110 protein-coding genes, 3 tRNA genes and 1 pseudogene (2 of these 114 cut by a window edge) are annotated in these 115,343 nt (G+C 66.4%); 77 read left to right on the top strand and 37 right to left on the bottom strand.

Translation table 11 applies throughout. The annotated features are described in order from the left end of the window. The 7 genes from BKG60_RS27860 to BKG60_RS27830 form a co-directional block, all read left to right on the top strand. Positions 1-1,055: the 3' portion of a DUF6398 domain-containing protein gene (locus BKG60_RS27860; RefSeq protein WP_131827536.1), read on the top strand. The gene continues 634 nt to the left of window position 1, outside the view; 1,055 of the gene's 1,689 nt are visible here — the last part of the coding sequence; the start codon falls outside the window, past its left edge; it ends in the stop codon at positions 1,053-1,055. 149 nt (positions 1,056-1,204) lie between these two features. Continuing rightward, the gene (locus tag BKG60_RS27855) at positions 1,205-1,504 is read left to right on the top strand and encodes a hypothetical protein (protein ID WP_234998373.1); all 300 of its coding nucleotides are present in this window, start codon (positions 1,205-1,207) and stop codon (positions 1,502-1,504) included. A gap of 20 nt (positions 1,505-1,524) precedes the next feature. Continuing rightward, positions 1,525-1,812 carry a type II toxin-antitoxin system PemK/MazF family toxin gene (locus tag BKG60_RS27850; protein WP_278247941.1) on the top strand — a complete coding sequence of 96 codons (288 nt, stop codon included), beginning with the start codon at positions 1,525-1,527 and terminating at the stop codon, positions 1,810-1,812. Positions 1,813-1,872: 60 nt separating this feature from the next. After that, positions 1,873-3,297 (top strand): DUF3375 domain-containing protein, encoded by a 1,425-nt coding sequence (locus BKG60_RS27845; RefSeq protein WP_070946286.1) that lies wholly within the window; start codon positions 1,873-1,875, stop codon positions 3,295-3,297. Continuing rightward, a complete protein-coding gene (locus BKG60_RS27840; protein WP_070946285.1) occupies positions 3,294-3,872 on the top strand; it encodes a DUF4194 domain-containing protein in 579 nt (192 codons plus the stop codon). Before BKG60_RS27845 ends, BKG60_RS27840 begins: the two co-directional genes overlap by 4 nt. Beyond that, complete coding sequence (locus BKG60_RS27835) at positions 3,865-7,248, top strand: ATP-binding protein (RefSeq protein WP_070946284.1); 3,384 nt, start codon at positions 3,865-3,867, stop codon at positions 7,246-7,248. The genes BKG60_RS27840 and BKG60_RS27835 overlap by 8 nt, the downstream gene beginning before the upstream one ends. After that, a complete protein-coding gene (locus BKG60_RS27830) occupies positions 7,245-8,396 on the top strand; it encodes a Wadjet anti-phage system protein JetD domain-containing protein (RefSeq protein ID WP_070946283.1) in 1,152 nt (383 codons plus the stop codon). The genes BKG60_RS27835 and BKG60_RS27830 overlap by 4 nt, the downstream gene beginning before the upstream one ends. Here BKG60_RS27830 and BKG60_RS27825 read toward each other — a convergent pair. From BKG60_RS27825 to BKG60_RS27815, 3 genes are all read right to left on the bottom strand, one after another. Continuing rightward, positions 8,393-9,598, bottom strand: a complete 1,206-nt coding sequence (locus tag BKG60_RS27825) for a Fic family protein (protein ID WP_070946282.1) — start codon at positions 9,596-9,598, stop codon at positions 8,393-8,395. The genes BKG60_RS27830 and BKG60_RS27825 overlap by 4 nt on opposite strands. 111 nt (positions 9,599-9,709) lie before the next feature. Continuing rightward, positions 9,710-11,692 carry an OPT family oligopeptide transporter gene (locus BKG60_RS27820; RefSeq protein ID WP_070946281.1) on the bottom strand — a complete coding sequence of 661 codons (1,983 nt, stop codon included), beginning with the start codon at positions 11,690-11,692 and terminating at the stop codon, positions 9,710-9,712. 100 nt (positions 11,693-11,792) lie between these two features. Beyond that, entirely contained in the window at positions 11,793-12,125 is a 333-nt protein-coding gene (locus BKG60_RS27815) for a GNAT family N-acetyltransferase (RefSeq protein ID WP_120765048.1), read from the bottom strand. Positions 12,126-12,162: 37 nt separating this feature from the next. Here BKG60_RS27815 and BKG60_RS27810 point away from each other — a divergent pair, with 37 nt between their 5' ends. The 4 genes from BKG60_RS27810 (at position 12,163) to cax (ending at position 17,166) form a co-directional block, all read left to right on the top strand. After that, positions 12,163-13,125 (top strand): mechanosensitive ion channel family protein, encoded by a 963-nt coding sequence (locus BKG60_RS27810; RefSeq protein WP_070946280.1) that lies wholly within the window; start codon positions 12,163-12,165, stop codon positions 13,123-13,125. 60 nt (positions 13,126-13,185) lie between these two features. Further along, positions 13,186-13,593: a hypothetical protein gene (locus BKG60_RS27805; protein ID WP_070187408.1), complete on the top strand. Its 408-nt coding sequence runs from the start codon at positions 13,186-13,188 to the stop codon at positions 13,591-13,593. Positions 13,594-13,706: 113 nt separating this feature from the next. Then, entirely contained in the window at positions 13,707-16,043 is a 2,337-nt protein-coding gene (locus BKG60_RS27800) for an esterase-like activity of phytase family protein (protein WP_070946279.1), read from the top strand. Positions 16,044-16,089: 46 nt separating this feature from the next. Then, on the top strand, positions 16,090-17,166 hold the full coding sequence (gene cax / locus BKG60_RS27795; RefSeq protein WP_070946278.1) for a calcium/proton exchanger: 1,077 nt from the start codon (positions 16,090-16,092) through the stop codon (positions 17,164-17,166). Between the two features lie 10 nt (positions 17,167-17,176). On the opposite strand, the gene BKG60_RS27790 is transcribed toward cax, so the two are convergent. The 5 genes and pseudogenes from BKG60_RS27790 to BKG60_RS27770 all read right to left on the bottom strand — a co-directional run bounded on the left by BKG60_RS27790 (position 17,177) and on the right by BKG60_RS27770 (position 20,587). Further along, positions 17,177-17,542, bottom strand: coding sequence for a hypothetical protein (locus BKG60_RS27790; RefSeq protein WP_131823416.1), 366 nt, complete (start codon positions 17,540-17,542; stop codon positions 17,177-17,179). Between the two features lie 76 nt (positions 17,543-17,618). After that, positions 17,619-18,272: pseudogene (locus tag BKG60_RS27785) on the bottom strand (DUF2293 domain-containing protein); the annotation flags it as partial. Between the two features lie 45 nt (positions 18,273-18,317). Then, a complete protein-coding gene (locus BKG60_RS27780) occupies positions 18,318-19,940 on the bottom strand; it encodes a peptide chain release factor 3 (protein ID WP_070946275.1) in 1,623 nt (540 codons plus the stop codon). A gap of 60 nt (positions 19,941-20,000) precedes the next feature. Continuing rightward, positions 20,001-20,384, bottom strand: coding sequence for a type II toxin-antitoxin system death-on-curing family toxin (locus BKG60_RS27775; protein ID WP_070946274.1), 384 nt, complete (start codon positions 20,382-20,384; stop codon positions 20,001-20,003). After that, complete coding sequence (locus BKG60_RS27770; protein WP_070946273.1) at positions 20,381-20,587, bottom strand: CopG family transcriptional regulator; 207 nt, start codon at positions 20,585-20,587, stop codon at positions 20,381-20,383. The genes BKG60_RS27775 and BKG60_RS27770 overlap by 4 nt, the downstream gene beginning before the upstream one ends. A 53-nt stretch (positions 20,588-20,640) precedes the next feature. On the opposite strand from BKG60_RS27770, the gene BKG60_RS27765 reads away from it, so the two are divergent. Together BKG60_RS27765 and BKG60_RS27760 are read left to right on the top strand one after the other, a co-directional pair. Next, complete coding sequence (locus BKG60_RS27765) at positions 20,641-21,174, top strand: LOG family protein (protein ID WP_070946272.1); 534 nt, start codon at positions 20,641-20,643, stop codon at positions 21,172-21,174. 137 nt (positions 21,175-21,311) lie between these two features. Then, on the top strand, positions 21,312-22,568 hold the full coding sequence (locus BKG60_RS27760) for a L,D-transpeptidase (protein WP_070946271.1): 1,257 nt from the start codon (positions 21,312-21,314) through the stop codon (positions 22,566-22,568). 12 nt (positions 22,569-22,580) lie between these two features. Here the strand turns inward: BKG60_RS27760 and BKG60_RS27755 are convergent, their stop codons facing one another. Next, positions 22,581-23,336, bottom strand: coding sequence for a sensor domain-containing protein (locus BKG60_RS27755; RefSeq protein ID WP_070946270.1), 756 nt, complete (start codon positions 23,334-23,336; stop codon positions 22,581-22,583). Between the two features lie 254 nt (positions 23,337-23,590). Between BKG60_RS27755 and BKG60_RS27750 the strand changes: the two genes are divergently transcribed. The 9 genes from BKG60_RS27750 (at position 23,591) to BKG60_RS31640 (ending at position 33,093) form a co-directional block, all read left to right on the top strand. Beyond that, positions 23,591-24,901: a hypothetical protein gene (locus BKG60_RS27750; RefSeq protein WP_131827535.1), complete on the top strand. Its 1,311-nt coding sequence runs from the start codon at positions 23,591-23,593 to the stop codon at positions 24,899-24,901. Positions 24,902-24,917: 16 nt separating this feature from the next. Further along, positions 24,918-26,045, top strand: a complete 1,128-nt coding sequence (locus BKG60_RS27745; protein ID WP_131823414.1) for a nuclear transport factor 2 family protein — start codon at positions 24,918-24,920, stop codon at positions 26,043-26,045. A 310-nt stretch (positions 26,046-26,355) separates the two neighbouring features. Beyond that, entirely contained in the window at positions 26,356-27,315 is a 960-nt protein-coding gene (locus BKG60_RS27740) for a hypothetical protein (RefSeq protein ID WP_070946267.1), read from the top strand. A gap of 100 nt (positions 27,316-27,415) precedes the next feature. Continuing rightward, positions 27,416-28,372 (top strand): AAA family ATPase, encoded by a 957-nt coding sequence (locus BKG60_RS27735; RefSeq protein ID WP_070946266.1) that lies wholly within the window; start codon positions 27,416-27,418, stop codon positions 28,370-28,372. A 7-nt stretch (positions 28,373-28,379) separates the two neighbouring features. Further along, entirely contained in the window at positions 28,380-29,252 is an 873-nt protein-coding gene (locus tag BKG60_RS27730; protein ID WP_070946265.1) for a DUF58 domain-containing protein, read from the top strand. Further along, the gene (locus BKG60_RS27725; RefSeq protein WP_070946264.1) at positions 29,242-29,718 is read left to right on the top strand and encodes a hypothetical protein; all 477 of its coding nucleotides are present in this window, start codon (positions 29,242-29,244) and stop codon (positions 29,716-29,718) included. Before BKG60_RS27730 ends, BKG60_RS27725 begins: the two co-directional genes overlap by 11 nt. Then, entirely contained in the window at positions 29,709-30,791 is a 1,083-nt protein-coding gene (locus BKG60_RS27720; protein WP_070946263.1) for a hypothetical protein, read from the top strand. The genes BKG60_RS27725 and BKG60_RS27720 overlap by 10 nt, the downstream gene beginning before the upstream one ends. Then, the gene (locus BKG60_RS27715) at positions 30,788-31,864 is read left to right on the top strand and encodes a vWA domain-containing protein (RefSeq protein WP_070946262.1); all 1,077 of its coding nucleotides are present in this window, start codon (positions 30,788-30,790) and stop codon (positions 31,862-31,864) included. Before BKG60_RS27720 ends, BKG60_RS27715 begins: the two co-directional genes overlap by 4 nt. Continuing rightward, positions 31,861-33,093: a tetratricopeptide repeat protein gene (locus tag BKG60_RS31640; RefSeq protein ID WP_070946261.1), complete on the top strand. Its 1,233-nt coding sequence runs from the start codon at positions 31,861-31,863 to the stop codon at positions 33,091-33,093. Before BKG60_RS27715 ends, BKG60_RS31640 begins: the two co-directional genes overlap by 4 nt. 11 nt (positions 33,094-33,104) lie before the next feature. Here the strand turns inward: BKG60_RS31640 and BKG60_RS27705 are convergent, their stop codons facing one another. Beyond that, on the bottom strand, positions 33,105-33,746 hold the full coding sequence (locus BKG60_RS27705; RefSeq protein ID WP_239252991.1) for a TetR/AcrR family transcriptional regulator: 642 nt from the start codon (positions 33,744-33,746) through the stop codon (positions 33,105-33,107). A 146-nt stretch (positions 33,747-33,892) separates the two neighbouring features. Between BKG60_RS27705 and BKG60_RS27700 the strand changes: the two genes are divergently transcribed. From BKG60_RS27700 to BKG60_RS31635, 3 genes are all read left to right on the top strand, one after another. Then, positions 33,893-35,650: an alpha/beta fold hydrolase gene (locus BKG60_RS27700; RefSeq protein ID WP_070946259.1), complete on the top strand. Its 1,758-nt coding sequence runs from the start codon at positions 33,893-33,895 to the stop codon at positions 35,648-35,650. 72 nt (positions 35,651-35,722) lie between these two features. Next, positions 35,723-36,142 carry a hypothetical protein gene (locus BKG60_RS27695; protein WP_070946258.1) on the top strand — a complete coding sequence of 140 codons (420 nt, stop codon included), beginning with the start codon at positions 35,723-35,725 and terminating at the stop codon, positions 36,140-36,142. A gap of 160 nt (positions 36,143-36,302) precedes the next feature. Beyond that, positions 36,303-36,452: a hypothetical protein gene (locus BKG60_RS31635; RefSeq protein WP_019344342.1), complete on the top strand. Its 150-nt coding sequence runs from the start codon at positions 36,303-36,305 to the stop codon at positions 36,450-36,452. Here BKG60_RS31635 and recD read toward each other — a convergent pair. The 5 genes from recD to BKG60_RS27670 are packed head-to-tail and all read right to left on the bottom strand — an operon-like array spanning position 36,449 to position 46,321. Further along, positions 36,449-38,110, bottom strand: a complete 1,662-nt coding sequence (gene recD, locus BKG60_RS27690) for an exodeoxyribonuclease V subunit alpha (protein WP_070946257.1) — start codon at positions 38,108-38,110, stop codon at positions 36,449-36,451. The genes BKG60_RS31635 and recD overlap by 4 nt on opposite strands. Next, a complete protein-coding gene (gene recB, locus BKG60_RS27685) occupies positions 38,110-41,364 on the bottom strand; it encodes an exodeoxyribonuclease V subunit beta (RefSeq protein ID WP_070946256.1) in 3,255 nt (1,084 codons plus the stop codon). The genes recD and recB overlap by 1 nt, the downstream gene beginning before the upstream one ends. Beyond that, positions 41,361-44,573: an exodeoxyribonuclease V subunit gamma gene (gene recC, locus BKG60_RS27680; RefSeq protein WP_070946255.1), complete on the bottom strand. Its 3,213-nt coding sequence runs from the start codon at positions 44,571-44,573 to the stop codon at positions 41,361-41,363. Before recC ends, recB begins: the two co-directional genes overlap by 4 nt. Before the next feature lie 24 nt (positions 44,574-44,597). Further along, positions 44,598-45,848, bottom strand: coding sequence for an MFS transporter (locus BKG60_RS27675; RefSeq protein WP_070946254.1), 1,251 nt, complete (start codon positions 45,846-45,848; stop codon positions 44,598-44,600). After that, positions 45,845-46,321, bottom strand: a complete 477-nt coding sequence (locus BKG60_RS27670) for a MarR family winged helix-turn-helix transcriptional regulator (RefSeq protein WP_070946253.1) — start codon at positions 46,319-46,321, stop codon at positions 45,845-45,847. Before BKG60_RS27670 ends, BKG60_RS27675 begins: the two co-directional genes overlap by 4 nt. Positions 46,322-46,368: 47 nt before the next feature. Between BKG60_RS27670 and BKG60_RS27665 the strand changes: the two genes are divergently transcribed. Then, a complete protein-coding gene (locus BKG60_RS27665) occupies positions 46,369-47,208 on the top strand; it encodes an endonuclease domain-containing protein (RefSeq protein WP_070946252.1) in 840 nt (279 codons plus the stop codon). 75 nt (positions 47,209-47,283) lie between these two features. On the opposite strand, the gene BKG60_RS27660 is transcribed toward BKG60_RS27665, so the two are convergent. The 4 genes from BKG60_RS27660 to BKG60_RS27645 all read right to left on the bottom strand — a co-directional run bounded on the left by BKG60_RS27660 (position 47,284) and on the right by BKG60_RS27645 (position 50,900). After that, a complete protein-coding gene (locus BKG60_RS27660) occupies positions 47,284-47,994 on the bottom strand; it encodes a crotonase/enoyl-CoA hydratase family protein (protein ID WP_070946251.1) in 711 nt (236 codons plus the stop codon). A gap of 23 nt (positions 47,995-48,017) precedes the next feature. After that, positions 48,018-48,872, bottom strand: coding sequence for a hypothetical protein (locus BKG60_RS27655; RefSeq protein WP_070946250.1), 855 nt, complete (start codon positions 48,870-48,872; stop codon positions 48,018-48,020). A 73-nt stretch (positions 48,873-48,945) separates the two neighbouring features. Then, complete coding sequence (locus tag BKG60_RS27650) at positions 48,946-49,935, bottom strand: phospholipase effector Tle1 domain-containing protein (protein WP_070946249.1); 990 nt, start codon at positions 49,933-49,935, stop codon at positions 48,946-48,948. Positions 49,936-50,174: 239 nt separating this feature from the next. Further along, on the bottom strand, positions 50,175-50,900 hold the full coding sequence (locus tag BKG60_RS27645; protein ID WP_070946248.1) for an MBL fold metallo-hydrolase: 726 nt from the start codon (positions 50,898-50,900) through the stop codon (positions 50,175-50,177). A gap of 134 nt (positions 50,901-51,034) precedes the next feature. Between BKG60_RS27645 and BKG60_RS27640 the strand changes: the two genes are divergently transcribed. The 13 genes from BKG60_RS27640 to rplA all read left to right on the top strand — a co-directional run bounded on the left by BKG60_RS27640 (position 51,035) and on the right by rplA (position 57,604). Beyond that, positions 51,035-51,484, top strand: coding sequence for an RrF2 family transcriptional regulator (locus BKG60_RS27640; RefSeq protein WP_070946247.1), 450 nt, complete (start codon positions 51,035-51,037; stop codon positions 51,482-51,484). After that, complete coding sequence (locus BKG60_RS27635) at positions 51,481-52,716, top strand: globin domain-containing protein (protein WP_075910232.1); 1,236 nt, start codon at positions 51,481-51,483, stop codon at positions 52,714-52,716. The genes BKG60_RS27640 and BKG60_RS27635 overlap by 4 nt, the downstream gene beginning before the upstream one ends. A gap of 110 nt (positions 52,717-52,826) precedes the next feature. Further along, positions 52,827-52,899, top strand: a tRNA-Thr gene (locus BKG60_RS27630). Between the two features lie 69 nt (positions 52,900-52,968). Beyond that, positions 52,969-53,042 (top strand) — tRNA-Met (locus BKG60_RS27625). Between the two features lie 46 nt (positions 53,043-53,088). After that, positions 53,089-53,256 carry a 50S ribosomal protein L33 gene (gene rpmG / locus BKG60_RS27620; protein ID WP_003881823.1) on the top strand — a complete coding sequence of 56 codons (168 nt, stop codon included), beginning with the start codon at positions 53,089-53,091 and terminating at the stop codon, positions 53,254-53,256. Between the two features lie 10 nt (positions 53,257-53,266). Continuing rightward, complete coding sequence (hadA, locus tag BKG60_RS27615; protein ID WP_075910231.1) at positions 53,267-53,731, top strand: (3R)-hydroxyacyl-ACP dehydratase subunit HadA; 465 nt, start codon at positions 53,267-53,269, stop codon at positions 53,729-53,731. Beyond that, the gene (gene hadB, locus BKG60_RS27610; protein ID WP_075910230.1) at positions 53,731-54,159 is read left to right on the top strand and encodes a (3R)-hydroxyacyl-ACP dehydratase subunit HadB; all 429 of its coding nucleotides are present in this window, start codon (positions 53,731-53,733) and stop codon (positions 54,157-54,159) included. The genes hadA and hadB overlap by 1 nt, the downstream gene beginning before the upstream one ends. A 13-nt stretch (positions 54,160-54,172) precedes the next feature. Further along, positions 54,173-54,682 (top strand): (3R)-hydroxyacyl-ACP dehydratase subunit HadC, encoded by a 510-nt coding sequence (hadC, locus tag BKG60_RS27605; protein WP_070946243.1) that lies wholly within the window; start codon positions 54,173-54,175, stop codon positions 54,680-54,682. A 177-nt stretch (positions 54,683-54,859) separates the two neighbouring features. Next, a tRNA-Trp gene (locus tag BKG60_RS27600) sits at positions 54,860-54,932 on the top strand. 69 nt (positions 54,933-55,001) lie between these two features. Next, on the top strand, positions 55,002-55,469 hold the full coding sequence (secE, locus tag BKG60_RS27595; protein WP_070946242.1) for a preprotein translocase subunit SecE: 468 nt from the start codon (positions 55,002-55,004) through the stop codon (positions 55,467-55,469). A gap of 27 nt (positions 55,470-55,496) precedes the next feature. Beyond that, entirely contained in the window at positions 55,497-56,300 is an 804-nt protein-coding gene (gene nusG, locus BKG60_RS27590; protein WP_070946241.1) for a transcription termination/antitermination protein NusG, read from the top strand. A 68-nt stretch (positions 56,301-56,368) separates the two neighbouring features. Then, positions 56,369-56,797 (top strand): 50S ribosomal protein L11, encoded by a 429-nt coding sequence (gene rplK, locus BKG60_RS27585; protein WP_003881829.1) that lies wholly within the window; start codon positions 56,369-56,371, stop codon positions 56,795-56,797. 99 nt (positions 56,798-56,896) lie between these two features. Further along, a complete protein-coding gene (rplA, locus tag BKG60_RS27580) occupies positions 56,897-57,604 on the top strand; it encodes a 50S ribosomal protein L1 (protein ID WP_044516013.1) in 708 nt (235 codons plus the stop codon). Between the two features lie 50 nt (positions 57,605-57,654). Here the strand turns inward: rplA and BKG60_RS27575 are convergent, their stop codons facing one another. The 7 genes from BKG60_RS27575 to BKG60_RS27545 form a co-directional block, all read right to left on the bottom strand. Next, positions 57,655-58,893 carry an RNA polymerase sigma factor gene (locus tag BKG60_RS27575; protein WP_075910229.1) on the bottom strand — a complete coding sequence of 413 codons (1,239 nt, stop codon included), beginning with the start codon at positions 58,891-58,893 and terminating at the stop codon, positions 57,655-57,657. A 7-nt stretch (positions 58,894-58,900) separates the two neighbouring features. Beyond that, positions 58,901-59,596 (bottom strand): YciI family protein, encoded by a 696-nt coding sequence (locus BKG60_RS27570; protein ID WP_075910228.1) that lies wholly within the window; start codon positions 59,594-59,596, stop codon positions 58,901-58,903. A gap of 94 nt (positions 59,597-59,690) precedes the next feature. Beyond that, positions 59,691-60,551, bottom strand: coding sequence for a cyclopropane mycolic acid synthase family methyltransferase (locus BKG60_RS27565; protein ID WP_070944341.1), 861 nt, complete (start codon positions 60,549-60,551; stop codon positions 59,691-59,693). 185 nt (positions 60,552-60,736) lie between these two features. Next, on the bottom strand, positions 60,737-61,606 hold the full coding sequence (locus tag BKG60_RS27560; protein WP_070944340.1) for a cyclopropane mycolic acid synthase family methyltransferase: 870 nt from the start codon (positions 61,604-61,606) through the stop codon (positions 60,737-60,739). Between the two features lie 179 nt (positions 61,607-61,785). Then, the gene (locus BKG60_RS27555) at positions 61,786-62,703 is read right to left on the bottom strand and encodes an alpha/beta fold hydrolase (protein ID WP_070944339.1); all 918 of its coding nucleotides are present in this window, start codon (positions 62,701-62,703) and stop codon (positions 61,786-61,788) included. Positions 62,704-62,711: 8 nt separating this feature from the next. Continuing rightward, positions 62,712-64,079: an ABC1 kinase family protein gene (locus tag BKG60_RS27550; RefSeq protein WP_070944338.1), complete on the bottom strand. Its 1,368-nt coding sequence runs from the start codon at positions 64,077-64,079 to the stop codon at positions 62,712-62,714. 52 nt (positions 64,080-64,131) lie between these two features. Then, positions 64,132-65,130: an oxygenase MpaB family protein gene (locus BKG60_RS27545; RefSeq protein WP_070944337.1), complete on the bottom strand. Its 999-nt coding sequence runs from the start codon at positions 65,128-65,130 to the stop codon at positions 64,132-64,134. 76 nt (positions 65,131-65,206) lie between these two features. Between BKG60_RS27545 and BKG60_RS27540 the strand changes: the two genes are divergently transcribed. Continuing rightward, entirely contained in the window at positions 65,207-65,815 is a 609-nt protein-coding gene (locus BKG60_RS27540; RefSeq protein ID WP_070944336.1) for a TetR/AcrR family transcriptional regulator, read from the top strand. Position 65,816: 1 nt separating this feature from the next. On the opposite strand, the gene BKG60_RS27535 is transcribed toward BKG60_RS27540, so the two are convergent. Together BKG60_RS27535 and BKG60_RS27530 are read right to left on the bottom strand one after the other, a co-directional pair. Beyond that, positions 65,817-66,416, bottom strand: coding sequence for a DinB family protein (locus BKG60_RS27535; protein ID WP_070944335.1), 600 nt, complete (start codon positions 66,414-66,416; stop codon positions 65,817-65,819). Then, positions 66,388-66,945, bottom strand: a complete 558-nt coding sequence (locus tag BKG60_RS27530) for a DinB family protein (RefSeq protein ID WP_070944334.1) — start codon at positions 66,943-66,945, stop codon at positions 66,388-66,390. Before BKG60_RS27530 ends, BKG60_RS27535 begins: the two co-directional genes overlap by 29 nt. 61 nt (positions 66,946-67,006) lie before the next feature. On the opposite strand from BKG60_RS27530, the gene BKG60_RS27525 reads away from it, so the two are divergent. Then, a complete protein-coding gene (locus BKG60_RS27525; RefSeq protein ID WP_070944333.1) occupies positions 67,007-67,975 on the top strand; it encodes a helix-turn-helix transcriptional regulator in 969 nt (322 codons plus the stop codon). A gap of 60 nt (positions 67,976-68,035) precedes the next feature. On the opposite strand, the gene BKG60_RS27520 is transcribed toward BKG60_RS27525, so the two are convergent. Further along, positions 68,036-68,584, bottom strand: a complete 549-nt coding sequence (locus BKG60_RS27520; protein WP_070944332.1) for a nucleotidyltransferase family protein — start codon at positions 68,582-68,584, stop codon at positions 68,036-68,038. Between the two features lie 63 nt (positions 68,585-68,647). Here BKG60_RS27520 and BKG60_RS27515 point away from each other — a divergent pair, with 63 nt between their 5' ends. Genes BKG60_RS27515 through BKG60_RS27500 form a run of 4 tightly spaced genes read left to right on the top strand, consistent with a single transcriptional unit; the run spans position 68,648 to position 75,081 of the window. Then, positions 68,648-69,400: an endonuclease/exonuclease/phosphatase family protein gene (locus tag BKG60_RS27515; RefSeq protein ID WP_075910227.1), complete on the top strand. Its 753-nt coding sequence runs from the start codon at positions 68,648-68,650 to the stop codon at positions 69,398-69,400. A gap of 18 nt (positions 69,401-69,418) precedes the next feature. Next, positions 69,419-73,561, top strand: a complete 4,143-nt coding sequence (locus tag BKG60_RS27510) for a glycoside hydrolase family 38 N-terminal domain-containing protein (protein ID WP_075910226.1) — start codon at positions 69,419-69,421, stop codon at positions 73,559-73,561. Continuing rightward, positions 73,558-74,175, top strand: coding sequence for a DUF7158 domain-containing protein (locus BKG60_RS27505; RefSeq protein WP_070944329.1), 618 nt, complete (start codon positions 73,558-73,560; stop codon positions 74,173-74,175). The genes BKG60_RS27510 and BKG60_RS27505 overlap by 4 nt, the downstream gene beginning before the upstream one ends. Before the next feature lie 9 nt (positions 74,176-74,184). Next, positions 74,185-75,081, top strand: coding sequence for an ROK family protein (locus BKG60_RS27500; RefSeq protein WP_070944328.1), 897 nt, complete (start codon positions 74,185-74,187; stop codon positions 75,079-75,081). Here BKG60_RS27500 and BKG60_RS27495 read toward each other — a convergent pair. Beyond that, on the bottom strand, positions 74,982-75,416 hold the full coding sequence (locus BKG60_RS27495) for a winged helix-turn-helix transcriptional regulator (RefSeq protein ID WP_070944327.1): 435 nt from the start codon (positions 75,414-75,416) through the stop codon (positions 74,982-74,984). The two genes, BKG60_RS27500 and BKG60_RS27495, sit on opposite strands and share 100 nt — an antisense overlap. Before the next feature lie 72 nt (positions 75,417-75,488). Here BKG60_RS27495 and BKG60_RS27490 point away from each other — a divergent pair, with 72 nt between their 5' ends. From BKG60_RS27490 to BKG60_RS27430, 13 genes are all read left to right on the top strand, one after another. Then, positions 75,489-75,932 carry an anthrone oxygenase family protein gene (locus tag BKG60_RS27490; RefSeq protein WP_070944326.1) on the top strand — a complete coding sequence of 148 codons (444 nt, stop codon included), beginning with the start codon at positions 75,489-75,491 and terminating at the stop codon, positions 75,930-75,932. Between the two features lie 254 nt (positions 75,933-76,186). Beyond that, a complete protein-coding gene (gene rplJ, locus BKG60_RS27485; RefSeq protein WP_070944325.1) occupies positions 76,187-76,714 on the top strand; it encodes a 50S ribosomal protein L10 in 528 nt (175 codons plus the stop codon). A gap of 82 nt (positions 76,715-76,796) precedes the next feature. Beyond that, positions 76,797-77,186 (top strand): 50S ribosomal protein L7/L12, encoded by a 390-nt coding sequence (rplL, locus tag BKG60_RS27480; protein WP_070944324.1) that lies wholly within the window; start codon positions 76,797-76,799, stop codon positions 77,184-77,186. Between the two features lie 204 nt (positions 77,187-77,390). Next, a complete protein-coding gene (locus tag BKG60_RS27475; protein ID WP_070944323.1) occupies positions 77,391-78,476 on the top strand; it encodes an ABC transporter ATP-binding protein in 1,086 nt (361 codons plus the stop codon). 585 nt (positions 78,477-79,061) lie between these two features. Continuing rightward, entirely contained in the window at positions 79,062-82,556 is a 3,495-nt protein-coding gene (gene rpoB / locus BKG60_RS27470; protein WP_371725693.1) for a DNA-directed RNA polymerase subunit beta, read from the top strand. Between the two features lie 49 nt (positions 82,557-82,605). Then, positions 82,606-86,559: a DNA-directed RNA polymerase subunit beta' gene (locus BKG60_RS27465; RefSeq protein WP_070944321.1), complete on the top strand. Its 3,954-nt coding sequence runs from the start codon at positions 82,606-82,608 to the stop codon at positions 86,557-86,559. A gap of 195 nt (positions 86,560-86,754) precedes the next feature. Next, complete coding sequence (locus BKG60_RS27460) at positions 86,755-87,579, top strand: hypothetical protein (protein WP_239251663.1); 825 nt, start codon at positions 86,755-86,757, stop codon at positions 87,577-87,579. Positions 87,580-87,674: 95 nt separating this feature from the next. Next, positions 87,675-88,427, top strand: a complete 753-nt coding sequence (locus BKG60_RS27455; RefSeq protein ID WP_070944319.1) for a deoxyribonuclease IV — start codon at positions 87,675-87,677, stop codon at positions 88,425-88,427. 65 nt (positions 88,428-88,492) lie between these two features. Then, positions 88,493-89,593, top strand: a complete 1,101-nt coding sequence (locus tag BKG60_RS27450) for a phosphatase PAP2 family protein (protein ID WP_083339212.1) — start codon at positions 88,493-88,495, stop codon at positions 89,591-89,593. A gap of 167 nt (positions 89,594-89,760) precedes the next feature. After that, positions 89,761-91,389, top strand: coding sequence for an acyl-CoA dehydrogenase family protein (locus tag BKG60_RS27445; RefSeq protein ID WP_070944318.1), 1,629 nt, complete (start codon positions 89,761-89,763; stop codon positions 91,387-91,389). A gap of 87 nt (positions 91,390-91,476) precedes the next feature. Then, complete coding sequence (locus BKG60_RS27440) at positions 91,477-92,391, top strand: crotonase/enoyl-CoA hydratase family protein (protein ID WP_070944317.1); 915 nt, start codon at positions 91,477-91,479, stop codon at positions 92,389-92,391. 1 nt (position 92,392) lies between these two features. Next, on the top strand, positions 92,393-93,124 hold the full coding sequence (locus tag BKG60_RS27435) for a PaaX family transcriptional regulator C-terminal domain-containing protein (RefSeq protein WP_070944316.1): 732 nt from the start codon (positions 92,393-92,395) through the stop codon (positions 93,122-93,124). After that, the gene (locus BKG60_RS27430; RefSeq protein WP_070944315.1) at positions 93,121-93,888 is read left to right on the top strand and encodes a crotonase/enoyl-CoA hydratase family protein; all 768 of its coding nucleotides are present in this window, start codon (positions 93,121-93,123) and stop codon (positions 93,886-93,888) included. Before BKG60_RS27435 ends, BKG60_RS27430 begins: the two co-directional genes overlap by 4 nt. Here the strand turns inward: BKG60_RS27430 and BKG60_RS27425 are convergent. Beyond that, complete coding sequence (locus BKG60_RS27425; protein ID WP_070944314.1) at positions 93,885-94,301, bottom strand: DUF3060 domain-containing protein; 417 nt, start codon at positions 94,299-94,301, stop codon at positions 93,885-93,887. The two genes, BKG60_RS27430 and BKG60_RS27425, sit on opposite strands and share 4 nt — an antisense overlap. A gap of 31 nt (positions 94,302-94,332) precedes the next feature. Beyond that, positions 94,333-94,695, bottom strand: coding sequence for a DUF3060 domain-containing protein (locus tag BKG60_RS27420; RefSeq protein WP_371725697.1), 363 nt, complete (start codon positions 94,693-94,695; stop codon positions 94,333-94,335). 147 nt (positions 94,696-94,842) lie between these two features. Between BKG60_RS27420 and BKG60_RS27415 the strand changes: the two genes are divergently transcribed. The 11 genes from BKG60_RS27415 to BKG60_RS27365 all read left to right on the top strand — a co-directional run bounded on the left by BKG60_RS27415 (position 94,843) and on the right by BKG60_RS27365 (position 105,135). Then, positions 94,843-95,427, top strand: coding sequence for a DUF3558 domain-containing protein (locus BKG60_RS27415; protein ID WP_070944312.1), 585 nt, complete (start codon positions 94,843-94,845; stop codon positions 95,425-95,427). 2 nt (positions 95,428-95,429) lie between these two features. Continuing rightward, on the top strand, positions 95,430-95,957 hold the full coding sequence (locus BKG60_RS27410) for a DUF3558 domain-containing protein (protein ID WP_075910225.1): 528 nt from the start codon (positions 95,430-95,432) through the stop codon (positions 95,955-95,957). A 79-nt stretch (positions 95,958-96,036) separates the two neighbouring features. Next, positions 96,037-96,660 (top strand): TetR/AcrR family transcriptional regulator, encoded by a 624-nt coding sequence (locus BKG60_RS27405; RefSeq protein WP_019344482.1) that lies wholly within the window; start codon positions 96,037-96,039, stop codon positions 96,658-96,660. Positions 96,661-96,929: 269 nt separating this feature from the next. Then, a complete protein-coding gene (gene rpsL / locus BKG60_RS27400; protein WP_003881867.1) occupies positions 96,930-97,304 on the top strand; it encodes a 30S ribosomal protein S12 in 375 nt (124 codons plus the stop codon). After that, positions 97,304-97,774, top strand: a complete 471-nt coding sequence (gene rpsG, locus BKG60_RS27395) for a 30S ribosomal protein S7 (protein ID WP_003881868.1) — start codon at positions 97,304-97,306, stop codon at positions 97,772-97,774. The genes rpsL and rpsG overlap by 1 nt, the downstream gene beginning before the upstream one ends. Before the next feature lie 85 nt (positions 97,775-97,859). After that, the gene (gene fusA, locus BKG60_RS27390; RefSeq protein WP_070944311.1) at positions 97,860-99,962 is read left to right on the top strand and encodes an elongation factor G; all 2,103 of its coding nucleotides are present in this window, start codon (positions 97,860-97,862) and stop codon (positions 99,960-99,962) included. Between the two features lie 89 nt (positions 99,963-100,051). Next, complete coding sequence (gene tuf, locus BKG60_RS27385; protein WP_070944310.1) at positions 100,052-101,242, top strand: elongation factor Tu; 1,191 nt, start codon at positions 100,052-100,054, stop codon at positions 101,240-101,242. A gap of 208 nt (positions 101,243-101,450) precedes the next feature. Beyond that, on the top strand, positions 101,451-102,323 hold the full coding sequence (locus BKG60_RS27380; protein ID WP_131823368.1) for a hypothetical protein: 873 nt from the start codon (positions 101,451-101,453) through the stop codon (positions 102,321-102,323). A gap of 85 nt (positions 102,324-102,408) precedes the next feature. Continuing rightward, positions 102,409-103,248, top strand: a complete 840-nt coding sequence (locus BKG60_RS27375; RefSeq protein ID WP_070944308.1) for a cutinase family protein — start codon at positions 102,409-102,411, stop codon at positions 103,246-103,248. Between the two features lie 57 nt (positions 103,249-103,305). Further along, on the top strand, positions 103,306-104,145 hold the full coding sequence (locus tag BKG60_RS27370) for an SHOCT domain-containing protein (protein WP_075910224.1): 840 nt from the start codon (positions 103,306-103,308) through the stop codon (positions 104,143-104,145). A gap of 135 nt (positions 104,146-104,280) precedes the next feature. Beyond that, positions 104,281-105,135 (top strand): mycofactocin-coupled SDR family oxidoreductase, encoded by an 855-nt coding sequence (locus tag BKG60_RS27365; protein ID WP_070944306.1) that lies wholly within the window; start codon positions 104,281-104,283, stop codon positions 105,133-105,135. Between the two features lie 33 nt (positions 105,136-105,168). On the opposite strand, the gene rocD is transcribed toward BKG60_RS27365, so the two are convergent. Next, positions 105,169-106,419, bottom strand: a complete 1,251-nt coding sequence (gene rocD / locus BKG60_RS27360; protein WP_070944305.1) for an ornithine--oxo-acid transaminase — start codon at positions 106,417-106,419, stop codon at positions 105,169-105,171. Next, positions 106,416-107,261: a dimethylargininase gene (gene ddaH / locus BKG60_RS27355; protein WP_120765046.1), complete on the bottom strand. Its 846-nt coding sequence runs from the start codon at positions 107,259-107,261 to the stop codon at positions 106,416-106,418. The genes rocD and ddaH overlap by 4 nt, the downstream gene beginning before the upstream one ends. A gap of 113 nt (positions 107,262-107,374) precedes the next feature. Here ddaH and BKG60_RS27350 point away from each other — a divergent pair, with 113 nt between their 5' ends. Both BKG60_RS27350 and BKG60_RS27345 read left to right on the top strand, forming a co-directional pair. Continuing rightward, positions 107,375-107,821, top strand: coding sequence for an Rv2324 family transcriptional regulator (locus tag BKG60_RS27350; protein ID WP_070944303.1), 447 nt, complete (start codon positions 107,375-107,377; stop codon positions 107,819-107,821). A gap of 67 nt (positions 107,822-107,888) precedes the next feature. Continuing rightward, on the top strand, positions 107,889-109,076 hold the full coding sequence (locus BKG60_RS27345; protein ID WP_070944302.1) for an NAD(P)/FAD-dependent oxidoreductase: 1,188 nt from the start codon (positions 107,889-107,891) through the stop codon (positions 109,074-109,076). Positions 109,077-109,085: 9 nt separating this feature from the next. Here BKG60_RS27345 and BKG60_RS27340 read toward each other — a convergent pair whose 3' ends face one another. Both BKG60_RS27340 and BKG60_RS27335 read right to left on the bottom strand, forming a co-directional pair. Further along, a complete protein-coding gene (locus BKG60_RS27340; RefSeq protein ID WP_120765045.1) occupies positions 109,086-110,366 on the bottom strand; it encodes a VOC family protein in 1,281 nt (426 codons plus the stop codon). Then, a complete protein-coding gene (locus BKG60_RS27335; RefSeq protein WP_070944301.1) occupies positions 110,363-110,878 on the bottom strand; it encodes an RNA polymerase sigma factor in 516 nt (171 codons plus the stop codon). The genes BKG60_RS27340 and BKG60_RS27335 overlap by 4 nt, the downstream gene beginning before the upstream one ends. Positions 110,879-110,939: 61 nt before the next feature. On the opposite strand from BKG60_RS27335, the gene BKG60_RS27330 reads away from it, so the two are divergent. Next, a complete protein-coding gene (locus tag BKG60_RS27330; protein WP_070944300.1) occupies positions 110,940-111,713 on the top strand; it encodes a phytanoyl-CoA dioxygenase family protein in 774 nt (257 codons plus the stop codon). Here the strand turns inward: BKG60_RS27330 and mftR are convergent. Continuing rightward, positions 111,699-112,304 (bottom strand): mycofactocin system transcriptional regulator, encoded by a 606-nt coding sequence (gene mftR, locus BKG60_RS27325; protein ID WP_070944299.1) that lies wholly within the window; start codon positions 112,302-112,304, stop codon positions 111,699-111,701. The two genes, BKG60_RS27330 and mftR, sit on opposite strands and share 15 nt — an antisense overlap. A gap of 93 nt (positions 112,305-112,397) precedes the next feature. Here mftR and mftA point away from each other — a divergent pair, with 93 nt between their 5' ends. The 5 genes from mftA to mftE all read left to right on the top strand — a co-directional run. Further along, entirely contained in the window at positions 112,398-112,493 is a 96-nt protein-coding gene (gene mftA / locus BKG60_RS27320) for a mycofactocin precursor MftA (protein WP_019344466.1), read from the top strand. A gap of 23 nt (positions 112,494-112,516) precedes the next feature. Continuing rightward, entirely contained in the window at positions 112,517-112,810 is a 294-nt protein-coding gene (gene mftB / locus BKG60_RS27315) for a mycofactocin biosynthesis chaperone MftB (RefSeq protein ID WP_070186363.1), read from the top strand. Next, positions 112,807-113,985, top strand: a complete 1,179-nt coding sequence (mftC, locus tag BKG60_RS27310; RefSeq protein ID WP_070186353.1) for a mycofactocin radical SAM maturase — start codon at positions 112,807-112,809, stop codon at positions 113,983-113,985. The genes mftB and mftC overlap by 4 nt, the downstream gene beginning before the upstream one ends. Positions 113,986-113,988: 3 nt before the next feature. Beyond that, positions 113,989-115,179 carry a pre-mycofactocin synthase MftD gene (gene mftD, locus BKG60_RS27305; RefSeq protein WP_070186352.1) on the top strand — a complete coding sequence of 397 codons (1,191 nt, stop codon included), beginning with the start codon at positions 113,989-113,991 and terminating at the stop codon, positions 115,177-115,179. A 136-nt stretch (positions 115,180-115,315) separates the two neighbouring features. Next, a protein-coding gene (gene mftE, locus BKG60_RS27300; protein ID WP_075910222.1) for a mycofactocin biosynthesis peptidyl-dipeptidase MftE crosses the window boundary here: on the top strand, positions 115,316-115,343 show its 5' portion. Its footprint extends 716 nt past the window's final position; the window shows 28 of its 744 coding nt (coding positions 1-28); its start codon is at positions 115,316-115,318; the stop codon falls past the right edge of the window.

The raw sequence follows: 115,343 nt of genomic DNA, 5'->3' as shown, positions 1-115,343 counted from the left end.
CGATCGAAACCGACTCCTGGCCTGCCTGTCGTCCGCTGATCGAATGGGTCACCCGAGGTTTGCCCGGAGGTGGATCCGGCTATCAACGGCCCGAATGGGATTCGAAGAAGCTCGGTCAGCTGGCGGATCGGTTCTTCGCCTCGCAGTGGGGGCGTCCGCTTGACCACGCCGATCGTCGCGACCTGCTCGAGTCGTTGCTCTGGTACGGCACGGACTATGGTCCAGGCGATCCGCTGCGGTGGAGCGGTGTGCAGGTCGAGATACTGTTCATGGACTGGTTGCCTCGCAAGGTCGTCGCCCCCGCCGAATATCTGGCCGAGGCGCCGGAGCTGTTGCGGGCCTTTGTGCGCTTTGCGCACAACGAATCTGGCGTACGCGCTGACCTGACCGATCAGACGCTGGCCGCGATCGATTACTACGCACCGGAATACCAGAATGTGATCCGCTCACCGCGACCACAGGGACCCGCGGCATTGCTCGACGCGCTCGGAGAGCTCGAGCCGTACTGGTACCAGGAGATGGAGTTGGAGTCCTTGGCTCGGCAGGCGGGCGGTGAGGGGCAGCTGGACCAGCTGAACACCGTGCCGTTGCCCGACGAGCCATTCGACTGGTCAGGTATTCCCGATGACGTGACACCGCGGGTGGCCGAGGTGCTGGAACTGGCGGACAGCTGCTGTGACGCACTGCTCGACGTCGAATACCGCACCGTCGCTCGGCGGGTGCTCGCACGCGTCGCCTCCGAGGGCCCTGAAGTGTTCAGGCGCAAGGCGCGTGCGGACACGGCGGCCGCCGCCGTGGTGTGGATCGCGGGCAAGGCGAACGGCCAATGCGAACTGGTTGCGGGGCCCCTTCGCCTTCGATCTGCCGACATCACAAGGCATTTCGATATCAAGAGCAGTCCGTCGCAGCGTGCCGAGGTCATGCTGCGGGCCGCCGGCTTCCCGGGCCACCACCTCGACGTGGAACTCGGCTCACCCGACTTTCTGACCGCTGAGCGTCGCGAACAGATCATCCGACGGCGCGACGACCTTCGGGGGCAGATCGCGCAGCTGTGAACGGCGCGGACGGTGTATGCCAGAGCCCGTGAGTAGCGTCCGCGACATGGGTGACAAACGGTGTGAACACCAGGTGGTCGTCGTCGACGCGCTGGCGGCCCATTTTGTGCGCCGGATGATGCACTCGTTTTGGGTGTAAAATGTGTGGCATGGGTAAGCGAGTGAGTCTCATTCTGAAAGACACTGACGAGGCTGTGATCGAGCCCTACCTCACCGAAGGTTCGACCTCGTTCGAGGTGTTGCGTCAGTGGGCAAGCCAGCGCGGTGAAAGCGACGTCAAGTCCGAGGCTGGTGCACTCCGTGCCTTGCTGAAGGCTGGGGCCGAAGCTATGCGTGAACATGTCCTCGACGCCGGATATGCGCAGTTTGCGGAAGAGTTCAATGGCGACGCTGCTGAACGTCGGGCGGCGCGCGCCCGGTATGTGCGGCGGTCGGAGGCCGGTCGTTGAATAGCGCGACGCGCTGTCAGGTGTACCGGGTCGATTTGGGACACGGTCCGAAACCGTGGGTGATCCTCAGCAACAACTCCCGTAACAGGAACCTTGAGACGGTGCTGGCCGCCCGAATCACCACGACAAGCCGAAATGCGCATCTACCGACAGTCGTGCAGCTGACTGTGGCGGACCCTCTTGTCGGGTACGTCCTGGTGGACGACATTGTGCAGCTCTACCAGGACGAGCTCACGGAGTTGCTCGGCGCCTTATCGGCACAGACCATGCACGAAGTCAGCCAAGCGTTGCGGATTGCTCTTCCCTGAATCAAATACCCGCTCAGTGTCTGCCATGGTCCTGTCGGAGCACTTGCCTACGCTTAGGCCGTGGACTACGACGCGATCACCACGCTCCGGGAGCGGCACCCGGCGTGGCGACTGCTGCGCGCCGGTAACGCCACGTTGATCCTGTCGTTCCTCGGGCAGTTCTTCGTCGAAGGCAACCGTGGTGCGTGCTCGGCCAGCACGGTCGCCGACGCCCTCGACGACCACCTCTACGCGTTGAACACCGATGACGTCCGGTACCCGAAGGAACCGCGGGCCTATCTGGAGGACTGGGCGGCCACCGACGCCGGTTACCTCCGCCGGTTCTACCCACCCGGCGACGACGAAGTCCATTACGAGGTGACACCCGCGTTCGAGAAGGCCTACGCCTGGGTCCTCAGCCTGCAGGGCAGATCTTTCGTCGGCACCGAATCCCGGCTACACACCGTGGTCGAACTACTGCGCCAGATCGTGCACGGCACCGAGGTGCAGCCCGAAGTCCGTTTGGCCGAATTGCACCGTCGCCGAGACGAACTCGACGCCGAGATCGCCGCTGTCGCGGCCGGTGACGTACCCGTGCTGGATGCGACCGCGGTGCGCGACCGCTATCAACAGCTGTCGACGACCGCGCGGGAACTGCTGTCGGATTTTCGTGAGGTCGAAGAGAACTTCCGGCTGCTGGACCGCGCCGCGCGCGAAAAGATCGCTGCCTGGGAAGGTTCCAAGGGGGAGCTGCTCACCGAACTGGTCGGCAGCCGCTCGGAGATCGCGGGTTCCGACCAGGGCCGCAGCTTCCAGGCGTTTTACGACTTCTTGCTCTCAGAGCACCGTCAGACCGAGCTCGCCGAGTTACTTGCCAAGGTATCGGCCCTCGACACCATCGAGCCCGATCAGCGCATCCGGGGAATTCACCACGACTGGTCCGAAGCCGCCGACCGGGCGCAACGCACCGTCCGGCAGATCTCCGAACAACTGCGCCGCTTCCTCGACGACCAGATCTGGCTGGAGAACCGCCGTGTCCTGGACCTGGTCCGGGCGGTGGAGGCCGCGGCCCTCGACGTCCGCGACAACCCGCCGTCGCTCGGGCTCGAGGTCGACGAACCGGGCGTCGGCATCGCGCTGCCGTTCGAGCGCCCGTTGTACCAGCCGCCGGTGGCGGTCGCGGTCGAAAGCCACATCGCCGACGGTGCCGAGGAGGTCGACGCGGGCCTGCTGTTCACGCAGACCTACATCGACCAGGCCCGGCTGGCCGAGACCATCCGCGCCGTCCTGCCGGAGAACTCATCGGCACTGTTGTCCGATGTGATCGCGGTGCATCCCATCGAGCAGGGTGCGGCAGAGATCGTCGGCTACCTCGCGCTCAACGACGAGGACGTGACCATCGACATGGATGACACCGACGAGACCGTTCTGGACTACCCCGACCCCGCCGACCCGGCTGTGACCAAGCGGGCGCGGCTACCGAAGGTCACGGTGCGGCGCCTATGAGTAGCGAGCGTGCCGTTGCCGCAGCCATCATCAGGCTGATGCAGGGCGTCGTCTACCGCGCCTCCGACGAGGACAGCTGGCTGACTCTGGAGCGGGCGGGCGCCGGGGTCCGTGACCACTTCGCCACCATCGGCGTCGACGTGGTGGTCGACGACGCCGAGGGTTATGCCTACCTCCGCTCACGACCAGAGGAGGAAGGTGAGGAGGCGCTGCCGCGCCTGGTGCGCAGGCGGGCCCTGACCTACAACGTGAGCCTGCTGCTGGTGCTGCTGCGCAAGCGGCTCGTAGAGTTCGAGACCAGCGGTGGCGAGGGTCGATTGGTGTTGAGCACCGAGCAGATCGTCGAGCTGCTCCGCCTCTTCCAGGCCGAGTCGACCAACGACGCGCGCGTCGTCGACCAGGCGGAGACCACCATCAAGAAGGCGGCCGAGCTCGGCTTCCTGCGCCCATTGCGCGGGCAGCGCGACCATTGGGAGGTGCGGCGCATCCTCAAGGCGTACGTCGACGCCCAGACCCTGTCCGACTTTGCGGCCAAGCTCCGCGAGTACGCCGGGGCGGGGGCCGACGATGAGTGAAACCCCGTTCAGCACAGCAGAGCTCGACGACAGTCACCGCGCCGGCTACCGGCTGCAGTACGCCGAGGTCTACAACTGGGGCACCTTCGACGACCACGCCTGGAGGTTCACGCCCGGCACCGACACCGCGCTGTTGACCGGCGACATCGGGTCGGGCAAGTCCACGATCGTCGACGCGCTCACCACCCTGCTGGTGCCCTCGCACAAGGCGGCCTACAACAAAGCAGCCGGCGCCGACGCCAAGGAACGCACCCTGCGCTCCTACGTCGAAGGTCACTACAAGTCCGAGCGCAACGAGTCCACGGGCAAGTCCCGACCGAAAGGCCTGCGGGAGAACAAGCGCTCCTATTCGGTGATCCTCGGAGTCTTTCGCAACCACGGCCATGACGAGACGGTCACCCTGGCCCAGGTGTTCCAGCAGCGCGAAAGCACCGGGCAGCCCTACCGGTTTTTTCTCACCGCCGGCAAAGAGCTCTCGATCGCGACGGATTTCGCCGATTTCGGCACCGACCTCCGCGAACTGCGCAAGCGGCTGCGGACCGGCGGAGCCGACATTTTCGACGAGTTCCCCAAGTACGCTACTTCGCTGCGCCGGTTGCTCGGCATCCGATCGGAACAGGCCCTCGAGCTGTTCCATCAGACCGTGTCGATGAAATCCGTTGGAAACCTGAATGATTTCGTGCGCGATCACATGCTCGAACCGAGCGATTCGACCGATCGGGTGCGCGACATCATCGGCCACTTTGACGACCTGACCAAGGCGCACGACGCCGTCAAACGGGCCCGCGAGCAACTCGAAGCCCTGCAGCCCATCGTGGACACCGCGGGCAAGTACGACGCCGCGCTCACCGAACGTGGGGGTTTGGAACTCGAGCGGTCGGCGGTCCGGCTGTTCATCGCAGAACTCCGCTCGGCGTTGTTCACCGACGAGATCACACAGCTCGAGGCCGACGGCGCGGCGCTGCTGGCCCAGTTGGACACCGCTGAATCCGACCAGCACAGGCTCAGCCACGAACGCGACTCCCTGATCGAGGAGCGCGCCAAAGCGGGCGGAGACCGCATCGGTGAGTTGGAGCGGCTGGCGGCCGACGCTCGCGCTCAGGCCGAAGCACGGCGGCAGGCAAGGACATTGTTCGATGCCGCGGTGGCGGGCTCCGGGCTGGAACCCGTCACCGACGGGGACGCGTTCACCAATCTGGCCGCGCTGGTCGCCACCGCGCGGCCCCGGCTGGCCGCCGAGAAACGCGACATCGATACCGCGACCGTCGATGCGCTCGGGCGGGAGCGGGAATGTCAGCGTAAATGCGACGTCCTCACCGAGGAGATCGCGAGCCTGGAACAACGCACCGACAACCTGCCGCATGAGCAGGTCGTGGTGCGCGCCGAACTGTGCGCGGCCCTGGGGTTGACGCCCGAAGACTTGCCGTATGCCGGTGAGCTGCTTGATGTCTACGAGGAGCACGCCGACTGGCGGGGTGCCGCGGAACGCGTGCTGCGGGGGTTCGCCTTGTCACTGTTGGTGCCGCAGCGCCATTACGACGCGGTGACCGCGTGGGTCAACGGTCGCCGGCTCACCGTGGCGGGCCGCGGCGCCAAGCTGGTCTACGAACGGGTGCCCTCGCATCGGGTTCGGTTGCAGCCGCCGGCGCACGATGGGCTATTGCTGGCCGACTGTATCGAGATCCGGGAAGGCCAATTCGACGAGTACCTTCGCAACGAGCTGACGAAGCGGGCCGACTTCCGTTGTGCGGAAACCCTTGCCGAGTTTCGTAGTGAACGGCGTGCAGTCACCCGGGAAGGGCAGGTGCGCTCGGGCGACCGGCACGAGAAAGACGACCGGCACCGAGTCGACGACCCCAAACGATGGGTACTGGGCTGGGTCAATGAACGCAAGATCGACGCGATGCGTGCCGAGCTCGGCGAGCTGGAGCGCGAGCGGCAACAGGCCAACGCCGAAGCGGAGAGGCTCGGCAATCAGCGGGACGTGCTGCAGAGCAGACTGGATGCGTTCCTGCGCGTCGAGGGATTTCGCGCGTGGATCGATCTAGACGTCGACGAGGCCGTATCGCGCGCGAAAGGCCATGATGCCGAACGGATCCGGTTGCAGGCCGGCTCGTCGCGGTTGGAGGAGATCACCCGTGCGCTGGAAGGTAATGCCGAGGAAACTGACGCTGTCACGGAGCTGATCAAGAAGCTCACCGGCACGCTGGCCACCACGCAATCGGCCCTCAACCGGGCCAAGGAGGAGCGCAACCGAGACGACGCGTTCGTCGCCGGGCAGGTGCAGGAGCGGCTGGAACTGGCACGCGCGTCGTACCCGGCCCTGGAGGAGCGCCTCGGCCAAAACCGGCCCCGACGCGCGGCGGACTGTGCCGACACCGAGTCGACGCTGTCGGATGACCTGCACCGGCGCATCGAGCGGCTTTCCGGCCAACTCAACGGCTACGGGCTGAACCTGGGCCAGCACATGGCGGCGGTGTTGAGCCGCTGGCCCGAGTTGCGAGCCGATATGGATGCCAGTGTCGACGCGCGTGGTGACTTCCTGGCGTTCCAGGAACGGGTGGCCACCGACGATCTCCCACGGTTCGAGAGCGAATTCAAGGAGCAGCTCAACAAGAACGCGATCCAGGAGCTCGCCGGGTTCAACAACTGGCTGGGCCGGCAGGCGTCGGCCATCGACGAGCGCGTCGACCGCATCAACGAGGCCCTTGGCGCGGTGCCCTACAACCCGGGCCGCTTCATCAAACTGGAGAAGGAGCCCACCACCAATCAGGATGTCGCGCAGTTCCGTTCCGATCTGCGCAACCTGACCAACGACACCTTGGCCGTCGACGGCGACCAATACTCCGAGCAACGATTCCTCGACGTGAAGCGGATCATCGAACGCTTCCGCGGTCGCGACGGCTACGCCGAATCGGACAAGCACTGGACCCGCAGGGTCACCGATGTACGCAACTGGTTCGTCTTCTCGGCCTCCGAACGTGACGTCGACACGGGCCTCGAGTGGGAGCACTACAGTGATTCCGACGGCAAGTCCGGCGGTCAGAAGGAGAAGCTTGCCTATACAATTCTGGCGGCCTCGCTGGCCTACCAGTTCGGTCTCGAATGGGGCGCCGAACGATCACGTGACTTCCGGTTCGCCGTCATCGACGAGGCGTTCGGGCGCGGCTCGGACGCCTCGACGCGGTACGCGCTGGATCTGTTTGCGACCCTCGGGCTACAACTGCTGATCGTCACGCCGCTGCAGAAGGTGCACATCATCGAGCCGTACGTGAAAGCGATTGGCATCGTGGACAACCCGACCGGCACGTACTCGCGCCTGCAAACCATGACCATTGAGGAGTTCCGAAACCGGCGGGACAGGCCCCTTAGGTGAGCAAGGGATGGAGCACGCCCGGCGACATTGCCGCGAAGGTCAGGCGCCGGTGGGACGACGGCTCGTTGTTGCGGGCGTATGCCGATGGGGTCCCCTTCCAGTCGATCGAGGTGCCGCTGCGCGGGCCCAAGCCTGGGCAGATCGGCGACGACGTCGCAGCCGCCCGGGATTGGGTGACGGCTGTCGACACGGGGCGCCGCGACGACGCCCGCTACACACTGGAATGGAAATCGGTCGGCGGCAGACAGATCGGCCGCAACCGAGTACCCGTCCGTGCGGTGCTCTCCTCGTATGACCAGGTGTGGGGGTTGCTCGGCGTGACGGCGGTGGTTCGCGGTTTCGATGAGATGCTCGCGGTCGCGGACCGGCATCCGCGGGTTCGTGAGTGGATCGTGGCCAACCCGCATCGTGCGCTGGCAGTGGCTCCCGAGCTGCCGCAACTGATTGCCGCCTACGATTGGCTCGACACTCACCGGCAGTCGCGGCGGTACCTGCGCGAGATAAGTGCCCCGGGGGTGGACACCAAGTTCGCCGAGAGGCGCCGAGCGGATTTAGCTGCGATGCTTGGTGTTTCAGCGTCGGCTTCAGGGTTCCTGGCTGGTCTCGGTCTGCGGTCCAAACCCTGTCTGGTGCGGCTGCGGCCCGCCAGGTCGCTGGGTCTGCCGGCCCCGCTCACCGAATTGGCGGTGCGGGCTGAGGAACTGGCCCGGCTCGATGTTCGACCACGAGTTGCACTCATCGTCGAGAACGAGATCAGCTACCTCAGCCTGGAGGTTCCCGACGACGGTGTAGTGATCTGGGGCAAGGGATTTGACGTCGACGATGTCGGGCGACTGCCGTGGTTGTCCGGCGCCTACATCGTGTATTGGGGTGACATCGACACCCACGGCTTCGCCATTCTCGACCGTCTGCGGGCCTGGCTGCCGGCCGCCCGTTCGGTGTTGATGGACCGGGAAACCCTACTGGCCCATCGGGACCGTTGGGTGACCGAGGATCGCCCCGCGAAGTCGATACTCACACGCCTGACCCCTGACGAGCAGGGCTTGTACACCGAACTGGTTGAGGACGCATTGGGGGAGCGAGTTCGCCTCGAACAGGAACGGATCGACTGGTGCTGGGTTGAGCAGCGGTTGCGGGCTTGGCTCTAACCACGAACTGCTGCCGCGATCCGGCTGCCGAGGTCGTCTAGCTCATCGAGTACCAAACTGGCACCCCAGATCTGGTCTCGCTTTCGATCGGTCAATGCGCGGAGAACTTCGGCGTCGCGTAGTCGGTTGATGGCATCGAACACGCTGCTGCGCGGTGCGTCGACCAAGGCGACGGCGTCGTCAGAAGTCAGAATGGGTGTGGCAGGTAACAGACCTAGAAGCTTGGCGGCGGCGCTAGCGCGTCGCACCGGACCCGTGAGTTCGCGCCACTGACTGGGGATTTCGCGCAGGCGTTCCGCTGTGATCCGCGACTCGGCCGAGGCGATCCCGGCGGAGCAGATGAAAGTGCCCAGCAGTGGAGCAAGGTCACCGGAACGATAACTGCCCAGTGCATCGAAGTAGTCGTCACGGCGCGCAACCAACGCCGAGGCCAATGGCACCACCACACGAGTAGTGGTTCCCCTCCGCCGCAAGATGGTGTTGATGAGGGCTCGGCCGATTCGGCCGTTGCCGTCGGTGAAGGGGTGGATCGACTCGAACTGCGCATGTGCGATGGCCGCCTGCAACAACACTGGCATGTCGTCGCGGTTGGCGAAGGTGATGAGGTCCTTCATGTAGTCCTGCACCGTGTCCGGTGGTGGCGGAATGTAGAGCGCACCGCGTGGGGAGAAGTCGCTGCCACCGATCCAGTTCTGCACGTCGCGGAGCTCGCCTGCGGCCGAAGACTCGGAAGGATCGTCGCGCATGAGCGCTGCGTGGGCCGCGTTGATAGCGGAAAGGCGGATGGGTTTGCGCGGGCCGACCGTTCCGATCATTGCCTCCAGTGCGGACGTCGCCGCAGCCATGGCGACAGCAGAGGAGTTCGCACGGACACCATGCAACGCGCGCGCGTAGTCGTCGACGCTGGCTTCGATCTGCTCGATTTTCGATGAAGCCACCGATTCGGTGCGGAGCAGGAGGGTGCCCAATGCTGACAGGTCGTCGGCGTAGGTGCCGTCGAGCTTGGTGATCTCGGATGTCGCCGTTTCCAGATCGGCCGCGATTTCTGAATCGAGAGCGACGGTGCGGTCTGCGATGAGCGGCGGCAACGACACAACGATTGAACGGAGCATGCGGTCGTCGCGGGTGCCGCCGCGGTGCGCCTGCGTCCAATCCCGGGATTCCTGGCGGTGCGGTGGCCATGCGTGGCTTGCCGGCCTCATGGACCTCCTAACTCGGACTAACACTACCACTAATCCGAGTTGGTGGTCATAAGTCGGACTAGTGGGCGTCAGGGTCCGGGTTGCGGCCGTCTGCTCGGGCGACGGCGACGACTACGCCCCCGAAGACACGGGCAACTCGCGCGCAGAGATCTTCTGCGTCCGCTTGTAGAGCCACATGAGAACAGCTGCGAATGCCACGATCCCGATGATCTCGGCCGGCGTCCCGTCATTCCCGGGGAAGATCGCGAACGGGTCGTCGCTTCCGGTTCCGGCGACGAACCCGGCGAACACCACGCCGTAGAGACTCTCGCCGACAATCATGCCGGTGGCCAGCAGCACCCCGAGCCGCTTCTTGCGGTCGACGTCGCCACCGGTCCGGTCGGCCCACTTGTTGTAGAAGAACCCCAGCAGCGAACCGAGCGGGATGATCAGGGTCAGGCTCATCGGCAGGTACATCCCCATCCCGACGGCCAGCGGTGGCAAGCTGAACCGCGAAGTGCGGGTGAGGATCTCGTCAACAACCACGATCACCACCCCGATCGCCGAGCCCAGCCCGATCAGCGACCAGTCCAGGGATCCGCCGAACACGCCCTTGGCCAGCGACGAGATCAGCGCGGCCTGCGGTGCGGCCAACGCGTGATCGGTGGCGCCCGGTGCGCCCAGGAACCCGAAGGCGCGTTGCATCAGGTCGAGCACCGGCGGGATGATCGCCGAGCCGAACAGCACCCCAATCACCAACGCCACCTGCTGTTTCCACGGAGTGGCGCCGACCAGCTGGCCGGTCTTGAGGTCTTGCAGGTTGTCGTTGGAGATGGTGGCCACCCCGAAGGTGATGGCCGCGACGAACAGCGTGAAGGCCACCAGCGCCAGCGACCCGTCATCGGTGGTCGGGCCGTACACCAGCTTGATCAGCAACGCGGCGATCATCACCGTGAGGATGCCGACGCCGGAGATGGGGCTGTTCGACGAGCCGATCAGGCCGGCCATGTAGCCGCACACCGCGGCGATCACCAGGCCGACGAGGAAGATGAACACCAGGCTGGCCGCGATGATCCCGGCTGCGGTGCCGTGCAGGATGGTGCTGTGGCTGAAATCCCACAGCAGCACGGCAATTGGAGCCAGCATCGCCACCACGATGCCCACCACGATGGGGAACGGGATGTCGCGTTGGGTGATGTCGACGGCCTGGCCCTGGCGGCGGTCGCGGGCCGAGGCCAAGGCCTCGGTGATGCCCTTGATGATCGGGCGCAGGATCTTCAGCAGCGTCCACACCGCCGCCACCGCGATTGCCCCGGCCCCGATGAACCGCACCTCATGCACGAACACCCCGTCGATGACGTCGGCGACGGACGCGTCGGTCCCGAACGTGCCGATGGTGCGGATCGGCAGCAGGATCCCGAACGAGATGACGAGCCCGACGAGCATCGCGATGCCCACGGTCATCCCGATCAGATGGCCCACTCCGACCAGCGCCAGTGACAGGCTGGCACCGAACATCGAGCCGCCGGCCCCGACCCGGAAGTACGCCGCGACATAGTTGGCGAGCACCTTGAGGTTGGCCAGCAGCGCGAACCCGGCCGACACCAGCGCACCGAACGCGATGATCCGGATGCCGACGCGGTTCTCTTCGACACCGCCGCGGCTGTCACCGACCTTGAGCACCTCGGCCGCGGCCACGCCCTCGGGGTAGGGCAGGTCCGAGCCGGTCACCAGGGCCCGGCGCAGCGGGATGGAGTACATCACGCCGAGGATGCCGCCGACCGCGCACACCGCGACCGTGATCCAGTACGGGAACCCGGTCCACCAGCCGATCATGATCAGCCCGGGCAGTACGAAGATGATCGCCGAGAGCGTGCCCGCCGCCGAGGCGATGGTCTGCACGATGTTGTTCTCCACGATCGAGTGGTTGGCAAAATTGCGCAGCAGCGCCATCGAGATCACCGCGGCCGGGATCGCGGTGGCGAACGTCAGACCGACTTTGAGACCGAGGTAGACGTTTGCGGCAGTGAACACCAGCGTGATCGCTCCGCCGAGCAGGATCCCGCGGATGGTCAGTTCGCGCAGCGTCGGTGTGGTGGGTTCTGCGACGGCCAACGGGCTGTCCTCTCGGTTGCTGGTGCATACACGGTAGGCACTCGGCCGTCACGGCGCGGCGCGAACGGCTCAGTGAGACAGTCGACCGGCAGACCAGGACTCAGGACTGACCGTCAGGGACGTCATCAATGGCCGCCGCAATGGCTTTCATCGGTAGGAACAGGTGAAACGGATCCACGGGGGACTGTATGAACTCGGCATGGTGGAGGTAGAAATCTCGCGCTGCTTCGTCCCGCGCATGAACCAGCAAGGCCGGGGCGGCTACTGACTGCGACAGCATCAAGGCTCGTTGCAGCGCATCTCGAAGCAGGCCCCACCCCAATCCGTGGCCCTGCCACCGTCGGTCGACGGCCAGCCTTGCCAGCAGAAAACATGGCACAGCGGCGGGCGCTCGTTTGGCGATGGCCGCGCCACCGTGACTCGGTGCGCGCATTCGACGTCTGCGTCAGCGCTGTCGTACGGTCGAAAGCGTGGAAATGTACAACCTGGCTTTTGAGTGGACGGAAACCAATCGACATTGGCTGATTGAGGTCCCCGTCAGGGTCGTGGCGTACATCGTCGTAGCGTTGATCATTCGATTTTTGCTGCATCGCATGATCGACCGTGCGACCACCGGCAGGGCCAAGAAGTCCGTTAGCGGCGAACTTGAGGGGCAAGCAAAGAAGCCGCCGCTGCTTCGCTATCTGCGGGACCGGGCGTCGGCGACGAATGTGGCCCGGGCGGCCGAACGCCGCCAGCAGCGGGCCCAGACCATCGGGTCGGTCCTCAAGTCCACCGCATCCATTGTGTTACTGGTGTGGGTGGTGTTGGCGATTCTGAGCGTGCTCGGTGTGAACATCGCGCCGTTCATCGCCTCGGCCGGCGTGGTTGGCCTCGCGATCGGTTTCGGCGCCCAGAACCTGGTGCGCGATTTCGTCAGCGGCGTGTTCATGCTGCTGGAGGACCAGTACGGCGTCGGTGACACCGTCGATGTCGGGGAAGTGATCGGCGAGGTGCAGAGCGTCGGACTCCGGATCACCACCATCCGCGATATCGACGGCACGTTGTGGTACGTCCGCAACGGTGAGATCGCCCGCGTCGGCAACATGAGCCAGGACTACGCCGTGGCACGTATCGAGGTGCCAGTGGCCCTGACCGCCGACGTGGACCGCGCCCAGCAGGTGGCCGTCGAAGCCGCCGAGGACGTCATCGCCGACCCGTCGATGGCCGGCAAGGTCATCGGCGAACCGGAGATGCTCGGCGTGCAGTCGCTGGCAGCCGACCAGCTCACGTTGCGAATGACCCTCAAGACCCGGCCGAACGCGCAATGGTCGGTGCAACGCAAGCTGCGTCGGGAAATTCTGCGCGCCTACGACGAAAACGGAATCAACCTGCCCTACCCGCAGGGGCGCATTCACGCCGTCGTCGGCGGTCAGGAGACCGACGGCGCGTAATTGGCCGGGCCGATCAGCTCATCGCCGAAAATAACGACGGCCCTGAACTACGCTGATCGCATGGCTCGTGCCATTTTGGTGCTGCTGTCAGGGGTGGTGATCGCCGGACTCGCCGGCGTCGCCTCGCCGGTTGTCCACGCCGAGCCCGCACCGCCATGCGCCTTCACGCTGTCGCCGCCGGCCGTCGTTCACGTCGACGGTGCCGCCATGGTCAGCGTGACGGTCTCACCCTCGGCGTGTGGAGCACCCGCAGACCCCCGTTTCAGCGTCGCCTGCGTGCAGCGTCAGGACAACGCCTCACCGGTGCAATGCAACCAGGGCAGGGGAACCCGACCGGCGGAGGTGTTGTCGCCCTACCGCCCCGGCGCTGCCTACGTGGCCACCGGCCGCGGCTGCGGCGGTTGGATGGGCATCGCCGAGATCGCCCCGCAGTGCCAGGTCCTCGGACCGCTGTCGGCATCGCTGTAGCTGGCGGCCGGCGGGTGGATCCCGTTGCCGTGCGTTCATCTGCGAACTCCCTCCGGGTCATCTGTGCCAGGCAAGCTCGGGCGACGCATCAGCAGAACTGAAGAGGGTGACGAATGAAAACGGCACGGGCCGCAGCGGTGACCACCGTGGCAGCGCTGATCCTGGCGGGCTGCTCTACCGAGGACAACAAGCCGGGGGAGGGCGGACCGCAGACACCGAAGGCCACCTCGCCGATCGACTGGAATCTTGCGGCCCAAGACAGCTACCACCGCACCGCCACCTACCCGGTGTACCTCAACAGGCCTGCCGAAGATCCGGTGGAAAAGGAAACCGTCGCGGAGATCTCCACGGTCACCCCCGACGGCAACACGCTCATCTACACCGATGCCGCCGCCAAGCGCATCGGCTTCCTCGACATCACAGATCCCGCCAAACCGGTTGGCGCAGGCACGCTTTCCCTCGCCGAGCTGGGCCACAAGGATGACCAGCCCACCTCGGTGGCGGCGGTCGGCGAGTTCGTTCTCGTCGTCGTCGACACCACCGGCGGCGACTTCGCGCACCCGTCCGGCCGCGTCGACATCGTCCGCACCGGCGACCGCACCCGCGTGCACAGCATCGACCTGGGCGGCCAGCCCGACTCGATCGCGATCAGCCCCGATGGCAGCGTCGCCGCGATCGCCATGGAGAACCAGCGCAACGAGGAGTTCACCCCGCCCGGTAAGGAGGAAGGCGATCTGCCCCAGCCGCCCACCGGATTCGTGCAACTCATCGACCTCAAGGGCGCACCGGACACCTGGGCACCGCGCAAGGTCGACTTCGACGTCGAGGCCGCCCGCGCCGCCGGCCTGGACACCCCCGACGACCTCGAACCCGAGTACGTCAGCATCAACTCCCGCGGCCAGGTCGCGGTGACGCTGCAGGAGAACAACGGCATCGCCGTCATCGACGGCCACACCGGCACCGTCACCAAGATCTTCAGCGCCGGAAGCGAATCCGTCGACGGCATCGACACCAAAGAGGACGACGTGATCGACCAGACCGGCTCGATCAAAGACACCCCACGGGAACCCGATGCCATCGGCTGGATCGGCGACGATCACGTCGCCACCGCCAACGAGGGCGACTGGAAGGGCGGCACCCGCGGTTGGACGATCTTCGACGCGAGAACCGGCGAGGTCACCTGGGACGCCGGAAACTCGATCGAGCAACTGGCGGTGCGCACCGGTCTGCACATCGAAAGCCGGGCCGAGGCCAAGGGACCGGAACCGGAAGGCCTGGCCATCACCAACATCGGCGGCCGGCCCACGGCGCTGATCGCCTCGGAACGCAGCAACTTCGTCGCCGTCTACGACGTCAGCGACCCCACCGCGCCGGTCTTCCGGCAGATCCTGCCCACCACCCCCGGGCCCGAAGGTGTGCTGCCGATCCCGGCGCGCAATCTGCTGGCCATCTCCTCAGAGGCCGACGACGCCGAAGAGCGGGTACGCGCCTCGGTGAATATCTACGGCTACGGTGAAACCTTCGCCGCCGCAGGCAAACCGAGCTTCCCCTCCATCGTGTCCGGTGACATCGACGGCACACCGATCGGCTGGGGAGCGCTTGGCGCGCTGTCGGCCGACCCGAAGGACTCCAACCGGCTCTACACCGCAACCGACAGCGCCTACGGCCCGGCCCGCATCCTCGGCGTCGACGTGGCACAACAACCGGCGCTGATCGACACCGAGCTGGCGATCACCGAAGACGGCAAGCCCGTCACCCTCGACACCGAGGGCATATCGGCCCGCACCGACGGCGGATTCATCCTGGCGGTGGAAGGCGAAGACGGGCCCGGCAACCAGCTCATCTACGTTGCCGCCGACGGCAGAATCGAGAAGCGGGGAGCGTTGCCCAACGACATCGCCGCGCAACTCGGCAGCAACGGATTGGAAGGTGTTGCCCTCCAGCCGAACAGCGCAGGAGACTCGGTCTGGGTGGCGCTGCAACGCGAACTCAAATCCGATCCCAAAGGCGTCGTCCGCATCGGGCGCTACACCTCGGACGGGGACAGGTGGGAATGGTTCGGCTACCAGCTGGACCCCACCGGCGCCAACGGCGACTGGATCGGCATCTCCGAAATCACCGTCCACGACGGCGAATTGCTGCTCCTCGAACGCGACAAACTCAACGGCCCCGACGCGCGCGTGAAAGCGCTATATCGGGTTGCGATCCCCGACGGCCAAGGCGTGGCCACGGCCGCCGAGAAGCCGCAGGTGCTGCCGAAGACGTTGGCCCGCAACCTGGTGCCCGATCTGCAGGCCACCAACGGCTATGTCCAGGAGAAGGTCGAGGGCGTCGCCATCGCCGGAAACCAGAACCTGTACGTGATCACCGACAACGACGGGCTCGACGACGCCAATGGGGAAACCGTCCTCCTCGAACTCGGCCCGGTGGCCGAAGCGCTGAAGGGGTAGCGTCGGTTCGGCCCCCGAGCCGGGTCGACATGACAAGATGGCGCCCATGGGGACGGCACTCATCCGATCCGACAAGCTGTTGATCTTCGGTGGACTTGCCATCTGCGTGGTGGCGGGGCTGTCGCATTACGGTGGCTGGCCGCACCTGGTCGGCTTCGTGGTTAGCGCGCTGGCCGTTACCGTGCTGGCCTCCCTCGTCGGCCTGGCAGTCGAGCAGCTCGGCGACCGGTTCGGCCCCGGCGCAACCGGAGTGCTGCAATCCGCGCTGGGCAATCTGCCGGAGCTGTTCATCTGCATCTTCGCGCTCAAGGCCGGGCTGGTCGACGTGGTGCGGGCCGCGTTGATCGGCTCCATCCTGGCCAACCTGCTGCTCGTGCTGGGCTTGGCGTTCCTGGTCGGCGGGCTGAAACATGGCCCGCAGAAGCTCGGCTCCGCTCAGGTCCGGACCATCCTGGTGCTGATGGTGCTTTCGGTCACCGCCATGGCGATCCCGTCGATCGCGCACGAGGTGCACGCCCCCGCCTCCGAACACGAAGTGTCCTTCTCGATGATCGTGTCGGTTGTCCTGCTGGTGCTGTTCGCGCTGTCGTTGCCGTATTCCTTGAGCCGGGACAAGAACAAGACCACTACCCCTGCGCCACAACCGGATAAAGAGGCGCCGCGCTGGCCGGTCGGGTTGGCGATCGGCATGCTGGCCATCGCGGGTGCGGCGGCGGCGTTCGTATCGGACTGGTTTGTCGACGCGCTCGAGCCGGCCATGGACTCGCTCCACATCTCGCAGGCCTTCGCCGGTCTGGTGATCGTGGCCATCGCAGGCAACGCCGTCGAGAATGTCGTCGGCGTGCAGTTGGCCGCCAAAAACCAGGCCGAGTACGCGTTTTCGCTCATCCTGAACAGCCCCATCCAGATCGCCCTGGTGCTGGCCCCGGTACTGGTGTTGGTCAGTCAGGTCTTCGGGCTCGCGTCACTGACCCTGGTGTTCGGGCCCATGCTGATCGTTGCGCTGCTGGTCGCCGTCGTCCTGGCGGCGATCATCGCATTCGACGGGGAGTCGACGTGGTTGGAAGGCGCGGCGCTGATCGGGCTGTACTGCATCATCGCCGCGTCGTTCTGGTGGGGCTGACGGCCGCGGCTCAGACCAGGAACGCCAGCCAGTAGCCGATCGGGATCATCCCGAAATACCCGGCGATCCCGACCGGGATCCCGATCAACGGTGTCCACTTCCGCCATGCGGCCACCGCCGCGCCCGCGACGGCCATGATGGTGCCGGCCGCCAGACACATCCACGGAATCCACACGAGGACGTTCTGGCCCTTCGCCGACAGTTCGCAGACTTTCTCGGTGACGCCTTCGTGACACGGGTCGGTCGCCATGGCCAGGGGCAGCATCAACACGACGGCCGCCACGAACCCCAACAGGCCCATGGCGCTGAGCAACCCGACGAACCACGCCCAGTGCTTGCCCTGATTGCGGGCGACGGGTGGCGTCGGGTCGGTCACCACCTCACGGTACTGGCTGCGCGACCGCACAACCCGCACCGATACTCGCGTCGCGCCCGGCCATCGGCTGCCTGCGCTATTTCCGCCAACTGGTCAGCACCATTTCGACGGTGTCGTAGACCCGATCCCGAGCGGCATGCCGGTCCACACCGGACATGAGCAATTCGTCGTAGTCGGTGTCTTCGTGGCGCACCGACGCCGCAACGGCGAGGCAGACAGCCTCGGGGTCGAGAGCACGCCCGGAAGCACTTCGTCCCACCCGCCCACTGCCACGAGTTCCCGCGTGGCGGGCGATCGACTCGGCGCGCCCGGCAGGGCAGCGTGGGAACTGGGCCAGAATCGCCGTGGCGAAGTCCGCCTGGAAAGCCAGGTCTTCGTCTGCCCGGCGCTCCTGGTCGCGCTCTCGGCGGCGGGCGCGGGCCTCGGCGTCGGACAGGCACTGTTGTTCGGCCTGCTCGATCGCCTCCGGTTCAGCCAGGATCCCTTGCCGCTCATAGCGTTTACGCGACCGGCTCCACCGCACCACCACCGCGGACAGTCCGCTGGCCTTCTTTGCTCGCCGTGTCAGCGCCGCATCACCGGCGGGCAGGAACTCCAGATGGCCGAGGTCGGCACAGCCCAGGCACAAGGGGCCGGCGTCCTCCATCTTCAGAATGTCGCCCGTTTCGCCGCACGACGCGCAGGTCCAGTCCTTGATCGCGATGATCGCCACGAGGTCCGGCGGATTCGAACCAGCCATATCAGGCGAGGATAAGCCTCAGTGGCCAATTCCGCACTACCCCTCCGCGGCCACCAACGACCCCAGTTTGATGTCGGGATTGTCGCGTTGGAAGCCCTCCAGCCGCCACGGTGTCGAGAACAGCACGAGCATGACGCCGTCGGTACGCGTCAACACCTCACAGGACACCTGCTTGTTGACGAACTCGGCGTCCTCGGGCGAGACCACCCGCGCCACCTGATACGGCAGGTTCTCCAGCGAGATCGGCGCGCTCAGTTCGGTGGCCATCCGGTGGGCGGCCACCTCGAACTGCATCGGCCCGACGGCGGCGAACACCGGCGCCTGCTCGCCGCGCTTGTCCGAGCGCAGCACCTGCACCACGCCTTCCTGCTCGAGCTGCTCGATGCCCTTGCGGAACTGCTTGTGCTTGCTGGGGTCGGTGCCGCGGGCCACCGCGAAATGCTCGGGGGAGAAGCTCGGGATCGGCGGGTACACCACCGCGATGTCGCGGTACAGGGTGTCGCCGGGGCGCAGTGCGGCAGCGTTGGCCAATCCGATCACATCGCCGGGCCAGGCGTCGTCGAGCGTGGAGCGCTGCTGGCCGAACACCGACTGCGCGTACTTGGTGACGAACGGCTTGCCGGTGGCGGCGTGGGTGAGCACGTCGCCGCGCTCGAACGTCCCGGACACCACCCGCGCATAGGCGATCCGATCGCGGTGCGAGGTATCCATACCGGCCTGGACCTTGAACACGAATGCGCTGAACGGCGAGTCCACCGCCCGCCGCGCACCGTCGACGTCGAGCGACCCGCGGGGCGCCGGAGCCAGCTCGACCAGCACATCGAGCAACTGGTTCACGCCGAAGTTCAACGCCGCGGAGGTGAACAGCACCGGGGAGGACTCGCCGGACAGGAACGTCTCGCGGTCGTAGTCCGACCCGTCTGCCGACAGCAGCTCGGATTCCTCCACCGCGGTGTCCCAGTCATCGCCGGCGGCTGCGTGCGCGTCGGCGGCCGCGATGTGCTCCTCGGGCGCGGCGGTGGCCCCGCCTGCGGTGCGGGTGAACCGGATGAACTTGCTCTCCCGGCGATCCATCACGCCCTTGAAGTCCCCGGCGATACCGACCGGCCAGGTCAGGGGAGTGGTGCGCAGCCCGATCCGCTCATGGATCTCGTCCATCAACTCCAGGGCGTGCCGGCCCGGGCGGTCCCACTTGTTGATCACCGTGATGATCGGGATGCCGCGGTGCTTACACACCTGGAACAGCTTGAGGGTCTGGGGCTCAAGACCTTTCGCGGCGTCGATGAGCATGACCGCACAGTCCACCGCGGTCAGCACCCGGTAGGTGTCCTCGGAGAAGTCGGCGTGGCCCGGGGTGTCGAGCAGGTTGATGACACAGTCGCGGTACGGGAACTGCAGCGCCGTCGAAGTGATCGAGATGCCGCGCGCCTTCTCCATGTCCATCCAGTCCGACACCGTCGACTTGCGGCCGGCCTTGCCGTGGATCGCGCCGGCCTCGTTGATCACCCGGGCGTGCAGCGCGAGCGCCTCGGTCAGCGTGGACTTACCGGCGTCCGGGTGGCTGATGACGGCGAAGGTGCGGCGGCGGGCCGCCTCGGCGGCGATCTTGGCAGCTTGGGCGGTGTTGGCGGTGGGGGCGTCGAGGGCGTTGTCGGTCATCTCGACTAGCGATGGTATGGGGATTGAGGGGTAAATCAGTAATTGAGCGGTCGGTGTCAGCTATTCGGAAGGGTCGCTCCACGCGCGAAGCTGCTCGGCGATGTCGTCGAGGTCAGGCTGCCGGCCCGTGGCCACCCGGATGACGAAATCGAAGCGATCGTCCTCGGGCGCCGTGATCCACTGGCCGTTGATACCGAGGAAAGTGAGGCACGCTGTCCACGCCAGCCTCTTGTCGCCGTCGACAAGCGCGCGGTTGCGCGCCAGGGAATGCAGCAGTGCCGCGGCTTTGAGGTGCAGGTCTGGGTAGGCGTCTTCGCCGAACACCGACGCCCGCGGCCGCGCCAGCGCCGATTCGAGCAACCCGTAGTCCCCGACCTTGACGTCGACTCCCACTGCACGACGGGCAATCTCGAGCAGGTCGTCGAGATCCAGGTACTCGATCACGTGTCCTTCAGGCGCTCCAGAACTCCGGCCTCCTCGGTCACCACCCGATCCAGAACGGATGAAAGCTTGGCCTTGTGCGCGCGTCGGGCGATGTATTCGTCAATCGCCGACAGCGCAACGGCCTGCATCGATCGTCCTTCGGCAGCAGCCTGCTGTCGAAGTGCCTCTGTCTGCGCGTCACTCGTGCGGAGAGTCATGCCCACGAGGCGATGATACCAGTGTGATACCACTCCGGTGAGAGGCATGATCGTTCCTGATGAACATCTGCGTCTTCCTGTCCGCCGCCGACCTCGACCACCGCTACACCGAACCGGCGCGCGCATTCGCCGAACTCCTCGGCAAGGCAGGCCACACGCTGGTGTGGGGCGGCTCCGACAAAGGACTGATGAAGGTCGTGGCCGACGGGGTGCAGAACAGCGGTGGCCGGCTGATCGGGATCTCGGTCGAGTTCCTGCGACAGCAGGCCCGGGGCGATGCCGACGAGATGGTGTTCACCGCGGACCTCGCCGAGCGCAAGGCGACGCTGCTGGCGCGCTCCGACGCACTGGTGGTGATGGCCGGGGGCCTGGGCACCCTCGACGAAGCCACCGAAATCTTGGAGCTGCGCAAACACCGGCGCCACGACAAACCCGTGGTGCTGCTGAACACCGCCGGCTTCTACGACGGCCTGGTGATCCAGCTGCGACGGATGGAGCAGGACGGCTTCCTGCCCCTGCCGCTGGACGATCTGGTCTACGTCACCGAGGAACCCGCGGCGGCGATGACGTACTTGCAGAACGTCGTTACCTGAAGCAACGACCCGATCACGACTCGCGCACACGCAGTGGCCGTTGTGCCGAAGAACAGGTGGCCCGGCTACGATTGAGGCACCGATCGGCTTCCGATCACGGACACGGATCAATCAGGCCCTCGCCGAACCACATTGGAGTGATGTTGACGTCTGTTCGTCGTGCCTACCTTGCGGTCGCACTTGCTGTGCTGGCCGTATCGGGTGGTGTCGTTGTCTCGGCCCTGCCGGACTGCGCCGAGCACTGTCAGACGTTGGCCGCGCCGCCACAAGGCATCCCGCAGCCCTCACCCACCGAGCCGGCCAGATTGACCATCACCCCCAGGCCTGACGCCGAGGTCGACCCACTGGCCCGGGTCATGGTCACCGCCGATACCGGCACCGTGGCGAGGGTGACGATGCTCAACGACGCCGGCAAAGAGATTCCAGGCGTCCTCACCCCCGATGCCCGGACCTGGAAGCCGACCACCACGCTCGGCTACGGCCGCACCTACACGCTGAAGGTCGACGCGCGCGGCCCGGGCGGCATGCCGACCCGCAGGACCACCACCTTCTCCACCGTGACCCCCGGCTACCAGGCCCGCGTCTACCTCAACGGCACGAACTACAGCCCGCTGCAGGACGGCGCCACCTACGGAGTCGGCATGGTGATCGTCGCGCGCTTCGACGAGCCGGTCACCGACAAGGCCACCGCCGAGAACCGGATGAGGGTGATCACCGAGCCCAAGGCCCTCGGCTCGTGGAACTGGATCGACGACCAGACCGCGCACTGGCGTCCGCAGAAGTACTACGCGCCGGGCACCAAGGTCACCGTCGACGCCGGCATCTACGGCGCCAAACTCGGCGACGACCTCTACGGCGCGCAAGACGAGAAGGTGTCGTTCACCATCGGCGCCTCGCACGTCACCATCGCCGACGACACCGACAAGCAGGTCAGGGTCTACGACAACGGCAAGCTCGTGCGCACCATGCCCACCTCCATGGGCATGGGCGGCACCGAAACCGTCGGCGGCACCACGATGAGCTTCTGGACCCCGCGCGGTGTCTACACCGTGATGGACAAGGCCAACCCGGTGGTCATGGACTCCTCGACCTACGGTCTGCCGGTCAACTCGCGGCTCGGCTACAAGACGACGATCCCGTGGGCCACCCGCATCAGCATCGACGGCATCTACCTGCACCAGCTGAATTCGACGATCTGGGCCCAGGGCAAGGAGAACGTCAGCCACGGCTGCCTGAACCTCAGCGGCGAGAACGCCGAGTGGTTCTACAACTTCTCCGTGCCCGGCGACATCGTCGAGATCCGCAACACCGGCGGCGACCCGCTCAAACCGACCAACAACGGCGACTGGTCGGTGCCGTGGACCGAATGGGTCAAGGGCAGCGCGCTGCGCTGAGGCCCGCCACGCCTACTTCGGCGCCGGCAGTTTGGCGGCGATGCGGTCGATGACCTGATTGGCCTGCGCCTGTGAATCGCCGTCACCGCACACGATCGACTCGACGACAGCGTTCCCGCGGGCCATGACGGCGTGATAGCAGTTGCGGGCCGGCGCTTCCTGACGTGCGATACCGCCGCCACCGCGAGCGGTGTCGCGGCGCGGGTCGGAAAGGGCTTCCGGGTTTTCGGCGGTGACCGGCCCGGCCGTCCAGTGCTGGGTGACGTCCTTGGCGGTGGTGGTGAACACGACACCCTCGTGGCACTGCTCGTCGTTGATCATCCGGACCGTGTTGCCGGCCACCCGCAGTGCCTGACGTCCGGCCTGCGGCCACACCGGTGAGGTCTGCGGAAACACCTGAATCAGCTGGGCGGCCGACTGGCCCCGCGTGCCGCGGTTGTCGTCGCCCGCCACGGCCTGATAGCCGTCGGCACCCACCGCCTCCTGGAACAGCAGGCGGGCCGCGCAGTCACGGGGCTCGATGCCGTTCGAAGACTGCCCGGGCTGGGTGAAGGTGGCGGTCTGCTGCACACCGGTGTCACCGATGATCTCACCCAGTTCACCCGGGCTCAGGAGTGCTGCACGCGCCACGGTGGCCGGATCCGCCGCTGCCGGGGCCGGGGCCTGCGCGGCCGAGGACGTCGGAGCCGCCTCGGACGACTCAGCCGAACCATCGGCACTCTGTGAACATCCTGCCAGCAGCAGAACCGTTCCAAGCAAACCCACCACTGCCCGCACCGCGCCCCCTCGTCTTGTTCGGTCGATCGTGTCGATCTTGCCCTAGCTTCCCGGGGTACGAACGCGGCAATCTGCTCATTCGGCAGCCGGGGCGATCGGGAAATTAGTGCCTGTGAACCCCGGCAGCTGCGGTTAGGATTCTGACGGTCACCGCCGTGTGGCTACCAGACACCGCGCGCAGGTCTGGTCGGTGGTGAGGATTCGGGGGATGCGGTGCGGTCCATGCTGATCGTTGGGACGAGCTCGTGACAGGCGGGGGCTTCGGTGGCCCGGGCCCGTTCGGCAGCCAACCGGGCCCGGGCCCGCAAGGACCACCCCCACCACAGCAATCGGGCTGGGGCGCCAACCCCGGGCCGCAGTACCCGCAGGGGCCCGCAGGTGGGCAGTTGTTCGGTGCGCCGCCACTGCCGCCGCCGCCGGCGCCGGCCCCTGCTCCGCAGTGGGGCGCCGGTCCACCGCAGCCGGGTCCGTACGGCACCCCACCACAGTTCGCCGGTGGTGGCCCCGGATATATCCCGATGCCCACCCCCAAGCCTGCGCGCAAACCACTCCTGAGGCTTCCGTCCACCAAGCGGGGCCGCCGGATCCTGCTCGGCGCGGGCGCCGGCGTCGTGGCGGTAGCACTGATCGTCGGTGGCGTCGTGGTGTTCAGCGGCGGCGGTGGGTACGACGGCGGCACCGGGAACGCCGGCGAGGCGGTGACGGCCTATCTGGAGGCCTTGCAGCGTGGCGATGCGAAGACAGCGTTGTCGCTGGGCCGCGATCAACCGCCGGACACCTCGATGCTCACCGACGAGATCCTCAAAAAGCAGATGGAGAAGTTCCCCATCACCGACGTCAAGATTCTCGGCGACATCCCCACGACCAACGGCGGTGCCATGGTGCACGTGATCGCGAAAGTCGGAGGCGTCGACAGCGACGAGCGCATCGTGCTGGACAAGCCGCCACCAGGGCAGGGGTGGAAGTTGGATTCGGCGGCGATGTCAGTCGAATTCAAGATCGACGACATGAATCCCGATCTTGCCAAGTCCATCACGGTATGGGACAAGCCTGTTCCCAAGAGCGGCAAGGCTTATGTGTTCCCAGGACTGGTCGAGATGGGTAGTTCGAACCCGGCCCTGGAGGTGGACAACTCGCCGGCCGTGGGCAACGCCGACCCGACTCTGTATGAGATCTCGACCATGAGCAGAGTCGTCTACCCCGACATCAAGGTCAGCGACGACGGCCGCCAGATCGTGCGGGACGAGTTGAAGAAGGCGTTGGAAAAGTGCGCCGAGAGCACCAGTCTCGAGCCGCCGAAATGCCCGAACAAGGCCGCTCGGTCCGACTTCGTGCCCGACTCCGCGAAATGGACAGCTCCGTCCGACCTCGACGCCGTCACCATCAACTTCATGGATGAGAAGACGGGCAAGGTCATGATCATCGGCAACGCCGAATTCGGCATCTCCGTCCGCACCGAGTCGGGCTCGACGGAAACGGGGACGTTCTTGGCGTCCGTCTTCGGCAACGCCGACATGACCGAGAACCCGCCCGTGATCGATTTCGACAGAGCCTGAGCGCGGAGAAACCAACGTGACGAATTTTGCTGACCGGCCCGGGTCCAACCCGTCCCAGGGCGCTGCGCCGCCTCCACGTTTCGACCAGCCCGCCCCGCAACCAGGCTTCGGCGGTCCTTCGTTCCCGCCCGGCGGCGGGAGGACGCGGCCGGCTAAGAACCGCAAACCACTGATCATCACCGCCGCGGCGACGGTGGCCGTTCTCGCGGTGATCGGCGTCATCGTGGCGTTCCTGTTGGGCAAGGGGGATGAGGGCGCCAGTTTCAATCCCGACGGCGCGCCGACGGAGGTCGCCAAGGCCTACATGGAAGCCCTGTCGCGAGGCGATGCGCAGGCGGCGCTGGACCTCAGCGCCACTCAACCGGCGACCACCGACTTTCTGACCAGTGACGTCTTGAAGAAGCAGCTGGACAAGTTGCCCATCACCGAGGTGCAGGTGATCGGGGAGGAGGGCAGGAAACCCGACACCGACAAGCGGACCGCCGTGGTGAAGGTTGCCGCGAAGTTCGGTGGCCAGCGCACCGAAGGAAAGCTCGACATGGTCGTGGTCGACAACCAGTGGAAGCTCTCGGCGGCGTTCGTCGATGCCACCACCGAAGAGATCCACGGCTACGGAGACCCCGAGGCGGCCGAGGCGTTGACCGTGTTCGGCAAGCCGCTGCCGCAGAGCCGGCACTTCTACGTCTTTCCGGGCTACCTCGAAATGGGCACAGCCACACCGTATGTCAAGGTCAACGAGCTGCCACCGACCACCCTCGACGACGTTTCTGCATTCAAGGACACGGGCGTGAAGCCGAAGTTCTCGATGGGCCCCGATGGACTCAAAGCGGCGCAGGACGCCGTGCTGGCCTGGATCAACAAGTGCTTCAACCCGGGTGATCACACCGGGTGCGGAGACATCCTCACCGGAATCTGGACCGACACCTACGACATGAGCACGATGCGTGTGCGCGGCCCGGTCGACTTGCCCCCGGACATCTTCCGGCTTCCCGATCACACAACTGTGGTCCAGGTGGGCGGCCTCAACGTGCCCTTCACCGCCGTCGAGAAGAGGACCGGGCGGGTCATCGACAACTCCCTGAGCATCTCGGACCAGGTCGAGGTGAACATCGGCGTGCAACCGCCGACAGTTTCTACGAACTAGTGAAGATGACGGCGACCGAGCGGGAGATGCTGTGACCAACTTCGGGGGAGACAATCCCATCGGCGGCGATGCATCTCAGCCGCCCCAAGGCTTTCCGCCCCCGGCCCGCCCGCCGTCGCCGGTCCCGGGGCCGTTTTCACCGGGCCCGGCGTTCGGTGCTCCACCCCCCGGCGCCCCGCCGTTCCCCGGCGGATACGCCAATCCTCAAGGGAATGCGCCTTTTCCATCTGGTGCTCACCCGTTCGGCGCCCCGTCATTCGATCCACCCTCCTACCGCACCCCACCCAAGAATCGCCGCAAGCTGTTCGGCATGATCGCCGGCGCCGTGGTGCTCGTGGTCGCGGTGGTGGTCGGGATCGTCGTGGTGGTCGGTGCATCCGGCCCGGACGCCACGACTGCCAGTGGTGCCGTCGAGGGCTACCTGAAGGCACTGGCAAAAGGCAACGCGGACAAGGCGCTGTCGTTCGGGCTCAACCAGCCCCCCGACAAGACCTACCTGACCGACGACGTGCTCAAGAAGCAGATCGACAAGATGCCGATCACCGACATCAAGATCCTCGGTGAGGATTCCAGCTCGGTGCATGTCCTGGCCAACTTCGGCGATCAGGCCGTCGACCAGGAAATCCCCGTCAAACAATCTGGCGACGGTACCTACAAGGTCGAATACCCCACCTACGCACTGAATTTCGAGAAAGAGAAAGCCAAAGGTTCCACGGCGTTGCTGGATTCGTTCAGCATCTTCGGCAAACCGCTGCCGTCGTCGGGCATCGCCTACCTCTTTCCCGGTGCGATAGAAGTGAGCAGCTCGAACCCGAACATCACCCTGACATACCGCCGGGATTCCTACCTGCAGTCGGGGGCGTCGTACAAGCAACCTGAAGAGGACGCCGATTACGAGCTGGAAGTCAGCGACGCGGGTAAGGAAGCCGCCGACAAGGCGATCTTGGAGGTCATGACCGAGTGCGCGAAATCCACCTCCCTGGCCCCGCCCAACTGCCCCATGGATGCCAGCCGCGCCTCCTACCGCCTGATCGACGGCAGTGCGCGCTGGACCGCGCCGAGCAACGCCGACAGGGTGAGGCTGCGGATGCCACCGGGAGTCTTCGGTGACGGGCTCAGCGGCCACGCAACCGTCACGGGCGCGGTCGACATGAAGCTGTCCGCGCGGTCCACCGAGCCGATGTTCAACATCGACGACGAGAACGTGCGGGTGGAGCTCGGCGGCTACGTCGACCTCACCAAGAATCCCCCGACCTACACCTACGAGTAAGGATCACCGAGTGGAACTCCAACAGCCCGGCGTGGATGCGGGGGAACGTACGACATTGACCAACCGGGTTCAGCCCGGTAATCAGGAACTACAACTCGCGATGCAGGCGGTACGCGAGATCGGCTACGCCTTCGGCGCCAAGGTGGTCGGGCAGGATCAGCTGCGTGAGACGCTGCTGATCGGCTTGCTGGGCGGCGGGCACATTCTGCTCGAAAGCGTGCCGGGCCTGGCGAAAACCACGGCGGCCCGCACCCTTTCGGATGCGATCGCGGGAACCTTCCAGCGGATCCAGTGCACGCCGGACCTGCTGCCCAGCGACATTCTGGGAACCCAGATCTACGACGCCACCACCGCGGAGTTCAAGACCCAGCTGGGCCCCGTGCACGCCAACATCGTGCTGCTCGACGAGATCAACCGGTCCAGCTCGAAATCGCAGAGCGCCATGCTCGAAGCGATGGAGGAACGCCAGACCACCATCGCCGGAACGACATACCCACTGCCCGAACCCTTCCTGGTGATCGCCACCCAGAACCCCGTCGACCAGGAGGGCACGTATCCGCTGTCGGAAGCCCAGACCGACCGGTTCATGCTCAAAGAGGTGCTGCGTTACCCGACCCCCGAAGAAGAGGTCGAGGTGCTGCAGCGCAGAGACCGTGGGGTGTACGACCGGACCGGGGTGCCGCGTCCGGTGGTGAACCTGGAAACGATTCGGCGACTGCAACTCACCACGCGCAACGTGCACATGGACCCGGTGCTGATGCAGTACGTGAGCCGGCTGGTGCACGTCACCCGCGAACCGCACCAGTTCCTGCGCCCGGAGGTGGCTCGGTTCATCGAGTACGGCGCCAGCCCCCGCGCCACGATCGCCTTCGTCAACGCCGCACGCGCCGCCGCGCTGATCGCCGGCCGCAATCACGTTCTGCCGCCGGACATCCACAAGGTGGCCTACCGGGTGCTGCGGCATCGGCTCATCCTCGGATTCGAGGCAGTCAGCGCCAAGGTCACCCCGGAGTCCGTGATCGATCAGGTGCTGCAAGCGGTCCCGGTGCCCGGATAGTCCGGCGATGGGTAGGCACCTCAACCGCGCGCGGCAGTACTTCGGCAATGTCAGTCGCAGCATGCTGCAAGGCGGCAAGCATGCATTGCTGCACACTCGCACGCTGGAGTTCGACGATCTGCGTCCGTATGTGCCCGGCGACGACATCCGCGACATCAACTGGAAAGCCACGGCCCGCTCCAGCGACACCCTGGTCACGAAATTCGTCACCGAGAAGCACCACAAGATCCTGTTGGTGTGCGACACGGGACGCAACATGTCCGCCCTGGCGCCCAGCGGTGAGTTCAAACGCGACATCGCCGGTGTGGTGGCCGGTGTCATCGGGATGATCAGCATGAGCCGCTCCGATGAGCTCGGCCTGGTCTACGGCGATGCCCGCGGCAGCGCCACGGTGCGAAGCCGCAAGGGCGAGAACCACATCGAGGGGATGCTCGAGCAGCTCGCGGCGCACAGCGTCGGCGACGTCGGGGAAAGCCGCATCGTCACGCAGCTGAACTACGTCGCCCACAGCCATCGTGCGCGGCTGTTGATGGTCGTCATCGCCGATGAGCCGGAGATCTCCACCGAGCTGGAGGAAGCCGTCAAGCGACTGGCCGGCCGTCACGAGCTGCTGTGGGTGGCGATGTCGGACATGCCGGCCGTCGGCGCGGACCAGGGCGAGATGGACGGCTACGACGTGGGCACCGGACGGTTCATCCCCGACGGCACCACATTGGGCCGCGCCGTCGTCGACGCCTACCGCCGGGCCGAGCAGCAACGGATGGTCGATCTCGACCGGTTCTTCGACAGGATGGCAGTGCCTTTCGTCCGCATCGGCGGCAGCCTCGAAGTCCGCAACCGGATCACGCATCTGACGGAGGTGTACAGCAATGCCCGGTGATGACCTGCTGAGGTTCATCGGCGGACCGCTGGCCCCGTCGGGATGGTGGCTGGTGCTGGCCGCCCTGATCGTCGTGGCGCTGATCGCCTGGTGCGCCGGCGTGGTGATCTGGACGCTGCCGCCGCAACGGTTGCGGTCCATCCCCGTCCTACGCGACTGGCATGCCCAACTGATCCGGCGCCGATTCACCCGGGCGATCGAAGAGACGACCGCGCGTTACGGCAGACGTGAGCTGTCCCGGGAAGACGCTGCCACCGCCTACAACCACACACTGCGCAGCTTCCTGTACCTGCGCACCGGGGTATACGCCAAGAACCTGCTGACCGAGTACCTCGCCCAGGGCGAGTTGTCCGACGCCGTCCCACTGCTGACGCTCTTGCACGATGCGCAGTTCAATCCCGAATCCCGGGCTGACGTACTGGCTTTGGGGCGTTCGGCCGAGGAGATGATCCACGCATGGACCTGAGATGGACCTGGCTGCTCCTCATCGGCGTGCTGGGCCTCGCCATCGCCGTGGCCATCGCCTGGCGCCTGCCGGTGGCCAAGGTGCAGCGCAGGATGCGGCCGCTGGCCAACGCGACCCGCCTGACCCGGTTGCCCGAATTCGCTCGGGTGCAGCGCATCTACCTGATCTCGATGGCTGTCGTCGGCTCGATGGTGGCGATCGCCTTCCTGGGCGCCATCGTCGCGGCGGCCCGTCCCCAAAAGCTCGCCACGGCCAACGACGGCTACGACGCCAGCTACCCCCGCGACGTCATGCTGTGTGTAGGGCAACCTGCCAATGATCCGACCACCGCCGATTTCCTCAATTACTGGGCCGGGCAAGCCAAGGACTCCACGGCCACCTCGTTCGGTATCACGTCCCAGAACCTGCGGGCACTGCCCATGACCCGTGACAGCGCCTTCGCCGAGCAGCGGATGCGTTACTTCGCCGGCCTGTCCGGGATTCAGCAGAAAATCGACACCCACCAGAACGTGCCGGTCGAGCAGAAGCTCGAACTCGCGGCCGGGCTCGAGGCATTCGCCCGCCCCATCAAATACGTCGACTACGCGCCGAGCCTCGAAGACACCCTGGCCATGTGCCTGTCCGGGTTCGGCAACAGCAGCGATTCCCATCGCCGCCAACTGGTCTACATCGGATACAGCAAGTTCCGCGCCGACGACGAGAAGCGGCCCTCGGTCTACGACCAATCCCAGGTGCTGGCCCTGGCGCAGCGCGAAGGGATACAGATCAACGCCATTTCCCGGGCCGACGTCGGGCAGATCAGCCAGACCGGCAACGACTCCCTGCGCGCACTGGCCGGCGCCACCAGGGGTCATTTCTCGCTGTACAACCCGGCGGGCACCGGATCTTCGGACGGCGCCAACGACATCCTCGATCGCGCCCTTGACAAGATCAACGACGATCCGCCGGCACCGCGTTACCTCGGGGTCAACCAGGACTCGAAGCGACACTTCGACATCCCGGCGGTGCCGCTGTCGATCGCGGTGGTGGCGGCGTTGGCCCTGTCCATCGGGCTGGGGGTGCTGCGCCGATGAACTTCGCCCCGGTCCTGCCTGCCTACCTGCTCGCGATCCTGGCTTTCCTGATCGTGGCCGTGCGGGTGTTCACGCTCTATCAGCTGCTGGTGCGCACCACACCGGGCCGTTACCGTCCCGTCGTATTGCGTTGGCTCGGACTGACATTCGCCGCGCTGTTCCTGGTCCTGGCGGCATTTCGTCCCGGGGTTGCCGATGAGGGCGATCGCAAGGCATCTGCCGCAGGCGGTGCGGTCTCCGACATCAACGTGTTCTTCGTCGTCGATCGATCCGTGACTTCGCGCATACCCGATTACGGGAACGGAAAGACGCGCATGGAGGGTATCCGCGCCGACATCGCCGCGCTGATGGGGAAGTACCGAACAGCGCGGTTCAACATGATCGGGTTCGCCACCAAGGCCAAGGTCAACTGGCCGCTCTCGCCCGATACCGACAGCTTCGAGGCCTACGTCAAGAATCTCTCGGCATATTCGCTGACGCCTTATGACTCCTACAATTTCATCGATCCGGTGGCCGCCAATGGTCTGCTGCGCGAACAACTGGAAGCAGCGAAGAAGGCCTATCCCGAGTCGAAGAGCCTGGTGTTCTATTTCGGTGATGGGGCCAAGGGCGACCAGGCCAAACCGGGCGCGTTCGACATCTCCGAAGACCTTTTCAAGGGCGGCGCGGTGCTGGGATACGGCACCCCGGCCGGCGGCCCGATTCCCCACAGCTATGCCAACGGGCGCAAGAACTACCTCGGTGACCCGAACGCCGGAGCGATCATCCGGTCCGGGCTCGACGAGGCCCGACTACAGGACATCGCGAAGAGCTTTGGCGTCAAATACTTTCACCGCGAGGCCGGCCAAGAGATCGTGCCGGTGCTACCGCCGGTGGCCTCGGGCGGCATGGTCGACGGTGGCGATGTCACCGGTGACGGGGATCCGCTGGTCGGGCGCACCGAGTGGTACTGGGTGTTCGCGTTGATCAGCGCGGCACTGCTGTCGATCGAGGCCGTGTTGATGGTCCGTGAAGTTCGGCGTAACCGGCTGTCGCGCAGCGACCTCACCGCAGAGGATGTGGTGGCCCAATGATGTTGCGTCAAAAGCCGAACCAGGTTCTGGGACAGATCGTCTCGTTCCTGCGGCACTACCTGCAGATCGCCCGGGCCCGCACCGTGGCGTGGTTCCATCCGTCGCAGCGGCGGCTGCGACTGCGCCGCAGACTGTTCCTCTACACCGCACCCGTGGCGGCCCTGCTGGCGCTGGTCGTCGCCGGGCTGATCTCGGTGGTGATGGTCGGGAATTCCGCTGTGGACTCGTTCAACCGGCACGACATCGAGGCGTTGCGCATCGATGTCGACAAACTGAAAAAGTTCGGGGTGATCGAACCCGGCAACATCGCGTTCGCCGAAGCCGATCTGCTTGTCCTGGAAGGGCAACTGAACGACGCCGAAGCACGGTTCGGCGATGCGCTGGAACGCTTCGACAGCGACGACTCCTGCCCGGTGCGGATCAATCTCGAACTCGTGCGGGAAACGCTGGCCGACCTGGCCGTACGGTCCGGACGTCCCGACGATGCCGACCGGCTGTACAACTCAGCCCTGAGCGTGGTGAAAGACGCCCCCGACGGGTGCTTTTTGTACAACACCGATCCCAACGAAGAACGACGGGCAGTGCGTGCGGACGCCAAACCGCGGCTGGACCGCAAACTGGCCGCGCTGCATGCCCCGCCCCCGCCGCGACCGACAGGTCCCGCCGTGGTGACCCCCGAACCACCTCCGCCGCCGCCGGCCCTGCCACCCCCGCCGGGCCAAGGCATTGGCCAAGGGGACAGTCCGGGACAAGGACCGGGCCTGGCTCCCGGACAGCAGCAGGCGCCCGGCCAGGGACCGGGCCAGGGCCCGCCCCCTCCGCCGCAGGGGCCGGGGGCGGCCCCTGCCCTCCCGCCGGTCGGACAGGGCGGGGCTCCCGAGCTACCGCCGCTCGCACCGGGCGGTGGCCAGACGGGAACCGAGACCCCGCCGTTGCCGGCGTTGCCTGGTGAGAACCTGCCCGAAGCGCCGCCGCCCCCGCCGGCCCCGGCAGGTGAGCAACCGCCGGGCGGCCCTGGCGACGGCCCATTGCAGGTGGCCGACCCGGCCGCACCGAATCCCGCGCAGATCCTCGGGCCGGTGGGGCCCGACGGACTGCCGTTGGGAGACAAGAACACCAGCGCGCCAGATCTGCGCCTCGAGGGCCGCGATGGTCTGGGTTCGGACCCGGGGAACAAGCTGCAGGCCATCCTGGAGGATTCCAGTTCCTATGGCGGCGAACGTGAGTGAACGTCGGCTACTCAGAACACCTGCCGCGGCGGTGGTGGCTTCTTCACGATGGCGGGCAGGATGAACGTCTCGATGTAGTCCCGCGCTACAGCGGGATCGTTGCGTACCGGCACGGCATTCACCAGGAAACCGAGTGCGGTCGCAATGATGTACTGCGCCAGGTCATGTGCCTGCAAACCGGACCGGAACTGGCCGGCGTCGTCGGCGATCATGGCCTCGATCGTGGTCTGCACCAACTCGGTCAGGCGCGGGTCGTTGGCGATCAGGGACGCGATCGTGCCCTCGGCGGTCTGGTCGGCGATCGTGTTGAGCAGCGGATCGGACACCAACTCGGTCGCGACGATCACCAAGCTCTCGACCAGCAGATCGACCGGGCCGGCCCCCTTGGGGATCCGGGTGAGGATCGAGGCCATATGCCGCTGGGTGGTGCGCTGCACCATGGCCGCGATCAGCTCGTTGCGGTTGGCGAACTGGCGGTAGATCGCGGTCCGGGAATAGCCCGCCTCGTGGGCGATCACCTCCATGGTCGAGGCTCGGTACCCGCGGGTGACGAACAGGTGCTCGGCGGCATCCATCAACACCTCGCGGGACTGCTCGGCGGTGTTGCCGCCACCTACCGGACGTCCCCGGGGTCGGCGTTGTGGTGCTGACAATCGACTGTCCTGCTCGGCTGCGTAGTGGGGTCTCAGTATGCCCGACGAGTCGCGGTGCCCCGGCGGACACGACCCGTTAAAGAAACATTTGAACGAATTTGTGTATTTTCCTGCGGGCGGCCGTCGGGGCCGGTTAGCGTGCCTGCGTGATCAAACCGGGGCGGGCAATTCATGGGTTCACGACGATCGGGTGGGGCGTGCTGCTGGTCGCCCTGTGGATGGGACTGATCGGCGGCACCGTCGCGACGTCGCATGCCGATCCAGGTCGGGAGAAATCAACCACGCAGTCCGCCAACGACTCTGACAAGACGACCAAGCAACGGGCCAAGGTCGCCCACCACGGCCTACGTAAGCCGAAACCGAGGCAAGCCGCCGGGGCCGCGTCCAACGAGCGCCCGCAGCTGTCGCTGCCCAGGCCCGTGCTCAGGTCGCTGCCGACGCGTGCGGCCGTCCACAACCTGGTCGACGGCATCGCCGAGCGGACCCGCGCGGCGCTGACCGACGTCACCGACCGCACCCCGAAGACCCGGACCGTGCAATCACGTCCACGGCCCAAGCTTGCGGCCAAGCCTGAGGCGCCGGAGATTCCCGAAGTCGCCGATACCGCACCCGCCGCGAAGGCGACACCCCCGATCGCCGATGCGATCGAAGCCGTCACCCAACGAGTCGCCCAGAAGACGGCGCCCCGGACCGTTCCCGACCGTCCCGCCCTGCTTGCCAAGGTCACGGACAGGATCTCGAAAACCGTTGCCGATCAACGGCTGGAGCCGCCGACAGTCCAACTGGCCGCAGCCGTCGGGTCCCCGGCCACCGCGCCGAGGCCCGCCCCGTTGGTGAACATCGTCGGCTCGGTGGTGTTCAACGTGATCGGTGCTGCGCTACAGGTGTTCTCGGGCCCGCCGGTGCTCCCGCCGGGTAGCACTGTCACCGTCCGCACCTCGACGCTGGACATGCCGGGCACCCACCAGACCGTGCGGGCCGACTGGTATTTCCCCGAGGACCCGGACTCCGCGACGGGCGTCATCTACCTACAACACGGCTTCATGGCGACGGGCCCGATGTACAGCTACACCGCGGCGTACCTGGCCGAGTCGACCAACAGCATCGTGGTCGCCCCCACGCTGTCGTCAAACCTGTTCGATCCAGGAGCCGAATGGCTCGGCGGCGAGCCGATGCAGCAGTCCGTGGCCGATCTGTTCGTCGATGACCGGGCCGAGCTGACCGCGAGTGCAAGTGCGGCGGCAGGTCACCCCGTCACGCTGCCGTCCAAGTTCGTGCTCGTCGGGCATTCCCTCGGCGGAATGCTGGTCACCGGTGCCGCCGGTCGCATGGCCGACAACGGCGCGGTCGACGACCTGGCCGGCGTGGTGCTGCTCGATGCGGTGGACACTCACAATGACGTGCCCGACGCGCTCGACCAGCTCACGGGCGCCAATTACCGTCCCGTGCTGCTCATTTCATCCGAACCCTATACGTGGAACCGCAACGGGACGGTGGGACAGGAACTACAGGCCGCCCGGCCCGGCGAATTCAACGGCGTCATGCTGGTGGGAGGGCGCCACATCGACGGACTGCAGGGCGCCAACCCCATCCTGCAGTTCGCCGAGTACCTCATCGCCGGCTTCTCGCAGCCGCAGAATGTCGATGCGGTCAAGACGATCTCGGCCGGCTGGATCAACGACATGTACCACGGCACCGACACCGGCGTGCACGGCGCGCCTCAGGACAGCATCGAGATCCCGACCTCGTCGGGTCCCGCCACGGCGGTGGTCCTGCCATTCACCTCGACCGACCCGGTGCAGGCGACGCCGTGGGATGGACTGGTGGGGCCGCTCCTCGATGCCCTGTTCCAGTACGCGGTGTACCAGCCGCTGGCCGGACAGCCGGTTCCGTTGACCGTCTGACGGTCGAAATCGGTGCCCGCCGCATCGTGCTGGCGCCCATATCCTGATGAGGACACCGAATCGGGGGGTGCCGTGGAGCAGACACCGCCAGAGGACTACCCGCACGAGTGGGTGGACCGGTACGGGCCTCAGGCGTATGCACCCCAGGGTTACCTTCAGCCGCCGCTGGCGTCCAACGGGCATGACCAAGTCGTGCTGGGCATCCGCTGGGTCACAGGAGTGATCGGCGGCTGCGCTGCGGCGTTCTGGGCGCTGGTCGTCTACGGCATTCTCAGTTCGGCCTTCGACACGAATCCGGCCACCGATCCGCACGGCTACGGAATCGTCTTCGGGGTGCTCATCTCCGTGCCGGTGAGCCTCTTCTGGGCCCTGGTGTTGCCGTTCGCCGCACCCAGGCGCTGGTGGGGTCGCGCCTGCGCGATCTCGTTGCTGACGTTCCTGGCGCTCAACGCGCTGGTGTTCTGGGCGCTGAGTGTCTCGGGAGCCGGATAGCGCCGTGTCTGTATTCGCTGACATCCGCTGAACAAGGCATATACCAAGCTCAGCTATACATTTTGCCGCGAAATCGTTAACCGAATTGGTGCGTGATCTGCATGTGATTCAGCCCACCGACGATGTACATTGTGATCGCTGTCATAGGAAAGGGCGTGCAATGGTCGGTGCATTTGTGGGCGTACTTCTGCTGGTGCTCGGCATCGGCGCGGTCGCCGGCGTCGTGACGGCTGCGGCGATGGGCCTGCCCACGCTGGCGATCGTCATCGGCCTCGTGTCCGGCGCATTTTTCGCCGGACGCGCCGTTTAGGGTTTCAGCCGCTTTCGCAGGCCGGTCGCTCGGACTGCCTGCCTGGCTGTCGCCGCGCGAATCTCAGCCTCGGACCCCACAACGCGTACCCGCGTCTTCGCCCGGGTGACCGCGGTGTAGAACAGCTCCCGCGTCAACAAACGGGAGTCCTCGGGCGGTAGCAGCACGGTCACCTCGTCGGCCTGGCTGCCCTGGGATTTGTGAATCGTCATGGCGTGCATGGTCTCGACTTCGGTGAGCCGGCCCGTGGCGAAAGACGCGGACCCGCCCACGGTGCCACCCACGACGGCACGCAGGCCGTCCTGGGTGGCGATGGTCACGCCGGTATCGCCGTTGTAGAGCTTGAGCCCATAGTCGTTGGCGGTCACCAGGATCGGCCGTCCTACGTACCACGACGCCCACATGGGCTCACCGGTCGCCTCGGCCAGCCACCGCTGCACCTGACGGTTCCAGTGCGTGACGCCGAACGGACCGCGCCGGTGCGCGCACAGCAGCCGATGCTCATCGAGGATGGCCAGCGCCGCGCGCTCATCCCCGAGGATCGCCGCCTGCCGCAGCGCAAGGGCATGCGGCACAAGCACTTCCCGTAGCCGCTCGCCCGCGTCCGCGCGCACCCACTCGACATGCTCGCCGCCGGCCGCCAGCACCTCCACCGCGGCCGAGGCGTTCCCGGCCCGAATTGCCGAGGCCAGTGCGCCGATCGACTCACCGAACCGGTGCGAGGTTTGCAGGGCGGCCACCCCGCGCGAACCCAGCCCGTCGACCAGGTCCGCCAACACCGCACCGGCTTCCACCGAGGCCAGCTGGTCAGGATCGCCGACCAGCAGCAACCGGGTTTGCGGACGCACCGCCTCCAACAGCCGTGCCATCATCGTCAGCGACACCATCGAGGTCTCGTCGACGACGATCACGTCGTGCGGCAACCGGTTCGCCCGGTGGTGACGGAACCGCGACGACGTGTCCGGGCGGGGCCCCAGCAGCCGGTGCAGCGTGGTGGCCTGCAGGCCCGAGATCCGCTCACGATCCACCGCGTCGAGCCGACTCACCTCAAGCTGCACCGCCTCCTGCAGCCGGGCCGCGGCCTTGCCGGTCGGCGCCGCGAGTGCGATGCGCAGCCCCGGCCGACCGGCCAACGCGGCCTGCTCGGCCAGCAGCGCCAACAACCGCGCCACGGTGGTGGTCTTGCCGGTGCCCGGCCCGCCCGTCAGAACGGTGAGCCCCTGAGACAACGCCACTTTCGCCGCGGCCCGCTGCTCCTCGAACCCCGGCGGGAACAACCGCGCCATATCGGGTGCCGACCCGCCCGGGTCGGCGGCGACCAAAGCCAGCACGTCGTCGCACACCTGCTGCTCCTCCAACCAGTACCGGTCGAGATAGAGCAGGTCGCCGAACAACCGCAGCACCGGGGGAGTGCCCACCAGCGGGCTGGCAGCCACCGCCTGCAACCACCCGTCGACCTGAGGCCACGGCAGCTCCGGCAGCTGGGTCTGCGCGGCCACCGACCGTAGGTCCACACACACCGAGCCGCCGCGCACGGCCCGCACCGCCAGCGCGAGGGCCAGGGTGACGCGCGGGTCGGTCTCCTCGGCCAGCGTGCTCAACCGTTGGGCCACTTGCACATCGGCGGGCTCGAGGATCTCGGCGAACGCATCCAGCATCACGCGGCCCCCTGATCGAGCAGCTCCGACATCGCGATCACCAGCGCCGCGGGCGGTTCCCAGCTGAACACCCCGGCTGGGTGACCGTCGACGACGGGTGTCTGTGCCCCGCACATCCCGCGCACGAACAGGTACATCACCCCACCCAGGTGGGTGTCCGGATCGTAGTCCGGCAGTCGCCAACGCAAAAACCGGTGCAGCACAACGCTGTACAACAGCGCCTGTAACGGATAGTCCGAGTGCAGCATCGCCTCGAGCATCCGGTCCCGCCCGTAATCGGCCGCGGTGAGCGGCTCGTCACCGGTGCCCAGCCAGTTGGTCTTGTAGTCGACGACGACGAAGCGCCGCCCGATTCGCAGCACCACATCCACCGAACCGGACAGGTACCCGCGCAGCGGCTGCCGGCCCAACAGCCCCGTCGACAAGCGGCCGGCGTACACCGCCATGGGGTCGTCGGCCGGCAGCTGCTCGTCGAGCAGTGCACCGATGTCGGCCAGCCTGGCGAACTCGCCGCCGCGCAGATCGCCGCCGGCCATGGGAAATTCGAAGTCCAGCTCACACAACCGGTCGGCCAGTCCGATCTGACGGAGCGTCACCCCGGGCGCCAACGGCCCCAGCGGGGTGTCATGCATGGGCAGCAGGGCCGTGGCAAGCTCGTCGGCGGACACCTCCACCGGCCACCGGGCCGCATGGGTGCGCACCTCGCTCAGCAGTTCTGCCGTCAGATCGGCGGCCAGCGGATCGGTGGTCTCCAGGACCGCATGGACAAGAGAACCGAACGCCGCGCCGGTGGGCAGCGAGGCCATCGGGGACGGGACGTCGGCACCCTGGGTCGGGGCGACGACGGCGATGTCGGCCGACTCGTCGTCGAGTTCGGCGACCTCCGGTTCGCTGGAGACCCCGCGCTGCCCGTCGTCCTCGGCAGCGCGCAACAGCCCCGAATACGATGTGCGCCGCCACGCGGTGTCGATGGAGCGATGAAAATGCCGTGCCGCCAGACCATCTGGCACTTCATGGGTGGGTACCGGGGCGGCCGGGGCGATCACCGACTCCTCAAGCACTGGGCCGCCCGCGGCCTCCCAGGCCCGCAGCCGGGCCAGCGCGTCGTCATCGGAGACCTTCGCCGGGGCACATCGGTCGGGCACCGCGGCCTGCCCCGGGGCTCGCCCGCGCAGCAGCCGCGACAGACCACCGTTCGGCTCGTCGTTCGACGGCGCCCACCATGCCACCACCTGCGACTGGGCCCGCGTCATCGCCACATAGGTCAGGCGGCTGTCATCGGCGGCGGCCTCGGCCCGCCCGGCCCGGGTCACCGCGGGATCCGGGCCGCCGACCTGCAGGCAGCGCATCCCCTCGTCGTGGAACAACACCAGATCAGGTTCCGGCACATAACGATTGAACGCGAACGGCAGGTACACGATCGGGAACTGCAGGCCCTTGCTCACCCATACCGTCATGATCTGAACCGCGGCCGCGTCGCTGTCGAGACGCCGGTTGCGTTCGGACGTAGACCCGCCCTCGGTGCGCTGCGTGCGCAGCCAGTCCCGCAGCGCGGCAAGCCCGAAGCCCTCCCGGTGCGCGGTGTCGCCGAGCAGTTGGGTCACGTGGGCCAGATCGGTCATCAGCCGCTCACCGCCCTGCCAGGACAGCACCCGCTTGCCGATTCCGGCCAGTTGCGCGGCCTCGAAGATCGCCGCCACACCGCGTTCGCGGGCATGCCCGGCCCAGGTGCGCAGCGTGTCGGCGACCCGGTCGGTCAACGCATCCCCGCCCGCGGCAAGGGTTTCGGCGGTCTCACCGAAGAACATCGTGGCCGCTGCGGCCCGCACCAACCCGGGACGGTGCGGTTGGTCGAAAGCTTCCAGCAGATACAGCCAATCCTGCGCGGCCTCGGAATTGAACACGTCCGAGTCCCCGGTGTAGACCGCGAGGATCCCGGCCGCGAGCAGCGCGGTGTGACAGGCCCGGGCGTCCTTGTGGGTCTCGACTATCACCGCGATGTCGCGGGCCTGCAGCTTGCCGCCGTCGAAGGTGGCGCCGCTGGTCAACAACGCACCGATGTCGGCAGCCAGGTCTCTTCCGATGTGCTCGCGGAGGTCGGCGATCGGAATCACCTTGGTGCCGGGCCGGTTACGCGTCACCACCCGCAGCCGGAATGGGTCGTTGTGTGGCGCCCCGGCCAGCCGGTGGCCCTGGTGATTGGCCTGCACGTCGTGCACCACGATGTCCGGCCCGCCGAGCTCGGCGCCCCGCAGCACCGCCTGCAAGCGATCCACCAGGACGCTGTCGCTGCGCCAGTTGGTGCCCAGCGTCTGCTTGTCCCCGGCGGTGGCCGCGGCCCGCAGATAGGTGTCGATATCCCCGCCGCGGAAGGCATAGATCGCCTGCTTGGGATCGCCGATCAGGATCAAGGTCGACTGCCCGGAGAATGCCCGCTCGATCACCTGCCACTGCACCGGGTCGGTGTCCTGGAACTCGTCGACCATCACGATCGGCCAGCGCTGTGCCATCCGGACCCGGGCAGCCGAATCTTTGGCTTCGAGCGCACCGGCCAACCGGGTCAAAAGGTCGTCATAGCCCAGCACGCCGCGGCGCCGCTTGCGAATCTCCAACTCGGCCAGCACCGCCCGCGCGAATCCCACTCGAATCGCCGCCGGGGACTCCGGTTCGGGCTCCACGGGCCGCAGTTCGGTCGCCGGATTGTCCACCACCACGCGGGCCAGCCGCAGGGCCTCGGCGTAGCCCAGCTCGGGGACATCCCGCTGGGAACCGAAATGGGCGAGATACAGATCGTCGACGATCTCGCACACCAGCTCGTCAAGACTCTCGACCAGCGTCACACCCGAATCGCTGTCCCCGGCCACGCCGAGCGACTTCAGCACGATCTGGCAGAACTGGTGTGTGGTGGCGATGGTCGCCGCATCGAAACCGGCCAGCGCGTCGCGCAGCCGCTGCCCGCGGGCCTGCTGATCCGCGGCGACCAGATACCGCAGCAGATCGGTGTCGGCGCGCGACGGATCCTCCAACGCCGCCAGGGCCCCGACGATCTGGGCCCGCACCCGCTCGCGCAACTCCTGACTGGCGGCCCGGCCGAACGTGATGAGCAGCATCTGATCCAGCGTCGCCGCGCCTTCGGCCACCAACCGCGTCACCAGACCGGCCAGTGCGAACGTCTTGCCGGTGCCCGCGCTGGCCTCCAGCACCGTGGTGCTGTTGACTCGCGGCAACGGGCCGAGCAGATCGAAGACCTTCACCGCGGTGACCCCTCGGCGTCCAGGAGCGGCAACCACAACCGCTCCGAGTACTCACCCAGCCCGGCCAGCCGGCTCAACGGCGCGCCACGACCCCACGCCCGCACGTGTGCCGGCGCCTCATCTTCACCGGGGAACCGGCCACTACGCCAACGGAATCCGGCCTCACGCTCCGGGTCATCACCGGCGTGACGGGCGGCCGCCCAGGCATAGGAGGTCTTGATGGGCAACGGCAACGGCTCCCGGCGGCCGGCGTCATAGATCGCCACCAGATCGGCGAGCAGCGCGACCGGATCCTCGGGGCGTCCCAACCCTGCGACACGTGGGGTGTCGCCGCGCCGCGGCCGCCCGATGCAGACGGCGGACCAGTCGCGGTCGGGATGTCCGGCGGCCAACGCCAACAACGGAATCCAGTTCTGCAGCAGGTGCTTGCCGTCGAGCTTGGAGTACGTGACCGACACCAGGTGCTCGCCGAACACGGGGGAGACCGTGCCGGTCAACCGGCGCCCGGCGCCCAGGTCGATGTCGACGTCATAGGCCTGCGGGTCAGCGCTCCGGTGCCGCAGCGCCTCGGCGGCCAGCAGCGCGCATCGATCACGCAGCGCGATCGCCCGGCGCCAGCCCAATTGGCCCGGAGGCAGCGTGCCGCGACGCCACTCGGCCTGCTGGGCGTCGGCCGGGGTCATGCCACGCAGGATGTCGCCGAGCATCCGATCACCGACGGTCCATTCCTCCAGGGCGTCGATATCGACCGGCATCTCGTCCGAAACCCCGTCCACATCCCACGGCAACGTGTACTCCAGTGCCCGGAAGAAGCCCTTCACCGGATCCTTGAAGAACGTGACGAGATCCTCCAGCGCGACATCGCCGGCGGGCGGCGCGGGCAGCCGCTGGTCGAAGAACCGCGGACGTTCGGCCCGCTGCCCGGCACTGGCTTGGGCCGCGGTGAGCGCCGTGGGGTCGAACGTGAAGGGGCCCTCGGGCAGCAGGGCGCCGGGGGTCACGTTGCGAATGTCGAAGGGCTGCAACGGGTGCGCGGTCACCACATCCACCGGTTGCTCGGCAGTGATCTTGAGGGTGTCGAGAAGTTCGGCCAGTGGCACCGCCGGCGGCCGGGCCTGCCCGGAGTATTCGTTGGCGCCGGTATAGGTGACAACCAAGGTCTGGGTGGCCGCGCCGATCGCGTCGAGCAGCAACTGGCGATCTTCCGAGCGGATGTCGCGCTCACCGGTGCGCGGATCACGCGCCAGCACATCGTCGCCGTCGACCGCGCCCAGCCGAGGGAACACCCCGTCGTCCAATCCGACCAGGCACACCACCCGGTGCGGCACCGAACGCATCGGCACCATGGTGCACACCGTGAGGGTTCCGGTGCGGAAATTGGCCCGGGTCGGCCGGCCGGCCAGGCGCCGGTCCAGCAGCGCGCGAATATCGCTGAGCCGCATCGGTGTAGTGCCCGCTCCGGCAGCCTCGGTGACCTCGGCGAACTCGCGTTGCACCTGGGCGGCGGGCCAGTCCTCATCGGAGTGGGCCAGCGCCTCGATCCCGGCGCTCAGCGCCGACAGCCACTCGCCGAGCGGGCGGACCCCGCTGAGCTGATCGGCAGCTTCCCTGAGCCTTTCTACAAATTCGGCGAACCGGCCGGCCAACTCGACCCGGTTGCTGCTGACGTCGTCCAGCGGCAGCGTGGTGCCCAGCCAGGCGTGCGAATCATCGGACATCGCCACCCCGGCCAGCACCCGGTCGATCCCGAAACGCCAGGTGTTGTGCAGGAATTCGACGCCATACGGGCTGCGATGCTCCTGATCGAAACCCCACCGGATATTGGCCTCACGCACCCAGGCGGTGATGGCCTCCAGATCGTCATCGGTGAAACCGAACCGGGCCCGTACCGGATCCGACTCGGCCAGGTTGAGCACCTCGCTGGCCGTGGCTCGCCCACCGGCCAGTTCCAGCATCGAGGCCGCCACCGACAGCAGCGGATTCGTCTGCACCAGTGCACGATCGGCCAACCGCACCCGCAGCTTGTGCGCCGGATGCGCGCCGATGGTGAAGTGTGCACCTCGCGGGCTGGGCACCACGTCACCCAACCCGAACCCGGCCGTGATCAACGGGGCATAGGTCTCGATGTCGGGGCACATCACCAGGATGTCGCGTGGCTCCAAGCTCGGATCGTCGGCCAGCAGGCCCAGCAGCACTTCGCGCAGCACCTCGATCTGCCGGGCCGGCCCATGGCAGCTGTGCACCTGCACCGAGCGGTCCTCACGTCGGGGCACCCGCCCGGCCGGGCGGACCGCGTTGGCCGCGATATCGGACTGTAGCCAGCCCAGCACGGTATCGGGATGATCCGCCCCGCTGAGATATTCGTCGCTGTCGGTGGCCGGAAGCCCGCGCTGCAGCTCCCGCAGATCGCGGCCGAGGGTGGCCAGCAGCGGGTGACCCACATCGCGGTGGCTGTTGTCCTCACGGCGGGGGAGCGGGCCGGTGTGCGCGGCCAACGACTGCCACAGGTCGTCACTGGGGTGCGGCAGCCACAGATGCAGATCGTGATGGGTGGCCAGCGCGATGAGCAGTTCGATCTCGGTGACCGGCAACCGGGTGTGCCCGAACAGGGACAGCCGCTCGGGCAGGTCGCTGGGTGAGTCCGCCAGCCGGGCAAGGGTTTTCGCGTGCCGGAGGTGCGGCGGCTCGGCGTCGATCCGCTCGACGAGCGCCTGCCACAACGGCTTCTGCCAGGCCAGATCGGCGGGCAGATCAGCCCAGTCGACCAGCAACTGCGGGCGTTGCCGCGCATAGGAGGCGAACAGCCCGGCCAACCGGCGGGCCACCGCATAGCGCCGGCCCTGGCGCAGCTCATACTCGTCACCGGTCTCGAAGTGGCCGAGGTGCGTTGCCACCGGCTCACACCACGGCTGGTCGAGGTTCTCGTCGATGACCGCCAGCAGCGGCCAGGCCATCGCATCAGCCGACCATGGATCCTCGTCGGCGGTACCGGTCAACTCGGCGATCAACGATCGCGGGTTGCGGAACTCGACGGCCGCGCAGACGCCGAGCCGGTTCGCCAACCGCTGACTGAGCCAGCGCTCCACGCCCTTGGCGGGGACGAGCACCAGCTCCTGGGCGAACGGATCAGCCGGGGGATGGGACAGCAGACCCGCCAGCCCGTCGGCGAGCAGATCGGTGCGCTCGGCGCGGTGCAGGTGAAATCCCATCGACACACACGATAAGAGACGCGGTCAGGCCACCACCGGATTTGGTGCGGACAGCGCCGCCGGACGGGCTGCCAGCGTCACCGCCAGTGTCACCGCAGCAGCGATCAGGAAGGCCACCCGCACGTTGAACACGTCGGCCGCACCGCCCAGCAGCGCCGCCGCGAACGGGCGTGAGCCCAGGAAGCCGACCAGCCACAGTGCCATGATGCGGCCCCGCAGCTCCTCCGGTGCCCGCTCCTGCACGACGGTGCTCAAACCCGTCATCGCCCAGCCGAACCCCAGCCCCGCAATCGCGAAACCGGCCAGCGCCAAGGCCGTCACGGTGCCCAGGGCCAGCAGCCCGCACCCGGTGACCAGCAGCCACAGCCCGATCGTCGAGACCCGGGCAGCCGGCAGACGCCCGCGCATCACGGCCAGCACCACCATGCCCAGTGCCGCACCGACACCGAAGGCCGCCGAAAGGGCGCCCACCAGATGGGCGCCGCCGCCGAGCTCGTCGGCCATCGACGGGGTCAGCGTGATCGACGGATCGGATGCGAACCCGACCGTCGTGACCGCAAGCAACGCCAGCAGCAGCGGACGATCGCGCCACACGTAGGCCAGGGCCGCGCGCACCCGGTAGTCGCCGTCGGGCCGGAGCTTCGGCCGGGCCGGGAAAGTGACCAGCAGCAAGAAGACGGCGAACACCATGTGCAGGCCGGCGCTGATCGCGAAACCCGGCGCCGCGCCCAGCCGCGCCGCCAGGAACGCGCCGATGGCAGGCCCCAGGATGCGGCCGATGGTCATCGGAATGCTGTTGAGCGCCATGGCCGTCGGCAGTTCGCCGTCGCGGATCAGGCTCGGCACCACCGACTGCATGGCCGGGCCGCCGATGACGAACCCGAACCCGACAAGGGTGGAGCCGACCAGGACCGGCACCGCTGCGGCGGTGCCCTGCAAGTCGGGCGAAAGGGCCAGCCACAGGGCGGTCGAGCCGGAGCCGATGATGCACAACACCCGGCCCCACAGGATCTGACGGGCCGGGTTGCCGACGTCGGCCCACTTGCCGCTGGTCGGGCTCAAGATGAGCTGGGGCAGGAACTGTGCGACGCCGACCATGCCCACCATCACCGCCGAACCGGTGGCGTCGAAGATCACGATGGCGGCCACGATGCCGTGCGTCCACACCGCGACGACGGAGAACATCTTGCCCCAGAACAAGGCGCCGAAGACCGGGTCGAACATCAGTGCCACGGCGCCGCGCGGCTGCGGGCGGGCAGCGGTCTGGGCTGTCACGAGCTGATCCCCCGCTCGAAATCGGTGACCAGCTGCTCCAACAGATCCACGAGTCTGTCGACGTCGGCCTCGGGCCAGCCGGCCACGGTCTCGGCGACCATCTCCTGTCGTCGTTCGGTGACGTCGGCCAGGGCTTGGCGCCCCGCCTCGGTGAGGGTGAGTACGCAGCGGCGCTGGTCCTCGGCGGCGAGCGCCTTGGTCAGCAGGCCGGCGGCGACGACATTGGCGACGGTGCGGCTGGCGGTGGAGTGCTCGACGGCCATGTACTCGGCCACTTCGCCGACCGACGCGCTCTGCCCGGCTTTCTCCCGCTGCTCGACGGCCCGCAGCACCCGCAGCGTGGACAGTGACGCAACACTGCCCGACGCGTCGATCAGCCGGTGCCGCCACCCCGGGCGCTGCCGGACGGTGTGGATGCGCACGAGGAGCTCATCGAGTTGGTTGTAGCGAGGCACTATATGTGCATAGCACATACATGTATTGGCGGGCGATTGTCGGTAGGCATCGGCAGACTCCGCGCATGGGGGATCCATTCGTCGGAAGCGAGGCGGTGGCCTCAGGTGTGCTGACCCGCCACCAGCTGAGAACCCGCTTCGTGGCCATTCACCGCGATATCTATGTCGCGAAGGGCACCCGACCAACCGCACTGCTGCGAGCCAAGGCCTGCTGGTTGCGGTCGCGGGGGCACGGCGTCCTGGCCGGATACTCCGCATCGGTCTTCCATGGGGCGCGGTGGATCGACTCGAGCCTGCCCGCCTACGTCATCGACAACAACAATCGCAGGCCGACCCGAGGGATCGTGACGTGGGCAGACGGGATCGATGAGGACGAAATCTGTTCGATCGGCGACATCCGCCTCACCACACCGACCCGCACCGCGGTCGATCTGGCCTGCAAGTTCCCGCAGGATCCGGCTGTCGCTGCGATCGACGCGCTGGCGAGGGCCGCTCGCCTGAAAGTGGCTGACATCGAGCAGGCCCTGGACGCGCATACGGGGCGAAAGGGCATCACGCAGGCGCGCGCCACCATCGCGCTGGTGGACCCGGGCGCGGAGTCGCCGCAGGAAACGTGGTTGCGGCTGTTGGTGATTCGCGCGGGCTATCCGCGGCCGCAAACGCAATACCCGATCCGTAACGAGTACGGCGCGCTGATCGGCGAGGTCGACCTGGCCTGGCCGGAGCTCAAGATCGCCCTGGAATACGAGGGCGCTCATCACACCGATCCCGAGCAGATTCGTAAAGACATCATGCGGGTCGACGCGATGGTCGAAATGGGGTGGATCGTCGTCCGGGTCACCCGTCGGGAAGGTACGGCCACCATGCTCGGCCGGATCGCCAAAGCCTGGGCTTCGCGTGCGTAGCGCTGTGGCGGAAAAACGGCCGAAAAACCGCCGTAGCGCTTCACACGTGAGTAGTCGGCCGGCCGAAAGTGCGAACTAGCCCGCGAATTCCTTTGCCAGCCCGTCGATTCCAGCCTGAATGGCGGTCAGGGCCTGGGCGCGGGCCTTGAGCTTGCTGGCCACGTGCGCCGCGGTGTGCACGGTCGCGGCAGCCTCGGTGGCCACCTCCTGGGCCCGGGACAGCACCGCGTCGGCGTCGACGACCTCGTCCACCCAACCGCCCGCGATCGCCGCGTCGCCGGTGAACACCGCGGCCATCGAGACCGCGCGCTGGAAAGTGGCCGGGGTCAAGCGCATCCGCATGATCTCGATGGCCGCGATCGGCAGCGTCATGCCGATCTTGACCTCGTTGGCCTGGCATCGCGCCGTCGCCGCGCCGACCCGGTGATCGCCGGACAGCAGCAGAAACGAACCCATCGCGATGGCATGTCCGGTCGCGGCCATGATCACCGGCACCGGGAAGCTCAGGCACCGCACCGCCAGTTCGAAGCCGCCGGCGAGCATGCCCAGCGTCGCCGCCACGTCGCCCGAGGAGAACACACTCAGGTCGAACCCGCCACTGAAAACCTTCGAATTTCCGGCCAGCACCACGGCTTTCACCTCGCCGGAAGCCGCGCCGGCGGCCGCCTGATCGAGTGCCGCATTGATCTCGGCCTGCATCGCAGGCGACAGTGCGTTGACCTTGCCGTCATCCATCGTGATCGTGGCCACGACATCGTTGAGCTCGTAGCTCACCAGGCTGCTCATCGCACTGATGCTAGCGAGTGTCCTCAGGCCCGGTGACGCCTGCCGGACGTTGCCGCCGGTTTGATCAGATCGGTCTCGGGCTCGTCGTCGTCGTAATCGTCGTCGTCATCGTCGTCATGGCCGGCCTCGTAGCGGTTGCGCCAGCGGGACCGCACCTCGGCGCCCATCGCGTTCATGCGGTTGATCTCGTTGCGCAGCGCCTGCTCGTCGGTCTCCTTGGCCGCGTACTGGAAATACGTCAGCACACTGCGCAACAACTCCAGCTTCTGCTTCTCGCGGCGGGCCTGATCATGTGTGGTGAGCAACTCCATGCGGTCCACCGGCGGCAGCGTCGCCCAATCGAGCACCGCGGTGTTGCGCAGCTTGCGGCCACTGGGCTTGCCGGGCGCGCCCGGCTCGTCGTAGTAGGTGATCGCGCCGTCGAAACGCGACGCGATGGCCTCGCCCAGTTGCTTACGGTCCAAAGCCGAATCCCACACGATGCGCCACTCTTGCGACGGCGCCAGATACGGAATCTCGGAAGGCAGGTTCAACGGCACGATGTCGACGAAGTTGTCGTCATAGGAGCTTTCGTACTTGCCCACCGTCGGCGGGTTCGCGAACTCGAACCGCAACCCGTAGGCCGGCCGTTGCCCGTAGTTGCGCACGACCAGTTCGATCAGGTGCCAATCGGCACTGCTGGGCTCCATGAACATCGACACATTGGGCTGGGTCAGCTCGGCCTGCCGTTCCTTGGCCTTCAAATACTGCCGCCACACATAGATCAGCGCGATGACGATGACGATGATCGCCACCCATGCCGCGAGCGCAGTCCATGCACCCGGTTCGAAACTAGCCAACTCACGCCCCCGCTCCGTGAATGAATCGATGATCCCCACCAAGTGGGTATATCACGGACTTTCAGCGGGGGCAGCGGTCCGGCTCAGCAAACTTCAACGAAAACCGGCGGTCTCACGACGCGACGGCGGTGAGAATGTCGCGCTGCACGGCGGCGGTGACGGGAGTGTGCATCAGGCGCTCACCGCGGGCGAGCCACTCGACATCGGCCCACTCGATACGCGCGGGCAGTCGCCGCCAATAGTGCGGGTGCGAGCGCAGGTACACCTCCACGCTGGCGTGCACCTTGGCGTGCAGCGGAGCCCGGCGTCGCCCGATCGACGGCGCCGTCCCGGCCAGGGCGTCGAGATCGGTGGGGCAGGTGCTGTTGTCGACCACCTGAAGCCCCGCGGTGAGGGCCCCGGCGAGTATCCAGTCGAGTGCGATATCCGAGAGCGGCCAGCATGCACCGGTGCCGCCGGTGACATCGCGGCGGGTGCCTCGGAACCAGACTTCGTCGAGATGTTCACAGAACCGCATGGTCCGGCGGCCGCCGTCCACCGCCACCGCATGCCGGCCCGATTCCACGGTCGGCAGCGGACCCATCCGCTGCTTGGTGCCCGGTGTGGTGGTCGCGTTCCACAGCCCGACGAACCGCACCGGTACGGCGGGGTCGTGGTCACCGACGAGTTGCGCCGCCAACACCCTGACCTGCCGCCAATCCTGAGGGGTGCGCGGGGTGCGGGGCAGTACGTAGGTGGCCAGCGCGTAGTCCAGTACGTCTGCGGAATGTGCCGGCAACAAGCCGACCGTGCCGAGCAGGGTGGTCAGCTCGCCGGCGCGATGCCCGCCCTCGCCGCCGCCGAACACGAAGATCCGGTCCCCGGGATCCCACGCGTCGCCGAGGAATCGGTACGCCTCGACGATGGCCGCCCGGGCTTCGCTGGCGGCGTCGCCGCGGCGGCCCGGCGTGATTCGTCTACCGTGCCGCATTGCCGCGCCGCTGTGATACCAGGTCAGCTGATCGGCGCTGTCCAGCAACCGGAACAACATCTCGGTATTCGATGCGTCACGGAGTCCGGGATGTTCATCTGTGTGGTCAAAGCACAGCACGATGTTCTTCACGGTGACCCCCGGCGGGACTGTCAAATACTGCTCAACAATTGCTGACAGCTACTTTGCCGGGTCTGTGCTTCGGTGTCCTGAGTATTGCACTACTCGAATCGCGCAAAAGGACGCTTACTTCCTATTGCAACGGCTTATGCAACGAAATTGGTGGCAGATCGGTCGCTGCAAGGTGGAATTGCCCCGTTACGGGACCGTAGGTTCAGTGGATTCCGCATTCGGGCCGGTTGAACCCATTTTCAGCCACCCATCAGCATGTGCCATTGCTCAAGGTTCGATGCCCGATACACGTAGTTGCTGCGTTTGACTTCATCGAGCGGCGCACTCGGCTCCGCCGAATACCAGTGCCCGGGGAACACGGTCGGGTCTCCGGGCAGCTTGGCCAACGCCTGCAGGCTGCGGAACATGTCGTCGACGTTGCCGCCGGGAAAGTCGGTACGCCCGCACCCATCGAGGAACAACGTGTCGCCGGCGACCAGGCGGCCGTCGAGCAGGAAGCACTGACTACCCGGGGTGTGGCCCGGGGTGTGCAGTAGCTCGATCTGTACCGCGCCCACCGAAACCGTGTCGCCGTGGACGTGCCCGGTCAGCTCGCTCGGCGCGATCCCGGTGACCTTCGAGACCCAATCGGCCTCGTGGGTGTTGACATGGACCGGCACGCTCTGGCGTTCCAGCAGCTCGGCGAGGCCCTTGAGGGTGAAGCCCATCATGGTGCCGCCGACGTGGTCGGGGTGGTGGTGGGTAACCAGCACCCCGGACAACCGCATGCCGTCGCTCTCGATGACGTCGACGAGCTCGTTGGCGGCGTAGGCCGGATCGACCACCACGGCATCGCCTGTCTCGCGGTCGCCGATCAGGTAGGAGAAGTTGCGCATCTGCTGGGCGATCGGGTCGCCGGCCGCGTAGTCGCGACCCGACAACAACTGCCGGAAGTACAAGCGGTCTTGCGCCTTGGGCTCGGACATGTGTTCAGGGTATTAGTGCTCCGCATCGACTTCTGCGCGCATCCCCGCAGGTCCAAAAACCGCACGTCATGGCGTGTTTGAACCCACACCGATAAAACTGGTATCAGAAATGCGGAATTACTAGCGTCACCGGTATGCACCTCACCCGGTTCACCGACCTGGGACTGCGCACGCTGATGCTGCTGTCCTCGGGCGAATCCGAGGACCGACGCATCACCACCCGCACCATCGCCGCGGGGGCCAATGCGTCCGAGCATCACGTCGCCAAAGCCGTGGCCAAGCTCTCCGATCTCGGCATGGTGCACGCCCGGCGGGGTCGGGTCGGGGGACTGGTGCTCACCGCCGCCGGGCGCAACGCCTCGATCGGCTGGCTGGTGCGCGAACTCGAAGGTGACCGTGAGGTCATCGAATGCGGAGGGGAATCCCCGTGCCCGCTCATCGCGGCCTGCCGACTACGACGCGTGCTGGCCGACGCCAAAGAGGCCTTCTACCGCGAACTCGACCGCTACACCGTCACCGACCTCACGGCAGACAGCCGCCTGCCGATCGTTTTACAAATCACAACCGAAGGGAATCTCCGATGACCGTCACCAGCCCCGAGCCGTCTGCGGTACGCGACGAACTCGAGCCGAAGCACGCCGAAATCGTCTCGGCGACACTGCCTCTCATCGGCGCGCACATCGACGAGATCACCTCGGAGTTCTACCGCCGCCTGTTCGCCAACCACCCCGAACTGCTGCGCAACCTGTTCAACCGCGGCAACCAGGCCCAGGGTGCCCAGCAGCGCGCGCTGGCGGCCTCGATCGCCACGTTCGCCACCCATCTGGTCAACCCCGACCTGCCGCACCCGTCGGCCCTGCTGGCACGCATCGGCCACAAGCACGCCTCGCTCGGCATCACCGCCGACCAGTACCCGATCGTGCACGACAACCTGTTCGCCGCGATCGTGGAGGTGCTGGGCGCCGAGACCGTGACCGCCGAGGTGGCCGAGGCCTGGGACCGGGTCTACTGGATCATGGCCGACACGCTGATCGCGCTGGAGCGAGATCTGTATGCGGGGGCCGGCGTCGAACCCGGTGACGTCTTCCGGCGGCTGCGCGTGATCGCCCGCGTCGACGACCCGTCCGGTGCCGTGCTGGTCACCGTCCGCGCCGATGAGCCTGTCAACTTCCTTCCCGGACAATATGTTTCGGTCGGCGTGACACTGCCCGACGGGGCCCGCCAGCTACGCCAGTACAGCCTGGTCGGCGCACCCGGGTCGGCCGATCTGACCTTCGCGGTCAAACCGGTCGACGCCGTCGCCGATCAGCCCGCGGGCGAGGTGTCGTCCTGGATCCGGGCCAACCTGTGCGTCGGTGACCTGCTCGACGTCACGGTGCCGTTCGGCGACCTCTACAACGGCGGCCGTCCCGACGGCCCGCTGGTGCTGGTCTCGGCGGGAATCGGTATCACCCCGATGGTCGGCATCCTGGAATTCCTGGCGGCCGAGGCGCCCGACGCCCAGGTGCGGGTCCTGCACGCCGACCGCAGCGACAGCGACCACCCGCTGCGCGAGCGTCAGCACGAGCTGATCGATGCGCTGCCGGGCGCGAGCCTGGACCTCTGGTACGAGGACGGCGTCACCAGTGGCAGCCCCGGAGTTCACGCCGGCCTGCTCAAGCTCGACGGCATCGAACTGCCTGCCGACGCCGCCTACTACCTGTGCGGCGGGGCCGGATTCGTCGAGGCGGTCCGCGCTCAGCTGAGCGCCCGCGGAATCGCCCACGAGCGGGTGCACTGCGAGCTGTTCGCGCCCAACGACTGGCTCCTGGACTAGCCGAACAGCGAAAACAGCTCCTCGGTAGCCGCGTTGACCTGCGGTTTGGTGCGGCTGCCGGGGAGGTTGTACCCTCTTTAAGGCCCCGCAGCCGCAACGCTGCGGGACAAGCCCCCTTAGCTCAGTCGGCAGAGCGTTTCCATGGTAAGGAAAAGGTCAACGGTTCGATTCCGTTAGGGGGCTCGGTGGACGCCAGGCGAGCGAAGCGACGCAGGAGTATCCCGACGTGGAGCCCCACCTGGAACCATCCGGGGCGGTGTAGCTCAGCTGGTTAGAGCGCACGACTCATAATCGTGAGGTCGGGAGATCGAGCCTCCCCACCGCTACAGGAACATCAAAAGCAGAGCGTGATTTTGAGCAGGGAGAACTGACGTGGCGTCGAGTACCGACGTACGGCCGAAGATCACTTTGGCGTGCGAGGTGTGCAAGCACCGCAACTACATCACCAAGAAGAACCGCCGCAACGATCCCGACCGGCTCGAGATCAAGAAGTTCTGCCCTAACTGCGGCACCCACCAGCCGCACAAAGAGTCGCGGTAGCCAAACGCCCGTGGCTCTATCGACCAGCATCGTCGGGATGCACTATCGCTATCCTGAGCACTACGAGGTCGGGCGCGAGAAGATTCGCGAGCACGCGATCGCGGTCAAGAACGACGGTGCGTTCTACCACGACGAAGCAGCCGCAGCCGAGCTCGGCCACGGCTCGCTGCCTGCGCCGCTGACCTTCATCTGCATTTTCGGGTACCAGGCGCAATGGGCCTTCTTCGAGTGGGCCAACATCGGCATCCAGGACGCCCAGATCGTCCAGGTCGATCAGGAGCTGAAGTTCCTCAAGCCAGTTTTGGCCGGGGACAAGCTGTACTGCGACGTCTACGTGCATTCAGTGCGCAAAGCGCACGGCACCGACATCATCGTGACCAAGAACATCATCACCAATGACAACGGTGAGGTGGTCCAGGAGGCCTACACGACCCTGGCCGGGCGTGCGGGTGACGGAGAAGAGGGTTTTAACTGATGGCGCTGCGCGAGTTCAGTTCGGTCAAGGTCGGTGACACGCTTCCGGAGCGCGTGATCCCGCTGACCCGCGGAGATCTGGTCAACTACGCCGGCGTTTCCGGTGACCTCAACCCGATCCACTGGGACGACGAGATCGCCAAGCAGGTCGGCCTCGACACCGCGATCGCCCACGGCATGCTGACCATGGGTGTCGGCGGCGGCTACGTCACCGAATGGGTCGGCGACCCGGCTGCGGTCAAGGAATACAACGTCCGGTTCACCGCCGTCGTGCCGGTGCCCAACGACGGTGTGGGAGCTGAGATCGTGTTCAACGGACGTGTGAAGTCCGTGGACCCTGAAGAGAACCTGGTCACCATCGCCATCTCGGCGACCGCAGGCGGAAAGAAGATCTTCGGGCGCGCCATCGCGACCGCAAAACTGGCGTAAGGAGTTCTGGGCCATGGCACTCAAGGCTGACATCCGCGGAATGGTCTGGAAGTATCCGTACCCTTTCCTCATCGGCCGCGAGCAGATCCGTCAGTACGCCAAGGCGGTCAAGGCCATGGACCCGGCCAGCCACGACGAGGCGGCCGCGGCCGAACTCGGTCACGACGCCCTGGTCGCTCCGCTCACCTTCGCCTCCACTCTGGCGCTGCTGGTTCAGGAACACTTTTTCCAGAACGTCGACGTCGGGATGGAAACCAAGCAGATCGTCCAGGTGGACCAGAAATTCGTCTACCGTAAGCCGCTCAAGGCCGGCGACCAGCTGCATGCGGTCATGACGATCACGTCGGTCGAGGAGCGCTTCGGCGCCGACATCGTCGTCACCCACAACGTTTGCACCGATGACGACGGCGAAGTGGTGCTGGACGCCTTCACCACGATGATGGGTCACGATGCCGACGATTCCATCTCGGTGAAGTGGGATCCCGAAACCGGCAAGGTCGTGCGGAAGGCCGCCGGGGAGTGAGCGTCATCAGTGGGCGCGATTAGGGTCTGACACGCGCGCCGGGGTACACTCGGCACTCGGGGTTTTTCCCATTTCAGCGCGCTGTCCGTCGACTTGACCATCGAGCGATCGGAGAGCGCGCGAATTGTGTGAGCCCCGGCGCAGTACGGTGGCACAAGCGCCAGCAGTCACCAACAGAGGGGCGTAGCTCAACTGGCAGAGCAGCGGTCTCCAAAACCGCAGGTTGCAGGTTCAAGTCCTGTCGCCCCTGCTCAAACTGAATACTCGACAACGTGTGGACACTGGAAGGTGACACACAAACCAGGATGAAAGGCATGCGGTGAGCGACGAGCGCGAAGGTGCCGGCTCCGCAGACGACACTGGAACCGACGCCGGCACCGAGACCGGGGCAACGGACACCACGCACGGCCAGACCGCTGTGGTGACCCGGCCGCTGCGCCCGACCGGCAAGCGGACCCGTCGTGGCGTGGCTGCTGAGGCCGACAGCGACGAGGCCGCAGAAGGCGACGCGTCGAGCGAGGATGCCACGGCCGACTCCGGCAAGTCGAAGAAGGCCAAGAAGAACGCGAAGGCCCGCAAGACCGGCCCGTCGCGGAACCCGATCATGTTCGTCGTCAACTACCTGCGGCAGGTCGTTGCCGAGCTGCGCAAGGTGATCTGGCCGAACCGCAAGCAGATGGTCAGCTACACCACGGTGGTGCTGGTCTTCCTGGTGTTCATGGTTGCGCTGATCTCCGGCGCCGACCTTGGACTGGCGCGGCTGGTGTCGCTGGTGTTCGGCACCTGATCTGGAATTTGAGAGAGGACTGACAACGTGACCACGTTCGACGGCGACGAGACATTCGCCGACGAGACCGTTGACGGCGTCGAGTCGCAGACCGACGAGGTGACCGAAGGCCAGGAAGCCGTCGAGGCGACCGATGCGGTCGACGAGACCGGCGCTGCCCCGGCCGAGGAAGCCACCGATGAGGCGCCTGCGGTCGACGAAGACGAGGACCCGGCGGTCGCGCTCAAGAAGGAGCTGCGGCTCAAGCCCGGTGACTGGTATGTCATCCACTCCTACGCCGGTTACGAGAACAAGGTGAAAGCCAATCTCGAGACCCGCGTGCAGAACTTGGACGTCGGCGACTACATCTTCCAGGTGGAGGTGCCCACCGAAGAGGTCACCGAAATCAAGAACGGCCAGCGCAAGCAGGTCAACCGCAAGGTGCTGCCGGGCTACATCCTGGTGCGCATGGAGCTCAACGACGAGTCGTGGGGCGCGGTCCGCAACACCCCGGGTGTCACCGGGTTCGTCGGTGCCACGTCGCGCCCGTCGCCGCTGTCGCTCAACGACGTGGTGAAGTTCCTGCTGCCGCAGGGCGCGGCCAAGAAACCCGCCAAGTCCAGCGCCGCCGCAACGACCGGTGCCACCACCGAGGCGACCCTGGAACGGCCCGAGATCCTGGTCGATTTCGAGGTCGGCGAGTCCGTCACCGTCATGGACGGCCCGTTCGCGACGCTGCCCGCCTCCATCAGCGAGGTCAATGCCGAACAGCAGAAGCTCAAGGTGCTGGTCTCGATCTTCGGCCGCGAGACACCGGTCGAACTGACCTTCAACCAGGTCTCCAAGATTTAGTCGCCACAGCGGCTAAAAACAACGGGCGTTCACGCCCTTGGATGAGCAAGTAAAGGAACACCAGAAGCATGGCCCCGAAGAAGAAGGTCGCCGGGCTCATCAAGCTGCAGATCCAGGCCGGGCAGGCCAACCCCGCCCCGCCGGTCGGTCCTGCGCTTGGCCAGCACGGCGTCAACATCATGGAGTTCTGCAAGGCGTACAACGCCGCGACCGAGTCGCAGCGCGGAAACGTCATCCCCGTGGAGATCACCGTCTACGAGGATCGCAGCTTCACGTTCGCACTGAAGACCCCGCCCGCCGCCAAGCTGCTGCTCAAGGCAGCCGGTGTGCAGAAGGGCTCGGGCGAGCCGCACAAGACCAAGGTCGCCAAGGTGACCTGGGACCAGGTGCGCGAGATCGCCGAGACCAAGAAGGCCGATCTCAACGCCAACGACATCGACGCTGCGTCGAAGATCATCGCCGGCACCGCCCGGTCGATGGGTATCACCGTCGAATAACGGAGCGGATCGACCCGACACCGGGTTCGAGTAACGCATCCCAGTGGGAGGGCTGGCATCGGCCCGCACCACGACTCCAAGAACACGATTGGATTTCAAATGAGCAAGAACAGCAAGGCATACCGCGAAGCCGCGGAGAAGGTCGACCGGGACAAGCTCTACACCCCGCTTGAGGCCGCGAAGCTGGCCAAGGAGACCTCCTCCAAGAAGCAGGACGCCACCGTCGAGGTCGCCATCCGCCTCGGCGTCGACCCCCGCAAGGCCGACCAGATGGTCCGCGGCACCGTCAACCTGCCGCACGGCACCGGTAAGACCGCTCGCGTCGCCGTGTTCGCCGTCGGTGAGAAGGCCGAGCAGGCGCTGGCCGCCGGCGCCGACGTTGTCGGCAGCGACGACCTGATCGAGAAGATCCAGGGCGGTTTCCTGGACTTCGACGCCGCGATCGCCACCCCGGATCAGATGGCCAAGGTCGGTCGGATCGCCCGCGTGCTGGGCCCGCGCGGTCTGATGCCGAACCCCAAGACCGGCACCGTCACCCCCGATGTCACCAAGGCTGTGGCCGACATCAAGGGCGGCAAGATCAACTTCCGCGTCGACAAGCAGGCCAACCTGCACTTCGTGATCGGCAAGGCGTCCTTCGACGAGGCCAAGCTGGCCGAGAACTACGGCGCCGCCCTCGACGAGGTGCTGCGTGCCAAGCCGTCGTCCTCGAAGGGGCGCTACCTCAAGAAGGTGACCGTTTCCACCACCACCGGCCCGGGCATCCCGGTTGACCCGTCGGTGACCCGGAACTTCACGGAGGCGTAGTCCTTTTGGTCGAGTGGCCAGTTGTGACACAAGATTCCTCGAATCGCGTGTCACAACTGGCCATTCGCCGTTTCTGGGGTCAGCTCGGCGATGCGGCGACGCAGGAACGCCCGCGCCGGTTCTGACGTATTGGCGCCCTCGACCGCAATCCGATACCACCGCAGGGCTTCGTCCGGCCGGGCCGCGCGGCGCAGCAGATCCGCCCGGATCGTGGCGACGGTGTTCGTCCGGGCCAGCCGGGGATCGTCGGTGACCTCGTCGAGGGCGGCCAGGCCGGCATCGAAGCCATCGCGAAAGCCAACGGCGAGTGCACGATTGGCGCGCACCACGGGGGAGTCTGTCATCGCGGCCAAGCGGTCGTAGGCCAGGCAGATGGTGGCCCAGTCGGTGTGCTGCCATGACGACGCCGTCGCGTGCAGCGCCGCGATCACCGCTTGCGGCAGGTAGGAACCGGTGGCTCCGTCGGCCAGTCGCAGGTGGTCCAAACCCCGCGCGATACGTCCCCGATTCCAGTGGCTGCGGTCCTGCTCGTCCAGTGGTATCAACGCGCCGGCCTCGTCCACCCGGGTGCGGCGTCGTGAATCATGCAGCAGCACAAGGGCTGCGAGCGCATGGGCGTCGCGGTTGCCGGGCATCAGCGAACACAACTCGCCGGCGAGCCGGACTCCCTCGTCACACAGCTCGTCGCGGATGGCCGACGGACCGCCGGTGGACCAGTAGCCCTCCGTGAACACCGAATAGATGCAGCCGAGCACATGCGGTATGCGTTCCTCCAGAAGCTCCGGTGGCGGCACCCGCAGCGGAATGTTGGCGTTGCGAATCTTGTTCTTGGCCCGGGTGATTCGCTGTCCGATCGCGGAATCGGACTGCAGCAGGGCGCGGGCGATCTCGGTTACGGTGAGCCCCGAGATCAGCCGCAGCGTCAGGGCCAGTTGCGAGCCGCGGTCCAGTGCGGGATGTGCGCAGGTGAACATCATCCGCAGCTCGTCATCGTGCACCGGGTGCAGCTCTGCGTCGCCCGACGCGTTCACCTGCTCGTACACTGCTGCGAGTTCCTTTCCGGGACGGGCGGATTCACGCCTGAGCCGGTCCAGGGCTCGATTGCGCGCCACCGTGGTCAACCAGGCACCGGGATTGCCCGGCGTCCCCTCGGCCGGCCACACTCGCAGTGCCTGCGCGCAGGCCTCCTGGACGGCGTCCTCGGCCACGGTGAGATCACCCGACCACCGCGCCAGGGCGGCAACCGCCGGGCCCCACTCGCGCCGGAAGACGCCGTCCAGCTCAGACACCGAACGACTACAGGCCCGCGACGCCCGACAACTGACGAACCTCGATGGCCGAGGCCGGAATCATCGAGGCCAATTTGACCGCCTCGTCGCGATCGGACGCCCGCAACACGTAGAAGCCGTTGGCCACCTCGGCGCCCTCGACATAGGGCCCGTCGGTCAGCAGCACCTTGCCGTCCCGCACCCGCACCGTGGTGGCGGTTGACGGCGGATGTAGCGGCGCACCGGCCAGCGTCCGGTCACCGATGGTCTTGGCGAGTTCGACGTGTAGGCCCGCCTGCTCGTTCCACTCGTCGGTGCCCGGCGTGTTGACGGCCTCAGGCGGTTCCAGCAGCAGCGCCAGCCAATCGGTGCCGAGCGGCTGCTCGGGTGCCTGCCAATGGACCATCGGCCACACCTCGACCGCGCCGAACTGGGCGACCGGGATGTCGCGGGCCAGCGCCAGCGCTTCGTCGAGATTGTCGGCCTCGAACACGTAGTAGCCGCAGGCCACCTCGGCGCCCTCGGCGAACGGGCCGTCGGTGATGGTCGGGTGGTCCGGACCGCCGTCGATACGGGTGGCGGGGGCGCTTCTGTCGAGCGCGTCGCCGGCCCGGATCGACGACTTGGCCTTGTCGTGAAATGCCTGGAAGGCAGCCATGCCTTCGGCCTGCTGCTCGGGCGCGAGTTCCACGTCCTGGCTGATCAGTAATGCGAAGTAGTGCATCGTCGTCTCCCGGCGTCAGCGAGTGAGAACCGTCTGTTCCACTCTCTACCTATCCGACGAACGATGCTGCCGGGATCCGACAGGCCGCGCGAGATTACTTCTGCAGGGTGAACTGATGCACGCTGATGTGGCCCGAGGCGAAGTACTTCTGGCAGCCGTTGAGGTACTTGTCGTAGCGGTCGTAGACCTCCTGGCCCTGGATCGCGATGGCCTCGTCCTTGTGGGCCTCCAGCGCGTCGGCCCAGATCTTGAGGGTCCGAACGTAGTGCGGGCCGATCTCCTGCAGCTGGGTCACCTTGAACCCGGCTTCGATCGCCTTTTCCTGCTCCATCGCCACCGAGGGCAGCCGGCCGCCGGGGAAGATCTCGGTCATGATGAACCGGGCGAACCGGGCGTCTTCGAATGTCATGTGCAGGCCGAGCTTCTGACCTTCGCGAAGATCGAAACCCGTGATGTTGTGCAGCAACATCACCCCGTCGTCGGGCAGCGCGTTGTAGGCAGTCTCGAAGAACGCCGGATAGCGCTCGAACCCGAAATGCTCGAACGCCCCGATCGACACGATGCGGTCGACCTTGTCGTTGAACTCTTCCCAGCCCTGCAGCCGAACCTCGACGTTGCGCTGCGTGGGTACCTTGGAGAGCTTTTCGATGGCGTACTCACGCTGCTCACCGCTCAAGGTCAGGCCGATGACATTGACGTCGTACTTCTCGATCGCCCGAGCCATGCACGCGCCCCAGCCGCAACCGATGTCGAGCAGAGTCATGCCGGGCTCGAGGCCCAGCTTGCCCAGGGCAAGGTCGAACTTGGCGAGCTGAGCCTCGTCGCCGGTCATGTCCTCGCGTTCGAAATAGCCACACGTGTACCCCATCGTGGGGCCTAGAAATAATTCGTAGAATTCGTTTGAAATGTCGTAGATCGACTGCAGTTCTTCGTATTTCGGTGTCAATTTGGACATATTCGAAATGCTCCAAGCTGTAGAGTTCTCCCCGCGGGTCTCAGAGTACCGCAGGCCGGAACGGAGATCGTGTTGCCGCTCGCATCAACCTATTTCGTCGGCAAACAAGATCACTTCACCGCATCGTCATTTGTCCCGCCGGTGCCTGCGGGAATGCAGCAAGGCGCCTTCTTTGGCGAAGGAAATCACCCCGCGACATGCAGGGTGAACTGGTTGACGTCGGTATAGCCGACGCGGAAGAGGTTCGCGCAGCCGGTGAGGTATCGCAGGTAGCGGTCGTAGACCTCCTGCGACTGCGCCCGCACGGCCTCGTCGCGGTTGGCCTCCAGGTTCGCCGCCCACAAGTCGAGGGTGCGCGCGTAGTGCGGCTGCAATGACTGCCGGCGCGTCAGGCAGAACGAGGCCCGTCGCGCATGCTCCTCGACCATCTCGATCGTGGGCAGCCGTCCGCCGGGAAAGATCTCGGTGAGGATGAACTTGATGAACTTGGCCAGCTCGAACGTGAGCGGAATGCCCCGCTCGTGCGCGTGTCGGGGATGTATCGCGGTGATGGTGTGGAGCAGCATCACCCCGTCGTCCGGCAGGGCGCGGCGGGTGAAGCGGAAGAAATCGTCGTATCGGTCGGGGCCGAAATGCTCGAACGCTCCGATCGACACGATCCGGTCCACCGGCTCGTCGAACTCTTCCCAGCCGGCGAGCAGCACCCGCTTGGTGCGCGGGCTGTCGCTCAGGTCGAACAACTTCTGGACGTGAGCGGCCTGATTACGGCTGAGCGTGAGTCCGACGACATTGACGTCGTATCGTTCGATCGCGCGGATAAGCGTTGCACCCCAACCGCATCCGACATCGAGCAGCGTCATTCCGGGCTGTAGGCCGAGCTTGCCGAGTGCCAAGTCGATCTTCGCGGTCTGCGCTTCCTGTAGCGACATGTCATCACGTTCGAAGTAGGCGCAGCTATAGGTCCTGGTGGGGTCCAGGAACAGGGTGAAGAAATCGTCGGACAGGTCGTAATGGGCTTGTACGTCGTCAAAGTGGGGCTTGAGCTTTCCCGGCATATCGGACACGCGCTACCTCTCGGGCAGAGACCGACCGAGGTGAGCTGCGCTACGCCACGTCTTGACCTAGCGGCCCCCCAGACTGCTGCTGAAAACAGTAGGGCGAGTGTTGCCAGCTACCCAGCTTTCAAAACCTGGCAAAAGCCGATTTCGATAATTAACGTTGCGGATGCAGAGAATCAGTTTGACTGGGCAAAATTCGTCTTGAGCTCACCGACGATCTCGTCCCACACCGGTTCCGGTAGCTCGTGACCCATGCCGTCGATCAACACCAGGCGCGCGCCGTCGATGGCCCGGGCGACCGCGCGGCCACCGAACGGACGCATCAGCCGATCGGAGCGTCCGTGGATGACCACGGTGGGTGCGCTGATCTGCCGGTTGTGGTGGCGCAGACTGCCGCTACCGAGGATGGCGTCGAAGTGTCTGGCGATTCCGGCCGGGTAGTAGGCGCGGTCATAAAGCTCGGCGGCCTCGGCCCGGATCACCTCTTCGGGCGTGGGATAGCCGGGGCTGCCGTTGATCTTGCTGATCCGAACGGCGTTGTCGATGACGGCTTCTCGCGAAGAATCGGCAGGCGGACCGGTGATCACCGAAAGCAGTTGTTTGATGCCGGGCGGCGGCAGCAGGGGCTGGTTGTTGCTGGAGAAGATCACCGCCAGCGACTTGGTGCGCCCGGAGTGCCGGGACGCGACTATCTGCGCGATCATCCCGCCCATCGAGGCGCCGACGATGTGTGCGGTGTCGATGTTGAGGTGATCGAGCACGGCGGCGGCATCATCGGCGACGTCTTCGAGCGTGTAGACCGCCGGGCTGCGCAGGCCCAGGAACGACCGGGCCATCCGCAGTGGCAGCGGGGAGTCGACCCGCTTGCCGGACAACTTGGTGGACAGGCCCACGTCGCGGTTGTCGTATCGGATGACGCGCAAACCCTGGTTCACCAGCTTTTCGCAGAAACCGGTGCGCCACAACAGCATCTGTGCGCCCAGTCCCATGATCAGCAGAACGGCCGGATCGTTCGGGTCACCCATGTCCTCGTAGTAGAGGTCGACGTCGCCGGGTTCCGCGGACGACTTGGCGAATCCGGTTCGCACCTTCATGCGGCCATTCAGGCGTCGATCCCCGGATCGGATTCATTGTGTTCCCGGCTGATATCCACCATGAAGTTGGCGAAGTACCCGGTGAGCTGGGGGTCGTTCATCATCTGCCACTTCGGCGCCAGCAGCTTCATGTAGCGCTCGACGTAGAGGAACTGCTTGCCGATCAACACCAGTTCCCGGGGCAGTTTGACGTCGTAGGCATCGGCCAACGCCGAGAGCTGCTTGCCAATTTCGGCGTAGGACATATCGCCGAGCGACTTCATCGTGAGGGGGGTAGCGAACTTCTCCAGGTCCTTGGCGGCCTGCGCCTCGGGTTTCACCGTCCCCACGGCCCCCATCAGCACCACGATCTTGCCGGCGGCCGCGTGGTCCTTCTTGACCAGCAGGGCATACACGAGCTCGCGCAGCAACCACCGCGTGCGCGGGTCGATGCGGCCCATGATGCCGAAGTCGAAGAACACCACCTTGCCGTTGTCGTCGACATAGAGATTGCCCGCGTGGAGGTCACCGTGGAACAGGCCGTGTTTGAGCCCGCCCTCGAACACGCTGAACAGCAGGGCCTTGACCAGCTCGGTGCCGTCGAAGCCCTTCTTGCGGATCGCGGCCACGTCGTCGATACGGACCCCGGTGACCCGCTCCATCGTCAGCACCCGCGGACTGGTCAGATCCCAATACACCTGGGGGACCCGGATGTTCTCGCCGAGCGGGGACGCGTGCATGTGCGACACCCAGGCGTCCATCGACTGGGCCTCCAGCCGGAAGTCGAGCTCCTCGGCCAGATTGTCGGCGAAGTCGGCGACCACGTCCTGAGCCGAGAGTCGCCGCCCCAGCTTGGCCAGCTCCACCAGTTGCGCGCCGCGCTTGAGGATCTGCAGGTCAGCGGCGACGCGGCGGCGGATGCCGGGACGCTGGATCTTGACCACGACCTCCTCGCCGCTGTGCAGCGTGGCGTAGTGCACCTGCGCGATCGAGGCCGATGCGAACGGCTTCTCGTCGAAACTCTTGAACAGGTTCGAGGGCTCGTCGCCGAGTTCCTCGACGAAAAGCCGGTGGACCTCGTCGGTGTCGGCCGGTGGCACCCGGTCGAGCAGGCTGCGGAACTCGCGGCTCAGCGGCTCACCGAAGGCGCCCGGGCTCGACGCGATGATCTGGCCGAACTTGACGTAGGTGGGGCCCAGGTCGGAAAAGGTCTGCGGCACCTGCTTGATGATCTTCTGCTGCAGGGATCCGCCGCCGAAGATGTTGGCGGCGACCCGGACCCCGGTGCGGGTGATCTGCCATCCGGTGGCGCCGATACGGGCGGCTTCCACGGGCAACGGCACCCGACTCAACCTGGCGACCTCGCGGTGCTTGGTTTTCGGCGGCGTAGTGCTCATAGCTGCAGTGTCTCAAAGGCCACGGTGCGGCCAAAAACATCTGTGCTGTGCGTCACACCGATGCGAAACTCTCTTCGACCTCTTCGCGGCTGCGAACCGGGTCGCTTCCGGGTACGTAGGTGGGCTCGGTGTGCGGCACGGTGGTGCCCTGCGCGACGCGCTTCTGCGCCGCCCGGAACTCCAGCGTGGTACCGGCCGCGGTGTGCAGGCCGTTGATGATCGACCACACGATGGCGCGTCGACCGGCCCGCTCGATCGGGTTGGGGTCGGTGTGCCCGATCAGTTGTTTGGCCCACTTGGGCATGGTGTCGCGGATCGCCCAGTCCACCGCGCTCTGCGGCATGGGCAGGTTGGAGCCGGTGGCCATGGCCGCGCCGTGGGTCAGCGCCAGCTTGGGCAGATACGACTCCAGGCAGTCCAGTGTCTCGGCCTTGGTCTCGGGCAGGTCAGTGCCGCCCAGCGCGTGCCCGACCCGGACGAACTCCCCGTAGTAGCGGTCAAGTTTCTTACCGCGCAACGGGTTCGGATGGTAGATCTCGTGTGCGGTGGCCAGCCCCCACACCACGGTCGCGTAGTTCCAGCGCAGCCAGTCCGGATCGTCGGCGTCGTAGGCCGCGCCGTCGGGGCGGGTGCCCTTGATGGTGTGATGCATGGCGCGGACGGTCTGGGCCACCCGCTCGGCGGTCTCGGTGTTGCCGTAGGCGGTGCCGATGAAGAACGCGATCGAGTGGCCCAGCCGGACCGCCGCGCCCTGCGGATCGACCTGCGGCACGGCGACCCCCGTCTCGGGGTCGCGTTTGACCAGCCGCGAATGGTGCATACCCATCCAGTAGATCGACGGATCGAGGCGCTCGATATACGCCGCGCACTGCAGGCCGAAGATCAACGCCTCGGTGTGCGAATGGACATGCCAGACGGCACTGCCGGGGCCGAACCACCCCGGATCGCCGGCCGGACCGGCGAACTCCATGCCGCGGAAGTAGTGCTGACGGACGTCCTTGTCGAACTTGCGCTGCAGCATCTGCTCGAGCACCTGGTGTGGCATGTCCACCGCGGACCCCTTTCTGATCACGTCTGTAGCCAGAATACATTTTGGGTACGGGTGTGACCAGATCTAATCTGAGGCAATGGCCGGAACATCCACCCCGACCCGATGGGCCGGCGTGCCGCTGCCGGACCGCCGCGCCGAGCGCCGCGCGCTGCTGATCGACGCGGCGTTCCGGCTGTTCGGGGACGGTGGTGAGGCAGCGCTCTCGCTGCGCTCGGTGTGCCGCGAGTGTGGCCTCAACACCCGCTACTTCTACGAGAGCTTCGCCGACACCGACGACCTGCTCGGCGCGGTCTACGACCAGGTGAGCTCGGCTTTGGCGGCCGACGTCGACGCGGCCACGGCCGCCGCGGGCGACTCCGTGCCGGCCCGCACCCGGGCCGGGATCGCCGCGGTGCTGGGCTTCAGCTCGGCCGACCCGCGCCGGGGGCGCGTGCTGTTCACCGATGCCAGGGCCAACCCGGTGCTGGCGGCGCGGCGCACGGCCACCCAGGACCTGCTCCGTGAGGCGGTGTTGTCCGAGGGCGGTCGGCTCAATCCGGGGTCTGACCCCGTCGCCGCCCAGGTCGGCGCGGCCATGTACACCGGTGCGATGGCCGAGCTCGCCCAGCAATGGCTGAGCGGAAACCTGGGCGACGACTTGGAGCTCGTGGTGGACTACGCGCTGCGGTTGGTGCTGGCGCGCTAGGTCAGACGGCGGCGGGCCGCCAGCGCTTGATCCAATCGGTTTCGGGCCACTGCTCCTCGGCTGCCATCAACTCGTACATCGTTGCGCGGTCGATGGATTCGCGGATGATGTCGGCGTGCCCGGCGTGCCGGCTGAGTTCCTCGATCAGGTGCATGGCGACCCACCGCACCGACCAGTTGTCGACGTCTTGCGGGAACCACGGCACGTTGTGGGGCACCGGAACCGGGGTGTCGAGGTCTTTGTCGGCCAGTACCCGCAACGTCTCGGCGTTCTGGGCCTTGAGTGCTTCGAGCAGGCCGGCCAGGGTCTCGTGCTCGTGCATGACGTACTGGTCGGCGTAATCGGCCATCTGCTCTTCCATCGGCCGGGGATCCGGCGGCGGGAACTGCGGGGCGTGCTCGGCGCGGGCGGTCCAGCCCTGCTGCATGCCGGTGACATGCTTGATCAGTCCGCCGATCGACAACGCGCTCACCGACGGCGTGGACCGCGCCTGCTCATCGGTAAGGCCGTGCGCCACCGCGAAGAACGCGTTCTGCTGAAAGGCGACGAATGCGACCAATGTGTTGCGCTCGTCAGCGGCCGGCGCGGGCATTCCTGGCATGGTTCAGTTCTCCTTTGTTGTGGGTTGAGTGTGCGTAAAGGTCACGGATGCAGGCGATCTCGGCGCCGTGGTGGATCACTTCGCGGTTGATGTGCAGAACCAACTCGGCCATCGGATGCTCGGACGACGGGCCTTCGGCCGGACCGACCGGCTTCGCCAGATCATTCTCGTCGAGGCTTCTGACCCCGTCGATCCAATTTCGGTACGCGTCGTCGAGTTGTTGCAGGGCGGTGGCGGCGTCGGTGGCGTACGGCCACGACTCGTAGTCCGCCGGCGGTCCACCGAAGTGTGAGTGGCTGCGCATCGCGAACACGCCGACGATCACGTGTGCCAGCCGCCACGCGATGGTGGTGAACGGTTCCGGCTGCGGCGGTGGATACCTGAAGTCGATGGCGCCGTCGCGGTGGACCGTCCAGCAGTCGGGCACCGGTTGCCAGAAATATTCGTCGTCGGTCAGGCCGTCCAAGCGGGGCCTCAGTTGGTGGGTCCAGTGGAAATCCAGTTGGTCGGCGAGCAGGTGTGTCCACATGGGAATACCGTCTCACCCATATAGGACAGTTCCGGTCCTAAAAGTGGGGCAGACTTCTCGCATGGCGGTGAGTACTGAAACCACAGGCCGGGTGCTGCAGCTGCTGGGCCTGTTGCAGTCGCGTCGGGTCTGGACAGGTGAAGAGCTGGCCCGGCGGCTCGACGTCACCACCCGCAGCGTCCGCCGCGATATCGAGCGGCTGCGCGAGCTCGGTTACCCCGTACACGCCAGCAAGGGGCAGGGCGGCGGCTACCAGTTGGGCGCCGGTGCGGCCCTGCCGCCGCTGCTGCTCGACCCCGACGAGGCCGTCGCCATGGCCGTCTGCCTGCGGCTGGCCGCCGGGGGCAGCGTCGCCGGGGTCGGTGAGTCCGCGCTGCGGGCACTGTCCAAACTCGACCAGGTCATGCCCGCGAGGTTGCGTTCACAGGTCTCGGCAGTGCACGACGCGACGGTGACGCTGGCGCCCAACTCGTCGGACGCGTCGGTGGAACCCGATGTGCTGATGGCACTGGCCCGGGCCTGCCGCGACCACGAACACGTCAGCGCCGACTACACCGACATCCGAGGCAACCACACCCAGCGCAGGCTGGATCCCTATCAGCTGGTGACCACGGGACGGCGCTGGTACCTGATGGCCTATGACCGTGACCGTGAGGATTGGCGCAGCCTGCGCCTGGACCGGATGTCGGCGGTGGCAGCGCGCGGCAGCACCTTCGCGCCGCGGGAGGCCCCGGACGCGGCCGAATACGTGGGGCGCTCGATTAGCTCCTCGCCATACCGCTATCGCGCCCGGGTCCGCTACCACGCCCCGCAAGCGGTTGTGGCGCAAAAGTTTCCGCCGGCCTCGGCCACTGTCGAGGCCGACGGGCCCGACGCCTGCATCGTCACCGCCGGGGCCGACGACCCCGAACGCATGGTGCTCTACTTCGCCACCGTCGGCCACGACTTCGAGGTGCTCGAGCCGCCCGAGGTGGCCGCCGCCGTGCGCGCCGTGGCCGACCGCCTGCGTGCCGCTGCCTTCCGCGAATAGACCTGAAACTGCCAAAAATTCATCTGAAGCGGGCGGGTTCACGTCTGTCCGGCGGAAAACTCAGGTGATCCCCAGCCGGTCGACGAGCATCAGGAACGCGGCAGCGAAGTCGTTGTCGGCGGTCGCGACCCGTACCGCATCCCAGTCGACCCGCTCGCGCACCGCGCGGGCGGCCGGCAGCAATGCGGCGAAGTCGCAGTGGTGTTCGTTGAGTGAGCGCAGCTTCTCCGACACCACCAGCGTCGGCAGCAGCACCGGCATCCGGATCGCGAGCACGTCGTGAACCTCGGCGGAGCCCAGCACCGCCGCGTCCACTGATTCGCCGTTGAGCTGGTAGAGCACGTCGACCAGGACATCGTCGTCGGGATAGGCCTTGAACAACCAGTCCTCGGGGACGTGCACGATCTGAAAGCCGGCCTTGCGCAACGCCGTCTCGGCCGCCTCGGCGTCGGTTTCGGCGACGACGAAATCGACGTCGTGCACGGGTTCGGGTGCGCCGAAGACCCATAGCGCGTAGCTGCCGGCCAGGGCGAACTGCGGGCCGTGCGCCTTGAACGCCGACGCGGCGCGCTTGAGCGCGTCACGCAGGTCGTCATTGCGGTCGAACATGTGCGGTCCGGATCTGTCGGGCGTCGATGATGAGTGCGGCGCGGTTGTGGGTACTGAGTACCCATGCGGATGGCCACATTCAACATCCTGCACGGGCGCAGTGTTCACGACGGCGACGTCGACCTGGGCAGACTGGCTGCCGCCGTCGCCGAGCTCGACGCCGACATCCTCGCGCTGCAAGAGGTCGACCTGGATCAGCCGCGCTCGGGCAAGGCCGACCTGACCGCCGTCGCGGCCCGCGCGATGAACGCTGTGCACCACCGGTTCGTCGCCGCGATCTCCGGAACACCCGGTGCCACCTGGATGGCCGCAACCGGGCGGGAACAGCCCGGCACCGCCGCCTACGGCATCGCCCTGCTCACCCGGTATCCGGTCGAAAACTGGCAGGTGCTGCGGCTGCCACGGATACCGTTCCGGTTCCCCATGTACGTCTCGGGTATCCGCCGGTTCAGGATCGTGCACGAAGAACCCCGCGCCGCGATGGTGGCCCGCATCGACACCCCGCTGGGCGCGATCTCGGTGGCCAATACGCATTTGTCGTTCGTGCCGGGGTGGAATCGGTTGCAGTTGCGTCATCTCGTGCGTGATCTGAGCGGCTTCCCGGGTCCGCGGATACTCATGGGCGACCTGAACTCGAGCGCACCCGAACACTGGCGCGCCCTGGGGGCCGCCCCGACGTTTCCCGCCGACACGCCGACGACACAACTCGACCACATCCTCACCGACGATCCGGCGCTGTTCGTCACCGACTCCGAAGCGCCCCACCTACCGATTTCGGATCATCGAGCGTTGGTCGTGGACATTTCTTCGCGCTGAAGTCGTAGGGTTTTTCAGATGCGCGTCCTGTCAGTGGAGACGACGGAGCTGTTTGCCGGGCCGGCGGATCACCCCCGCCAGCTGGTCCGGGTGCGATACGAGGCCTGCGCTGCGCCGACGCCGGTGCGCGTCAGCGGAGACGGCCTCTCCGGAGAGGCGATCGCGGCGCCGGGCGGCGGCACCGTCGAAGTCCCCGTCGACGTTGAGCGAGGCGCTCCCGGCGAGGTCCGGCGCGCACGCGTGGACTCGACGGACTTCGACTTCACCGTCGCCGAACCAGGCTGGACCATGTACATGATCAGCCACTTCCACTACGACCCGGTCTGGTGGAACACCCAGGCCGCCTATACCAGCGTGTGGACCGAGGATCCGCCCGGACAGTGCCGCCAGACCAACGGATTCGACCTGGTGGCGGCCCACCTGGAGATGGCCCGGCGCGAGCCGGAATATAAGTTCGTGCTGGCCGAGGTGGACTACCTCAAGCCGTACTGGGACGCCCGGCCGGAAGACCGGGCCGATCTGCGCCGGTTCATCGCCGAAGGGCGCGTCGAGATCATGGGCGGCACCTACAACGAGCCCAACACCAACCTCACCAGCCCCGAGACCGCGATCCGGAACTTTGTGTCGGGCATGGGCTTTCAGCGTGATGTGCTGGGCGCCGACCCGGCCACCGCCTGGCAGCTCGACGTGTTCGGGCACGATCCGCAGTTCCCCGGGATGGCGGCCGACGTCGGCCTGACCTCCAGTTCGTGGGCCCGCGGGCCGCATCATCAGTGGGGGCCGATGCAGAACGACGGCGACCCCGAGCGCATGCAGTTCGCCAGCGAATTCGAGTGGATCGCGCCGTCGGGTCGGGGCCTTCTCACGCACTACATGCCCGCCCACTACTCGGCCGGATGGTGGATGGACTCCGCGGCCTCGCTGGCCGAAGCCGAGGAATCCACCTACACACTGTTCACCAAACTCAAACGAGTTGCGTTGACCCGCAACGTGCTCCTGCCGGTCGGCACCGACTACACCCCGCCCAACAAGTGGGTCACCCAGATCCACCGTGACTGGAACGCGCGCTACGTCTGGCCCAAGTTCATCTGCGCTCTGCCGTCCGAGTTCTTCAGCGCCGTGCGCGCCGAAGCCGACGAGCGGGGGATCACGCCCTCCCCGCAGACCCGCGACATGAACCCGATCTACACCGGCAAGGACGTCTCCTACATCGACACCAAGCAGGCCAACCGGGCCGCCGAAGACGCGGTGCTCGACGCCGAGCGATTCGCCGTGTTCGCCGGACTGCTGGGCGGCGCGGACTACCCCCAGGCCGCGATGGCCAAGGCCTGGGTCCAGCTGGCCTACGGGGCACACCACGACGCCATCACCGGATCGGAGTCCGATCAGGTCTACCTCGACCTGTTGACCAGCTGGCGGGACGCCTGGGAGCTGGGCGTCACCGCCCGCGACAACGCGCTGAGCCTGTTGTCCCGAGCCGTGGACGGTTCGGTCGTGGTATGGAATGCCTTGGCGCACAAGCGGACCGACATCGTCACCGTGCACCTGGACCAACCGTTCCCCGGTGCGCTGCTCGACAGCGACGGCAACGAAGTGCCTGTACTGGTCGAGCATGACGGGGCGAGCGTGAGCTGGCTGGCCCGCGACGTGCCGTCGCTGGGCTGGCGGGCCTACCGGTTCGTCGCCGGGACAGCGCGCGGCTGGCAACCGGCGGGGGGCGACGAGATCGCCAACGAGCGTTACCGGCTGCGTATCGATGCGGCCCGCGGCGGTGGGGTGTGCTCACTCGTCGACGACGGGCGTGAACTCATCGCCGACGGCGGCGTCGGCAACGAACTGGCGGTCTACGAGGAGTATCCGGCCCATCCGGAGGCCGGCGAAGGCCCCTGGCACCTGCTGCCCACCGGACCGGTCGTGGGCTCCTCGGCCGCCCCCGCCGAGGATGTGCAGTGTTATCAGAGCGCACTCGGACAGCGGGTGATCGTGCGGGGCCGCATTCCAGATCTGTTGCGCTACACCCAGATCATCACGCTGTGGTCCGGTGTGGACCGTGTCGATTGCCGCACCGTCATCGACGAATTCGTCGGCGCGGACCGCCTGGTGCGGCTGCGGTGGCCCTGCCCGGTGCCGGGCGCGTTGCCGGTGAGCGAGGTCGGCGACGCGGTGATCGGCCGTGGATTCGGCCTGATGCACGACCACGGAGCCGGCCACACCGGCAGTGCTGTTGACGCCGCCCAGCACCCGTGGACGCTGGACAACCCGGCTTACGGTTGGTTCGGCCTGTCCTCGGCGGCGCGGGTGCGTATCGGCGAGGCAGTCCGGGCAGTCTCGGTGGCCGAGGTCGTCGCTCCCGACGAGGGTGCCGACCCGCGCGAGCTGATGGTGGCCCTGGTGCGGGCCGGCGTCACGGCCACCTGCAGCGCCGCCGACAAGCCCCGCTACGGCGATCTCACGGTGGACTCGAACCTGCCCGACACTCGGTTCGCGCTCGGTGGTCCGGACGAAAACCCGTTCACCGCAGCTGTTCTCGCAGAAGCCGACATCGCCTACAGCGACGAGTTCAAACGTCAGATCGACGCGACGGGCTCGGCCCGGGTATGGGTTCCGGCCACCGCGCCGTTGTCCGAACAGTGGGTGCCGGGTGCCGACTTGCGTGGAGTGCGAACCCTGCCGGTGCTGATCCTGGCCGGCGACATCGATGCGGTGGTCGAGGATCTGGGGGACGCCGAGATCCTCGTTACCCAACAGGCGCCCGCGGCGGCCGAACCGTTCGACGCCCGCACTGTCGCACTGCTGAACCGCGGTGTGCCGAGCTTCGCCATCGAGCCCGACGGAACGTTGCACACGTCGCTGATGCGGTCCTGCACGGGCTGGCCTTCGGGCACCTGGATCGACCCACCGCGCCGGACCGCGCCGGACGGATCCAACTTCCAATTGCAGCACTGGACACACACATTCGACTACGCCCTGACCACCGGCCGCGGTGACTGGCGGGACGCGGGCATCGCATCGAGCGCCGCGGAGTTCAACCGGCCCCTGCAGCCGGCGGTGGCCGAATCGGACGCGGGTGGCGGGCTGCCGTCGTGGGGATCGCTGCTGGAGATCGAGCCGGCGGGCGCCGTACAACTGGGCGCACTCAAAGCCGCGGGGAATCCGCTCGCCTCGGGCAGCGTCCGCAGCGCCGATCCGGCCGACGGGGTGACCGCGCGCCTGGTCGAGATCACCGGAAGCCCTGCCGAGGTCACGCTGCGCTCCGGCCTACGTGCGGTCACCGCGGCCGCGAACCTGAACCTGCTGGAAGAACCGGCACCCGAGCAGCCGTCACATCTGAGCCTGCACGGCTACCAGATCGCCACGGTCTCCACGCAACTCAACCTGCCCAGGGTATTGCGCGGTGAGCATCGGCGATTGGCACCCGATGCCGAGGCGGCCCAACCGCTGTATGCCAGGTACTGGCTGCACAATCGTGGCCCGGCGCCCCTGGGCGGGCTGCCCGCTGTCGCTTACCTGCACCCGGAAGGCATTGCCGGCCAACCCGATAGCGAAGTGGTGGTGCGGCTGACCGCGGCCAGTGACTGCACCGATGCCGCACTGCACGGCCGAGTCAGGCTGACCGGCCCGGCGGAGTGGGATGTGCAGCCCGCCGAGTTGCCCTACGTCCTGCCACCCGGCGAACACCTGGAAACCGATGTGGTGCTGAACATCCCGGCCTCGGCCAAGCCCGGGCTGTATCCGCTGCGCGCCGAACTCTCGGTGACCGGCAGTGGATCAGACGCACTACCGCCCTCGTGGCGGCAGGTGGTCGAGGACGTCTGCATCGTCACGATCGGGGCACCCGAAGCGAACGTGCTCAAGCTGGTGTCCGAGCCCCACGGCGTCGACATCAGGGCCGGTGAGACCGCGCGGATTTCGATGGTGATCGGCACCGACGCGCTCGCCGGCCTGACCGCCGAGGCGCACCTGATCAGCCCGTGGGGAACGTGGGACTGGATGGGGCCGGCGGCGGTGGGCGTCGAAGTGCCCGCGGCCGGCACCGCCGAGATCGGGTTCGACGTCACACCACCACCGTGGGTGGAACCAGGCCAGTGGTGGGCGCTGATCCGGGTGGGTTGCGCCGGCCGGCTGATCTACTCACCCGCGGTGAAGGTCACGGTGCGATGAGCCACGTGACATGGGCGGCGCAGGTGGCCGGAAAACCGGTGTCGGTCACCGAGATCGACGAGCGGGAAGCCGTGCTGCGGGCCGGGAACCGTGCCTCGGCGCTGCCGCGCCCCGGCACCAGCGAGGGGCGGCAGCTGCGCCGCTGGCTCACCCAGTTGGTGGTCGCCGAACGGGTGGTCGCCGATGAGGCCTCAGCGCGCGGGCTGTCGGGCCTCGGTGCGCCCGGTCGCGACGAGGTCCTGCCCGACACCGCGGCCCAGCTGGAGATCGGCAGCGTGGCCGCCGCCACCCTGGACTCTCCGCTGGCGCGGGCGGTTTTCGTGGATGTGACTGCTGCAGTGGATGTTTCAGATGCCGAGGTGGCTGACTATCACGCGCGGAATCCGCTGCGATTCGCGTTGAAGCAGGCGGACCCGAGCGGATGGCGTGGCCGGCCGGTCTGTCCGTCGTTGGATCAGGTGCGCGACCGGGTCGCCGCGCAGCTGAGAGGGGCCGCCCGTAGGCAGGCCTTCCGGGAATGGCTCGACGCGCGCTGCGCGGCCGTGGTGCAACTCGCGCCCGGATACGAGCACCCCGGCGATCCCCGCCAACCGGACAACACGCACAAGCACTAGGAGCGCTACGTGACTCTCACCCTCGCGGTCGACATCGGCGGCACCAAGATCGCCGCCGGTCTGGTCGACTCCGAGGGGCGGCTGGCGCATCGGGCTCAGCTACCGACCCCCGACGGTGACGCCGAGACGGTGTGGGCCGTGGTCGAGAAGCTGCTCGGCGAGGCCATGCGGACGGCGGACGGTGCCGCGACCGGCGTCGGTGTCGCCTCGGCCGGGCCGATCGACCTGCCCCGCGGGACGATCACTCCGATCAATATCACTGAGTGGCAACACTTTCCGATAGTGCAGCGGGTGGCCGAGGTTACCCGTCTGCCGGTGCGGCTCGGCGGCGACGGGCTGTGTATGGCGCTGGGTGAGCAGTGGTGCGGGGCGGGGCGGGGTGCGCCGTTCCTGCTCGGCATGGTGGTCTCGACCGGGGTCGGCGGCGGTCTGGTGCTCGACGGCGCACCGTATGACGGCCGTACCGGCAACGCGGGTCATGTCGGCCACGTCGTCGTCGCACCCGATGGCGGCGACGCGTGTACGTGCGGCGGGCACGGCTGCGTCGAGACCATCTCGTCGGGCCCCGGCATGGTGCGCTGGGCCCGGCGCCACGGCTGGGACGGAACGGATGCCAAGGCGCTGGGTCAGGCCGCCAACCAGGGAGACGACGTGGCGCTCAAGGCCTTTCAGCGCGGAGCACGTGCGGTGGCGGCGATGATCGCGTCGGTGGGTGCGGTGTGTGATCTGGACCTGGTGGTGATCGGCGGGGGAGTGGCCAAGTCCGGGGCACTGTTGTTCGACCCACTGCGCGCTGCGCTGGCCGACTACGCCGGGCTGGAATTCCTGCGGGGACTGCGGGTGGTGCCGGCCCAACTCGGTGGCGACGCCGGCCTGGTGGGCGCGGCGGCCCTGGCCCGCGGCTGACGGTTGTGCTTCTGGATCTCCATGTGGGTGCGACCCCAGTTGCACAGGGCTTGCAGCACCGGCTCCAGTGTTCTTCCGTACTCCGAGATCGAGTAGTGCACGCACGGCGGCACCGTGCCCGCGTCATGGCGATCGATGATGCCGGCGTGCACCAGATCGTGCAGGTGCCGGATGAGCATGCGCTCGGTGATGTCGGGGATGCTGCGGCGCAGTTCGGCGGTGCGCATCGGCCCGTCGGCCAATCGCCACAGGATGGTGCCCTTCCAGCGGCCGTCGATGACCGACAACGTCGTGTCGATCGGGCACTCACCGATCTCTTTCTTGGAAACCGCCATGTCGGGCCTTCCTATGCTGACTAATTTGTCAGTACCTTGTTTTTTGTCAGCGTACTGACCAGGCTCGACGATGTGAACGAAATCCTGCAAATTCTCGCCGTCATCGTCATGGGTCCCCTTCTCGGTGTCGAGTTCGGGGTGGCCGCATTCACCAACCCGATCCTGCGGCGGCTGCCCGACGCCGCGTATCGGCAAGCTCGCGGCGCCGGTAGCCGGATCCTCGGGACGGCGATGCCGTTCTGGTACATCGGTTCCACCGCACTGCTGATTGCCGTCACGGTGTGGCGACCCGGGCCCCTGCTCATCGCGGCCGTGGTGCTGATGATCCTGGTCATGCTGCTGTCGGTGACCACGCTGGTGCCGATCAACAACCGTGTCGCCGCGGGATCCGGTGCTGCTGACGGGGGCCTCGATCAGTTCCACGACCTGGCCCGGCGCTGGGATCGTCTGCACTGGGTGCGCGTGGCGTTACTGGCGACCGCGTTCGTGCTGCTGGTGGTGGCCGGCGCCGGTTGAGGCGGGGCGGACGCTCCCGTTTTGGCTGATTGGCAGGTGTTCGGCTACTCTGGCCTGGTTCCACCGAAGACCGTCGGTCACCTAGCAATAGGTTGAAGGTCCGGGAGATGTCCCGGCGGCCCACGTAGGAGGACGAGGCTGGACCAGTTCCGCACTGGATTTCTCTGCGCCCCGACCTGTCTGCGTCGGGGCGTTCGTCATTTCACGGCCCCGAGTTTGGTGGAGCGCCCGATACCCACCACAAGGAGGCATGCATGGCCACAGATGACAAGGCCGCAGCGGTTGCCGACATTGTCGAGCGGTTCCAGGGGTCGACGGCTGCCGTCGTCACCGAGTACCGCGGCCTCACGGTGGCCAACATCTCCGAGTTGCGTCGTGCGCTCGGTGACTCCGCCACCTATCGCGTCGCCAAGAACACTCTGGTCAAGCGCGCGGCAGCCGAAGCCGGCATCGACGGGCTCGACGAGCTGTTCGTCGGTCCCACCGCGATCGCGTTCGTCACCGGCGAAGCTGTCGACGCCGCCAAGGCGATCAAGAAGTTCGCCAAGGACAACAAGGCGCTCGTCATCAAGGGCGGCTACATGGACGGCAAGGCGCTGTCCGTCGCCGAGGTCGAGAAGATCGCCGACCTCGAATCGCGCGAGGTTCTGCTCGCCAAGCTGGCAGGCGCCATGAAGGGCAACATGTCCAAGGCCGCCGGTCTGTTCAACGCGCCCGCTTCTCAGGTTGCCCGCCTCGCCGCGGCGCTGCAGGAGAAGAAGGCTGCTGAGGAAGCTGCGTAGAAGCTTCCGCTTCACCTGCCGCTGCTGCTCAACCGCACATACCACCCAACATCTGTAAGAAAAACCAGGAAGGACCATAAACATGGCCAAGCTGTCCACCGACGAACTGCTCGACGCGTTCAAGGAAATGACCCTGCTGGAGCTCTCGGAGTTCGTGAAGCAGTTCGAAGAGGTCTTCGAGGTCACCGCTGCCGCACCGGTCGCCGTTGCTGCCGCCCCCGCTGCTGGTGGCGCTGCCGCCGAGGCCGGCGAGGAGCAGTCCGAGTTCGACGTCATCCTCGAGGGTGCCGGCGACAAGAAGATCGGCGTGATCAAGGTCGTCCGCGAGATCGTCTCCGGCCTGGGCCTGAAGGAAGCCAAGGATCTGGTCGACGGCGCTCCCAAGCCGCTGCTGGAGAAGGTCTCCAAGGAGGCCGCCGACGACGCCAAGACCAAGCTCGAGGCTGCCGGCGCCACCGTCAGCGTCAAGTAGTTCGACACCTGACCGCAAGAACCCCCGAATCCCCACGGATTCGGGGGTTCTTTGCTTGGATGGGCTCCGATTGGTTCGACTCAGGACTGGGTACTCCCGGATGTTGGGAGACATGCGTGTGTGGTCGGCGCCGCGTGCGCTATGGTGACTCAAGCCACAGGCCGCAGCAGGTGGCGGGGTGAGCCGTAGGCGGAAGGATCTTTGATGGGCGTCCAGATCGATGTGACGGGGCTTAGTAAATCTTTCGGATCATCGAAGATTTGGGAAGACGTCACGATGTCGATTCCTGCTGGCGAGGTCAGCGTGCTTCTGGGCCCGTCGGGTACCGGTAAATCGGTGTTCCTGAAGTCCCTGATCGGCCTGCTGCGCCCCGAGCGCGGCTCGATCGTCATCGACGGCACCAACATCCTCGAGTGCTCGGCCAAGGAGCTCTACGAGATCCGCACCCTGTTCGGCGTGCTGTTCCAGGACGGCGCGCTGTTCGGCTCGATGAACATCTACGACAACACCGCCTTCCCGTTGCGCGAGCACACGAAGAAGAGCGAGAGCGAAATCCGCAACATCGTGATGGAGAAGCTCGAGCTCGTCGGTATGCCCAACGACGGCCACAAGTTCCCCGGTGAGATCTCCGGTGGTATGCGCAAGCGTGCCGGCCTGGCTCGCGCCCTGGTGCTGGACCCGCAGATCATCCTCTGTGACGAGCCGGACTCCGGTCTGGACCCGGTGCGTACCGCCTACCTGAGCCAGCTGCTGATCGACATCAACGCGCAGATCGACGCGACGGTGCTGATCGTGACGCACAACATCAACATCGCCCGTACCGTGCCCGACAACATCGGCATGCTGTTCCGCAAGCAGCTGGTCATGTTCGGCCCCCGCGAGGTGCTGCTGACCAGCGACGAGCCCGTCGTCAAGCAGTTCCTCAACGGACGGCGTATCGGCCCGATCGGTATGTCGGAGGAGAAGGACGAGGCGACCGCAGCCGCCGAGCAGGCCATGCTCGACGCCGGTCAGCACGATGGTGGTGTCGAAGAGATCGAAGGCGTGCCGCCGCAGCTGACCGCAACGCCCGGTATGCCCGAGCGTCAGGGTGTGGCCCGCCGCCAGGCCCGGGTGCGCGAGATCCTGCACACCCTGCCGCCCGCCGCGCAGGCCGCGATCCTGGACGATCTGGAAGGCACGCACAAGTACGCCGTGCACGAGTTCGGTGACGAGCCCACCACGCGCCACCACCGTGCGGTTGAGGACGATGCGCCGACCGGTGCCATCGAGGTGCCACACCAGAGCTGAGTTTGGATCAATCAGGCCGGGCCCCAGGGTCCGGCCTGATTTGCGTCATGGGGCAGGGCGCCGTGGCGCGGCGGAGTTGTACAGCTGGGTGCGGTCAGCGCATCGGGGCTGCTCGCGCCTTCGGAGTGGCCTGACCGGCGCTCGGCAGGAGTTTGCCCGACCTGCAGTTCAGGGGAGATCTCGGCGCACAAAACCGCGCGTCACCTCTTGACGGACGGCCATGGACAGGCCAATCTGTTGGGCAGCATGTGTGAAAGGGTTGAGGGACGCCAGCCAGCGCCGGGTGACCCGATTCACGCGGTGAGTATTGGTGGCCGAGGACTGCTCGTTGAATAAGTTGCCGTCTTGCGCTATTGTTGGACGTTGCGCTGGCTGCATCCTGCCCACCCTCACCTGACCTGCACATAGTGTTCTAGCCTGAGCGTTGCTCAGTATCTAGTCCTGTGCCGTGCGTATGGGGTTTCGGACAGGCTGAAGTGGGAAGTAGCCAGCCGAACCGACGCAGAAAAAGCGACGATCGGGCCGGCACTCGGATCTTTTCGAAGGCCTTCCGCGCAGTCGCATGAGGTGCTGGAAGGATGCATCTTGGCAGTCTCTAGCCAGAGCAAGTCAGCGAACGCTATCACCAATAACTCCGTCCCAGGAGCACCAAACCGAGTTTCTTTTGCCAAGCTCCGCGAGCCACTTGAGGTTCCGGGGCTGCTCGACGTTCAGACGGATTCCTTCGATTGGCTCGTGGGTTCGGATGAATGGCGGCAGAAGGCTGTCGATCGCGGTGAGACCGACCCCAAGGGCGGCCTCGAAGAGGTGCTCGAAGAGCTCTCCCCGATCGAGGATTTCTCGGGCTCGATGTCGCTGAGCTTCTCCGACCCGCGCTTCGACGAGGTCAAGGCGCCGGTCGACGAGTGCAAAGACAAGGACATGACCTACGCGGCTCCGCTGTTCGTCACCGCGGAGTTCATCAACAACAACACCGGTGAGATCAAGAGCCAGACGGTCTTCATGGGTGACTTCCCGATGATGACCGAGAAGGGCACCTTCATCATCAACGGCACCGAGCGTGTCGTGGTGTCCCAGCTGGTGCGTTCGCCGGGTGTGTATTTCGACGAGTCCATCGACAAGTCCACCGAGAAGACGCTGCACAGCGTCAAGGTGATCCCCGGCCGCGGTGCGTGGCTGGAGTTCGACGTCGACAAGCGCGACACCGTCGGTGTGCGCATCGACCGCAAGCGTCGCCAGCCGGTCACCGTGCTGCTCAAGGCGCTGGGTTGGACCAACGAGCAGATCACCGAGCGCTTCGGCTTCTCCGAGATCATGATGGGCACCCTGGAGAAGGACAGCACCGCCGGTCCCGACGAGGCGCTGCTGGACATCTACCGCAAGCTGCGTCCGGGCGAGCCGCCGACCAAGGAGTCCGCGCAGACCCTGTTGGAGAACCTGTTCTTCAAGGAGAAGCGTTACGACCTGGCCCGCGTCGGCCGCTACAAGGTCAACAAGAAGCTGGGGCTGAACGCCGGCCAGCCGATCACGTCGTCGACCCTGACCGAGGAAGACGTCGTCGCCACCATCGAGTACCTGGTGCGTCTGCACGAGGGCCAGACCGTAATGACGGTGCCTGGTGGTGTTGAAGTACCGGTCGAAGTCGACGACATCGACCACTTCGGCAACCGTCGTCTGCGCACCGTGGGTGAGCTGATCCAGAACCAGATCCGGGTCGGCCTGTCCCGCATGGAGCGTGTCGTGCGCGAGCGCATGACCACCCAGGACGTCGAGGCGATCACGCCGCAGACCCTGATCAACATCCGTCCCGTCGTGGCGGCGATCAAGGAGTTCTTCGGCACCAGCCAGCTGTCGCAGTTCATGGACCAGAACAACCCGCTTTCCGGGCTAACTCATAAGAGGCGTCTGTCCGCTTTGGGCCCCGGCGGTCTGTCCCGTGAACGTGCCGGCCTTGAGGTCCGCGACGTGCACGCCAGCCACTACGGCCGCATGTGCCCGATCGAGACCCCTGAGGGTCCGAACATCGGTCTGATCGGCTCGCTGTCGGTGTACGCCCGGGTCAACCCGTTCGGCTTCATCGAGACCCCGTACCGGAAGGTCGTCGACGGTGTGGTCACCGACCAGATCGACTACCTGACCGCCGACGAGGAGGACCGCCACGTCGTGGCGCAGGCCAACTCGCCGATCGCTCCCGACGGTCGCTTCACCGAAGACCGCGTGATGGTGCGCCGTAAGGGTGGCGAGGTCGAGAACGTGGGCCCGTCCGACGTCGACTACATGGACGTCTCGCCGCGCCAGATGGTGTCGGTCGCGACCGCGATGATCCCGTTCCTCGAGCACGACGACGCCAACCGCGCCTTGATGGGTGCCAACATGCAGCGCCAGGCGGTTCCGCTGGTGCGCAGCGAGGCCCCGCTGGTCGGCACCGGCATGGAGCTGCGTGCGGCCATCGACGCCGGCGATGTCGTGGTCTCGGAGAAGGCGGGCGTCGTCGAGGAGGTCTCGGCCGACTACATCACCGTGATGGCCGACGACGGCACCCGGCACACCTACCGGATGCGTAAGTTCGCCCGGTCCAACCACGGCACCTGCGCCAACCAGCGTCCGATCGTGGATGCCGGGCAGCGGGTCGAGGCCGGCCAGGTCGTCGCCGACGGTCCGTGCACCGAGAACGGTGAGATGGCCCTGGGCAAGAACCTGCTCGTGGCGATCATGCCGTGGGAAGGCCACAACTACGAGGACGCGATCATCCTGTCCAACCGCCTGGTTGAAGAGGACGTGCTCACCTCGATTCACATCGAAGAGCACGAGATCGACGCCCGCGACACCAAGCTGGGCGCCGAGGAGATCACCCGGGACATCCCGAACGTCTCCGATGAGGTGCTGGCCGATCTCGACGAGCGCGGCATCGTCCGCATCGGCGCCGAGGTCCGCGACGGCGACATCCTGGTCGGCAAGGTCACCCCGAAGGGTGAGACCGAGCTGACCCCGGAGGAGCGCCTGCTGCGTGCCATCTTCGGTGAGAAGGCCCGTGAGGTCCGCGACACCTCGCTGAAGGTGCCCCACGGTGAGTCCGGCAAGGTCATCGGCATCCGCGTGTTCTCCCGCGAGGACGACGACGAGCTGCCCGCCGGCGTCAACGAGCTGGTCCGCGTCTACGTGGCCCAGAAGCGCAAGATCTCCGACGGCGACAAGCTCGCCGGACGCCACGGCAACAAGGGCGTCATCGGCAAGATCCTGCCCGTCGAGGACATGCCGTTCCTGCCCGATGGCACCCCGGTGGACATCATTCTGAACACCCACGGTGTGCCGCGTCGTATGAACATCGGCCAGATCCTGGAAACCCACCTCGGGTGGGTCGCCAAGGCCGGCTGGAGCATCGATGTCGCCGAGGGGACTCCGGAATGGGCGTCCAAGCTGCCCGAGCAGCTGCACTCGGCGCCGGTCGACAGCATCGTGAGCACCCCGGTGTTCGACGGTGCCCGCGAGGAGGAGCTGGCCGGTCTGCTCGGCTCGACGCTGCCCAACCGCGACGGCGAGGTCATGGTCAATGCCGACGGCAAGGCGACGCTGTTCGACGGCCGCAGTGGCGAACCGTTCCCGTACCCGGTGACGGTCGGCTACATGTACATGCTGAAGCTGCACCACCTGGTGGACGACAAGATCCACGCCCGCTCCACCGGTCCGTACTCGATGATCACCCAGCAGCCGCTGGGCGGTAAGGCGCAGTTCGGTGGCCAGCGATTCGGTGAGATGGAATGTTGGGCCATGCAGGCCTACGGTGCCGCCTACACCCTGCAGGAGCTGCTGACCATCAAGTCCGACGACACCGTCGGCCGGGTCAAGGTGTACGAGGCGATCGTGAAGGGCGAGAACATCCCCGAACCCGGTATTCCGGAGTCGTTCAAGGTGTTGCTCAAGGAGCTGCAGTCGCTGTGCCTCAACGTCGAGGTGCTCTCCAGCGACGGCGCGGCGATCGAGATGCGTGACGGTGACGACGAGGACCTGGAGCGCGCTGCCGCGAACCTGGGAATCAACCTGTCGCGCAACGAATCCGCTTCAGTCGAAGACCTCGCCTGATCTCGCCCAGTAGTCAAGTTTCAACACCCGCAAGGGGAAAGGGAGTTACGTGCTAGACGTCAACTTCTTCGATGAACTCCGCATCGGCCTGGCCACTGCGGACGACATCCGCAACTGGTCTTTCGGCGAGGTCAAGAAGCCGGAGACCATCAACTACCGCACCTTGAAGCCGGAGAAGGACGGCCTGTTCTGCGAGAAGATCTTCGGACCGACTCGCGACTGGGAGTGCTACTGCGGCAAGTACAAGCGCGTCCGGTTCAAGGGCATCATCTGTGAGCGCTGCGGCGTCGAGGTGACCCGCGCCAAGGTGCGCCGTGAGCGGATGGGCCACATCGAGCTGGCCGCACCCGTCACGCACATCTGGTACTTCAAGGGTGTCCCGTCCCGGTTGGGCTACCTGCTCGACCTGGCCCCGAAGGATCTGGAAAAGATCATCTACTTCGCGGCCTACGTGATCACCTCGGTCGACGACGAGATGCGCCACAACGAGCTGTCCACGCTCGAGGCCGAGATGGCCGTCGAGCGCAAGGCCGTCGAGGACCAGCGTGACTCCGACCTGGAGGCCCGGGCCCAGAAGCTCGAGGCCGACCTGGCCGAGCTCGAGGCCGAGGGTGCCAAGTCCGACGTGCGCCGCAAGGTGCGCGACGGCGGCGAGCGTGAGATGCGTCAGCTCCGTGACCGGGCCCAGCGTGAGCTGGACCGGCTCGACGAGATCTGGACCACCTTCACCAAGCTGGCTCCCAAGCAGCTCATCGTCGACGAGGTGCTCTACCGCGAGCTGCAGGACCGCTACGGCGAGTACTTCACCGGTGCCATGGGTGCCGAGTCGATCAAGAAGCTCATCGAGAACTTCGACATCGAGGCCGAGGCCGAGAACCTGCGGGAGACCATCCGCAGCGGCAAGGGCCAGAAGAAGCTGCGCGCCCTCAAGCGTCTGAAGGTTGTCGCGGCCTTCCAGCAGTCGGGCAACTCCCCGCTGGGCATGGTGCTCGACGCCGTCCCGGTGATCCCGCCGGAGCTGCGTCCGATGGTTCAGCTCGACGGTGGCCGGTTCGCCACCTCCGACCTGAACGACCTGTACCGCCGCGTGATCAACCGCAACAACCGGCTCAAGCGACTGATCGATCTGGGTGCGCCCGAGATCATCGTCAACAACGAGAAGCGCATGCTTCAGGAGTCGGTGGACGCGCTGTTCGACAACGGCCGTCGCGGCCGTCCGGTCACCGGACCGGGCAACCGTCCGCTCAAGTCGCTGTCCGATCTGCTCAAGGGCAAGCAGGGCCGCTTCCGTCAGAACCTGCTCGGTAAGCGCGTCGACTACTCGGGCCGTTCGGTCATCGTGGTCGGCCCGCAGCTGAAGCTGCACCAGTGCGGTCTGCCGAAGCTGATGGCGCTGGAGCTGTTCAAGCCGTTCGTGATGAAGCGGCTGGTCGACCTGAACCACGCGCAGAACATCAAGAGCGCCAAGCGCATGGTCGAGCGTCAGCGTCCGCAGGTGTGGGATGTCCTCGAAGAGGTCATCGCCGAGCACCCCGTGCTGCTGAACCGTGCACCTACCCTGCACCGCCTGGGTATCCAGGCCTTCGAGCCGCAGCTGGTGGAAGGCAAGGCCATCCAGCTGCACCCGCTGGTGTGTGAGGCATTCAACGCCGACTTCGACGGTGACCAGATGGCCGTGCACCTGCCGCTGTCGGCAGAGGCGCAGGCCGAGGCCCGCATCCTGATGCTCTCCTCGAACAACATCCTGTCCCCGGCGTCGGGTAAGCCGCTGGCCATGCCGCGTCTGGACATGGTGACCGGTCTGTACTACCTGACCACCGAGGTGGCCGGGGATCTCGGCGAGTACGCGCCGGCCGGCAAGGATTCGCCGGAGCAGGGTGTGTACAGCAGCCCGGCCGAAGCCATCATGGCGCTGGACCGCGGTGCCCTGTCGGTGCGCGCCAAGATCAAGGTGCGGTTGACCGACGCGCGTCCGCCGGCCAACGTCGAGGCTGAACTGTTCGAGAACGGCTGGAAGCCGGGCGACGCCTGGACCGCCGAGACCACGCTGGGCCGGGTGCTCTTCAACGAGCTGCTGCCCAAGGGCTACCCGTTCGTCAACGAGCAGATGCACAAGAAGGTCCAGGCCCGGATCATCAACGACCTGGCCGAGCGCTTCCCGATGATCGTGGTGGCGCAGACCGTCGACAAGCTCAAGGACGCCGGCTTCCACTGGGCCACCCGTTCGGGTGTCACGGTTTCGATGGCCGACGTTCTGGTGCCGCCGCAGAAGCAGGAGATCCTGGAGCGGCACGAGGCCGAGGCCGAGGCGATCGAGCGCAAGTACCAGCGCGGCGCGCTGAACCACAACGAGCGCAACGAGTCCCTGGTCAAGATCTGGCAGGACGCCACCGAAGAGGTGGGTAAGGCGCTGGAGGAGTACTACCCGGCCGACAACCCGATCATCACGATCGTGAAGTCGGGCGCCACGGGTAACCTCACCCAGACCCGCACCCTGGCCGGCATGAAGGGTCTGGTGACCAACCCGAAGGGTGAGTTCATCCCGCGCCCGATCAAGTCCTCGTTCCGCGAGGGCCTGACGGTGTTGGAGTACTTCATCAACACCCACGGTGCCCGTAAGGGTCTGGCCGACACCGCTCTTCGTACCGCCGACTCGGGTTACCTGACCCGTCGTCTGGTGGACGTGTCGCAGGACGTCATCGTTCGCGAGAACGACTGCGAGACCGAGCGCGGCATCGTCGTCACGCTGGCCGAGCGCGCTGCGGACGGTTCGCTGATCCGCGACGCACACGTCGAGACCTCGGCGTTCGCCCGGACCCTGGCCACCGACGCAGTCGATGCCGACGGCAACGTCGTCATCGAGCGCGGCCATGACCTGGGTGACCCGGCCATCGACGCGCTGCTGGCTGCCGGCATCTCGCAGGTGAAGGTGCGCTCGGTGCTGACCTGTGGCTCGGCTGCCGGTGTGTGTGCCAAGTGCTACGGCCGTTCGATGGCCACCGGCAAGCTGGTCGACATCGGCGAGGCCGTCGGCATCGTCGCCGCCCAGTCCATCGGTGAGCCCGGTACCCAGCTGACCATGCGTACCTTCCACCAGGGTGGTGTTACCGGTGGCGCCGACATCGTCGGTGGTCTGCCTCGCGTGCAGGAGCTGTTCGAGGCTCGTATCCCGCGGAACAAGGCGCCCATCGCCGACGTCGCGGGTCGGGTCCGGCTGGAGGAGAGCGACAAGTTCTTCAAGATCACCATCGTTCCCGACGACGGTGGCGAGGAAGTTGTCTACGACAAGCTCTCCAAGCGTCAGCGCCTGCGCGTGATCACCCACGAAGACGGCTCCGAAGGTGTGCTGTCCGACGGTGACCACGTCGAGGTCGGTGACCAGCTGATGGAAGGCTCCGCCGATCCGCACGAGGTGCTGCGTGTCCAGGGCCCCCGCGAGGTGCAGATCCACCTCGTCAAGGAGGTCCAGGAGGTCTACCGGGCCCAGGGCGTGTCGATCCACGACAAGCACATCGAGGTCATCGTCCGGCAGATGCTGCGTCGCGTCACGATCATCGACTCGGGCGCCACGGAGTTCCTGCCCGGCTCGCTCACCGAGCGTGCCGAGTTCGAGACCGAGAACCGTCGCGTCGTGGCCGAGGGCGGCGAGCCCGCGGCCGGACGTCCGGTGCTGATGGGTATCACCAAGGCATCGCTGGCCACGGATTCGTGGCTGTCGGCGGCGTCGTTCCAGGAGACCACCCGCGTGCTCACCGATGCGGCGATCAACTGCCGCAGCGACAAGCTGCAGGGTCTGAAGGAAAACGTGATCATCGGCAAGCTGATCCCGGCCGGTACCGGCATCGCCCGTTACCGCGACATCCAGGTGCAGCCGACCGAAGAGGCCCGCGCTGCGGCGTACACGATCCCGTCCTACGAGGATCAGTACTACAGCCCGGACTTCGGTGCGGCCACCGGTGCCGCGGTGCCGCTGGACGATTACGGATACTCGGACTACCGCTAGTCACTTCTCTGCGCGAGCAGACGCAAATGTCCCCGCACGCCCGGCGTGTCGGGGACATTTGCGTCTGCTCGGCAAGTTATCCACAGCCAGCGAGCCCGGTGACTTTCGCAGCGGTGGGAGCACAAGCACGATCAACGGGTGTTCATCGATGAGGTGTTCGCCGTCAACGGCGGGGTGGCTACCCACCGGCAGCTGATGGGAGTGATGTCCCGAAAGACTCTCGCGCAGCATCTGCGTGTCGGGGCCATCATCAGGGTGTGGCACGGGATCTATGCGCTCACCCCACCGGACACCCTGGACCGCCTCGCCGGGCTGGACCTGATAGCCGGAAAGCCGATGGTCGCCTGCCTGCACACCGCAGCCGACCTGTACGGCTTCGGAACCGAGAGCGATGCCCGCCTCCATGTACTTGATCCCGGTGTCCGAATGCGCCCGACTGCCGGCCTGATGGTGCACCAGAGAATCGGAGCGCCGTTGCAGCGTGTGCAAGGTCGGTTGGCGACGGCTCCGGGATGGACGGCCGTAGAAATCGCGAGGACCTTGCGCCGGCCGCGTGCGCTGGCGGTCCTCGACGCCGCTATGCGCAGCGGCACCTGCGGTGACGGGGAACTCGACGCAGCGATACGCGAACAGAAAGGGCGCCGCGGCATCGTGAACGTTCGGGAGCTGATCGAGTACGCCGACGGCCGCGCGGAGTCTCCGATGGAGAGCGAAGCCCGATTGGTGTTCATCGACGGTGGGTTGCCGCTACCTGAGCTGCAGTACGAAATCGTTGACCTGTACGGCAAGCTGTGGCGCGTCGATTTCGCTTGGCCGGATGCGATGGTGGTCGCCGAGTACGAGAGCATGGAATGGCACGCCAGCCCTGCGGCTCTCAAGCATGACCGGCTGAAGGTCGCCCGGCTGCAGGAGTGCGGTTGGACGTCGATCCCGCTCGTGGTCGATGATGTGCGGCGCAATCCGTTGGACCTGGTTGCCAGAGTTCGCCACCACCTCGAGCGTCCTCGTTTAGCCGGTTGAGCAGACACAAATGTCCCCGACACGCCGGGGACAGCGGGACATACGCGTCTGCTCGGCGGAGAAGGGTGTCACCGTGCCCACCTAGACTTGGCGGCGTGCTCATCGGCTCACACGTAGACAACACCGACCCGCTGGCCGCGGCCGCCGCGGACGGCGCCGACGTCGTCCAGTTCTTCCTCGGGAACCCGCAGAGCTGGAAGAAGCCGAAGCCTCGCGAGGATGCGGCGGTGCTCAAGGCGTCGACGGTGCCCCTGTACGTGCATGCGCCCTACCTGATCAACGTGGCCTCGGCCAACAACCGGGTGCGGATTCCGTCCCGCAAGATCCTGCAGGACACGTGCGACGCGGCGGCCGAGGTCGGCGCCACCGCGGTGATCGTGCACGGCGGGCATGCCGATGACAACGACATGGAGGCCGGGTTCGAACGTTGGGTCAAGGCCCTTGATGCGTTGAACACCGACGTGCCGGTCTATCTGGAGAACACAGCCGGCGGCGATCACGCGATGGCCCGGCATTTCGACACCATTGCCAGGTTGTGGGACCACATCGGGGACAAGGGCATCGGGTTCTGTCTCGATACCTGCCACGCATGGGCGGCGGGGGAGGCGTTGATCGACGCGGTGGACCGCATCAAGGCCATCACCGGGCGCATCGACCTGGTGCACTGCAACGATTCGCGCGACGCGGCCGGTTCCGGCGCCGACCGCCACGCCAATTTCGGTGCCGGCCAGATCGATCCGCAGTTGCTGGCCGCGGTGGTCAAGGCCGCCGATGCGCCGGTGATCTGCGAAACGGCCGAGGAAGGCCGCAAGGACGACATCAACTTCCTGCGCGAGCACGTCGGTTGATCACAATTCGATAGCGAACGCCGGTCAAACGTGCGATGACCGATCGGTGAACTACGCTCACCCGAGTGACCGCGATTGACCGGCCATCAATTGCGCTGCCGCTCGCTCCGGATCCTCCTCCGCCGCCGCGCGGCAACCGTCTGCGGTTCGTCCGTTACGCGGCGATCGCGGTGTGGGCCGGCGTCGTGATCTACCGGACCGCCACCGACGGTTTCGCGTTCAACCGCGAGCTGCTGCTGGTCTATATCTGCACGGGTCTGCTGGTCGCGAGCATCGGGCAGGGCAGACGGATGCTGTACGTCGTCCGGGACTGGCTGCCGTTCGCGTTGGTGCTCGTTGCCTACGACCTGAGCCGCGGAGCGGCCACCCTGGTCGGCCGACCCACGTTGTGGCACTGGCAGGTCGACGCGGATCGCTGGATGTTCTTCGGCACCGTGCCCACGGTGTGGTTGCAGGAACGGCTGAAACAGCTGCACCCGCCGTGGTGGGAAGTCGTGATCAGTACGGTCTACATGTCTTTCTTCATCCTTCCCTACGTGGTCGCCGGGGTGCTGTGGCTGCGCGACCGCGAGGAATGGAAGCGGTTTGTCCGACTGTTCGTCGGGCTGTCGTTCACCGCGTTGGCGGTTTACGCGCTGTTGCCGGCCGCGCCGCCGTGGGCCGCGGCCCGGTGCACGGCCGCCGACGTCGATGGTGGCCCATCCGGGCCCAGGTGCATGTTCCGCTCGGCGCGTCACGCGGTCGACGGCGGGCTGCTGGGCGCCGTGGACACCAGCCAGGACGGTGCGCACGCGTGGATCGAGAGGATCGTCACCCGGGGTTGGGGCAAGCTCAATCTGCACTCCGCGACCGCGCTGATCGACCAGGGGCAGGCGAGCGTGAACCTCGTCGCGGCGATCCCGTCCCTGCATGCGGGCCTGACCGCCGCCGTTGCGGTGTTCTTGTGGAGCCGGGTGAACCGCGGATGGAGGCCATTCCTCGTGGCCTATCCGCTCATCATGGCCTTCACCCTGGTGTACACGGCTGAGCACTATGTCATCGACATCCTGCTCGGCTGGGCATTGGCGGGCGTGGTGATGTTCGCGCTGGGTCGTTACGAAGCGCGACGGTCGGCACAGGCTGATGAAAGCGGTGATCTGTCGACTGCCGAACCCGATCGGGTCTGAGCGCTCGCGAGCCGCGGTCTGCAGGTCTTCTGTCACGCTAGCGTGGCTCCCGCGATCGGGAGCCACGCGGACGTGACATTGGCGGGCAAGGGCACGGCGTGGCCAGGCCAACCCCCGCCATTATTACAACTATTGTGCGACTGTCGGAAATTTGTAACACTGGGTTCATGGCTGATACGCATGTAGTCACCAATCAGGTCCCCGTATTGGAGGGCTACAACTCAGCGACCTCACCGGTGCTCGCCGAGGCACTGATCCGCGAAGGCGGGGAGTGGGGCATCGACGAGGTTCACGAGCTCGGCGCGATCAACGGCAGCGCCCAGGCTCAACGCTGGGGTGAGTTGGCAGACCGCAACCAGCCGGTGTTGCACACCCATGACCGCCTCGGCTATCGGATCGACGAAGTCGAGTACGACCCGGCTTACCACGAGCTGATGAACGTGGCCGTCACCCACGGCCTGCACGGCGCTCCGTGGGCCGATGAGCGCGAGGGATCGCATGTGGTCCGCGCCGCCAAGACCTCGGTGTGGACCGTCGAGCCCGGGCACGTCTGCCCGATCTCGATGACCTACGCCGTGGTGCCCGCACTGCGGTTCAACCCCGAGCTGGCGGCCATCTACGAGCCGCTGCTGACCAGCCGGGCGTACGACCCCGAACTCAAGCTCGCCACGACCAAAGCCGGCATCACGGCGGGCATGTCGATGACCGAGAAGCAGGGTGGCTCCGACGTCCGTGCCGGCACCACCGAAGCCACGCCGAACGGTGACGGCACCTACTCGCTGCGCGGGCACAAGTGGTTCACCTCGGCGCCGATGTGCGACATCTTCCTGGTTCTCGCACAGGCCCCGGGCGGCCTGAGCTGTTTCTTCCTGCCGCGCATCCTGCCCGACGGCAGCCGCAACCGGATGTTCCTGCAGCGCCTCAAGGACAAGCTCGGCAACCACGCCAACGCCTCCAGCGAGGTCGAGTACGACGGCGCCACCGCCTGGCTGGTCGGCGAGGAGGGCCGCGGCGTGCCGACCATCATCGAGATGGTCAACCTCACCCGGTTGGACTGCACGCTGGGCAGCGCCACCAGCATGCGGAGCGGGCTGACCCGCGCCGTGCACCACGCCCAGCACCGAAAGGCGTTCGGCGCCTATCTGATCGATCAGCCGCTGATGCGCAACGTGCTGGCCGACCTGGCCGTGGAGGCCGAAGCGGCGACCATGCTGGCGATGCGGATGGCCGGTGCCACCGACAAGGCGGTCCGCGGCGACGAGCGGGAAGCGCTGCTGCGCCGTATCGGCCTGGCGGCCGGCAAGTACTGGGTGTGCAAGCGCGCCACCCCGCACGCCGCCGAGGCGATGGAATGCCTGGGCGGCAACGGCTACGTCGAGGATTCCGGTATGCCGCGGCTGTACCGCGAGGCCCCGCTGATGGGTATCTGGGAGGGCTCGGGCAACGTCAGCGCGCTGGATACCTTGCGCGCCATGGCTACCCGGCCGGAGAGCGTCGAGGTGCTGTTCGACGAACTGTCCAAGACCGCCGGACAGGACCCGCGGCTGGACCGCCATGTCACCACCCTGCAGAACGACCTGGCCGACTTGGAGACGATCGAGTACCGCGGTCGTAAGGTGGCCGAGGACATCTCGCTGGCGCTACAGGGCGCGCTGCTGGTGCGTCACGGACATCCGGCGGTGGCCGAGGCCTTCCTGGCCAGCCGGCTCGGCGGGCAGTGGGGCCAGGCCTTCGGCACCTTGCCGACCGGGCTGGACCTCGCGCCGATCCTCGAGCGGGCGCTGGTCAAGGGATGACCCTTTCCATGGCGAGCAGACACAAACTCGCACAATTAGGGGCCACTTCATGCGAGTCTGCGTCTGCTCGCGGGGAGAGGTGAGCGAATGACCGTCGACACGCTCAAGACCATGACTTATGAGGTCACCGACCGGATCGCCCGAATCACCTTCAACCGCCCCGAAAAAGGCAATTCGATCGTGGCGGACACTCCGCTGGAACTGCAGGCACTGGTCGAGCGTGCCGACCTCGATCCGAATGTGCACGTGATCCTGGTATCGGGCCGCGGTGAGGGCTTCTGCGCCGGCTTCGACCTGTCCGCCTACGCCGACGGCACGGGTGAGGCCGGGGGCCATCGCTACGACGGGACCGTGTTGTCGGGTAAAACCCAGGCCGTCAACCATCTTCCGGATCAACCGTGGGATCCCATGGTCGACTACCAGATGATGAGCCGGTTCGTGCGCGGCTTCTCCAGCCTGATGCATGCCGACAAGCCGACCGTGGTCAAGATCCACGGCTACTGCGTGGCCGGCGGAACCGACATCGCTCTGCACGCCGACCAGGTGATCGCCGCCGCCGATGCCAAGATCGGCTATCCGCCGATGCGGGTCTGGGGTGTTCCGGCCGCAGGCCTGTGGGCGCACCGGCTGGGGGATCAACGCGCCAAACGCCTTCTGTTCACCGGAGATTGCATCACCGGAGCGCAGGCCGCTGAGTGGGGTCTGGCTGTCGAGGCGCCTCAGCCGGAATATCTCGATGAGCGCACCGAGCGTCTCGTCGCACGCATCGCCGCGATGCCGGTCAATCAGCTCATCATGGCCAAGCTGGCCTGCAACACGGCCCTGCTGCAGCAGGGGGTGGCAACCAGCCGGATGGTCAGCACCGTGTTCGACGGCGTCGCCCGGCACACTCCTGAAGGGCACGCTTTCGTCGCCGACGCGGTTGAGCACGGCTTCCGCGAAGCGGTGCGTCACCGCGACGAGCCGATGGGCGACCACGGGCGTAGGGCGTCCGGGGTCTGAGATGCCCGGGCTCAAACGGATGACGGCCCGCTCGGTGGTGTTGAGCGTGCTGCTCGGTGCGCATCCGGCCTGGGCCAGCGCTGCCGAATTAGTCCGGCTGACAGCCGATTTCGACATCAAAGAGCCGACACTACGGGTTGCGCTGACCCGGATGGTCAGTGCCGGGGACTTGGTTCGTTCCGAGGACGGCTACCGGCTCTCGGACCGGTTGCTGACCCGCCAGCGCCGCCAGGACGACGCGATCGACCCGCGGCTTCGCGGGTACGACGGGCAGTGGCTGACCCTCGTCATCACCAGCGTCGGCACCGATGCCCGGACCCGGGCTTCCCTGCGCAATACGTTGCAGCAGTACCGCTTCGGTGAACTGCGTGAGGGGGTGTGGATGCGCCCGGACAACCTCGAGCAGGTATTGCCCCAGGAGATCACCGACCGGGTGCGGCTGTTGCACGCTCGTGATGAGGATCCGTCCGGCCTGGTCGCCAGGTTGTGGGATCTACCGGGCTGGCGGCGCACCGGCGAGCAGTTGTTGCACGAGATGGCCGACGCGACCGATGTCCCGGGCCGGTTCGTCGCGGCCGCCGGGATCGTGCGCCACCTGCTGGCTGACCCGGTGTTGCCGGACGAGCTGCTGCCGGATAACTGGCCGGGTGCTGAATTACGCAAGGCGTACAACGACTTTGCCGCCGAACTCGTCGAGCGGCGCGACGGTACCGAACTGATGGAGGCGACATGACCGACGCTGTGCGGGTGGAACGTAACGGACCGGTGACCACGGTCGTCATCGACCGGCCGCATGCCCGCAACGCGGTCGACGGCCCTACCGCCGCGGCCCTGTACGCCGCGTTCGAACAGTTCGACGGCGATGACGACGCCGCCGTGGCGGTGCTGACCGGCGCGGGTGGGACATTCTGTGCGGGAGCCGATCTCAAGGCATTCGGCACGCCGGAGATGAACCGGCTCGATCCTGCCGGCCCCGGGCCCATGGGGCCGAGCCGGATGGTGTTGTCGAAGCCCGTGATCGCGGCGATCAGCGGCCACGCGGTGGCCGGGGGACTGGAACTGGCCCTGTGGTGTGACCTGCGGGTGGTCGACGAGGACGCCGTGATGGGGGTGTTCTGCCGCCGGTGGGGTGTACCGCTGATCGACGGCGGCACCGTGCGGCTGCCCCGGTTGATCGGGCACAGCCGCGCCATGGATCTGATTCTGACCGGACGCGCCGTCGACGCCGACGAAGCTCATGCGATCGGCCTGGCCAACCGGGTGGTGCCCAAAGGTCAAGCCCGTCAGCACGCCGAGGAACTGGCCGTCGAGCTGGCCCGGCTACCTCAGCAATGTCTGCGGGCCGACCGGCTTTCGGCCCATCATCAGTGGGGCGAATCGGAGCAGGCGGCAATGGAATTCGAATTCGCCAGCATCGCCCGTGTCGCAGATGAGGCCGCCCATGGTGCCGGACGGTTTGCCTCAGGCGCCGGCCGGCACGGGGCCAGCGCAGACTAGCCCTTGTTGACCTTGTTGTTGCTGCCGGTGTTGTTGATCTTCGGGTCGCCCGCGTCGTAGGTGACGGTGTTGTTCAGCCCGAAGATCGTCAGTCCCTTGTCGATCCGCTCGAACGTGATCTTGTTGTCGGATCCGCCGATGTTCACGTTGGCGCAGGTGCCCTTGACCGTCAATGTGTTGTTGGTGCCGCCCACGGTGAGCGACTTGCCATCGGCACAGTCGATGTCAGTGGTGGTGCCGACCGACATGTAGTTGATGGTGTTGCCGACTTCGACATTGACCCCCGACTCGCCCGCGGTGGCGCTGGGCGTGGTGGTGTCCGAGCTTTCGGAACCGCAGGCCGCCAGGCTGAGCGCAGCCGCTGCCGCGCCGACTCCGAGGATCAGCTGGGTGTGGGGGAAACGGGTACGCACGGGTCTTCTCTGCTTTCTTGCTCAGGCGTCGTCAGGCGGGTACACGGCTGATCTGGTTTGTCATCCCCAGTTCGCGGCCGCGGTCGACGAGTATGGGATCGCCGTTCTTGAAGAACACCGTCTGGTCATAGCCGTACACGGTCACGTCGTTGATGACGTTGTCGGCGACGATCACGTTGGACGACCCCTGCACGGCCACTGCCCAGCAGGTGCCCAACGCGTTGACCCGGATGTCGGTTCCGTTGACGAACAACGTCGCGTTGTTGCAGTCGATGGTCTGTTCGACGCCCTGGCCGGTGATGGTGGTGTCACCGTTCTTGGCCGCCGCGCCGGGCGCGCCGATGGTGAGCGCCAACGGCAACGTGAGCAGTCCGGCAACAGCTATCCGGCCCACAGCTTTCCAATTCACGGTGAGATCCCCTTCCGATCCGCTGGGAGAAGAGTACGTGGAGCCCTTGCGCTGTCGGCAAGTGTTGACCAGTTTGGCGGGCGGTTGCCGACAGGTCGCGTGCGGTGTCACGGCTGGGTACCGTGTTCAGCAATGCGTCGGTGTGTTGTTCAGGCTGCTGCCGTGGCAGTCACAGCCGTGGTGACCGTCGCGGGGTGTTCGCACACCATCGACGGCGCTGCCCGGCGTGCGTCGGCCGACACCGACGACCCTGATCGCAGTTTCGGGTACGCGGACGACCGGTGTGGCCTGCTCGTCGACAGCACGGTCCAGGAGATCCTGGCCGCCGACAACGTGGTGCGCCCCTACAGCGGCGCGGTCTGCCAGTACGTGTTGTCGCGTAACGCCCAGCCCGGTCCGCAGCCCAATTCGAGTTCACCGGCGATGCTCGACGTGATCTTCTCCTGGTTCGAGGAGGGCTCGCTGGATCGTGAGCGGGCGGTGGCCCGTAGTCGGGATGCGGAGATCACCGATGTGGTGGTCGAGCGGCATCAGGCGTTCTTGGCCCGTCGAGATGTGACGGGCGCGGCCTGCTCGGCGACGGCGGCAGCCGGGTCGGGCGTGATCAGTTGGTGGGTGCAGTTCCGCAGTGCGAGCGGTGCTGTGCAGGCGGGCAAAGGTGATCCGTGCCGGGACGCCAAGAAATTGCTTTCGGCCACTCTTCAATCGGAACTCTGACCATGGCGCACCGCTACCTCGCAGCGAGGTGTCTGGTCGGCATCGCAGCCGGAATCGCCCTTGCCGCGTGTACGCCGACGGAACCAGCGTCGACGTCGGGACCGGTGGCTCGCGGCGACGGCTTTCACGGCACGGACTGCAACGGCGTCACCGACGCCGACATCGCTGATGCCGTCGGCTCGTCGATGTTCACCAAGGCGGTGGTCAGCGACACCGGGTGTTTCTGGCAGGAGAACTCGGTACTGGGCACCTTCGGTGCCGGGATGGGCATCTCCACCTGGTGGTACCGGGGCAGCGACATGGACACCGAGAGGACGCTGGAGACCCGGGCCGGACGCACGCTGACCGAGCTGTCGATCGACGGCCACCAGGGCTTCCGCGCGTCGGATCCCAATGTCTGCAGTGTCTATGTGGCCAAGGGACTGGACGTCATCACCTGGTCGATTCAGACGATGAACCCGGCCACCCTGCCCGACCTGTGCCAGGTCACCGAGAAACTCGCCCGGCTCAGTCAGGGCCGGGTGAACTGATCTGCGCTGTCTGAGGGGCTAGAGTTTCACGGCGGCCCAAATCGGGGCGTCAATCACATCGACTCGAAGGCAGTGCCACATGTCAGCTCGGCCGGAGGCACAGGCGGCTGGAACCCGGCGTTCCCAGTCCCGGCCGGCGCGGACCACGAAGCTCAGCCGTGACGCGATCGTCAACGCGGCGCTGACGTTCCTGGACCGTGAGGGCTGGGATGCGCTGACCATCAATGCCCTGGCCGGCCAGCTGGGAACGAAGGGCCCGTCGCTCTACAACCACGTGCACAGCCTCGACGACCTGCGGCGTACGGTCCGGATGCGGGTGATCGACGACATCATCGAGATGCTCAACACCGTCGGCGCCGGCCGTACCCGAGACGATGCGGTAGCGGTCATGGCCAGCGCCTACCGCAGCTACGCGCATCACCATCCGGGCCGCTACTCGGCATTCACGCGGATGCCCTTCGGCGGGGACGACCCGGAGTACTCGGCGGCCACCAAGGCTGCGGCCGGGCCGGTCATCGAGGTCCTCACCTCGTACGGGTTGGAAGGCGAGGACGCGTTCTATGCCGCGCTGCAGTTCTGGTCGGCTTTGCACGGCTTCGTCCTGCTGGAAATGACGGGCGTTATGGACGATATCGACACCGATGCGGTGTTCACCGATATGCTGCGACGACTGGCTGCCGGGATGGGGCAGTCGGAGTCGTAGCGTCTGACCTGGGATAAGGTCGTCGTGAGCGGGTTTGGTTCGTCGCGCCCAGCCCTGGTATTGTGGTAGATCGTGCCTGGCCGGAAGGCGCACGTGGCTGAGTGTTTCGCTAGCGTGCCCGCACGCCGGGCGAATTTGCATGTCTAACACGCATCGGAATTCCACTGGTGTGAGCACGTGCGACACGCCCGGCCGCGGGGTACAAGGCCGGGGGATAACTGCAGTACAGAGACTTAAACAGCAAGAAGCAACACAGAGAAAGCCGGTACATGCCAACCATCAACCAGCTGGTCCGCAAGGGTCGCCGCGACAAGGTCGCGAAGGTCAAGACCGCGGCCCTCAAGGGCAGCCCGCAGCGCCGTGGCGTGTGCACCCGCGTGTACACCACCACCCCGAAGAAGCCGAACTCGGCGCTTCGCAAGGTCGCTCGCGTAAAGCTGACCAGCGGCGTTGAGGTCACCGCCTACATCCCCGGTGAGGGTCACAACCTGCAGGAGCACTCGATGGTGCTGGTGCGCGGTGGTCGTGTGAAGGACCTCCCGGGTGTCCGTTACAAGATCATCCGCGGCTCGCTGGACACCCAGGGTGTCAAGAACCGCAAGCAGGCCCGTAGCCGTTACGGCGCCAAGAAGGAGAAGAGCTGATGCCGCGCAAGGGTCCCGCGCCGAAGCGCCCGTTGGTCAACGATCCGGTTTACGGGTCGCAGCTGGTCACCCAGCTGGTCAACAAGGTTCTGCTGGACGGCAAGAAGTCGCTGGCCGAGCGCATTGTCTACGGCGCACTGGAGCAGGCTCGCGACAAGACCGGCACGGATCCGGTCGTCACCCTCAAGCGCGCGCTCGACAACGTCAAGCCCGCCCTCGAGGTGCGCAGCCGCCGCGTCGGTGGTGCCACCTACCAGGTGCCGGTCGAGGTTCGCCCCGATCGCTCCACCACCCTGGCCCTGCGTTGGCTGGTCAGCTTCTCCAAGGCCCGTCGTGAGAAGACCATGATCGAGCGCCTCGCCAACGAGATCCTCGACGCCAGCAACGGCCTGGGCGCCGCTGTGAAGCGCCGTGAGGACACTCACAAGATGGCCGAAGCGAACCGGGCTTTCGCGCACTACCGCTGGTGACGCACGGAGCTTGCTCCGTGCGCGGCGTAGCCGCGACCAGATTCAAAATCAGCCTTTAGACAGTAATCTTCCCGAAGGGAATCCCGTGGCACAGGACGTGCTGACAGACCTGAACAAGGTCCGCAACATCGGCATCATGGCGCACATCGACGCCGGCAAGACGACGACGACAGAGCGCATCCTCTATTACACCGGCGTCAACTACAAGATCGGCGAGACGCACGACGGTGCGTCGACCACCGACTGGATGGAGCAGGAGCAGGAGCGTGGTATCACCATCACCTCCGCAGCCGTCACCTGCTTCTGGAACAACAACCAGATCAACATCATCGACACCCCCGGGCACGTCGACTTCACCGTCGAGGTGGAGCGCAGCCTGCGCGTGCTCGACGGTGCCGTTGCCGTGTTCGACGGCAAGGAGGGTGTTGAGCCCCAGTCCGAGCAGGTGTGGCGTCAGGCCGACAAGTACGACGTGCCCCGGATCTGCTTCGTCAACAAGATGGACAAGCTCGGTGCGGACTTCTACTTCACCGTGCAGACCATCAAGGACCGCCTCGGCGCCAAGCCGTTGGTGATCCAGCTGCCGATCGGCGCCGAGAACGAGTTCGAGGGCATCATCGACCTGGTCGAGATGAACGCCAAGGTATGGCGCGGTGAGACCAAGCTCGGTGAGAGCTACGAGACCGTCGAGATCCCCGCGGACCTGGCCGACAAGGCCGAGCAGTACCGCAGCGAGCTGTTGGACACCGTCGCCGAGACCGACGAGGAGCTTCTGGAGAAGTACCTCGGCGGCGAAGAGCTCACGATCGATGAGATCAAGGGCGCGATCCGCAAGCTGACCGTGAGCAGCGAGCTGTACCCGGTGCTGTGCGGCAGTGCGTTCAAGAACAAGGGTGTGCAGCCGATGCTGGACGCCGTGATCGATTACCTCCCGTCGCCGCTGGATGTCGAGTCTGTCAAGGGCCACGTCCCCGGCAAGGAGGACGAAGAGATTCTGCGCAAGCCGTCGACCGAAGAGCCGTTCTCTGCTCTGGCGTTCAAGATCGCTGTGCACCCCTTCTTCGGCAAGCTCACCTACGTCCGCGTGTACTCGGGCAAGGTCGAGTCCGGTGCCCAGGTCATCAACGCCACCAAGGGCAAGAAGGAGCGTCTGGGCAAGCTGTTCCAGATGCACGCGAACAAAGAAAATCCGGTCGAGTCGGCCTCGGCGGGTCACATCTACGCCGTGATCGGTCTGAAGGACACCACCACCGGTGACACCCTGTGCGATCCGAACCAACAGGTCGTGCTGGAGTCGATGACCTTCCCGGATCCGGTTATCGAGGTGGCCATCGAGCCGAAGACCAAGAGTGACCAGGAGAAGCTGGGCACCGCGATCCAGAAGCTCGCCGAAGAGGACCCGACCTTCAAGGTGCACCTGGACCAGGAGACCGGCCAGACCGTCATCGGCGGTATGGGCGAGCTGCACCTGGACATCCTGGTGGACCGTATGCGTCGCGAGTTCAAGGTCGAGGCCAACGTCGGTAAGCCCCAGGTGGCTTACCGCGAGACCATCCGCCGCAAGGTGGAGAAGGTCGAGTTCACCCACAAGAAGCAGACGGGTGGATCCGGCCAGTTCGCGAAGGTGCTCGTCGACCTCGAGCCGTTCATCGGCGAGGACGGTGCCACCTACGAGTTCGAGAACAAGGTCACCGGTGGCCGCATCCCGCGCGAGTACATCCCGTCGGTGGATGCCGGTGCGCAGGACGCCATGCAGTACGGCGTGTTGGCCGGCTACCCGCTGGTGAACCTGAAGCTGACGCTGCTCGACGGCGCCTACCACGAGGTCGACTCCTCGGAAATGGCGTTCAAGGTGGCGGGTTCGCAGGTGCTGAAGAAGGCTGCCCAGGCGGCCCAGCCGGTCATCCTCGAGCCCATCATGGCTGTCGAGGTCACGACGCCCGAGGATTACATGGGCGACGTGATCGGCGACCTGAACTCCCGCCGTGGTCAGATCCAGGCCATGGAGGAGCGCAGCGGTGCGCGTGTCGTCAAGGCGCAGGTACCGCTGTCGGAGATGTTCGGCTACGTGGGCGACCTTCGGTCGAAGACCCAGGGCCGGGCGAACTACTCCATGGTGTTCGACTCGTACGCCGAAGTTCCGGCGAACGTGGCGAAGGAGATCATCGCGAAGGCGACGGGTCAGTAAGCTCGTCGCGGCAACTCTCGCGGGCACACAACTGAACACATCAAAACTGCTTTAAGTAAAAGCACCAACAAGTCCAGGAGGACACCACAGTGGCGAAGGCGAAGTTCGAGCGGACGAAGCCGCACGTCAACATCGGGACCATCGGTCACGTTGACCACGGCAAGACCACGCTCACCGCAGCAATCACCAAGGTTCTGCACGACAAGTACCCCGAGTTGAACGAGTCGCGCGCATTCGACCAGATCGACAACGCGCCTGAGGAGCGTCAGCGCGGTATCACGATCAACATCTCGCATGTTGAGTACCAGACCGAGAAGCGCCACTACGCACACGTGGACGCCCCCGGCCACGCCGACTACATCAAGAACATGATCACCGGTGCCGCCCAGATGGACGGCGCGATCCTGGTGGTCGCCGCGACCGACGGCCCGATGCCGCAGACCCGCGAGCACGTGCTGCTGGGCCGCCAGGTGGGTGTGCCCTACATCCTCGTGGCGCTGAACAAGTCGGACATGGTCGACGACGAGGAGCTCCTCGAGCTCGTCGAGATGGAGGTCCGCGAACTGCTGGCCGCCCAGGAGTTCGACGAGGACGCCCCGGTCATCCGCGTCTCCGCGCTGAAGGCGCTGGAGGGCGACCCGAAGTGGGTCAAGTCGGTTGAGGACCTCATGGAGGCCGTCGACGAGTCGATCCCGGATCCGGTTCGCGAGACCGACAAGCCGTTCCTGATGCCCGTCGAGGACGTCTTCACCATCACCGGTCGTGGCACCGTGGTGACCGGTCGCGTCGAGCGTGGCGTGATCAACGTCAACGAAGAGGTCGAGATCGTCGGCATCCGCCCGACCACGACCAAGACCACCGTCACCGGTGTGGAAATGTTCCGCAAGCTGCTCGACCAGGGCCAGGCCGGCGACAACGTCGGTCTGCTGGTTCGTGGCATCAAGCGCGAGGACGTCGAGCGTGGCCAGGTTGTGGTCAAGCCCGGCACCACCACCCCGCACACCGAGTTCGAGGGCAGCGTCTACATCCTGTCCAAGGACGAGGGCGGCCGCCACACGCCGTTCTTCAACAACTACCGCCCGCAGTTCTACTTCCGTACCACGGACGTGACCGGCGTGGTTACCCTGCCCGAGGGCACCGAGATGGTGATGCCCGGTGACAACACCGACATCTCGGTCAAGCTGATCCAGCCCGTCGCCATGGACGAGGGCCTGCGCTTCGCGATCCGCGAGGGCGGCCGTACCGTCGGCGCCGGCCGGGTTACCAAGATCATCAAGTAGGTTCCGCCTACTGGATCACTTCGGTGATGATCTGACCTAGCACGCGAAAACCCCCGAAATCCCGCAGATTTCGGGGGTTTTTGCGTGCCGGAACACGGACCCGCGCATGTCGCGCGGTCGGGTGATAGTTTGGCTGTGGCGACGTCGTTGAAAATGCAACGGTCTCCGACCACGATCGTTACGGGGCGAGCTAGAGATGGACGTTGATGTGACAGAACCGATCTCCGCGTCGGTGCCGCTCGCCGACCGGATCCGTACTCAGTTGAGTCCGTCACGCATCGTCGCAGGCGTCTCGACCACGGTCGCGGTTGTCGCGGTCGGCGCCCTGGTGTGGGTGGTCGGGGACGAACCAGAGAAGCCGGCGGCCGAGACCGAAAGGCCCGTCGCCGTCGCGGCAGCACCTGTCGAGCACGCGCAGCAAGTGGCCGCCCACCCCGCACCGTCACCGTCGGTGATCCCGGACGTGCTCCCTTCCGTGACGCCCTCTCCGAAACCGCAGAGTCGCACCACTTCGTTGCTGCCGGCCCCCGGCGGAACGAGCCGGAGTTCCAACATCGTGAGCCGTTCGGAACCGGTCTTGCCATCGTTGCCCGAGGCGCCGGCAGAGGTGCCCAGCATCTCCTGGCCGCAATTCGACACCGCCGCGATGCAGCCTCCGTGGTCGGCGCTGATCGACACCAACGCGCAGAACACCGCGGGCACCATCGCTTCTTCGGTTTCCGGCGGGGTGAGCGGCATCGGCGGCGGAGCACTGGATTTCCTGAGTGCTGTCATCACAGTTGCCAACTACGGCAACGAGAACGGCGGCTTGCCCTCCCCGGATGGTTTGACCGCGCTGATGCTGGGCCCGGCCGTCGCGGGTGCGGGCATGCCTGCCCTTCCGCCGCCGCCGGCGTTCGATTTCACGAAGTTGCCGCCGCCGCCGGCGTTCGATTTCTCCAAGTTGCCGCCCCCACCGGCGTTCGACTTCTCCAAGTTGCCACCGCCTCCGCCGCCACCCGCGCTGCCACCGCCTCCTTCGCTCGACAACCCGCTCACCAAGCTGCCGAGTATTACCCGGGCGGTCGGCCTGCCGTTCTGATCCCTCACCTCACGACCCGGATGTAACAGATGTGGTGTGTGAGGCGATGCACCCCACGTAGGCCAAAGGGTTTGGGGGTCCGCTGATGTTTCGACGGATAGTTGCACTGGTAGGTGCCGGTGCGGTCGCCAGTGCGGCGCTGATAGGCCTGGCGGGCCCGGCAGCGGCGAGCCCTGGATGTCCTGACTTGCACTGGATCGGTGTCGCCGGCTCCGGCGAGCGTGACGATCCGACGGTCGACGCGGGCATGGGCCGCGTCGTCTACAACTCGTTGCGTGACCTGTCGCAGTGGGTGCAGCAGGACGGCCGCACCATGTCGGCCGAGGCCGTGGCCTATCCGGCGGCGCCGGTACCGGCAGACGGGGACTTGCTGGGCTGGGGCGGCTTCATGAGCAGCGTCGACACCGGTGTGGCAGCCCTGGGCAACCAGTACGCGGCGTTCACCCAGCGGTGCCCGTCCAGCCAGGTGATCCTGGCCGGCTACTCGCAGGGAGCGATGGTGGTGCACCGCAATCTGGCCGGGTTGTCGGGTAGCCCGAATCTGGCCGCTGCATTGTTGGTGGCCGACGGTGACCGGTTGCCCGCCGACCCCACCGTCAACCTGGGCACCGCGACCGCGGTGCCCGGAGCCGGCAAGGGCGTCGCGCAGGATTGGCCGATCCTGGCCCACGCCCCGGCACCGCTGACTGCCACGATCGGCAGCCGCACCATCAGCGTGTGCGACCGCGGTGACGCGGTCTGCGACTACGACGAGGACGCCGAAGAGGTGACGGCCACCGCCATCGCCGTGCACACCAGCTACGCCCGCTCGAGCAGCGGGGGATACCGGTGGACCTGGCCGCTGTACCGGATGTTGGGTCCTGCCCCGATGCAGCAGCAGACGGTGCCGACGGCAGTCGCGACCGATGGAGTCGTTCACTCCTGATCCGCAGGGTCTCGGGCGCTAATCTGATGGCGCTTGAGACGACGACAGGAGCCCGTGATGTCCACATTCTGGCGGTACGTACGCATTCAGGCCTTCGTACTGTTGTGCGGCATCGTCGGTCCGATATTCCTGGTCATCTACTTCGTCGCCGGCGGTGATCCGATGATGAAATGGATGTTCTGGACCGGGCTGTTGGTCACCGCGATCGACGTTCTGATTGCGTTGGGCCTCACCGCTGCCGGGTCGAAGTCGGCCGCGCAGAACGAGAAGCTCGAACAGGTCGGGGTACTGGCCCTGGCCCAGGTCACCGGAATTCACGAGACCAACACTCGCATCAACGAGCAGCCGCTGGTGAAGTTGGATCTGCAGATCTCTGGACCCGGCATTGCGCCGTTCGCCAGTCAGGACCGCGTGCTGGCCTCGGTGTCGCGGTTGCCCATGATCACCAACCGCAAGTTGGTCGTCTTGGTCGACCCGGCCACCAACGAATACCGGATCGATTGGGAGAGAAGCAGTCTGGTCAGTGGCCTGATGCCGGCGACGTTCACGATCGCCGAGGAGAACAGGACCTACGACCTCACCGGCCAATCCGGCCCGCTGATGGAGATCCTGCAGATCCTGAAGACGCACGGCATCGCCATCAACAGCATGGTCGACCTGCGGGCCAATCGGGTGGCCCGCGAAGAGGTTCAGGCCGTGGTGCGGCGCACGGCCGCACAGCAGCCCGCGCCGTCGGTCGCCGCCCCGGAACCGGCCGCGCCTCCGGCACCGTTCCTCGCACCGCCCGCGCCGTCGACCGCCCAACGCCTTCAGGAACTGGAAACCCTGCGTGCGACCGGTGCCATCAGCGAAGACGAGTACGCGGCCAAACGACAGCAGATCATCGCCGATCTCTGATCTGGCGTTGGACGAACCGGATCGGGCACCGCGTGAGCTGGCGCATCATCTGGCATTCCATTCATCGGTACGGGGCAGGAACACGTTCTACTTCTGCTGTTAGCCTGTGGCCAGGCTCACTGAAAGGACCCCGGGATGTCGGCAGGTAACGGAACTCTGGAAGGCCGGGTGGCATTCGTCACCGGCGCTGCACGCGGCCAGGGACGCGCGCATGCGGTGCGATTGGCCAACGAAGGTGCCGACATCATCGCGATCGACGTGTGCCGGTCGGTCGACGACACCATCACCTATCCGGCCGCCACGTCGGAGGAACTTGCCGAGACCGTCGCCGCCGTGGAGGCCGCGGGCCGCAAGGTGCTGGCCCGTGAGGTCGACATCCGTGATCTGGCCGCCCAACAGCAGGTGGTGGCCGACGGTGTCGAGCAGTTCGGCCGGCTCGACATCGTGGTGGCCAACGCCGGAGTGCTCAGTTGGGGCCGGCTGTTCGAGCTTTCGCCCGAACAGTTCGACACGGTCGTAGACGTCAACCTCAACGGCACCTGGCGGACCATCCGGGCCGCGGTGCCCGCCATGATCGAGGCCGGCAACGGCGGGTCGGTCATCATCGTCAGCTCTTCGGCCGGGCTCAAGGCCACGCCGGGCAACGGGCATTACGCGGCCTCCAAGCACGGCCTGGTGGCGTTGACCAACACGCTGGCGCTTGAGGTGGGGGAGTTCGGGATTCGGGTCAACTCGATCCACCCCTACTCGATCGACACCCCGATGATCGAGCCGGAGGCGATGGCCGAGATCTTCGCGAAGTATCCGAGCTACCTGCACAGCTTCGCGCCGATGCCGTACCACAAGGTGACCGACGGCAAGAACGAGGGACTTGCGGCGTTCATGGCTCCGGAAGAGGTCGCCGACGTCGTGGCCTTCTTGGCCAGTGACAACTCGGCAACCTTGTCGGGCAGCCAGATCGCCGTCGACCGGGGCGTGCTCAAGTACTGATTTCTCCGCGCCGGTCAGCCCGGCAGGACCGGCCTACCGGCGCGCGTGCACCAGGGTGTCGGCGAATTGGTCGACGGCCCAGTCGAGTTCGTCGGCGGTCACCACCAGGGGCGGGGCGAACCGCAGGGTCGAGCCGTGGGTGTCTTTGACCAGCACGCCGCGTTCGGCCAACGCCAGGCCAAATTGCTTGCCGGTGCCCAGGTCTGGGTCGATGTCCACCCCTGCCCACAGGCCCATACCGCGTACCGCGATGACTCCGTGCCCGATCAGTTCGGTGAGGCGCTGGTGTAGGTGGGCTCCGAGTTCAGTTGAGCGGAGCTGGAATTCGCCACGGCGCAGCATGTCGACGACCGTGGTGCCGATGGTCGCGGCCAGTGGGTTACCGCCGAAGGTGGATCCATGTTCGCCGGGATGCAGAACGCCGAGGATGTCGCGGTCGGCCACCACCGCGGACAGCGGTACCACGCCACCGCCCAGGGCCTTGCCGAGCAGATACACGTCGGGTACCACATCCCAGTGTTCGCAGGCGAAGGTGCGTCCGGTGCGGGCCAGGCCGGACTGGATCTCATCGGCGATCATCAGCACGTTGTTGCGGGTACAGGTCTCGCGGACGCGGGGTAGAAAGTCGGCGGGCGGGACGATGATGCCGGCCTCGCCTTGGATGGGCTCGATGAGCACGGCGGCGGTGTTGTTGTCGATCGCCTCGTCGACCGCTCGGTGGTCGCCGAAGGGGACCGAGCGGAATCCCGGTGTGTACGGGCCGAAGCCGCGGCGCGCGGTTTCGTCGTCGGAGAAGCTGATGATCGTTGTGGTGCGCCCGTGGAAGTTGTTGTGCGCTACGACGATATTCGAGCTGTCGGCTATCACGCCTTTGACGTCGGTGGCCCATTTGCGGGCCACTTTGATGCCGCTCTCCACCGCTTCGGCGCCGCTGTTCATCGGCAGCACCATGTCCTTGCCGCACAATCCGGCCAACGCTTCGGCGAACGGACCCAGGCGGTCAGAGTGGAAGGCGCGGCTCACCAGGGTCAGCCGGTCCAGTTGGGTGTGCGCCGCGGCGATGATCTCGGGGTTGCGGTGGCCGAAGTTCACCGCCGAGTATGCGGCGAGGCAATCGAGGTAGCGGCGGCCGGTCACATCGGTGATCCAGGCTCCCTCGGCGCTGTGGGCAACCACTGGCAGCGGCGAGTAGTTGTGGGCGACATGGCGATTGTCGAGCGCGATCGCCTGGGTGGTCGTCGAATCCGGGGTGGCCTGGTTGTCCACACCGTCCAGGATGGTCATGGATGTAGCTCCAGGGTGCAGCATTTGACGGATCCGCCGCCTTTGAGGAGTTCGGACATGTCGACACCGATCGGCTCGAATCCGGCTCGGCGCAGTTGTGCGGCGAATCCGGTGGCGGCTGCGGGCATCACGACGTGGCGGCCGTCGGAAACCACGTTGAGGCCGAGGACGTATGCGTCGGCCGAGCCCACTTCGATGGCGTCGCCGAACAGGTCGGCCAATTGCTTTCGGCCGGCGTCGCTGAACGCCGGGGGATAGTAGGCGATCGTGGAATCGTCGAGCACAGCCAATGCCGTGTCGAGGTGATAGAAGCGCGGGTCGACGAGTTCCAGGCTGGTGACCTCCAGGCCCGTGATGGCCGCGATCTCACCGTGGGCGCGCAGGTCGGTGCGAAAACCGTATCCGGCCAATAGCTTTGACCCGACCAGCAGCAGGTCGCCCTGGCCTTCGTTGACGTGTTCGGTGCGGACCGGACAGTAACCGGCCGCGGCCATCCAATCGGCGTAGGCGCCGGCCTCGGCTGCGCGCTGCGGGTAGGCGAATCGCGCCACCACGGCGCTGTCTCCGACCAGGAAGCCACCGTTGGCGGCGTAGACCATGTCGGGCAGTCCGGTTCGTGGGGCTATCAGGTCGACGGTGTGTCCCAGGTCGGCGTACACCCGCCGCAGCGTGTCCCACTGGGCCAGTGCGCGCGAGGGGTCCACGGGTGTGGCGGTGTCCATCCACGGGTTGATGGCGTATTCGACGGCGAAGTACTCCGGGGAGGTCATGGCGTAGTGGCGGGTGGTCGCGGTCCGGGGTCCGGGCGCAGCCTCTTGCATGACTTCCTCGAAGATGGTCATGAATCGACGATATGAGGCGCTCACTACACAATCAATCGCCGTTTGTTGCATGATGCCTAAAGATACATTGCACAATTTTCGATAGGGCAACAGTTTGTTGCGTGGAGGGTGCTGTGGAGCGTCTGGACGACACCGATGAGCGGATTCTGGCCGAGCTCACCGAGCACGCCCGGGCGACATTCGCCGAGATCGGGGTGCGGGTGAATCTGTCGGCACCCGCGGTCAAGCGGCGGGTGGACCGCATGATCGCCGACGGGGTGATCCGGGGTTTCACCACCGTGGTCGACCGCAACGTGCTCGGCTGGAGCACGGAGGCCTATGTGCAGGTGTTCTGCCAGGGCACCATCGCGCCAGACCAGTTGCGCGCGGCCTGGATCGACATCCCGGAGGTGGTCAGCGCGGCGACGGTGACGGGCACCGCCGATGCCATCCTGCACGTGCTCGCCCGGGACATGCGACACCTCGAGGAGGCCCTTGAGCGCATCCGGTCAACGGCACGGATCGAGCGCAGCGAGAGCATCGTGGTGCTCAGCAATGTCATCGACCGGGGGCGGCCGTGAGGCGCGTCGGCCTGCGCAAACGTAGGGTGCCCTACAACGTTTGACCTCGATCGTGTAAAAACCCCACGTGACTACTTCAGCGGGATCAGCAGCGGGCATCGTCATCGTCGGCGGCGGCTTGGCTGCGGCCCGGACGGCCGAACAGCTGCGCCGCTCGGAGTACGCCGGGCCCATCACCATCGTCAGCGACGAGGACCATCTGCCCTATGACCGGCCGCCTCTTTCCAAGGAAGTGCTGCGCGCCGAGACGGACGACGTGACGCTCAAGCCGGCCGAGTTCTATGCCGAGAACAACATCACGTTGCGGCTCGGCTCCGCCGCGCGATCGGTGGATACCGCCGCCAAGACCTTGAAGCTCGCCGATGGCAGCGACGTGGCCTATGACGAGCTCATCATCGCCACCGGACTGGTGCCGAAGCGTATTCGGTCCTTCGGTGATCTGGCGGGCATTCACGTGCTGCGGAACTACGACGAGAGCATGGCACTGCGCGAGCACGCCGGCAACGCTCGGCGGGCCGTTGTGGTCGGCGCGGGCTTCATCGGCTGCGAGGTGGCCGCGAGCCTGCGCAAGCTTGGCGTCGAGGTGGTTCTGGTGGAGCCGCAGCCGACGCCGTTGGCCTCGGTTCTCGGTGAGCAGATCGGGGCGTTGGTGACCCGGCTGCACCAGGCCGAAGGCGTCGACGTGCGCTGCGGTGTGGGAGTGAGCGAGGTGCGTGGCGCCGACAAGGTCGAGCAGGTCGTGCTGGGCGACGGCACCGAGCTCGACGCGGACCTGGTGGTGGTCGGTATCGGTTCGCATCCGGCGGTGGAGTGGCTCGAAGGCAGCGGGATCGAGCTGGACAACGGCGTGGTGTGCGATGAGGTCGGCCGGTCCAGCGCCGCGGGCGTGTGGGCCATCGGTGATGTCGCGTCGTGGCGCGATCACGTGGGTGGCCAAGCGCGCGTTGAGCATTGGAGCAACGTGGCCGATCAGGCCCGGGCCATGGTGCCGGCGATCCTGGGCCAGCAGACCTCGCCCGTGGTCTCGGTGCCGTACTTCTGGAGCGATCAGTACGACGTCAAGATCCAGTGTCTGGGCGAACCTGAGGCCGACGATGTCGTGCACGTGGTGGAGGACGACGGACGCAAGTTCCTGGCCTTCTACGAGCGCGACGGTGTAGTGGTCGGTGTGGTCGGCGGCGGTATGCCGGGCAAGGTGATGAAGGCTCGCGGCAAGATCGCCGCAGGCGCCCCCATCGCCGACGTCCTGGGCTGATCGCCCGCTCTAGAACTGGCCGAGGTAGAACCGGCCGCCCTGGTCGTCGGTGCACTCGGCCATCAACCCGTAGTCCTGCCGTGACGGCTGCTGCAGGACGGTGCCTCCGGCCTCGACCACTCGGTTGACCGCGTCGTCGATATCGGCGACCGTCCACATCGGCACGGTCACGGCTTGCGCGGCGCCCCCGGCCACGCCCGACATCGGCTGGCTGCCCTGCACACCCCAACCATCGTTGATCCGGCCGGGTTCGAACGTCCAGAACAACACCCGGCTGTAGAACGCCTTGAACGCGGTCGAGTCGGTCACCTCGTAGGTGATGTACGAAAGCTCGCCTGGCCCAGCACCATTGAGGTCCGGCCTCGGTGTCCCCGGGGTGGGGGCGAACACCGCGAACCGGGTGCCGGCCGGATCGGTGGCATCCAGGACGGTGCCGAAGTCGAATTCCTGGGTCTGGCCGGGTTGGCCGCCGCCGGCCAAGATGGCCTGACGGGCGCCGTCCAGATCAGTCACCGCGTAGCAGCAGAACAGGGTCGCCGGACCGGCCACACCGAAGATGCCGACGGGCTGCTTGGTGTTGGTCACCTGCCGGGTGGTCGGGTCATAGGTCCAGCCCAGCACGTGGCCGTAGAAGGCCGCGGCCCGGTCGGCGTCGGGAACCCAGACCGAGACGTAGCCGACATCGCCGTGCTGAATGGTGACGGATGCGCCGGTCACCGGCCCGGACAGCATCCAGCGGTGGCCGAACGGATCGATGATCGTGGCGGCGCGGGAGCCGTAGTTCTCGTAGGACTCCCGTTGCACGACGGCACCGATCTCTCGTGCCCGTTGGAGCGTGGCGTCGGTATCGGGCACATGCAGCATCAGGCTCACCGAATTCGCCTGTGGAGCAGGGGCTTTGAGGCCAAGTTCGGGGTACTCGTCGGCCAGGTACAGCACGCCGTCGCCGATCTGAAGCTCTGCGTGTCCGATGCGGCCGTCGTCCATCTCGTATGCCTGTCCGACCAGGGACGCACCGAAGGCGTCGGTGTACCACGCAATGGCCTCGCGTGCGCCGGACACGGCTAGATAGGCAATGACCGCGGACCGCGGGCGCTCTGAAACGGTCGTGGGTTGGTTCAATTCTGCGATGGCAGTGTCGGTTCCGCTCATGTCAACTCCTTCTGCGTGGGCGGGCAGGGTGAGGGCCGATTCCAGCCGAGCGCGCAGCCGGGCGGCGAATGCCGGATCGGGGGTGACCGGGTGGTCTCCGCCGGTCAGCACGGCCAGCGGATCGTGGCTGTTGATCACGACGTCCCTCCCTCCGGTGTCGGGTACTGGGCTCTGAAGGCGCGGCGGGCTCGCACCAGCAGGGCTTCGGTGGCGTGCACCGTGCGGCCGATCAGCTCGGCACATTCGGGCACCGAACAGTCGTCGAGGTAGCGCAGAACCAGGACGGTGCGATGGTGTTCGGGCAGCCGGGCCAGAACTGATTCGGCCACAATGCGATCCAGTTCGGTATCCCAATTGTCGGCCGGATCCACCGGTTCGGGCAGCTCGGCCACGGGCATGGTGAAGCGGTCATGCCGCCGGCGGTAGTGGTCGGCCAGCTTGTGTCTGGCGACCCCGATCAGCCAGGGCACCGAGATCGGCGGCGGCGACGGTCTGCGGGCCGCGTCCATCGCGGCCAGGAACGTCTCCGACGTCAGATCCTCGGCAGTTCCGCGGTCACCACAGCGTCGTACGAAGTAGCCGTACACCACTGGCAGGGCCTCGTCGTAGCACCTCAGCAGTACCCGCGGAGCGTCAGTTTCGGCGCTCACACCTCTATCGTCGCCGTGGGGAGCCGAACTCCGACGGGTTGTGCGAAGAATTTCGCGGAAAATGATTGGCACGCCGCGGGCGGATTGCGTCAAGGTGGTCGGTGTGGTGGACGTCGACGCATTCAAGCGGGACGGTTTCGTCAAGATCGAGCAGGCCGTTCCACCCGAAATCGCCGATGCGGCCAGGGATCTGCTGTGGCGGCAAATCGGGTTGTCCCCGCAGGACCCGGCATCGTGGACGAAACCGGTGATGTGGGCCGCCGATCTGACCGGCGCCGGCCCGTTCGGCCAGCTGGCGCGCAGTGTTCGGCTCGGCGAGGCCCTGGACCAGCTCTGCGGCACGGGGGCATGGCAGCCGCGGGGTTCGCTGGGCAACATCCCGGTCCGGTTTCCCGTCGATCCGCCCGCTGATGACCGAGGGTGGCACATCGATGCCAACACCCCGCTGCCCGGAGGCCAGTGGGCGGTCAGCGGCCGCCCGCACACCGTTCTGGTGCTGACCTTGCTGTCGGCGGTCGGGCCCGACGACGCGCCGACGCGACTCCGGGTGGGTTCACACCGCGACGTCGCCGGGGTGCTCGGGCCCGAGCCCCTCGACTTCATCGAGGCCGGCGCCCTGGTGGACGAGGCCAGCCGAGACCGGCCGGTGGCCCATGCCACCGGCCGCCCGGGTGACATGTATGTGGTGCATCCCTTCACAGCGCATGCGGCCGACGTACATCGCGGCAGCACACCGCGTTTCATGGCGCAGGGGCCGGTGGTGCTCGCCGAGAATCTCGGTCCGGCGGGACCGTCGGCGCTGGCGAGCGTGTGGGACGGGCTACCGCGGGGTTAGCGCCTCCAGCCCCGGCCGTGCCACCTCGAAGGCCTCGGCGATCGCGTCTGCCAGGGCGACCGACTCATCGGCGAGCCAGTGCTCATACGCGGACAGCGCGACGCCCAACATCAGCCAGCCCGCGGTCTGGGGCATCAGATCGCCGGGTGCCGCGCCGATCCGCTGTGCCACGTAAGCGGCGATGACCTCGCGCCAACCGGCGTACATGGTCATCGAATATGCCTGCAGTCCAGCGGTTTCCAGGATCACCCGCATGCGCCGGCGGTGCTGTGCCATCTCCTGGTCGTCGTACGTGTTGAACGACAGCAGGGCCGTGCGCAGCGCCTCGGCCAACGGGATCTCGGTGCTCAGGGAACCGAGCAGCTCACGCAGGTGTTGCAGGTGGGCGTCGAAGTCGCCCCAGGGGATGGCGTTCTTCGAGGCGTAGTAGCGGAACAGTGTGCGCCGCGCGATTCCGGCGGCCTTGGCCACGTCGTCGACACTGACTTCGTCGAAGCCCCGGCTGGCGAACAGGGCCAGCGCCACGTCGGTGATGTGGTCCTGTGTGGTGGACGGACGCCGACCGACACGGGGCCCGGATGCCTGCCGCATGAAATCCGCCCTTCCATTTGTGCACTCGATGCCATATTCTTGCGACTCAGGTCACAATTGTCGAGACCCACAGTTGCAGGAAAGGTGCGATTCATGGATCAGAACCCGCAGGTTGAAACCGAAACCCAGCTCGTCACCGAGACGCTCGTCGAAGAGGTCTCGATCGACGGTATGTGCGGGGTTTACTGACGGTGTCCACAGAGGTTGCCGATATGGCTGGGACCACCGGTGTCGTATTCGACCCCGATGTCAGCTGGCGGTTGCACCACCAGGTGGCGGTGCGTCCTGAGCCGTTCGGCGCCCTGCTGTATCACTTCGGAACTCGCAAGCTGTCGTTTCTGAAGAACCGGACGGTCGTCGAGGTGGTCAACTCTTTGGCTGATCACCCCGACGCCCGGTCCGCGTGTCGCGCGGCCGGTATCGCAGACTCCGACCAAGGCCCCTACCTGCATGCCCTCGGCGTGCTGGTGTCCTCGAAGATGCTCATCCCCGGGAATTCACAATGACTTCTGTTGCCCCTGTGCCAAGGCTCGTCGAGCAGTTCGAGCATGGACTCGACGCCCCGATCTGTTTGACCTGGGAGCTCACCTACGCCTGCAACCTGGCGTGTGTGCACTGCCTGTCCTCCTCGGGTAAGCGAGATCCGCGCGAGCTGTCCACCCAACAGTGCAAGGACATCATCGACGAGCTGGAACGCATGCAGGTGTTCTATGTGAACATCGGCGGTGGCGAACCCACTGTGCGCCCGGACTTCTGGGAACTGGTCGACTACGCGACCGAGCATCACGTCGGCGTCAAGTTCTCCACCAACGGCGTGCGCATCACCCCTGAGGTGGCCGCGAAACTCGCTGCCAGCGACTACGTCGACGTGCAGATCTCACTGGACGGCGCCAATGCCGAGGTCAACGACGCGGTGCGGGGCAAGGGCTCGTTCGACATGGCCGTGCGCGCGCTGGAAAACCTTGCCGCCGCGGGCTTTTCCGATGCCAAGATCTCGGTCGTGGTGACCCGCCACAACGTAGGTCAGCTCGACGAGTTCAAGGCGCTGGCCGACCGGTACGGCGCCACGCTGCGGATCACTCGGCTGCGTCCCTCGGGCCGCGGTGCGGACGTCTGGGACGAGCTGCACCCGACCGCGGACCAGCAGCGCCAGTTGTACAACTGGCTGGTCGCCCACGGTGAGCGGGTGTTGACCGGCGACTCGTTCTTTCACCTGTCGGGGCTCGGCGAGCCCGGCGCGTTGGCCGGGCTGAACCTGTGCGGTGCCGGCCGGGTGGTCTGCCTGATCGATCCGGTGGGCGACGTCTACGCCTGCCCGTTCGCCATCCATGACACGTTCCTGGCCGGAAACATCCTGGAAGACAATGGTTTCCAGAATGTCTGGCAGAACTCCACGTTGTTCCGCGAGCTGCGCGAGCCTCAGTCGGCCGGCGCCTGCAGCGGTTGCGGACACTACGACGCCTGCCGCGGCGGCTGCATGGCGGCCAAGTTCTTCACCGGTCTGCCGATGGACGGGCCGGACCCCGAGTGCGTCGAGGGCTGGGGCGAATCGGCCCTGGCGGCCGACCGCGTCAAACCCAAGCCCAGCGGTGACCATTCCCGCGGTACCAAACAGGGCCCGGTGGCACTGAAGTTGCTGACCAAGCCGCCTGCCCGAATCTGTAACGAAAGTCCGGTGTAATCCATGGCTCGTGATACCTGGTTCGAGACCGTCGCCATCGCCCAGCAGCGGGCGCGCAAGCGGCTGCCCAAGTCCGCCTACTCGTCGCTGATCTCCGCCAGTGAGAAGGGCGTGACGGTCACCGACAACGTCGAGTCCTTCGCCGAACTCGGCTTCGCGCCGCACGTGGTGGGTGCCACGGAGAAGCGCGAGATGGCGACAACTGTGATGGGGCAAGACATTTCGATGCCCGTCATCATCTCGCCCACCGGTGTGCAGGCCGTCGACCCTGACGGCGAGGTGGCAGTGGCCCGCGCGGCTGCGGCACGTGGCACCGCCATGGGTCTGTCCTCCTTCGCGAGCAAGCCGATGGAGGAAGTCACCGCCGTCAACGACAAGATTTTCTTCCAGATCTACTGGCTCGGGTCGCGCGACGAGATCGCCGAGCGTGTGCAGCGCGCCAGAGAAGCTGGAGCTGCCGGTTTGATCTGTACCACCGACTGGAGCTTCAGCCACGGCCGGGACTGGGGTAGCCCGAAGATCCCGGAGCGAATGGACCTGCGCACGATGCTGCAGATGTCCCCGGAGGTGCTCACCAAGCCCCGCTGGCTGTGGAGCTTCGCCAAGCACCTGCGTCCGCCGGACCTGCGCGTGCCGAACCAGGGCAGGCGCGGCGAACCGGGGCCGACGTTCTTCGAGGCCTACGGCCAGTGGATGGGCACCCCGCCGCCCACCTGGGAGGACATCGCCTGGCTGCGTGAGTTGTGGGGCGGTCCGTTCCTACTCAAGGGCATGGTGCGCGTCGACGACGCCAAACGTGCCGTGGATGCTGGTGTTTCGGCCATCACGGTGTCCAACCACGGAGGCAACAACCTGGACGGCACCCCCGCGGCGATCCGTTGCCTGCCCGCCATCGCCGATGCCGTGGGCGACCAGGTCGAGGTTTTGCTGGACGGCGGGATCCGCCGCGGCAGCGACGTCGTGAAGGCGGTGGCGCTGGGCGCCCGGGCCGTGATGATCGGGCGCGCCTACCTGTGGGGCCTGGCGGCCAACGGTCAGGCCGGCGTCGAGAACGTGCTGGACATCCTCAGCGGTGGCATCGACTCCGCGCTCCGCGGGTTGGGCAAGTCCTCGATCCACGACCTCACGCCGGACGACATCCTGGTTCCCGATGGCTTCACCCGGACCCTCGGCGTGCCGCGCACCGATTCCTGACGGTCGGCCCCGGCGCGTCGCGGTACGGGGCGTGACAGGGGTGGCAGAAGAGACGTACGTGATGGTCATGGCCGGTGTCGGAGAAAGCTAAGGCAAATCAATTGCTGCTCGTGCTCCAACAATTGGCGCACAGTAGGTGAATTCGGCCTACGATCGGCACGTGG

The organism is Mycobacterium syngnathidarum, from assembly GCF_001942625.1.
GTDB classification, from domain to species: Bacteria; Actinomycetota; Actinomycetes; order Mycobacteriales; family Mycobacteriaceae; genus Mycobacterium; species Mycobacterium syngnathidarum.
Note: the sequence above shows the minus strand (reverse complement) of the source record. Positions and strands in the feature narration are given on the sequence as shown.

Excerpts from the sequence above, each read along its gene's own strand:
- BKG60_RS27855 (WP_234998373.1), top strand. The coding sequence starts at position 1,205 with ATGGGTAAGCGAGTGAGTCTCATTCTGAAAGACACTGACGAGGCTGTG.
- BKG60_RS27840 (WP_070946285.1), top strand. The coding sequence starts at position 3,294 with ATGAGTAGCGAGCGTGCCGTTGCCGCAGCCATCATCAGGCTGATGCAG.
- BKG60_RS27835 (WP_070946284.1), top strand. The coding sequence starts at position 3,865 with ATGAGTGAAACCCCGTTCAGCACAGCAGAGCTCGACGACAGTCACCGC.
- BKG60_RS27825 (WP_070946282.1), bottom strand. The coding sequence starts at position 9,598 with ATGAGGCCGGCAAGCCACGCATGGCCACCGCACCGCCAGGAATCCCGG.
- BKG60_RS27815 (WP_120765048.1), bottom strand. The coding sequence starts at position 12,125 with ATGCGCGCACCGAGTCACGGTGGCGCGGCCATCGCCAAACGAGCGCCC.
- BKG60_RS27805 (WP_070187408.1), top strand. The coding sequence starts at position 13,186 with ATGGCTCGTGCCATTTTGGTGCTGCTGTCAGGGGTGGTGATCGCCGGA.
- BKG60_RS27800 (WP_070946279.1), top strand. The coding sequence starts at position 13,707 with ATGAAAACGGCACGGGCCGCAGCGGTGACCACCGTGGCAGCGCTGATC.
- cax (WP_070946278.1), top strand. The coding sequence starts at position 16,090 with ATGGGGACGGCACTCATCCGATCCGACAAGCTGTTGATCTTCGGTGGA.
- BKG60_RS27780 (WP_070946275.1), bottom strand. The coding sequence starts at position 19,940 with ATGACCGACAACGCCCTCGACGCCCCCACCGCCAACACCGCCCAAGCT.
- BKG60_RS27765 (WP_070946272.1), top strand. The coding sequence starts at position 20,641 with ATGAACATCTGCGTCTTCCTGTCCGCCGCCGACCTCGACCACCGCTAC.
- BKG60_RS27740 (WP_070946267.1), top strand. The coding sequence starts at position 26,356 with ATGATCGCCGGCGCCGTGGTGCTCGTGGTCGCGGTGGTGGTCGGGATC.
- BKG60_RS27735 (WP_070946266.1), top strand. The coding sequence starts at position 27,416 with ATGCAGGCGGTACGCGAGATCGGCTACGCCTTCGGCGCCAAGGTGGTC.
- BKG60_RS27730 (WP_070946265.1), top strand. The coding sequence starts at position 28,380 with ATGGGTAGGCACCTCAACCGCGCGCGGCAGTACTTCGGCAATGTCAGT.
- BKG60_RS27725 (WP_070946264.1), top strand. The coding sequence starts at position 29,242 with ATGCCCGGTGATGACCTGCTGAGGTTCATCGGCGGACCGCTGGCCCCG.
- BKG60_RS27720 (WP_070946263.1), top strand. The coding sequence starts at position 29,709 with ATGGACCTGAGATGGACCTGGCTGCTCCTCATCGGCGTGCTGGGCCTC.
- BKG60_RS27715 (WP_070946262.1), top strand. The coding sequence starts at position 30,788 with ATGAACTTCGCCCCGGTCCTGCCTGCCTACCTGCTCGCGATCCTGGCT.
- BKG60_RS31640 (WP_070946261.1), top strand. The coding sequence starts at position 31,861 with ATGATGTTGCGTCAAAAGCCGAACCAGGTTCTGGGACAGATCGTCTCG.
- BKG60_RS31635 (WP_019344342.1), top strand. The coding sequence starts at position 36,303 with ATGGTCGGTGCATTTGTGGGCGTACTTCTGCTGGTGCTCGGCATCGGC.
- recD (WP_070946257.1), bottom strand. The coding sequence starts at position 38,110 with ATGCTGGATGCGTTCGCCGAGATCCTCGAGCCCGCCGATGTGCAAGTG.
- recC (WP_070946255.1), bottom strand. The coding sequence starts at position 44,573 with ATGGGATTTCACCTGCACCGCGCCGAGCGCACCGATCTGCTCGCCGAC.
- BKG60_RS27670 (WP_070946253.1), bottom strand. The coding sequence starts at position 46,321 with ATGTGCTATGCACATATAGTGCCTCGCTACAACCAACTCGATGAGCTC.
- BKG60_RS27665 (WP_070946252.1), top strand. The coding sequence starts at position 46,369 with ATGGGGGATCCATTCGTCGGAAGCGAGGCGGTGGCCTCAGGTGTGCTG.
- BKG60_RS27660 (WP_070946251.1), bottom strand. The coding sequence starts at position 47,994 with ATGAGCAGCCTGGTGAGCTACGAGCTCAACGATGTCGTGGCCACGATC.
- BKG60_RS27645 (WP_070946248.1), bottom strand. The coding sequence starts at position 50,900 with ATGTCCGAGCCCAAGGCGCAAGACCGCTTGTACTTCCGGCAGTTGTTG.
- BKG60_RS27640 (WP_070946247.1), top strand. The coding sequence starts at position 51,035 with ATGCACCTCACCCGGTTCACCGACCTGGGACTGCGCACGCTGATGCTG.
- BKG60_RS27635 (WP_075910232.1), top strand. The coding sequence starts at position 51,481 with ATGACCGTCACCAGCCCCGAGCCGTCTGCGGTACGCGACGAACTCGAG.
- hadB (WP_075910230.1), top strand. The coding sequence starts at position 53,731 with ATGGCGCTGCGCGAGTTCAGTTCGGTCAAGGTCGGTGACACGCTTCCG.
- hadC (WP_070946243.1), top strand. The coding sequence starts at position 54,173 with ATGGCACTCAAGGCTGACATCCGCGGAATGGTCTGGAAGTATCCGTAC.
- rplK (WP_003881829.1), top strand. The coding sequence starts at position 56,369 with ATGGCCCCGAAGAAGAAGGTCGCCGGGCTCATCAAGCTGCAGATCCAG.
- rplA (WP_044516013.1), top strand. The coding sequence starts at position 56,897 with ATGAGCAAGAACAGCAAGGCATACCGCGAAGCCGCGGAGAAGGTCGAC.
- BKG60_RS27570 (WP_075910228.1), bottom strand. The coding sequence starts at position 59,596 with ATGCACTACTTCGCATTACTGATCAGCCAGGACGTGGAACTCGCGCCC.
- BKG60_RS27565 (WP_070944341.1), bottom strand. The coding sequence starts at position 60,551 with ATGTCCAAATTGACACCGAAATACGAAGAACTGCAGTCGATCTACGAC.
- BKG60_RS27560 (WP_070944340.1), bottom strand. The coding sequence starts at position 61,606 with ATGCCGGGAAAGCTCAAGCCCCACTTTGACGACGTACAAGCCCATTAC.
- BKG60_RS27555 (WP_070944339.1), bottom strand. The coding sequence starts at position 62,703 with ATGAAGGTGCGAACCGGATTCGCCAAGTCGTCCGCGGAACCCGGCGAC.
- BKG60_RS27550 (WP_070944338.1), bottom strand. The coding sequence starts at position 64,079 with ATGAGCACTACGCCGCCGAAAACCAAGCACCGCGAGGTCGCCAGGTTG.
- BKG60_RS27540 (WP_070944336.1), top strand. The coding sequence starts at position 65,207 with ATGGCCGGAACATCCACCCCGACCCGATGGGCCGGCGTGCCGCTGCCG.
- BKG60_RS27535 (WP_070944335.1), bottom strand. The coding sequence starts at position 66,416 with ATGCCAGGAATGCCCGCGCCGGCCGCTGACGAGCGCAACACATTGGTC.
- BKG60_RS27530 (WP_070944334.1), bottom strand. The coding sequence starts at position 66,945 with ATGTGGACACACCTGCTCGCCGACCAACTGGATTTCCACTGGACCCAC.
- BKG60_RS27525 (WP_070944333.1), top strand. The coding sequence starts at position 67,007 with ATGGCGGTGAGTACTGAAACCACAGGCCGGGTGCTGCAGCTGCTGGGC.
- BKG60_RS27520 (WP_070944332.1), bottom strand. The coding sequence starts at position 68,584 with ATGTTCGACCGCAATGACGACCTGCGTGACGCGCTCAAGCGCGCCGCG.
- BKG60_RS27515 (WP_075910227.1), top strand. The coding sequence starts at position 68,648 with ATGCGGATGGCCACATTCAACATCCTGCACGGGCGCAGTGTTCACGAC.
- BKG60_RS27510 (WP_075910226.1), top strand. The coding sequence starts at position 69,419 with ATGCGCGTCCTGTCAGTGGAGACGACGGAGCTGTTTGCCGGGCCGGCG.
- BKG60_RS27505 (WP_070944329.1), top strand. The coding sequence starts at position 73,558 with ATGAGCCACGTGACATGGGCGGCGCAGGTGGCCGGAAAACCGGTGTCG.
- BKG60_RS27495 (WP_070944327.1), bottom strand. The coding sequence starts at position 75,416 with ATGGCGGTTTCCAAGAAAGAGATCGGTGAGTGCCCGATCGACACGACG.
- rplJ (WP_070944325.1), top strand. The coding sequence starts at position 76,187 with ATGGCCACAGATGACAAGGCCGCAGCGGTTGCCGACATTGTCGAGCGG.
- rplL (WP_070944324.1), top strand. The coding sequence starts at position 76,797 with ATGGCCAAGCTGTCCACCGACGAACTGCTCGACGCGTTCAAGGAAATG.
- BKG60_RS27475 (WP_070944323.1), top strand. The coding sequence starts at position 77,391 with ATGGGCGTCCAGATCGATGTGACGGGGCTTAGTAAATCTTTCGGATCA.
- BKG60_RS27460 (WP_239251663.1), top strand. The coding sequence starts at position 86,755 with ATGGGAGTGATGTCCCGAAAGACTCTCGCGCAGCATCTGCGTGTCGGG.
- BKG60_RS27445 (WP_070944318.1), top strand. The coding sequence starts at position 89,761 with ATGGCTGATACGCATGTAGTCACCAATCAGGTCCCCGTATTGGAGGGC.
- BKG60_RS27440 (WP_070944317.1), top strand. The coding sequence starts at position 91,477 with ATGACCGTCGACACGCTCAAGACCATGACTTATGAGGTCACCGACCGG.
- BKG60_RS27435 (WP_070944316.1), top strand. The coding sequence starts at position 92,393 with ATGCCCGGGCTCAAACGGATGACGGCCCGCTCGGTGGTGTTGAGCGTG.
- BKG60_RS27430 (WP_070944315.1), top strand. The coding sequence starts at position 93,121 with ATGACCGACGCTGTGCGGGTGGAACGTAACGGACCGGTGACCACGGTC.
- BKG60_RS27415 (WP_070944312.1), top strand. The coding sequence starts at position 94,843 with ATGCGTCGGTGTGTTGTTCAGGCTGCTGCCGTGGCAGTCACAGCCGTG.
- BKG60_RS27410 (WP_075910225.1), top strand. The coding sequence starts at position 95,430 with ATGGCGCACCGCTACCTCGCAGCGAGGTGTCTGGTCGGCATCGCAGCC.
- BKG60_RS27405 (WP_019344482.1), top strand. The coding sequence starts at position 96,037 with ATGTCAGCTCGGCCGGAGGCACAGGCGGCTGGAACCCGGCGTTCCCAG.
- rpsL (WP_003881867.1), top strand. The coding sequence starts at position 96,930 with ATGCCAACCATCAACCAGCTGGTCCGCAAGGGTCGCCGCGACAAGGTC.
- rpsG (WP_003881868.1), top strand. The coding sequence starts at position 97,304 with ATGCCGCGCAAGGGTCCCGCGCCGAAGCGCCCGTTGGTCAACGATCCG.
- BKG60_RS27375 (WP_070944308.1), top strand. The coding sequence starts at position 102,409 with ATGTTTCGACGGATAGTTGCACTGGTAGGTGCCGGTGCGGTCGCCAGT.
- BKG60_RS27370 (WP_075910224.1), top strand. The coding sequence starts at position 103,306 with ATGTCCACATTCTGGCGGTACGTACGCATTCAGGCCTTCGTACTGTTG.
- BKG60_RS27365 (WP_070944306.1), top strand. The coding sequence starts at position 104,281 with ATGTCGGCAGGTAACGGAACTCTGGAAGGCCGGGTGGCATTCGTCACC.
- rocD (WP_070944305.1), bottom strand. The coding sequence starts at position 106,419 with ATGACCATCCTGGACGGTGTGGACAACCAGGCCACCCCGGATTCGACG.
- ddaH (WP_120765046.1), bottom strand. The coding sequence starts at position 107,261 with ATGACCATCTTCGAGGAAGTCATGCAAGAGGCTGCGCCCGGACCCCGG.
- BKG60_RS27330 (WP_070944300.1), top strand. The coding sequence starts at position 110,940 with ATGATTGGCACGCCGCGGGCGGATTGCGTCAAGGTGGTCGGTGTGGTG.
- mftR (WP_070944299.1), bottom strand. The coding sequence starts at position 112,304 with ATGCGGCAGGCATCCGGGCCCCGTGTCGGTCGGCGTCCGTCCACCACA.
- mftA (WP_019344466.1), top strand. The coding sequence starts at position 112,398 with ATGGATCAGAACCCGCAGGTTGAAACCGAAACCCAGCTCGTCACCGAG.
- mftB (WP_070186363.1), top strand. The coding sequence starts at position 112,517 with ATGGCTGGGACCACCGGTGTCGTATTCGACCCCGATGTCAGCTGGCGG.
- mftC (WP_070186353.1), top strand. The coding sequence starts at position 112,807 with ATGACTTCTGTTGCCCCTGTGCCAAGGCTCGTCGAGCAGTTCGAGCAT.
- mftD (WP_070186352.1), top strand. The coding sequence starts at position 113,989 with ATGGCTCGTGATACCTGGTTCGAGACCGTCGCCATCGCCCAGCAGCGG.